General features: G+C 59.1%; 99 protein-coding genes, 1 tRNA gene and 1 riboswitch (1 of these 101 running past the window's edge). Of the genes, 50 read left to right on the top strand and 50 right to left on the bottom strand.

The annotated features are described in order from the left end of the window. Positions 1 to 342 carry the 3' portion of a penicillin-binding protein 1A gene (locus tag BM036_RS10165; RefSeq protein WP_425434086.1) on the top strand. It extends 2,142 nt beyond the left edge of the window, so 342 of the gene's 2,484 nt are visible here — the last part of the coding sequence; the start codon falls outside the window, past its left edge; the stop codon is at positions 340 to 342. A 68-nt stretch (positions 343 to 410) separates the two neighbouring features. On the opposite strand, the gene BM036_RS10160 is transcribed toward BM036_RS10165, so the two are convergent. From BM036_RS10160 to rpmE, 3 genes are all read right to left on the bottom strand, one after another. Further along, entirely contained in the window at positions 411 to 1,676 is a 1,266-nt protein-coding gene (locus tag BM036_RS10160; RefSeq protein ID WP_091851295.1) for a malic enzyme-like NAD(P)-binding protein, read from the bottom strand. Between the two features lie 234 nt (positions 1,677 to 1,910). Next, positions 1,911 to 3,302: a group II intron reverse transcriptase/maturase gene (gene ltrA, locus BM036_RS10155; RefSeq protein WP_091851292.1), complete on the bottom strand. Its 1,392-nt coding sequence runs from the start codon at positions 3,300 to 3,302 to the stop codon at positions 1,911 to 1,913. Between the two features lie 527 nt (positions 3,303 to 3,829). Then, positions 3,830 to 4,051: a 50S ribosomal protein L31 gene (rpmE, locus tag BM036_RS10150; RefSeq protein ID WP_091851289.1), complete on the bottom strand. Its 222-nt coding sequence runs from the start codon at positions 4,049 to 4,051 to the stop codon at positions 3,830 to 3,832. Between the two features lie 265 nt (positions 4,052 to 4,316). Here rpmE and BM036_RS10145 point away from each other — a divergent pair, with 265 nt between their 5' ends. The 6 genes from BM036_RS10145 to BM036_RS10120 all read left to right on the top strand — a co-directional run bounded on the left by BM036_RS10145 (position 4,317) and on the right by BM036_RS10120 (position 11,381). After that, a complete protein-coding gene (locus BM036_RS10145; protein WP_091851286.1) occupies positions 4,317 to 6,491 on the top strand; it encodes a primosomal protein N' in 2,175 nt (724 codons plus the stop codon). Between the two features lie 130 nt (positions 6,492 to 6,621). After that, positions 6,622 to 8,310 carry an arginine--tRNA ligase gene (argS, locus tag BM036_RS10140; protein WP_091851283.1) on the top strand — a complete coding sequence of 563 codons (1,689 nt, stop codon included), beginning with the start codon at positions 6,622 to 6,624 and terminating at the stop codon, positions 8,308 to 8,310. 18 nt (positions 8,311 to 8,328) lie between these two features. Beyond that, positions 8,329 to 8,976, top strand: a complete 648-nt coding sequence (locus BM036_RS10135; RefSeq protein ID WP_091851280.1) for an SPOR domain-containing protein — start codon at positions 8,329 to 8,331, stop codon at positions 8,974 to 8,976. 85 nt (positions 8,977 to 9,061) lie between these two features. Continuing rightward, positions 9,062 to 9,592, top strand: coding sequence for an ATP-dependent protease subunit HslV (hslV, locus tag BM036_RS10130; protein WP_091851277.1), 531 nt, complete (start codon positions 9,062 to 9,064; stop codon positions 9,590 to 9,592). Between the two features lie 13 nt (positions 9,593 to 9,605). Beyond that, positions 9,606 to 10,934, top strand: a complete 1,329-nt coding sequence (gene hslU / locus BM036_RS10125) for an ATP-dependent protease ATPase subunit HslU (protein WP_091851273.1) — start codon at positions 9,606 to 9,608, stop codon at positions 10,932 to 10,934. Positions 10,935 to 10,991: 57 nt separating this feature from the next. Continuing rightward, positions 10,992 to 11,381, top strand: a complete 390-nt coding sequence (locus BM036_RS10120; RefSeq protein ID WP_218144802.1) for a gamma-butyrobetaine hydroxylase family protein — start codon at positions 10,992 to 10,994, stop codon at positions 11,379 to 11,381. Between the two features lie 16 nt (positions 11,382 to 11,397). Here BM036_RS10120 and BM036_RS10115 read toward each other — a convergent pair whose 3' ends face one another. The 3 genes from BM036_RS10115 to BM036_RS10105 all read right to left on the bottom strand — a co-directional run bounded on the left by BM036_RS10115 (position 11,398) and on the right by BM036_RS10105 (position 15,597). Next, positions 11,398 to 12,627 carry a patatin-like phospholipase family protein gene (locus BM036_RS10115; RefSeq protein WP_091851267.1) on the bottom strand — a complete coding sequence of 410 codons (1,230 nt, stop codon included), beginning with the start codon at positions 12,625 to 12,627 and terminating at the stop codon, positions 11,398 to 11,400. 113 nt (positions 12,628 to 12,740) lie between these two features. Continuing rightward, positions 12,741 to 15,050, bottom strand: coding sequence for a phosphoenolpyruvate--protein phosphotransferase (ptsP, locus tag BM036_RS10110; RefSeq protein ID WP_091851264.1), 2,310 nt, complete (start codon positions 15,048 to 15,050; stop codon positions 12,741 to 12,743). 16 nt (positions 15,051 to 15,066) lie between these two features. Further along, on the bottom strand, positions 15,067 to 15,597 hold the full coding sequence (locus BM036_RS10105) for an RNA pyrophosphohydrolase (protein ID WP_091851261.1): 531 nt from the start codon (positions 15,595 to 15,597) through the stop codon (positions 15,067 to 15,069). Between the two features lie 167 nt (positions 15,598 to 15,764). Between BM036_RS10105 and BM036_RS10100 the strand changes: the two genes are divergently transcribed. Beyond that, entirely contained in the window at positions 15,765 to 16,421 is a 657-nt protein-coding gene (locus BM036_RS10100) for a histidinol-phosphatase (RefSeq protein WP_091851258.1), read from the top strand. Here BM036_RS10100 and BM036_RS10095 read toward each other — a convergent pair. The 7 genes from BM036_RS10095 to thiC form a co-directional block, all read right to left on the bottom strand. Beyond that, positions 16,418 to 17,614 carry a class I SAM-dependent rRNA methyltransferase gene (locus BM036_RS10095; RefSeq protein WP_091851255.1) on the bottom strand — a complete coding sequence of 399 codons (1,197 nt, stop codon included), beginning with the start codon at positions 17,612 to 17,614 and terminating at the stop codon, positions 16,418 to 16,420. The two genes, BM036_RS10100 and BM036_RS10095, sit on opposite strands and share 4 nt — an antisense overlap. A 12-nt stretch (positions 17,615 to 17,626) precedes the next feature. Beyond that, on the bottom strand, positions 17,627 to 18,016 hold the full coding sequence (gene gcvH / locus BM036_RS10090) for a glycine cleavage system protein GcvH (protein ID WP_091851252.1): 390 nt from the start codon (positions 18,014 to 18,016) through the stop codon (positions 17,627 to 17,629). A 35-nt stretch (positions 18,017 to 18,051) separates the two neighbouring features. Continuing rightward, the gene (locus BM036_RS10085) at positions 18,052 to 18,654 is read right to left on the bottom strand and encodes a YqiA/YcfP family alpha/beta fold hydrolase (RefSeq protein WP_091851249.1); all 603 of its coding nucleotides are present in this window, start codon (positions 18,652 to 18,654) and stop codon (positions 18,052 to 18,054) included. A gap of 54 nt (positions 18,655 to 18,708) precedes the next feature. Next, on the bottom strand, positions 18,709 to 19,545 hold the full coding sequence (gene cpdA / locus BM036_RS10080; protein ID WP_091851246.1) for a 3',5'-cyclic-AMP phosphodiesterase: 837 nt from the start codon (positions 19,543 to 19,545) through the stop codon (positions 18,709 to 18,711). A gap of 138 nt (positions 19,546 to 19,683) precedes the next feature. After that, a complete protein-coding gene (locus BM036_RS10075; protein WP_091851243.1) occupies positions 19,684 to 20,187 on the bottom strand; it encodes a DUF1249 domain-containing protein in 504 nt (167 codons plus the stop codon). After that, the gene (locus tag BM036_RS10070) at positions 20,184 to 20,819 is read right to left on the bottom strand and encodes an NUDIX domain-containing protein (protein WP_091851240.1); all 636 of its coding nucleotides are present in this window, start codon (positions 20,817 to 20,819) and stop codon (positions 20,184 to 20,186) included. The genes BM036_RS10075 and BM036_RS10070 overlap by 4 nt, the downstream gene beginning before the upstream one ends. A gap of 519 nt (positions 20,820 to 21,338) precedes the next feature. Then, the gene (thiC, locus tag BM036_RS10065; RefSeq protein ID WP_091851237.1) at positions 21,339 to 23,216 is read right to left on the bottom strand and encodes a phosphomethylpyrimidine synthase ThiC; all 1,878 of its coding nucleotides are present in this window, start codon (positions 23,214 to 23,216) and stop codon (positions 21,339 to 21,341) included. A gap of 100 nt (positions 23,217 to 23,316) precedes the next feature. Further along, a riboswitch (TPP riboswitch) is annotated at positions 23,317 to 23,421 on the bottom strand. A gap of 208 nt (positions 23,422 to 23,629) precedes the next feature. Here thiC and BM036_RS10060 point away from each other — a divergent pair. Further along, positions 23,630 to 25,051 carry a TolC family outer membrane protein gene (locus BM036_RS10060; protein WP_091851234.1) on the top strand — a complete coding sequence of 474 codons (1,422 nt, stop codon included), beginning with the start codon at positions 23,630 to 23,632 and terminating at the stop codon, positions 25,049 to 25,051. A gap of 6 nt (positions 25,052 to 25,057) precedes the next feature. Here BM036_RS10060 and waaA read toward each other — a convergent pair whose 3' ends face one another. Further along, on the bottom strand, positions 25,058 to 26,353 hold the full coding sequence (gene waaA / locus BM036_RS10055; protein ID WP_091851231.1) for a lipid IV(A) 3-deoxy-D-manno-octulosonic acid transferase: 1,296 nt from the start codon (positions 26,351 to 26,353) through the stop codon (positions 25,058 to 25,060). Positions 26,354 to 26,480: 127 nt separating this feature from the next. On the opposite strand from waaA, the gene lpxL reads away from it, so the two are divergent. The 5 genes from lpxL to BM036_RS10030 all read left to right on the top strand — a co-directional run bounded on the left by lpxL (position 26,481) and on the right by BM036_RS10030 (position 31,423). Beyond that, a complete protein-coding gene (gene lpxL, locus BM036_RS10050; RefSeq protein ID WP_091851228.1) occupies positions 26,481 to 27,437 on the top strand; it encodes an LpxL/LpxP family Kdo(2)-lipid IV(A) lauroyl/palmitoleoyl acyltransferase in 957 nt (318 codons plus the stop codon). A gap of 15 nt (positions 27,438 to 27,452) precedes the next feature. Continuing rightward, a complete protein-coding gene (locus BM036_RS10045) occupies positions 27,453 to 28,364 on the top strand; it encodes a lysophospholipid acyltransferase family protein (protein WP_091851225.1) in 912 nt (303 codons plus the stop codon). A gap of 114 nt (positions 28,365 to 28,478) precedes the next feature. Further along, positions 28,479 to 29,336: a glycosyltransferase family 2 protein gene (locus tag BM036_RS10040; protein WP_091851454.1), complete on the top strand. Its 858-nt coding sequence runs from the start codon at positions 28,479 to 28,481 to the stop codon at positions 29,334 to 29,336. Positions 29,337 to 29,339: 3 nt separating this feature from the next. Next, positions 29,340 to 30,497 (top strand): glycosyltransferase, encoded by a 1,158-nt coding sequence (locus BM036_RS10035; RefSeq protein ID WP_091851222.1) that lies wholly within the window; start codon positions 29,340 to 29,342, stop codon positions 30,495 to 30,497. Next, a complete protein-coding gene (locus BM036_RS10030; RefSeq protein WP_091851219.1) occupies positions 30,494 to 31,423 on the top strand; it encodes a sulfotransferase in 930 nt (309 codons plus the stop codon). Before BM036_RS10035 ends, BM036_RS10030 begins: the two co-directional genes overlap by 4 nt. Positions 31,424 to 31,439: 16 nt before the next feature. Here BM036_RS10030 and BM036_RS10025 read toward each other — a convergent pair whose 3' ends face one another. The 12 genes from BM036_RS10025 to BM036_RS09970 all read right to left on the bottom strand — a co-directional run bounded on the left by BM036_RS10025 (position 31,440) and on the right by BM036_RS09970 (position 44,852). Then, positions 31,440 to 32,219, bottom strand: a complete 780-nt coding sequence (locus tag BM036_RS10025) for a phosphocholine cytidylyltransferase family protein (RefSeq protein WP_091851217.1) — start codon at positions 32,217 to 32,219, stop codon at positions 31,440 to 31,442. Further along, positions 32,207 to 32,851, bottom strand: coding sequence for a gamma-glutamyl-gamma-aminobutyrate hydrolase family protein (locus tag BM036_RS10020; RefSeq protein ID WP_091851214.1), 645 nt, complete (start codon positions 32,849 to 32,851; stop codon positions 32,207 to 32,209). The genes BM036_RS10025 and BM036_RS10020 overlap by 13 nt, the downstream gene beginning before the upstream one ends. Next, positions 32,851 to 35,955 carry a PEP/pyruvate-binding domain-containing protein gene (locus BM036_RS10015; protein WP_245742561.1) on the bottom strand — a complete coding sequence of 1,035 codons (3,105 nt, stop codon included), beginning with the start codon at positions 35,953 to 35,955 and terminating at the stop codon, positions 32,851 to 32,853. The genes BM036_RS10020 and BM036_RS10015 overlap by 1 nt, the downstream gene beginning before the upstream one ends. Further along, positions 35,948 to 36,613 carry an HAD family hydrolase gene (locus tag BM036_RS10010; RefSeq protein WP_091851209.1) on the bottom strand — a complete coding sequence of 222 codons (666 nt, stop codon included), beginning with the start codon at positions 36,611 to 36,613 and terminating at the stop codon, positions 35,948 to 35,950. Before BM036_RS10010 ends, BM036_RS10015 begins: the two co-directional genes overlap by 8 nt. A gap of 46 nt (positions 36,614 to 36,659) precedes the next feature. Beyond that, on the bottom strand, positions 36,660 to 37,298 hold the full coding sequence (locus BM036_RS10005; protein ID WP_091851206.1) for a hypothetical protein: 639 nt from the start codon (positions 37,296 to 37,298) through the stop codon (positions 36,660 to 36,662). 25 nt (positions 37,299 to 37,323) lie between these two features. Beyond that, positions 37,324 to 38,400 carry a glycosyltransferase gene (locus BM036_RS10000; protein WP_091851203.1) on the bottom strand — a complete coding sequence of 359 codons (1,077 nt, stop codon included), beginning with the start codon at positions 38,398 to 38,400 and terminating at the stop codon, positions 37,324 to 37,326. Next, entirely contained in the window at positions 38,400 to 39,128 is a 729-nt protein-coding gene (locus tag BM036_RS09995) for a hypothetical protein (RefSeq protein ID WP_091851200.1), read from the bottom strand. Before BM036_RS09995 ends, BM036_RS10000 begins: the two co-directional genes overlap by 1 nt. Then, positions 39,128 to 40,243, bottom strand: coding sequence for a hypothetical protein (locus BM036_RS09990; RefSeq protein WP_091851197.1), 1,116 nt, complete (start codon positions 40,241 to 40,243; stop codon positions 39,128 to 39,130). The genes BM036_RS09995 and BM036_RS09990 overlap by 1 nt, the downstream gene beginning before the upstream one ends. 162 nt (positions 40,244 to 40,405) lie before the next feature. Next, complete coding sequence (locus BM036_RS09985; RefSeq protein WP_091851194.1) at positions 40,406 to 42,019, bottom strand: aldolase catalytic domain-containing protein; 1,614 nt, start codon at positions 42,017 to 42,019, stop codon at positions 40,406 to 40,408. 9 nt (positions 42,020 to 42,028) lie between these two features. After that, complete coding sequence (locus tag BM036_RS09980; RefSeq protein ID WP_091851191.1) at positions 42,029 to 42,715, bottom strand: acylneuraminate cytidylyltransferase family protein; 687 nt, start codon at positions 42,713 to 42,715, stop codon at positions 42,029 to 42,031. 57 nt (positions 42,716 to 42,772) lie between these two features. Beyond that, positions 42,773 to 44,071, bottom strand: coding sequence for an O-antigen ligase family protein (locus BM036_RS09975; RefSeq protein WP_091851188.1), 1,299 nt, complete (start codon positions 44,069 to 44,071; stop codon positions 42,773 to 42,775). 112 nt (positions 44,072 to 44,183) lie between these two features. Continuing rightward, positions 44,184 to 44,852 (bottom strand): 3-deoxy-D-manno-octulosonic acid kinase, encoded by a 669-nt coding sequence (locus tag BM036_RS09970; protein WP_177186041.1) that lies wholly within the window; start codon positions 44,850 to 44,852, stop codon positions 44,184 to 44,186. A 139-nt stretch (positions 44,853 to 44,991) separates the two neighbouring features. Here BM036_RS09970 and BM036_RS09965 point away from each other — a divergent pair, with 139 nt between their 5' ends. Continuing rightward, on the top strand, positions 44,992 to 46,023 hold the full coding sequence (locus tag BM036_RS09965; RefSeq protein ID WP_091851451.1) for a glycosyltransferase family 9 protein: 1,032 nt from the start codon (positions 44,992 to 44,994) through the stop codon (positions 46,021 to 46,023). A 191-nt stretch (positions 46,024 to 46,214) separates the two neighbouring features. Here BM036_RS09965 and BM036_RS09960 read toward each other — a convergent pair whose 3' ends face one another. From BM036_RS09960 to glnE, 3 genes are all read right to left on the bottom strand, one after another. Further along, on the bottom strand, positions 46,215 to 46,622 hold the full coding sequence (locus tag BM036_RS09960) for a DUF6165 family protein (protein ID WP_091851182.1): 408 nt from the start codon (positions 46,620 to 46,622) through the stop codon (positions 46,215 to 46,217). An 88-nt stretch (positions 46,623 to 46,710) separates the two neighbouring features. Further along, positions 46,711 to 47,637: a branched-chain amino acid transaminase gene (locus tag BM036_RS09955; RefSeq protein WP_091851178.1), complete on the bottom strand. Its 927-nt coding sequence runs from the start codon at positions 47,635 to 47,637 to the stop codon at positions 46,711 to 46,713. Positions 47,638 to 47,714: 77 nt separating this feature from the next. Beyond that, complete coding sequence (gene glnE, locus BM036_RS09950; RefSeq protein ID WP_091851175.1) at positions 47,715 to 50,612, bottom strand: bifunctional [glutamate--ammonia ligase]-adenylyl-L-tyrosine phosphorylase/[glutamate--ammonia-ligase] adenylyltransferase; 2,898 nt, start codon at positions 50,610 to 50,612, stop codon at positions 47,715 to 47,717. A gap of 134 nt (positions 50,613 to 50,746) precedes the next feature. Between glnE and BM036_RS09945 the strand changes: the two genes are divergently transcribed. Together BM036_RS09945 and mgtE are read left to right on the top strand one after the other, a co-directional pair. Then, positions 50,747 to 51,904, top strand: a complete 1,158-nt coding sequence (locus BM036_RS09945; protein ID WP_091851173.1) for a potassium channel family protein — start codon at positions 50,747 to 50,749, stop codon at positions 51,902 to 51,904. 31 nt (positions 51,905 to 51,935) lie between these two features. Beyond that, positions 51,936 to 53,294, top strand: coding sequence for a magnesium transporter (mgtE, locus tag BM036_RS09940; RefSeq protein WP_245742560.1), 1,359 nt, complete (start codon positions 51,936 to 51,938; stop codon positions 53,292 to 53,294). A 20-nt stretch (positions 53,295 to 53,314) separates the two neighbouring features. On the opposite strand, the gene BM036_RS09935 is transcribed toward mgtE, so the two are convergent. Next, positions 53,315 to 54,181: a CYTH domain-containing protein gene (locus BM036_RS09935; RefSeq protein ID WP_091851170.1), complete on the bottom strand. Its 867-nt coding sequence runs from the start codon at positions 54,179 to 54,181 to the stop codon at positions 53,315 to 53,317. A gap of 194 nt (positions 54,182 to 54,375) precedes the next feature. Here BM036_RS09935 and BM036_RS09930 point away from each other — a divergent pair, with 194 nt between their 5' ends. From BM036_RS09930 to BM036_RS09910, 5 genes are all read left to right on the top strand, one after another. Next, positions 54,376 to 55,284 (top strand): cation diffusion facilitator family transporter, encoded by a 909-nt coding sequence (locus BM036_RS09930; RefSeq protein ID WP_091851167.1) that lies wholly within the window; start codon positions 54,376 to 54,378, stop codon positions 55,282 to 55,284. Positions 55,285 to 55,827: 543 nt separating this feature from the next. Next, the gene (locus BM036_RS09925) at positions 55,828 to 57,090 is read left to right on the top strand and encodes a TolC family protein (protein WP_091851164.1); all 1,263 of its coding nucleotides are present in this window, start codon (positions 55,828 to 55,830) and stop codon (positions 57,088 to 57,090) included. A gap of 18 nt (positions 57,091 to 57,108) precedes the next feature. Beyond that, a complete protein-coding gene (locus BM036_RS09920) occupies positions 57,109 to 58,443 on the top strand; it encodes an efflux RND transporter periplasmic adaptor subunit (RefSeq protein ID WP_091851161.1) in 1,335 nt (444 codons plus the stop codon). Positions 58,444 to 58,453: 10 nt separating this feature from the next. Then, positions 58,454 to 61,675: an efflux RND transporter permease subunit gene (locus BM036_RS09915; protein WP_091851158.1), complete on the top strand. Its 3,222-nt coding sequence runs from the start codon at positions 58,454 to 58,456 to the stop codon at positions 61,673 to 61,675. 330 nt (positions 61,676 to 62,005) lie between these two features. Then, the gene (locus tag BM036_RS09910; protein WP_091851155.1) at positions 62,006 to 63,034 is read left to right on the top strand and encodes a porin; all 1,029 of its coding nucleotides are present in this window, start codon (positions 62,006 to 62,008) and stop codon (positions 63,032 to 63,034) included. A gap of 36 nt (positions 63,035 to 63,070) precedes the next feature. Here the strand turns inward: BM036_RS09910 and BM036_RS09905 are convergent, their stop codons facing one another. From BM036_RS09905 to typA, 6 genes are all read right to left on the bottom strand, one after another. Beyond that, positions 63,071 to 64,057 carry a ZIP family metal transporter gene (locus BM036_RS09905; protein WP_245742558.1) on the bottom strand — a complete coding sequence of 329 codons (987 nt, stop codon included), beginning with the start codon at positions 64,055 to 64,057 and terminating at the stop codon, positions 63,071 to 63,073. Positions 64,058 to 64,566: 509 nt separating this feature from the next. Then, the gene (locus BM036_RS09900) at positions 64,567 to 65,679 is read right to left on the bottom strand and encodes a porin (RefSeq protein WP_091851152.1); all 1,113 of its coding nucleotides are present in this window, start codon (positions 65,677 to 65,679) and stop codon (positions 64,567 to 64,569) included. 521 nt (positions 65,680 to 66,200) lie between these two features. Then, a protein-coding gene (locus tag BM036_RS09895) for an IS3 family transposase (RefSeq protein WP_413774376.1) occupies positions 66,201 to 67,432 on the bottom strand; the annotation gives its coding sequence in 2 pieces (ribosomal slippage) (positions 66,201 to 67,078 and positions 67,078 to 67,432; 1,233 coding nt in all). 25 nt (positions 67,433 to 67,457) lie between these two features. Then, the gene (gene dtd / locus BM036_RS09890; protein ID WP_091851150.1) at positions 67,458 to 67,913 is read right to left on the bottom strand and encodes a D-aminoacyl-tRNA deacylase; all 456 of its coding nucleotides are present in this window, start codon (positions 67,911 to 67,913) and stop codon (positions 67,458 to 67,460) included. 129 nt (positions 67,914 to 68,042) lie between these two features. Then, entirely contained in the window at positions 68,043 to 69,005 is a 963-nt protein-coding gene (pip, locus tag BM036_RS09885; protein ID WP_091851147.1) for a prolyl aminopeptidase, read from the bottom strand. A gap of 164 nt (positions 69,006 to 69,169) precedes the next feature. After that, positions 69,170 to 70,984 (bottom strand): translational GTPase TypA, encoded by a 1,815-nt coding sequence (gene typA / locus BM036_RS09880; RefSeq protein ID WP_091851144.1) that lies wholly within the window; start codon positions 70,982 to 70,984, stop codon positions 69,170 to 69,172. Between the two features lie 561 nt (positions 70,985 to 71,545). Here typA and glnA point away from each other — a divergent pair. The 4 genes from glnA to ntrC all read left to right on the top strand — a co-directional run bounded on the left by glnA (position 71,546) and on the right by ntrC (position 76,609). Continuing rightward, on the top strand, positions 71,546 to 72,949 hold the full coding sequence (gene glnA / locus BM036_RS09875; protein WP_091851141.1) for a glutamate--ammonia ligase: 1,404 nt from the start codon (positions 71,546 to 71,548) through the stop codon (positions 72,947 to 72,949). Between the two features lie 174 nt (positions 72,950 to 73,123). Next, complete coding sequence (locus tag BM036_RS09870; protein ID WP_091851139.1) at positions 73,124 to 73,648, top strand: DUF4124 domain-containing protein; 525 nt, start codon at positions 73,124 to 73,126, stop codon at positions 73,646 to 73,648. 451 nt (positions 73,649 to 74,099) lie between these two features. Then, on the top strand, positions 74,100 to 75,182 hold the full coding sequence (glnL, locus tag BM036_RS09865) for a nitrogen regulation protein NR(II) (RefSeq protein WP_091851136.1): 1,083 nt from the start codon (positions 74,100 to 74,102) through the stop codon (positions 75,180 to 75,182). Further along, entirely contained in the window at positions 75,182 to 76,609 is a 1,428-nt protein-coding gene (gene ntrC / locus BM036_RS09860) for a nitrogen regulation protein NR(I) (protein WP_091851133.1), read from the top strand. The genes glnL and ntrC overlap by 1 nt, the downstream gene beginning before the upstream one ends. Positions 76,610 to 76,743: 134 nt before the next feature. On the opposite strand, the gene ssb is transcribed toward ntrC, so the two are convergent. Further along, the gene (gene ssb, locus BM036_RS09855; protein WP_091851130.1) at positions 76,744 to 77,283 is read right to left on the bottom strand and encodes a single-stranded DNA-binding protein; all 540 of its coding nucleotides are present in this window, start codon (positions 77,281 to 77,283) and stop codon (positions 76,744 to 76,746) included. After that, positions 77,267 to 78,541, bottom strand: coding sequence for an MFS transporter (locus tag BM036_RS09850; RefSeq protein ID WP_091851126.1), 1,275 nt, complete (start codon positions 78,539 to 78,541; stop codon positions 77,267 to 77,269). The genes ssb and BM036_RS09850 overlap by 17 nt, the downstream gene beginning before the upstream one ends. Positions 78,542 to 78,738: 197 nt before the next feature. Here BM036_RS09850 and pomA point away from each other — a divergent pair, with 197 nt between their 5' ends. The 3 genes from pomA to uvrA all read left to right on the top strand — a co-directional run bounded on the left by pomA (position 78,739) and on the right by uvrA (position 83,366). Beyond that, the gene (pomA, locus tag BM036_RS09845; RefSeq protein WP_091851123.1) at positions 78,739 to 79,506 is read left to right on the top strand and encodes a flagellar motor protein PomA; all 768 of its coding nucleotides are present in this window, start codon (positions 78,739 to 78,741) and stop codon (positions 79,504 to 79,506) included. Positions 79,507 to 79,510: 4 nt separating this feature from the next. After that, complete coding sequence (locus BM036_RS09840; RefSeq protein WP_091851119.1) at positions 79,511 to 80,404, top strand: MotB family protein; 894 nt, start codon at positions 79,511 to 79,513, stop codon at positions 80,402 to 80,404. A 142-nt stretch (positions 80,405 to 80,546) separates the two neighbouring features. Continuing rightward, complete coding sequence (gene uvrA, locus BM036_RS09835; RefSeq protein ID WP_091851116.1) at positions 80,547 to 83,366, top strand: excinuclease ABC subunit UvrA; 2,820 nt, start codon at positions 80,547 to 80,549, stop codon at positions 83,364 to 83,366. A 90-nt stretch (positions 83,367 to 83,456) separates the two neighbouring features. Here uvrA and BM036_RS09830 read toward each other — a convergent pair whose 3' ends face one another. Continuing rightward, complete coding sequence (locus BM036_RS09830) at positions 83,457 to 85,199, bottom strand: LTA synthase family protein (protein ID WP_218144801.1); 1,743 nt, start codon at positions 85,197 to 85,199, stop codon at positions 83,457 to 83,459. 239 nt (positions 85,200 to 85,438) lie between these two features. Here BM036_RS09830 and BM036_RS20095 point away from each other — a divergent pair, with 239 nt between their 5' ends. Then, positions 85,439 to 85,633 (top strand): hypothetical protein, encoded by a 195-nt coding sequence (locus tag BM036_RS20095; protein WP_177186040.1) that lies wholly within the window; start codon positions 85,439 to 85,441, stop codon positions 85,631 to 85,633. Between the two features lie 170 nt (positions 85,634 to 85,803). Here the strand turns inward: BM036_RS20095 and BM036_RS09825 are convergent, their stop codons facing one another. After that, the gene (locus BM036_RS09825; RefSeq protein ID WP_091851110.1) at positions 85,804 to 86,673 is read right to left on the bottom strand and encodes a thioredoxin family protein; all 870 of its coding nucleotides are present in this window, start codon (positions 86,671 to 86,673) and stop codon (positions 85,804 to 85,806) included. Positions 86,674 to 86,870: 197 nt separating this feature from the next. Here BM036_RS09825 and lon point away from each other — a divergent pair, with 197 nt between their 5' ends. Beyond that, the gene (gene lon / locus BM036_RS09820; RefSeq protein WP_091851442.1) at positions 86,871 to 89,318 is read left to right on the top strand and encodes an endopeptidase La; all 2,448 of its coding nucleotides are present in this window, start codon (positions 86,871 to 86,873) and stop codon (positions 89,316 to 89,318) included. A 275-nt stretch (positions 89,319 to 89,593) separates the two neighbouring features. Here lon and BM036_RS09815 read toward each other — a convergent pair whose 3' ends face one another. Both BM036_RS09815 and BM036_RS09810 read right to left on the bottom strand, forming a co-directional pair. Further along, positions 89,594 to 90,805, bottom strand: a complete 1,212-nt coding sequence (locus BM036_RS09815) for a flagellar assembly protein T N-terminal domain-containing protein (protein ID WP_091851439.1) — start codon at positions 90,803 to 90,805, stop codon at positions 89,594 to 89,596. Positions 90,806 to 90,810: 5 nt separating this feature from the next. Further along, a complete protein-coding gene (locus BM036_RS09810) occupies positions 90,811 to 91,296 on the bottom strand; it encodes an LPP20 family lipoprotein (RefSeq protein WP_245742569.1) in 486 nt (161 codons plus the stop codon). 288 nt (positions 91,297 to 91,584) lie between these two features. On the opposite strand from BM036_RS09810, the gene BM036_RS09805 reads away from it, so the two are divergent. From BM036_RS09805 to trmL, 3 genes are all read left to right on the top strand, one after another. Then, a complete protein-coding gene (locus BM036_RS09805; RefSeq protein ID WP_091851104.1) occupies positions 91,585 to 92,688 on the top strand; it encodes a tRNA nucleotidyltransferase/poly(A) polymerase-related protein in 1,104 nt (367 codons plus the stop codon). Between the two features lie 542 nt (positions 92,689 to 93,230). Continuing rightward, positions 93,231 to 94,409, top strand: coding sequence for an acetyl-CoA C-acetyltransferase (locus tag BM036_RS09800; protein WP_091851102.1), 1,179 nt, complete (start codon positions 93,231 to 93,233; stop codon positions 94,407 to 94,409). Positions 94,410 to 94,417: 8 nt separating this feature from the next. After that, positions 94,418 to 94,882, top strand: a complete 465-nt coding sequence (gene trmL, locus BM036_RS09795) for a tRNA (uridine(34)/cytosine(34)/5-carboxymethylaminomethyluridine(34)-2'-O)-methyltransferase TrmL (protein ID WP_091851099.1) — start codon at positions 94,418 to 94,420, stop codon at positions 94,880 to 94,882. Between the two features lie 71 nt (positions 94,883 to 94,953). Here the strand turns inward: trmL and secB are convergent, their stop codons facing one another. After that, positions 94,954 to 95,478: a protein-export chaperone SecB gene (secB, locus tag BM036_RS09790; protein WP_091851096.1), complete on the bottom strand. Its 525-nt coding sequence runs from the start codon at positions 95,476 to 95,478 to the stop codon at positions 94,954 to 94,956. Positions 95,479 to 95,510: 32 nt separating this feature from the next. Continuing rightward, on the bottom strand, positions 95,511 to 95,927 hold the full coding sequence (locus BM036_RS09785; protein WP_091851436.1) for a rhodanese-like domain-containing protein: 417 nt from the start codon (positions 95,925 to 95,927) through the stop codon (positions 95,511 to 95,513). 191 nt (positions 95,928 to 96,118) lie between these two features. On the opposite strand from BM036_RS09785, the gene gpmI reads away from it, so the two are divergent. The 4 genes from gpmI (at position 96,119) to BM036_RS09765 (ending at position 101,171) form a co-directional block, all read left to right on the top strand. Further along, the gene (gene gpmI / locus BM036_RS09780; RefSeq protein ID WP_091851093.1) at positions 96,119 to 97,672 is read left to right on the top strand and encodes a 2,3-bisphosphoglycerate-independent phosphoglycerate mutase; all 1,554 of its coding nucleotides are present in this window, start codon (positions 96,119 to 96,121) and stop codon (positions 97,670 to 97,672) included. A 22-nt stretch (positions 97,673 to 97,694) separates the two neighbouring features. Continuing rightward, the gene (locus BM036_RS09775) at positions 97,695 to 98,867 is read left to right on the top strand and encodes a murein hydrolase activator EnvC family protein (RefSeq protein ID WP_091851090.1); all 1,173 of its coding nucleotides are present in this window, start codon (positions 97,695 to 97,697) and stop codon (positions 98,865 to 98,867) included. 121 nt (positions 98,868 to 98,988) lie between these two features. After that, positions 98,989 to 100,338 (top strand): S41 family peptidase, encoded by a 1,350-nt coding sequence (locus BM036_RS09770; protein ID WP_091851087.1) that lies wholly within the window; start codon positions 98,989 to 98,991, stop codon positions 100,336 to 100,338. Beyond that, a complete protein-coding gene (locus tag BM036_RS09765) occupies positions 100,335 to 101,171 on the top strand; it encodes a divergent polysaccharide deacetylase family protein (RefSeq protein WP_091851084.1) in 837 nt (278 codons plus the stop codon). Before BM036_RS09770 ends, BM036_RS09765 begins: the two co-directional genes overlap by 4 nt. A 323-nt stretch (positions 101,172 to 101,494) precedes the next feature. Here BM036_RS09765 and hisF read toward each other — a convergent pair whose 3' ends face one another. The 5 genes from hisF to BM036_RS09740 all read right to left on the bottom strand — a co-directional run bounded on the left by hisF (position 101,495) and on the right by BM036_RS09740 (position 105,053). After that, positions 101,495 to 102,268 carry an imidazole glycerol phosphate synthase subunit HisF gene (gene hisF / locus BM036_RS09760; protein WP_091851081.1) on the bottom strand — a complete coding sequence of 258 codons (774 nt, stop codon included), beginning with the start codon at positions 102,266 to 102,268 and terminating at the stop codon, positions 101,495 to 101,497. A 10-nt stretch (positions 102,269 to 102,278) separates the two neighbouring features. Then, positions 102,279 to 103,019, bottom strand: coding sequence for a 1-(5-phosphoribosyl)-5-[(5-phosphoribosylamino)methylideneamino]imidazole-4-carboxamide isomerase (gene hisA / locus BM036_RS09755; protein ID WP_091851077.1), 741 nt, complete (start codon positions 103,017 to 103,019; stop codon positions 102,279 to 102,281). Positions 103,020 to 103,213: 194 nt separating this feature from the next. Next, positions 103,214 to 103,855, bottom strand: coding sequence for an imidazole glycerol phosphate synthase subunit HisH (hisH, locus tag BM036_RS09750; protein WP_091851074.1), 642 nt, complete (start codon positions 103,853 to 103,855; stop codon positions 103,214 to 103,216). Positions 103,856 to 103,888: 33 nt separating this feature from the next. Continuing rightward, positions 103,889 to 104,482: an imidazoleglycerol-phosphate dehydratase HisB gene (hisB, locus tag BM036_RS09745; RefSeq protein ID WP_091851071.1), complete on the bottom strand. Its 594-nt coding sequence runs from the start codon at positions 104,480 to 104,482 to the stop codon at positions 103,889 to 103,891. A gap of 109 nt (positions 104,483 to 104,591) precedes the next feature. Further along, on the bottom strand, positions 104,592 to 105,053 hold the full coding sequence (locus tag BM036_RS09740; RefSeq protein WP_091851068.1) for an SRPBCC family protein: 462 nt from the start codon (positions 105,051 to 105,053) through the stop codon (positions 104,592 to 104,594). Between the two features lie 190 nt (positions 105,054 to 105,243). On the opposite strand from BM036_RS09740, the gene BM036_RS09735 reads away from it, so the two are divergent. The 5 genes from BM036_RS09735 to BM036_RS09715 all read left to right on the top strand — a co-directional run bounded on the left by BM036_RS09735 (position 105,244) and on the right by BM036_RS09715 (position 110,135). Continuing rightward, a complete protein-coding gene (locus BM036_RS09735; RefSeq protein WP_091851063.1) occupies positions 105,244 to 107,439 on the top strand; it encodes an AsmA family protein in 2,196 nt (731 codons plus the stop codon). Then, the gene (gene mutY, locus BM036_RS09730; protein ID WP_091851059.1) at positions 107,436 to 108,500 is read left to right on the top strand and encodes an A/G-specific adenine glycosylase; all 1,065 of its coding nucleotides are present in this window, start codon (positions 107,436 to 107,438) and stop codon (positions 108,498 to 108,500) included. Before BM036_RS09735 ends, mutY begins: the two co-directional genes overlap by 4 nt. Positions 108,501 to 108,550: 50 nt before the next feature. After that, positions 108,551 to 108,823, top strand: a complete 273-nt coding sequence (locus tag BM036_RS09725) for an oxidative damage protection protein (protein WP_091851056.1) — start codon at positions 108,551 to 108,553, stop codon at positions 108,821 to 108,823. Positions 108,824 to 108,944: 121 nt separating this feature from the next. Next, positions 108,945 to 109,020, top strand: a tRNA-Phe gene (locus tag BM036_RS09720). Between the two features lie 572 nt (positions 109,021 to 109,592). Next, positions 109,593 to 110,135 (top strand): hypothetical protein, encoded by a 543-nt coding sequence (locus BM036_RS09715; RefSeq protein WP_091851052.1) that lies wholly within the window; start codon positions 109,593 to 109,595, stop codon positions 110,133 to 110,135. Positions 110,136 to 110,371: 236 nt separating this feature from the next. Here BM036_RS09715 and BM036_RS09710 read toward each other — a convergent pair whose 3' ends face one another. After that, positions 110,372 to 110,911: a lysozyme inhibitor LprI family protein gene (locus BM036_RS09710; RefSeq protein ID WP_091851049.1), complete on the bottom strand. Its 540-nt coding sequence runs from the start codon at positions 110,909 to 110,911 to the stop codon at positions 110,372 to 110,374. 373 nt (positions 110,912 to 111,284) lie between these two features. On the opposite strand from BM036_RS09710, the gene BM036_RS09705 reads away from it, so the two are divergent. From BM036_RS09705 to BM036_RS20090, 7 genes are all read left to right on the top strand, one after another. Then, positions 111,285 to 112,463, top strand: a complete 1,179-nt coding sequence (locus BM036_RS09705) for a site-specific integrase (protein WP_091851047.1) — start codon at positions 111,285 to 111,287, stop codon at positions 112,461 to 112,463. A 42-nt stretch (positions 112,464 to 112,505) separates the two neighbouring features. Further along, positions 112,506 to 112,868 (top strand): hypothetical protein, encoded by a 363-nt coding sequence (locus tag BM036_RS09700; RefSeq protein ID WP_091851044.1) that lies wholly within the window; start codon positions 112,506 to 112,508, stop codon positions 112,866 to 112,868. Further along, a complete protein-coding gene (locus BM036_RS09695) occupies positions 112,861 to 113,169 on the top strand; it encodes a YkvA family protein (RefSeq protein WP_091851041.1) in 309 nt (102 codons plus the stop codon). Before BM036_RS09700 ends, BM036_RS09695 begins: the two co-directional genes overlap by 8 nt. Positions 113,170 to 113,178: 9 nt before the next feature. Continuing rightward, positions 113,179 to 113,700, top strand: a complete 522-nt coding sequence (locus BM036_RS09690; RefSeq protein WP_143066592.1) for a hypothetical protein — start codon at positions 113,179 to 113,181, stop codon at positions 113,698 to 113,700. Between the two features lie 76 nt (positions 113,701 to 113,776). After that, positions 113,777 to 114,217 (top strand): DUF2787 family protein, encoded by a 441-nt coding sequence (locus tag BM036_RS09685; RefSeq protein WP_091851035.1) that lies wholly within the window; start codon positions 113,777 to 113,779, stop codon positions 114,215 to 114,217. A gap of 567 nt (positions 114,218 to 114,784) precedes the next feature. Next, complete coding sequence (locus BM036_RS09680; RefSeq protein ID WP_091851032.1) at positions 114,785 to 115,045, top strand: hypothetical protein; 261 nt, start codon at positions 114,785 to 114,787, stop codon at positions 115,043 to 115,045. Positions 115,046 to 115,143: 98 nt separating this feature from the next. Next, the coding region (locus tag BM036_RS20090) for a helix-turn-helix domain-containing protein (protein ID WP_177185973.1) at positions 115,144 to 115,343 on the top strand (200 nt) is incomplete at its 3' end.

Raw genomic sequence — 115,343 nt, 5'->3', positions numbered from 1 at the left:
GCCTGGTTCTCAGGATTCAACCATGAGATCGCCACCACCACCTGGGTAGGGTTTGACCAGCCAGCGACCCTGGGCTTCAGGGAATTCGGCGGCACGGCGGCCCTTCCGATCTGGATGGACTATATGAGTGAGGCCCTCGCAGGCACACCAGAATCGGAAATGGCACGCCCGGGCGGTATCGTGCAGGTCAGGATTGATCCCAGAACAGGCGAACGGGCAGCACCGGAGCAGGACAACGCTATCCAGGAAGTGTTCCGCTCTGACAACGTCCCCGAAGAGCAGGCCGGAAACGGCCTCAGCGGCGGCAAAGACGACGCCAACCTGCCCCGCAACCTGTTCTGAAGCGATCACCCACAAAAAAACCGACGGCTCTCACCGTCGGTTTTTTTGTGGGCTCAGTTCGCTGAAACTCAGCGAATATCGTCCATGGACTTGAGCGGATAGTGCTCCGGATAACCCTTGCGAGCCACACCGGAATCAACCGCAGCACGGGCGACGGCAGCAGGCACCACTTCCAGCAGACGAACATCCATCGGCTTGGGAATGATGTAGTCCTTGCCGAACTCCAGGCTGTCTACGTCATAGGCTTCGCAAATCTCCTTGGGGACCGGCTCCTTGGCCAGCTCCCGGATAGCGTGAACCGCAGCAACTTTCATCTCTTCATTGATGGCAGTCGCACGAACGTCCAGCGCACCACGGAAAATGAACGGGAAGCCAAGCACGTTGTTAACCTGGTTTGGATAATCAGAACGGCCTGTCGCCATGATCAGGTCATTCCGGGCTGCCATGGCCAGTTCCGGCTTGATTTCCGGATCCGGGTTGGAGCACGCAAATACGATCGGGTTCGGAGCCATCTTGTTCAACTGCTCAACAGTGAACAGGTCAGGGCCAGACAGCCCCAGGAACACATCCGCACCGTCAATTGCGTCATCCAGGGTACGCTTGTCGGTATCGTTGGCGAACATGGCCTTGTACTGGTTCAGGTCGTCACGCCCGGAGTGGATCACACCCTTGCGATCCAGCATGTAGATGTTCTCGGAGCGAACACCGCAGCTGACCAACAGCTTCATACAGGCGATAGCGGCAGCGCCAGCGCCCAGACAAACCACCTTGGCCTCTTCAATCTTCTTACCCTGAAGCTCGAGGGCATTGATCATGCCGGCTGCAGTTACGATGGCCGTACCGTGCTGATCGTCGTGGAAGATCGGCACATCGCACTTCTCGATCAGTGCACGCTCGATCTCAAAGCATTCCGGCGCCTTGATATCTTCGAGGTTGATACCACCGAAGGTATCGGCAATGCGCTCAACCGTTTCAATGAACGCCTGGGGGCTCTCGGAATTGACTTCGATATCAAACACATCGATACCGGCGAAGCGCTTGAACAGGACACCCTTGCCTTCCATCACCGGCTTGCTGGCCAGGGGGCCGAGATTGCCGAGGCCGAGGATGGCGGTACCGTCAGAAATAACGGCTACCAGGTTACCCTTGGCAGTGTACTTGTATGCATTCTCGGGGTCCTTTGCGATCTCGCGGACCGGTTCCGCAACCCCGGGGCTGTACGCCAGCGAAAGATCGCGGGAGGTCTGGGTCGGCTTGGTGATTTCGACACTCAGCTTACCCGGCCGCGGCTGGGCGTGATATTCAAGGGCTGCTTCTTTCAGATCTTGAGACATTGCCACTGTTCCGTTTGTCACGTTTAAAAGAGGACTTTCGACCATTCGCGAATTGACACCAAGAGGGGGCCACCGCAAATGTTAGCGCGCCATTATGGACCGAACCCTGACCCCAAACAAGGCCCTCCATACGTAATACCCCCTATCGGCACACAGTTGCAGGATTGAGTAGGAGGGGGAGTTACCTCCCCCGTCCTCTCACACCACCGTACATACGGTTCCGTATACGGCGGTTCATGGTTGGCGCTGAAGCCGAACCATCGTATCCAGCAAGCTTACCAGAGACAGACCATTGAACACTCGCTTGGGCAGCGCCGCGTTCATGTGAGATGCACCGCTGTTCCACCAAGGACCGCGGCCATTCGTTGCACTCATCCAAGCCCTTTGCTCCGTCAGACCGCGCCGCATTAGGTTGCGCGCCCGGGTGCGGGCGCGCTTCCACTGCCGCCACAGGATCAGGCGAAGTCGCCGCCGTATCCAGCCATCCAGCGCCTCCACCGAGCGTTTCGAGGTCGTCAGACGATAGTAATTCGCCCACCCCCGTAGCACCGGATTCAGGGATCGGATGGTCGTATTCAGTGACTGCCCCCTTGATCGCTTGAGCAGTGGTCGCAGCTTGGCCATAAAAGCCTTCAGGCTCTTCGGTGCAACCCTCAACCTTACCTGTCTTTCATGCCAGCTTACGCTGTAACCCAGAAAGCTCCGGCGCCATGGGCGATCCACAGCACTCTTGTCTGTGTTCACTTTCAGGCGCAGAGACCGTTCCAGAAAGCGAGTGACGCTGACCATAACCCGTTCACCGGATCGCCGACTGCGAACGTAAATGTTGCAGTCGTCCGCGTAGCGACAGAACCGGTGACCACGGCGCTCCAGTTCCCGATCCAGTTCGGTCAACAGAACGTTGGAAAGTAGAGGCGACAGAGGCCCGCCTTGCGGCGCGCCTTCGCGTCTCGGGCTGACCAGCCCACCTTCGAGCATGCCGGCTTGCAGGTAGCGCCGGATCAGAGTGAGTATACGTTGGTCGGTGATGCGACGAGCCAGCAGGCTCATCAGCACATCGTGGTTGACCCGATCAAAGAACTGGGCCAGGTCCAGATCGACCACCCAGCGGTGGCCGTCGTTGATGTGCCGTTGCATCGCCTTGACCGCCTGATGGGCACTCCGACCAGGGCGGAACCCATAGCTGTGACCCGAGAAGGTCGGCTCCAGCATTGGGCTTAGCGTTTGGTGAAGCGCCTGTTGGATCAGGCGATCCTGCACCGTCGGGATACCCAGTATCCGTTCGCCACCTTGCGGCTTAGGGATACTGACCCGGCGTACTGGTTGAGGATGGTAGTCTCCGGACAACAATCGCTCACGCAATGTTGGCCAGTGCTGTTGCAGGTGGCTCTTCAAGGCGGTCACCGGCATCTGGTCGACACCGGCAGCGCCCTTGTTCGATACCACCCGTTGATACGCACGCATCAGGTTCGAGCGATCAAGCACCCGCTCCATCTGCGTGTTCGGCTCCGCGTTCGTCCACGAGTGAACCCCCGCGCCGGCCTCGACACGGACTTCAGTACCTGCCGGGTTCCGCCCGGCCCCTTCCTGAATGCCCTGACCCATCTGGGTCGCTTCTGTCTTCATCAGCACATCACGAGAACCCACCGCCTACTGGCGGCTAACCATGTTCGGCCCTTCAGTACGCGGTAACGCACCTACTATGACCTCGGCTGAGTTCTGGCTCCCCATCCCCACCCCTCGCGAGGTGAGTAGCACAGAGGCAGAAAACCAGACTTCCCAGGGTAAGACGCGTGACCTTCACACTTATACCTGCCGCATCTACGTCCACACCTTCCGTGCAAGTACTGGGCTTTGACGATAATGGCCGCCTTACCCGGTGTGACCGCCTCATGCGATTCCTGTTCGTCAGGCCAGTGCTTTGCCTGCGGCTTCCTTCAGATTCCACCTCGCGGTGGACACCCTTGCCGTCCGGCTAGTGGTTCCCCTTGCCGGGCCCACAGGGGACTTGCACCCCCAAGTCATCCGGCCCAGCACCACCTGGACCGGAACAGCGCCGTCAAGGCGCTACGCGCCATGCCTGGCGCACCACAAAAAAAGCACCCCGAGGGGTGCTTTCCAGACTTCGGTGCTGCCCGGAGGGCGGCGCGAAATCAGTCCTTCTTGCCACCGATACGACCACCGAAACGCTTCTGGAAGCGGTCGATGCGGCCAGCGGTATCCATCACCTTCTGCTTGCCGGTATAGAACGGGTGGCACTGTGAGCATACGTCCAGCTGAAGATCCTGGCCATAGGTGGACCGGGTCTTGAATGAGTTACCACAGCTGCAGGTTGCGGTAATCTCGTGATACTTGGGATGAATACCTTCTTTCATGGCGAACCTCTTACGGTCATGCCGCCACCTGGTCACGGGTAAAAAGACCGTTTCGCAACGATTTTCAATACCTTGGCGCCGGGCACCGCATGTTTGAATCCATTGGAAAGACAGGGCACAATCAACCCCGCCTGAATCAGACCGCGCATCTTACGTGCAATCGCTTCCCGACGCAAGATACGCAACCCCCGAAACACTTGCCCAGCACGGCCCTGGAGCCCCAGTGTCGCGCAGTAGGTCAGTGAATTAACCAAACGGGACACCAGTGAGCCAGATCGTCCGCGTTGCCCTGAATCGCCCCATCCGGCGCCTGTTCGACTACATCGCCACCGACGAGGTGCCGCTGCAGGCCGGCCAACGTGTGCAGGTTCCGTTCGGACGCTACCGGGCCACAGGCCTGGTGGTTGAAACCAACGTCGTCCCTCCGGAAGGTATTGACCTGAAACCGGTCACCTCGGCCCTGGAAGACTGGCCTGCGCTGCCAGAAGAAACACTTGAGATACTGGGCTGGGCTTCAAGCTACTACCAGCACCCCCTGGGGGAATGCCTGTTCATGGCTTTGCCCCCGGCCCTGCGCAAGGGCCGGACCACCGACGCGCCAGCTGCGGAACAGTGGTGGGCGCCAAAGCCGGATGCTGACTGCAACCAGGTCCCTGCAAATGCCCACCGTCAGCAACAATTGCTTGCACTGCTCCAGGAGAGCGGCCATGGGCTGTCCTGGGGCCAGATCAAGGAAAAGGGATTCACCCGTAGCCAGCTCAATGCCCTGGCACAACGCGCCCTGGTCAGTGCCACCGAGCCCCCCGAGTCAACGGCAACCAGCGACCAACAGCCTCTCGCCACACCGGCTTTGACAACCGCCCAGATGGAAGCAGCCCGGGCCCTCCCCGCTCGTCACGGTTTTTCGGCGAGCCTGCTCTATGGCATCACCGGCAGCGGCAAGACCGAGCTCTATCTGCATTACCTTCATCGCGAACTCGATGACAGTGGCCAGGCACTGGTGCTGGTACCTGAAATCAATCTGACGCCCCAGACGGTCGCCCGCTTCCGCTCCTACCTCGGCGATCGCGTTGTGGTCTGGCACTCAGCCCTGAACGATCGTCAGCGGCTGGATACCTGGCGACGAGTGCGTAATGGGGAGCCGGTCATCCTGATCGGTACCCGGTCTGCTGTGCTGCTACCGTTTACCAATCTGCAGGCCATTGTGGTGGATGAGGAACACGACAGTTCCTACAAACAAGGCGAGGGATTCCGTTACTCAGCCCGGGACCTGGCAGTATTCAGGGCACAAAGGAACCGGTGTCCGGTTATTCTTGGCTCAGCAACGCCTTCACTCGAATCCCTGCATAACGCCGCCCGAGGCAAATACCGGCAAATCAACCTGACGGAACGGGCTGGCTCCGCCCGGCCGCCAGCCATCCAGCTACTCGATATCCGCAGTCGCCCGCTGACTGGCGGGCTGTCCCGGCCCGCCACAGAGGCCATCCGGGACACACTGGCGGCAGGTGAACAGGTGCTGGTCTACATTAACCGTCGCGGCTTTGCGCCGGTACTGATGTGCTTTGATTGCGGCCATATCGCCGAGTGCCCCAACTGCGACACCCGCCTGACCTATCACCGCCGCGACCGGGCGCTTCGCTGCCACCACTGCGATTACCAACAGCCTGCGTTTCACCGCTGCCCCAAATGCGGGGGCGAGGCCTGCGAGCCCGTCGGCCAGGGCACTGAACAGACCGAAGCGATACTTGCCGAAAGCTTTCCGGAAGTACCGGTCATCCGCATTGACCGGGACAGCACCCAACGCAAGGGCAGCATCCAGAATATCCTGGACAGGGTAAACAGCGGCGAACCCTGCGTTCTCGTAGGCACCCAGATGGTAGCCAAGGGCCATGACTTTCCCAATGTCACCCTGGTGGTCGTGATCAATGCCGACGGAGGCCTGTTCAGCGTTGACTTTCGCGCGCCGGAACAGATGGTGCAGACCCTGCTACAGGTGAGCGGCCGGGCTGGCCGGGGTGAAAAACCGGGGCGGGTGCTGATCCAGACCTGCCACAGCGACCACCCGCTGCTGGCCAGACTGGCCCAGGGAGATTACCTGGCACTTGCGAGACAACTGCTCGCCGAGCGTGAACAAGGCGCCCTGCCACCTTACCGCGCCATGGCCATCGTCAGGGCAGAAGCGCCCACCATGGAGGCGGCGCTGGCGTTTCTCGAGCAGGTTCGCACAGCCCTTCCGGAACGTCCCCTCGATATCTGGGGCCCATTACCCGCCGCACTCGCCCGCAAGGCAGGCCGCCACCGGGCACAACTGGTACTGCAATCAGAAAGTCGTGGCCACCTCAACCGGGTCCTCACCCAACTGTGCCAGCACCTGGAACAACATCGGCAGCCGGGCAACCTGCGCTGGGTGGTGGATGTGGACCCGCTGGAAACCGGGTAAAAGAAACCGTGTGATTTTGCTAAGCCCTGCCCTTTCCGGGATAATACCCGCCCTCAAACTCTGTGCGTCTTTTGATCAGGGCATCTGATCAGAGCAACACCACATCCCGAACCAAGGGTCACCGGATAGCATGAAAAACACCGTAACCGAACTCCTCGGCGCAGCACTGGCCGCCCTCCAGTCAGAGGGCACCCTGCCCGCCGACCAGTCCTTTACGCCGCAAGTTGGTAACACCAAGGACAAGACCCACGGCGACTACGCCTGCAATATCGCCCTGGTGGCTGCCAAGGCGGCAGGCTGTCCTCCACGAAAGCTGGCAGAGGCACTGGTAGAGCGATTGCCGGAAAGCCCGGCTGTTGCGAAGGTGGAAATTGCCGGCCCCGGGTTCATCAACTTTTTCATGACCGCGGAGAGCGCCGTCAGCATTGCCGGTGACATCCTGCAAAAAGGCGCGGGGTTCGGGCGCAATAACGATGGTCAGGGCGAGAAGGTGCAGGTGGAATTCGTATCGGCCAACCCCACTGGCCCCCTGCACGTAGGCCATGGCCGCGGGGCAGCAATCGGCGACAGCCTGTGCCGCCTGCTGGAGGCCAACGGTTACGATGTGACCCGTGAGTTCTACTACAACGACGCGGGGGCCCAGATCGACAACCTGGCCAGGTCTGTCCAGGCCCGGGCCAAGGGGCTGGGGCCGGATGACGAGTCCTGGCCAGAGGATGGCTACCGGGGTGACTACATCACGGACGTGGCTGAGGCCTACCTGAAAGGCGAAACCGTGACCGCCGACGACAGGGGTGTCACCGGCAAAGCGGACCCGGACGATATGGCCGCCATTCGGGAGTTTGCCGTGGCCTACCTGCGCCGGGAGCAGGACCTCGACCTGAAAGCCTTCGGTGTGGAATTCGATGTCTACTTCCTCGAGTCCTCCCTGTATCGGGATGGCAAGGTGGAAGCCACCGTCGAGCGCCTGAAGGAAAACGGCTACACCTATGAGCAGGACGGCGCCATGTGGCTACGCACCACCGAGTTCGGCGATGACAAGGACCGGGTCATGCGCAAGAAAGACGGGGGCTACACCTACTTTCTGCCGGATGTCGCCTACCACCTCGACAAATGGCAGCGCGGCTTTACCACCGTCATTAACGAACAGGGTGCCGACCACCATTCCACCGTGACCCGGGTGCGTGCGGGCCTGCAGGCCCTTAAAGCCGGCATCCCCCAGGGCTGGCCGGATTATGTATTGCACCAGATGGTGATGGTGACCCGGTCCGGCCAGGAGGTGAAGATCTCCAAGCGCGCCGGCAGCTACGTTACTGTGCGGGACCTTATTGACGAAGTAGGCCGTGATGCCACCCGTTTCTTCCTGGCCGCCCGTCGGGTGGACTCGCAGCTGACTTTCGACATCGACCTGGCTCGCTCCCAGACTAATGAAAACCCGGTCTACTACATCCAGTACGCCCACGCCCGCATCTGCAGTGTTCTTCGCAAGCTGGCCGAAGAGCACGGAGTCCAGCGTGGTCGCAACGAAGTTGCTGGCAACCTGTCGCTGCTTGTACTGGACGAGGAAAAGGAGCTGGCCAACCAGCTGGCGAAGTACCCGGAGCTGATCCGCAATGCGGCCGCCACCCGCGAGCCCCATCACCTGACCCATTATCTCCGGGAACTGGCCGGCCAGTTCCACACCTACTACAACGCACACAAGGCCCTGGTCGACGATGTCGAACTCCGGGATGCCCGCCTGACCCTTTACCTGGCGGTACGGCAGGTGATTGCTAACGGCCTGGACCTTCTGGGCATCAGCTCACCGGAAGAAATGTAGCCGGCTGGAGACCACGAATTGGCCAGGGATTACGCCCGCAAACAGTCCTCCGGTAAGGGCGCGGTGAACAGTTCACCGCCTCCCCGGAAGACCCGTGTGCGCGCGGAAAAATCCCGCAAACCCTCTCCCCGCCCCGCGGCGGCCCGCAAACAGAGCGGAGGATTATCTGTGCGCTGGATCCTGTCACTGGCAGCCGTCGGTGCCTTTATCGGTTTTATTGTCTACCTCAATACCCTTGAGCCGGTGGATGGCGCGGCACCCGAGCAGCGGCAACCTGCAGTCAGCCAGCCCTCAAAACCTGCCACCAGCAAACCGGAGCAGAACACGGAGCAGGGGCCCAAGTTCAAGTTCTACGACATGCTGCCGGAGTCCGAAGTGGTGCCGCCCACTGTGGAGGAATATACCCCCAGCCCTGCCACCCAGGACTTCCGCTACCTGGTCCAGGCTGGCTCCTTCCGAACCGCCGGGGACGCCGAACGCCAGCGCGCGCAGATTGCCTTCCAGGGACTGCAAACGAAGGTGTCGCAGATCACAACCGATGAAGGCAAGACCTGGTACCGGGTTAATGTCGGCCCGTTCGACAGCCGCAGCCAGATGAATTCGGCGGTAGACAAACTGGTGGCCATCAATATCCAGCCTCTGGTGCGGAAGATTCCCAAGGAGTGACCAAGGGGCTGGCCATGCACCTTGAAATCCCGGGAGCCGGCTCCATATCTCGGAAATCACTTCGATTTCAGCAAATGGAGCCCCGATGACCACGATACTATCCGTTCGCCGTGATGACGAAGTCGCCATGGGCGGCGATGGCCAGGTGTCCCTTGGCAATACCGTCATGAAGGGCAATGCCCGCAAGGTGCGCCGTCTATACAATGGCCAGGTGCTGGCTGGCTTCGCCGGCGGTACCGCCGATGCATTCACCCTTTTCGAGCGATTCGAGGCCCAGCTGGAAAAACACCAGGGCAACCTGACCCGGGCGGCCGTGGAATTGGCAAAGGACTGGCGCACCGACCGCGCCCTGCGCAGGCTGGAAGCCCTGCTGGCAGTGGCGGACAAGACTGCCTCCCTGATCATTACCGGCAATGGTGACGTTATCGAGCCGGAACAGGGCCTGATCGCCATTGGCTCCGGCGGCCCGTTCGCCCAGGCATCGGCGCGCGCACTGCTGGAAAACACTGAGTTAAGTGCCCACGAAATCGTCGAGAAAGGCCTGGATATCGCCGCCGACATCTGCATCTACACCAATCACAACCGCACCCTTGAAGTGCTCTCAGCCAACGACTGAACCCGGAGCTACCATGTCTGCAATGACTCCCCGCGAAATTGTCCACGAGCTGAACAAACACATCGTTGGCCAGGAAGAAGCCAAGCGTGCCGTCGCCATCGCCCTGCGCAACCGCTGGCGCCGGATGCAGCTCGACAGCACCCTGCGGGATGAAATTACCCCCAAGAACATCCTGATGATCGGCCCCACCGGCGTGGGCAAGACCGAGATCGCCCGTCGCCTGGCCAAGCTCGCCGATGCGCCCTTCCTCAAGGTGGAAGCGACCAAGTTCACTGAGGTGGGCTACGTGGGCCGTGATGTGGAATCCATCATCCGCGACCTGGCGGACATGGCCATCAAGATGCTCCGCGAAAAGGAAATGAAGCGTCACGAAAACCGGGCCCTGGACGCCGCCGAGGAACGCATTCTCGACGCCCTGCTGCCACCGCCCCGGAATTTCCAGGAGGACAGCCACCCCCGGGAGGATTCCTCTACCCGCCAGCTGTTCCGCAAGAAGCTGCGGGAAGGCGAGCTGGACGACAAGGAAATCGAGATCGACCTGCGCAACTCCGCCGCCGGCGTGGAAATCATGGCGCCTCCCGGCATGGAGGAAATGACCAGCCAGCTGCAGAACATGTTCTCCAACCTGTCCCAGGACCGTCGCAAGACCCGCAAGATGAAAGTGGCGGACGCCATGCGCCAGGTAAAGGACGAGGAAGCCGCCAAGCTGGTGAACGAGGAGGAGATCAAGCAAAAGGCTATCGAATCCGTCGAGCAGAACGGCATCGTGTTTCTCGACGAAATCGACAAGGTGGCCAAGCGTTCCGAGAATGCCTCCGCCGACGTATCCCGCGAGGGTGTCCAGCGCGACCTGCTGCCGCTGATTGAAGGCAGCACCGTGAGCACCAAGTATGGCACCGTGCGTACCGACCACATCCTGTTCATTGCCTCTGGCGCCTTCCACCTGTCCAAACCGTCGGACCTGATTCCGGAACTGCAAGGGCGCCTGCCCATCCGGGTGGAGCTACAGGCCCTGTCACCGGAGGACTTCCGCCGCATCCTGACAGAGCCGGATGCGTCGCTGGTACAACAGTACGAAGCATTGATGGGAACCGAGGGCGTGAAACTGACCTTCAGTGACGACGCCATCCGTCGCCTCGCCGAAGTCGCCTGGAAGGTGAACGAAACCACCGAGAATATCGGCGCCCGCCGCCTCCATACCGTGATGGAACGGCTGCTGGAAAGTCTGTCCTACGATGCCGGTGACAAGGTTACTGACGGCTTTGAAGTAACCGCGGAATACGTGGACGAGAAGCTGGGCGACCTGTCGGAAGACGAGGATCTCAGTCGCTACATTCTTTAAACTGGCCACGACCGCCCCGGGGGTCCTCTCAGGGCATCCGGGGCTTGCGGAATCACCATGACCCAACGTCCTTACGACATTCGCATTCGCAAGCAGAGCCGGCTGTTGCAGCTGGATTACAACGACGGCACGCGCTTCGAGCTCCCCTTTGAATTCCTGCGGGTCTGGTCACCATCCGCGGAGGTGCGCGGTCATGGCGCCGGTCCCGGCACCCTGCAGACCGGGAAAAAGGACGTGGTGGTGACGGGTGCGGAAATGGTCGGCAACTACGCCCTGAAGCTCAGCTTCAGCGACGGCCATGACTCAGGACTGTTTACCTGGGACTACCTCTGGGATCTTGGCCACAACCAGCAGGCGTACTGGGACGACTACCTGGAGCGCCTGGCTGCTGAGGGGGGCAGCCGTGAATCCGGGCCGCAGTCATTTGGCGGAACAGGTCAGCACTGAGCCAGCCAGGATGAACTCATGCCCGGTTCAGAATCCGGATCACGCTTCCAAATACGCTTCTGCCTTCCTTCAGCTTGCGCTTCTTCGCCACATACAAAGGCAGTGTCTCTCCGTATAGCGCCGTACTGATGGTACGTTCGCTGTCCTCGAGCACATCTCGGTTCAGGCGAATACCCTGCCTGGCCAGTAGCGGCTCCAGCTCGTCTGCCCGTCGCAACAGGTCACGGCGGGTCATCTGATAGGCGTGTTCACACACCTGGCGGCGGGAACGGAAGCTGAACACGCTGGAGTTGAAGAGTACGGCGTCCTCGCGGGTAGGCTCGAACAGCACCACATCCTGGTCCGGATAATCCCGCGCGTATTGGGCGATGCCCTTCTGGATCCGGGAATAGACCATCGTGCGGTACATCTGGGACAGCAGGTTGGGCATGCCGGAACCGGTGAGTTCGTCCGCATGCATGGTGCCGGCCGCTTCGGCCGCACGGGCATCGATGGGTACCTGGGGATTGATGGCCAGGACAAGGTCGGCACCCTTGTCCAGGGCAACCGAGGCATGCAGCCCCTTGCGGAGCGTGCCGTCCACGCAATACCGGCCTTCCACCTGCACCGGGACGTACAGCCCCGGTGAGGCCATGCTGGCCTGGATCGCCCGGGAAACCGGGATATGGTCCAGCCCCTCTTCGCCAAAACAGACCGCGTCTGTTGTTTCCACATCCACCGCAATCACATAGAGCTGCCGGCGCAGTTCCCGGAAGTCATTAGTGCGCCCGGATATGGTGAACGCCCGCTCCAGGTATGCCTCGAGCGCTGTATTATCAAACAGGCCAGCCGGCGCCGCCTGGGCCAGGATGGTCATGGCTTCCAGGAAACTCTGATCGTGGGGGTTGCGCACAAAACGGGAGACCGCGCTGCCGAGCAGGCCGGGAACCGCCCGCAGGCGCCGCCCCATTTCCCGCAGTGCCGGACGATAGAAAACCTCCGGGTGAAATGGATGCACTTCGGCCTCATGGCGGACAAAAATCCGGCACAGCTGGGCCGTAGTGAGCTGGTTGGCCAGGTTGGCCGCGACAAAAGCGCCGGCATTAACACCCACGTAGACTTCCAGGTTGTTGAAGTCCAGGCCGTCGAGTGCCTCGTCAAGCGCCCGCAAGGCGCCAATCTCGTAGATGCCACCGAGCGGTCCGCCACCACCAAGGGCAAGGCCGATACGGGGTGCAGGTCTGAGCTGGGTCGGTTCTGTCGTCATGATGCCCTCCCAAGGCCGGTGCGCCGGCGTCGCTTTCCACCGTCATCAGACATCAGGCTACCAGCCTGAATTAGAGTACTCACCCCAGAAATGGCCTTGGGGCAGACACCGCGTTACTGGGAACTCTCGAAACTGGTCACCGGCACCGCACCGCGCCCCGGACGCAGGTAGCGGGCAAAGCCGGCACTGCGAAGGGCCAGGTCGACACAGCTCTTGATGACGTGGGGCGAATCCAGCAACAGGACATCCTCCAACAGCTGCGCCGCCCATTCCCGGCTGATGCTTCGAATCACAGACTTGACCTTGGGCAGGCTGGCCGCGTTCATGGACAGGGCGTCGTAGCCCATCGCCATGAGCAAAAGGGCGCCCCCGGGGTCTCCGGCAAGTTCGCCGCAGATGGTTACCGGCTTGCCCACGGCATGGGCATCCTGGGCAATGCGGACCAGTGCCTGCAGTACAGCAGGGTGGTAGGAATGGTAGAGCTGGGCTACCCGGGGATTATTCCGGTCCACCGCCAGCAGGTACTGGGTCAAGTCATTGGAGCCAACAGACAGGAAGTCAACCCGCTCGGCCAGTTCCCTCACCTGGTAGACCGCGGCCGGGACTTCAATCATCACCCCTACCCGGGGCATGTGGATCTGATAGCCTTCCTCCCGGACCTCATGGTAAACCCGGTAGATCAGGTGCAGGGACTCCTCCACCTCGGAAATATTGCTGATCATTGGCAGCATGATTTGCAGGTTGTTAAAGCCCTCACTGGCTTTCAGCATGGCTCGCACCTGCACCAGGAATATCTCCGGGTGATCGAGGCTGATACGGATACCCCGCCAGCCCAGGAAGGGGTTCTCCTCGCTGATCGGGAAATAGCTCAGGGCCTTGTCACCGCCAATGTCCAGGGTACGCATGGTAACCGGGTTGGGGGCAAAGGCTTCGAGCTGCTCCCGGTAGTATTCTCGCTGCTCTTGCTCTGACGGAAACCGTTCCTTGATCATGAAGGGCACTTCCGTACGGTAGAGCCCGATGCCCTCAGCACCGTGGCTCAGGGAGCGGACCACATCGGTCATCAGGCCGGTGTTGACCAGCAACGATACCCGGTGGCCGTCGGTGGTGACACAGGGCTTGTCCCGCAATGCCTCCAGACCCCGGAAAAGTTCGTCTTCCTCGTCGCAGATTTCCTTATAGAAACTTCGCAACTCGGCGGAGGGCGAGGCAAAGATCTGCCCCTCGAAACCATCGACCACCAGCTCCTTGCCATCAAGCTGGTTCACCGGGATATCAACCAGCCCCATTACGGTGGGCACACCCATGGCACGGGCCAGGATCGCCACATGGGAGTTACTGGAGCCGCGCACGGAAACCAGCCCCACCAGCCTCCCACGGGGCACCTCGCCCAGCATCGCGGGGGTCAGCTCCTCGCTGACCAGCACCGTATTTTCCGGATAATCCAGCTCGCGGGTGTCCCCTTCCTGCAAGTGGGACAGGATACGACGACCCAGGTCACGGATATCCACTGCCCGCTCCCGCAGGTAGTGATCATCCATCATCTCGAAATGGCGCACATACTGGTTCACCACCTGCTTGAGCGCCCCCTGGGCCCAGAGGCCTTCGCCCTGGATACGATTGGCGACCTCCCCCGGCAGGGCATTGTCACCCAGCATGCGCAGGTACACATCAAACAACGCCTGTTCTTCCGGCCTGAGCTGGTCAGAGAGTCGCTGCGACACCCTCTGGATATCTTCCTGCACGGCGCTGACGGCCTCCCGGAACGAGGCCAGCTCAGCCTCGGGGTCGTCCGCAATCTTCTCGGGCACAGCATCCAGGTCTGCCGGGGGATAGACCACCACGCCCTTGCCGATCGCGACACCCGGCGCACCTGGCACACCGTTGAAGGACACATCCCGGGCCTCTTCACCGGTGAGGGACATACCACTGATGGCGCCGGTGGCTTCGCTGTGGGCAATAACGCCCGCGAGCTGCGCAGAGACGGTGACCAGGAAGGCTTCCTCACCCTCGTCAAAGTTACGGGACGCTTCACGCTGTTGTACGACCAGCACACCCAGCACCCGACGATGGTGAATGATGGGTACACCGAGAAACGATCGAAAACGCTCCTCACCGGTCTCGGGGAAATAGCGGTAGCGCGGGTGGGACGGCGCATCCTCAAGGTTGATGGGCTCCTCCCGGGAGCCTACCAGGCCCACCAGGCCCTCGGAGTGGGCCAGGCTGACCTTGCCGACGGCCTTTTTGTGGAGACCCTCGGTCGCCATCAGGATGTAGCGATTGGACACTGGATCCAGCAAGTAGACGGAACACACCTCGGTGTTCATGGCTGCCTGTACCCGCGAAACGATAATGTCCAGCGCCTCCTGAAGGTCCCTGGCACCGTTTACTTCCTGAACAATACTTCGCAAGATACCGAGCATATCGGGTGTCAATCCGTCATTGTTGTTGGTCCTGTCGGCGCTGTGCTTCTTCGGCACGCTGCCACTGATCTACCGTACTGAACAATCGGGGGGCCAGCTCTCGAAGGGCACGGCGATAGACCTCCCGCTTGAAAGACACCACCTGCCCCAGCGGATACCAGTAGCTTACCCACTGCCAGCCATCGAATTCCGGCGAATCTGTGTGGTCAACCCGCACAGACGCATCCGGGGAAAGCATCCTCAGAAGGAACCATTTCTGTTTCTGGCCAACACAAACGGGGCGCGAATTATGGCGCACCATGCGTCTCGGCAGGCGGTAGCGCAGCCAGCCCCGGGTACAACTGATGATTTCCACATCCCCTGCCCCCAGGCCGACTTCCTCGGCCAGCTCCCGGTAGAGAGCCTGTTCCGGTGACTCGTTGTGCTTGATGCCACCCTGTGGAAACTGCCAGGAGTCCTGCCCGATCCGCCTCGCCCACAAGACCTCGCCCTTGTGGTTGGCCAGAATGATTCCGACGTTGGGTCTGAAACCGTCTGAATCAATCACGGCACAGTCCTGTCTCAAAGTGTTACGGAAGAAGCCCCTTTCTGAAGGGACTTTTATTCCAGATTGACTCCATTCTTACAGAAAGCCTACCGGTCGGCAAACGAAGCAGGCATTCTTTTTCAGCATGTTAGAATACCCTGTAAAAGCACCTCTGAAGGAGAATCCCCTTGACCCTGGCCATTTTCGACCTGGACAACACCCTGCTGGCAGGAGACAGCGACCATGCGTGGGGAGAGTTCCTCGTAGACGCAGAACTGGTGGACCCCGAAAGCCACCGACAGCAGAACGACCAGTTCTACCAGGACTACCTTAACGGTGAGCTGGACGTATACCGGTACCAGCGCTTTGCCCTTTCCCCCATTGCCGGACGCGACCCGGAAGAAGTGGCTGCCTGGCGCAAGGCGTTCATGAACAGCCGGATCAAACCCCTGTATCAACGCAAGGCCGACACCTTGCTCGCCAGCCACCGGGACCGGGGACATACGCTGATGATCATTACTGCAACCAACCGCTTCGTAACCGGCCCCATCGCCGAGGCCATGGGCATCGAGCACCTGCTGGCAACGGAGCCAGAAGTGGTCGACAGTCGCTATACCGGTGATATTGTCGGGGTGCCTACCTACCAGGACGGCAAGGTCGTCAGGCTCAGGGAATGGCTGGAGGAGCACGGAGAAAGCCTGGAGGGCGCCTGGTTCTATAGCGACAGTCACAATGACCTGCCGCTACTGAAGCTGGTAGACAACCCCGTGGCGGTGGACCCGGACCCGACCCTGGAACAGTACGCCAGGGACCAGGGGTGGCCCGTTATGTCGTTACGGGATTAAAGAAACTCGGTCAGGGAACGGACAAAGCAGGCTTTCAGGTAATCCGTTTCAGGAATACCCGGCACCATGGGGTGGTCCGGGCCCTGATAGCCCTGCTCCAGGAGCTGTACGAAGCGGTCTACCTTGCGGGCACTACCGCGGATGATGTCCACCAGCTTGTCCCGGGACAGATGCATGGAGCAGGACGCCGAGACCAGCAACCCGTCTCGCTCCAGCAGGCGCAGACCCAGCTGGTTCAGGCGGGCATAGGCCTGCTCGCCGGCTTTCTGGTCACGACGGCGGGGGATCAGTGCCGGCGGGTCCAGGACGACGATATCGAACTTCTGTTTATCATCTGCCAGGCCCTTGAGCACCTCGAAGGCATCGCCCTCCAGGGTGTCCACATTATTGAACCCGTTGAGCGCAGCGTTATGGTGCACCGAGGCCAGAGCCTGCCGTGAGCTGTCCACACAGGTAACGGAGCTGGCACCACCAGCCGCGGCCTGCAGGCCCCAGCCACCAGCATAGCTGAACACATCCAGCACCCGGCACCCCGGACTATACTGCTGCAGGCGGGCGCGGTTCATACGGTGGTCATAGAACCAGCCGGTCTTCTGGCCACCACTCAGGGGCACCTCGAAAAGCACTCCGTTTTCGCGAACCTGGAGAACGTCAACTGGCTCTCCCTCCACCTGCTCCACGTAGGAGGGCAGCCCTTCCACCGAACGCATCTTGCCATCATTCTTGAGGATGATGGCTTCCGGATGCACCAGGCGCTGCACACCCCGGACGATGGCCTCTTTCATGGCCTCCATGCCGGCGGTGGAAATCTGTACCACAACCACATCACCAAAACGGTCGATGACCAGCCCTGACAGGCCGTCACTATCCCCGTAGACCCAGCGGTACCAAGGCTCGGGAAAAACCCGGTCGCGCAACTTCAAGGCAGTTTCCAGCCTGTCAGTCAGCCGCTTCGGGGTCATCCCGGTGGTGGCATTGCGGCTGATCAGCCGACCGCAGATCAGGGCATGGGGATTAACAAACACTGTCCCCAGGGGCTTGTCATTGGATGCACGCAACTGGGCCTGGCTGCCGGCCTCGAAATCCGTCAGCGGCGAGCGGCGGGTATCCACTTCATTGCTGTAGACCCAAAGGTGTCCGGCTTTCAGACGGCGTTCGGCGCCCTTGCGAAGGTAAAGAACAGGAAAGTCCATCAAAGCCGGCCCCTATGCATCGGCCAGTGACTCGCCATAGGCAGCGGCGTCCATCAGCCCGTCCAGCTCGCCCTTGTCCGCCAACTTCACCCGGTATAGCCAGCCTTCACCATAGGGGTCTTCGTTAACCATCTCCGGCTCGTCTTCCAGGGCACCGTTGATTTCAATCACCTCGCCGGTCACCGGGCTGAACACATCGGAGGCGGACTTCACCGACTCAGCCACGCCGGCTTCCTCACCGCCGGTAACCGTGTCGCCGACCTCAGGAAGACCGATATAGACCACGTCACCGAGTTGCCCCTGGGCGTAATCGGTGATGCCTACTGTGGCGGTGCCGTCATCCGACACCCGCACCCACTGGTGAGTCTCGATGTATTTCAGATCCGCAGGTATCTCACTCATGTCACTTATCCATTGGCTGGAAAATTTGCCGCAGTTTACCGGAAATCACCCGGAAACAGGAACGCCAGAATGGCGGGCACAACCCGCTCGAACCGCTGGAACCGGTGATCTCCCCCTGGCTGGATCCAGGTTCGGGCTCCCGGGTGCTTGGCCAGGATTTCCCGGTAGTCCAGGGTTTCGTCTTCGGTCTGCAACAGGATAAACAGGTTGTCTGCCCGAACCGTGTCCCCGGGCTCCATGGCTTCCAGGGTGTCCATGTGGGCGGGGGTCAGGTCGTAGTCCTCACCGGTATAGGGGTTATGCTGTGGCCCCAGGTGGGACTGCAATAATCGGTATGGCCAGGCAGCCGGGTTAATCAGCGCGGCCTTCACCCCATACTTCGCCGACAGGACCGAGGCATAGAACCCGCCCATGGAGCTGCCAACCAGCCCCACCGGTCGGTCCCCGGCAGACTCTACCGCCGCACTTGCTCTGATCAATGCCAATTCAGGGTCGAACCCCAGCTCCGGCACAACAAGCTCTATGTCAGGCGCGACAGCAGGCAGCAACGTCCGGAGCTCAGACACTTTCTGCGAGCGGGGCGAACTGTTGAAGCCATGAAGGTAGACCAGAACCGGGTCTCTATCACTGGAGGCCATGAATGTACCGGATAGAAGGAATGGGCCTGTCAGTATAGCCGTCCGAACAGCGACTCAATAGCCGTTGCTGTTCATATCCAGCTCATATTGAAAGTCTGTCGCCCGAACTACCCCTGTATCCAGGGTGCCATTGCTGTGAAGGTCAAGCCACCGGAACCCCGGAGCCAGCCGCTCAACGGCAAAGTCCTCGGACCCCGCCTCGAACTGGATGCAGGTGGATGGTGTCGCAAGCAGCCGGACGTCGCCCCGGTACAAGTCAAGGTCCTGGTGGATATGGCCCCAGAGTACGGCCTTGACCTGTGGAAAGCGGTCGATAACCTCCCAGAACTGGTCACGGTTATGCAAGCCGATGGCGTTCATCCACTCGGTATCGATGCGAACGGGGTGGTGATGTAAACTCACCAGCGCAGGACGATCCGGGAAGGCGGTCAGAGCCTCCGCCAGGAACCTCAGTTCTGCCTCTCCAAGCTGGCCGTACACCTGCCCTCTTACAGAGGAGTCCAGCATGATGACCTGCCAACTTCCCACCAGGAACTGGCGCCCACCGGCCTGGTATTGAGCAGCAATCCGGTTGAGCACCTGGCTGTCGTCATGGTTGCCGGCAATCCAGCTTTGGGGGCAGTCGAAGGCAGCGGCCTGGCGGGCAAATTCGTGGTACGCAGCCTCAGAGGCGTCCTGGGCGATATCACCGGTCGCAAGCAGAAGGTCTGGTTGTGGCTGTCGCGCCCTTGCCAACTGAATGACCGCAGCCAGGCTGTCACGGGTACGAACACCCAAAAGGGCCCCGCCGCCATGCCCCATCAGGTGGGGATCGGTAATCTGGAGAACGCTTGCTACGGCGCTGTCGCCGGCGGCAATGGAAATGGGTGTCTCGTTTTCAGGTGACGACATTACGTGTTTTTCGTCCAGCGGCTGATGTCTTGGATACTAGCCGGATTCTACGTATACAACTTCCACTTTAGTCACAAGTCGGCAGTGGAAGCAGGGCAATTTTTACAAAAGTTGACACAAGGAGGACTGATCAGGACCTCAGCGGGCAGGCGCCTGGTCTTCAACGCCATCGGCAGAGCGCCACGGGCTGGAATCCGGTGTAACGTGACCGAACCTGAGGCAGTAGTCGAGCCAGTCTGCCACAAAACCGTTGAGCTGGACCTTTTCATCCGGGTGGTGCATGAAGCGGTTGGGGTAATCGTTGACGGCGGCTACCTGGCGATTGCCATAAAAGCTGATCACTTCAGCCATGCTGGCGTCGTGGTATACCCGCACGGTGAGCTCCGGGTTATTCAGCCAGCGTCCGCTGTTATGGACCTGTTCCAGCAAGAGCGTTTCCGTATACCGGGTCTGCTGCAACACCGAAATACTGACGCGCCCAAGGTAATGGGCCTCACGGTGCAGGTCGAACTGCAGCACATCCGTGTCCCCACCCTGGACCCGGCGAAGTCGACGCAGGCGCTGGTAGTTGCCTTCGCACAGCGCACCGAGTCGTTGCAGGTCGGGTACGTAGCGCTGCCTGCGCAGGGTCACGGCGCTCACGACTGCCCCCACCCCCGCCGCAGGCGGTCACGGTTAAGCTGAAGCCACTGGATCGCCATGATGGCCGCCGCGTTGTTGATCCGCCCATCGTGGATCATGGCAAAGGTTTCTTCGGCACTGAAAACATGGGCGCGGATATCTTCATGCTCATGGTCCAGTCCGTAGAGCCCACCGGCGTTTTCGGTACTGACCTGTCCAGCGTAGAGGTAGACCAGTTCGGTGGTGCCACCGGGTGACACCAGGTATTCGCAGATTTTTTCAAGGCGGGTAAAGCTCAGCCCGGCTTCCTCTTCGGCCTCACGATGGGCAACGTCCTCCGGGTCCTCGCCTTTTTCGTTCATTCCGGCTACCAGTTCCAGCAACCATGGGCTCTGATCCCGACCGATGGCTCCGAGGCGGAACTGTTCGAGCAGGACCACTTCATCCCGCTCAGGGTCATAGGGCAGCACGCAGGTGGCGTCGCCACGAACGAACAGTTCGCGGGTAAATTCGGGCATGGTGGTGCCATCAAACCGCGGGTGGGTAAGCCACAGCTTGTCCATGCGGAAGAAGCCTTTAAAGACGGTCTCCCGCTTGTGGACCTGCACGTCGCTGGCCTTGAACTGGAAGGGTTCGGGCTTCTTTTCGGTCATGGTGGTTCTAGGGTTTCCGGTGGTATGGCGTGATGGTGAACGATAGCCGTTCGAGCTTCGTTATTGCAAGTCAGTTTTGTAGCCTGAAAGTTGCGCAGAAGGGCACCCGAAGGCGAGGGGATTTTCCCGGACACGCCGTGAATACATCCCTGTAGGCTCTTCGAAAACGTCCCTGTTTTCGAAGGTCCGGGAAAATCCCCTCACCCCCGGATACCCCCTAAATTCCGAGATAACGCTACAGGCACACACCTTTAACCGTAGCCGCCAGTGCGGTTAACCGAGAGCCGAAGCACAAATCAGCTAAAATCATTTCATGACGGCGTAACTGCAAACGCCGCGATATCGCCAGGATAAACGGGGGCGGGGCGAGCACGTTTTTCGGGACCTTCAAAAACAGGGACGTTTTTGAAGAGCCTCCATGGATGGATCCACGGCGTGTCCCGAAAAACGTGCTCGCCCCGCCACCGCTGGCACCAAACCTATCAGTCTTGCAAGACGATCACATCCGGTAGTAAATCATCAAACCCGGTCGTAGATCTTCCCACCAGCGGCCACAAACTCCTCGGCCTTCTCCTGCATCCCAGCATCCACGGCAGATACCTCATCCAGGCCGTGCTCCCGGGCATAGTCCCGCACCTCCTGGGAGATCTGCATGGAACAGAACTTCGGACCGCACATGGAACAGAAGTGCGCCACTTTCGCGGACTCCTTGGGCAGCGTCTCATCATGGAACGAGCGAGCCGTATCCGGATCCAGGGCAAGGTTGAACTGATCCTCCCAACGGAACTCGAAACGGGCCTTGGACAGAGCGTTGTCCCGGATCTGGGCACCAGGGTGACCCTTCGCCAGGTCCGCCGCGTGGGCCGCGATCTTGTAGGTAATGATGCCGGTTTTTACATCATCCTTGTTGGGCAGCCCCAGGTGTTCCTTGGGCGTCACATAGCAGAGCATGGCGCAACCAAACCAGCCAATCATTGCGGCGCCAATACCGGAGGTGATGTGATCGTATCCTGGCGCAATATCCGTGGTCAGCGGCCCGAGGGTATAGAACGGCGCCTCGTCACAACATTCCAGCTGCTTGTCCATGTTCTCCTTGATCAGGTGCATCGGCACATGGCCAGGGCCTTCGATCATGCACTGCACGTCATGCTTCCAGGCTATTTTCGTCAGTTCACCCAGGGTTTCCAGCTCACCGAACTGGGCCGCGTCGTTGGCGTCTGCGATAGAACCAGGCCGCAGGCCGTCGCCCAGGCTGAAGGACACGTCGTAGGCCTTCATGATCTCGCAGATGTCCTCGAAGTGCTCGTACAGGAAGCTCTCCCTGTGGTGGGCCAGGCACCACTTGGCCATGATGGAGCCGCCCCGGGAAACGATCCCCGTGGTCCGGTTAGCCGTCAGCGGTACATGGTGCAGCCGAACGCCGGCGTGGATGGTGAAATAATCCACCCCCTGCTCCGCCTGCTCGATTAGGGTGTCGCGAAAGATCTCCCAGGTCAGGTCCTCGGCCACGCCGCCGACTTTTTCCAGGGCCTGGTAAATGGGCACTGTGCCAATGGGCACCGGAGAGTTGCGGATGATCCACTCACGTGTTTCATGGATATTCTTGCCGGTGGACAGGTCCATCACCGTGTCCGAACCCCAGCGGATGCCCCAGGTGAGCTTTTCCACCTCTTCCTCTATAGAGGAACTGACCGCTGAATTGCCGATATTGCCGTTGATCTTCACCAGGAAGTTACGGCCAATGATCATGGGCTCGGTTTCGGGGTGATTGATGTTGGCGGGAATGATGGCCCGGCCACGGGCCACTTCCTCTCGCACGAATTCCGGTGTGATTTCCGGCGGCAGGTTAGCTCCGAAAGACTGACCGGGATGCTGCTGGTCAGCCAGCCCCTGTTCCCTGGCTTCCTGCAACTTCATATTCTCGCGGATCGCGATGAACTCCATCTCCGGTGTAACGATGCCCTGGCGGGCGTAGTGCATCTGGGAGACGTTACGCCCGGCCTTGGCCCGCAGCGGCTTTCGCTCGTCCATAAAGCGCAGCGGGTCGAGCTGCGGATCCTTCATTCGACGGCGCGTGTACTCCGAGGAATAACCCGCCAGTTGATCGGTATCGCCCCGCTCTGCGATCCAGTTGGCGCGCAAAGCGGGCAGCCCCTTGCGCAGGTCGATGGTGGCATCCGGATCTGTGTACGGCCCGGAAGTGTCGTAAACGACCACCGGCGGGTTCTTTTCACCGCCCATATCGGTGGGGGTATCGGTAAGGGAAATCTCCCGCATGGGAACCTTCAGGTCCGGGCGGGAGCCCTTTACGTAAATTTTACGCGATGCTGGCAAGGGCTTGATTGCGGCGCCGTCGACGCGGGCAGATTCACTGAGATAGGCTGGAATATCAGACATAGAGCGGACCCTTCTTGTTTGAAACGGATTCGGGCCGCGTATGACGCTGGTGCTGCAGGCAGGAGACCGAAACGGTGCTGCCACCGTTCAAGCTACTGCCACCAGATCTGTCCTGGATCCCTACGCCGGTACTAACCGGATCAGGTTCGCGGGTTTTGCACTGCAATCTCAGCCGACCAACTGGCCAGCACCCCGTCAAGACGCGATTCAGGTCACTGTAGCAAGCTCATGGGGAGCAGCAGTGACCATTGGTTTGTCCACAGAAGTGGAGCAGTGTTCAAGTCTAGAGATCCGGCGATTTATTGTCCATAATGGCTTTCCTGCCTGATTAGCAAGCTAGGCTGGACGGATTCGCCAAAAGAAGAAACCACAGCCGCCACCCCGGCTGGTGGGTTGCCACACTGGGAGAAGCAATGAAAAAGCAACTGTTATGCGGCCTGATTGGTCTGTTGTCAACGCAGGCTGCGCTGGGCATGGACCTGATTGAGACCTATGAAAAAGCGCTGTCCTACGATTCAGGGATTGCTGCTGCCCGGGCGTCACTGGAAGCCCAGGAAGCCGGCGCGGACGTCACCCGCAGCGCATTGTTGCCCCAGATTGGCGCCTATGGCGACGCCAACCACATTGATGTGGACGGCCCCAACCAGGACAACTCCTACAAGTCCTACGGTTACGGGGTGCAACTGACCCAGCCGCTTTTCCAGGCAGATGCCTGGTTTGCCTACGATGCGGCCCAGTTCCGCACCGAGGCAGCCCGGGCCGAGTACAACCTGGCCCAGCAACAGCTGATTCTTGATGTGGCGGCCGCTTACTTCGATGTCTTGCGGGCTGCGGACAACCTGACGACCGCCCGAGCCACCGAGAATGCCATCGAGCGCCAATACCAGCAGGCCCAGGAGCGCTTTGACGTAGGCCTGATTGCCATCACCGAGGTCTATGAGGCCCGCGCCAGTTTTGATGACAGCACCAGTCGCCGCATCGCCGCCGAGAGCGAACTGGATATCGCCCGGGAGCGTCTGGCCCGCCTTACTGGTGAATACGCGGAAGACCTGGAAAACCTGGAGCGGGATTTCCCGCTGATGCGCCCCATGCCCCTGAATCCCAATGAGTGGGAGTCCACGGCCCTTGAACAGAACTGGCAGATCCAGCGGGCCATCAAGGAGCTCCAGGCAAGCAAGGCCAACCTGGATGAGGCCAAGGCCGGCCACTATCCGACGGTAGACCTGAACGCCTCATGGGGTCAGCAGAAACTGGACAACATTGAGGACCCTGTCACCGCCAGCCTCGGCGGACAGCGGGACGGCACCACAACAGAGGGTATCATCGGACAGCGGGACGGCACCACAACAGAGGGTATCATCGGACTAAGCCTGAATGTACCGCTTTACGCCGGTGGCGGTATCCAGGCCGGGGTACGACAGCAGAGAGCCACGGTAAACCTGCAGGACGAGAACCTGAAAACCACCCGCCGGGACGTGCAGGTGAATACCCGTAGCCTGTTCCGAACCGTCAACACCAATATTGAGACCGCGTCGGCCCTGGAGCAGACCATCGTCTCCCGGCGCAGTGCCCTGGATGCGACCCGGGCCGGATACGATGTGGGCACCCGGAACATCGTGGAAGTCCTGGATGCCGAGCAGGCCTACTACATCGCCCTGCGGGACTATGCCAACGCCCGCTACGACTATGTGGTTAACAGCCTGAGCCTGAAGCAGGCTGCCGGCACTCTCAGTCCCCAGGACCTGATCGAGCTGAACAAGTGGCTCAGCGAAACGGCGCCGGGCATTGAGGCGCTGGCCAATGAGGAAGAAACCCTGGACTCCCCAATGAAGTAAGCCGGATCAGGCCTGCCCGCCAGCGGCTGTGTTTCCGCCCTCCGGAGCAAGCCGCGCCAGCACGCCTTCAACCACCTGGTTGAGGGCGCCCCGGTTGGCTTCGACAGTCTCTAGCGCAGCCGTGCCAAGCCGGGAGGCCTCATCTGGATCCGAAAACAACCTCGCTACCGCCTCTCCCAGGCCTGCGCTATCTGACACCCGAACCAGGCCATGGTGCTCCTCCAGCTGCCGGTACACGGTCTCGAAGTTGAACACGTGGGGCCCGGTGATCACCGGCATCCCCCAGGCCGCCGGCTCCAGCGGGTTGTGGCCGCCTCGCTCGATCAGTGAGCCGCCCACGAAGGCAACATCTGCCGCGCCGAACATCACCATGAGCTCCCCCATGGTGTCGCCAAGATAGACCTGCGCCCCGGCGGCCGGCGGCTCCCCGGCCGAGCGCCGCGCCAGCGAGAACCCCCGTTGGCTGATCATGTTGGCCACCGAATCGAATCGCTGCGGGTGCCGGGGGACGATAATCAGTACGGCATCAGCAAAGGCCTCCCGTACCCTGGCGTGGGCCTCCAGCAGCTGCTCGTCTTCCCCCTCATGGGTACTTGCAGCGATCCATACCGGACGATCCTGGAATTCCTTGCGGAGCTCCTGGGACTGCTCTCGCACGGCGTCAGTGATGTTTACATCAAACTTGACGCTACCGGTCACCGAGATCACTTCTCCCCGTGCACCAATTTCACGGAACCGGCCCGCATCTTCATCGGCCTGAGCAGCAATCCAGTCGATTCGCCGCACCAAACCACGCGTCCATTCACCGAAACGCTGATAACCCCGGGCAGACTTCGCCGACAAACGGCCGTTAATGAGAAAGATCGGGCACTGCCTCCCGCTCACCCCGGTAATCATGTTGGGCCAGATCTCGGTCTCCATGATGACCAGTGCCCGGGGCCGGACACGCCTCAGAAAGCGTCTGACCGAACCCGGGGTATCGAAGGGCGCATAGGCATAGTGAACCTGGTCGCCAAACAGGGTTCTGGCCTGCGCTGCCCCGGTCGCTGTCATGGCAGTGACCAGGATGGGCACGTCGGGCCGGCGGGCCAGCAGCGCCTTCACCAGCGGAGCGGCGGCAATGGTTTCACCCACAGAAACCGCATGCACCCAGATCACCGGTTCGGACAATGCCGGAACCCACCCGAGGCGCTGCTGCCAGCCTTCGGAACTCGCCCCGTTGCGACGGGTGGACCACCAGAGATAAGCCAGGGCAAAGGGCAACAGCAGCCGATAACAGAGGGAATAAACGGTATGCAGCATGGAGGCTCCTGACTCGAACGTGAGGCCATTCTAACCAATTGACCTGCCGGTGACACCGGCGAACCGGCCCTGATAAACTCTCTCCCTTTGAGCCTCCTCATTGGCCCTTTGGAATCCTCGGTAAAACGTGAAGCGCAAACATCGCAAGAAAGAACGTGATCTGGATTACAGCCATTACCTTCATCCGCGCTGGTGGCCGACCTGGCTGGGTGTGGGCGCAATGTGGCTGATGGCTCGCCTGCCCTTGGGTATGCAGTGGAAAATCGGTAAGCTGATCGGCGAGCTGGCCTGGCGCTTCATTCCGCAGCGGAGACACATCGCCGAGACAAACATCCGCGCCTGTTTTCCCGAGCTCTCTGACAATGAACAACGAGCACTGGTCCGCAAGGCTTTCCACTCTAACGGCATTGGTTTGATGGAAATCGGGGTGGCCTGGTTCCGCAATGCGTCCGATTTCATGAACATTACCCGGGTTCATGGGCTTGAAAATCTGGATAAGGCCCGTGCCGGAGGAAAAGGTGTGATGCTTCTTGGCGGGCATTTCAGCACCCTGGACCTGGGTGGCTGCCTCTCCACCGAGGTCATCGAAGCGGACGTCATGCAGAGGGATCACAACAACCCGCTGATGAACGCCGTAATGACCCGGGCCCGACAGAGACGATATGGCGCCGTACTCGACTCCAAGGATTTACGAGGCCTGCTCAAGCGTCTGAAGGCCAATCGCACGGTCTGGTACGCCACGGACCAGGACTATGGCCGCAAGGGCATCGTATTCGCGCCCTTCTTCGGCATTCCTGCCGGCAGTATTACCGCCACCTCCCGCATTGCCGAGCGCAGCGGCTGTGCCGTGGTACCTTTCAGTCACTTCCGCCGGGACGACAAACCTGGCTATGACATTTACTTCCACCCGGCACTGGAGAACTTCCCGTCTGGCGACGACCTGGCCGACGCCACCCTCGTCAACCAGGCCATCGAGCGGGAAATCCGCCGCCAGCCTGACCAGTACCTGTGGATGCATCGGCGGTTCAAGACCCAGCCCAACCGGGATGACCCTGCCTTTTACGGCAAGAAACGCAAACGCTGAAGGACAATTCCACCTATGGCACTTAACAAGGCCTCCCTTGCCATCCTTGCGCTGCGACTGGCCGGCAAACTCTCCTTTGATATGGCGCAACGCATCGGCCGGGTGCTGGGCACTGTGGGAGGCTGGCTGCCAACCCGCTCCAAAAAGGTCACCACGGCAAACATCAGGCTGTGCTTTCCTGAGATGCCAGAAGACCAGCGTCGCCGCCTGGTTCGCTCCAGCCTGCGCCATACCGGACAAACCTTTATGGAAATCCCCCTGATGTGGGAGTGGCCGGTGGAGAAATGCCTGGGCCTGATCCGGGAGGTTGAAGGCCTCGAAATGGTGGACAGGGCACTGGCGGAAGGCAGGGGTGTGGTCCTTCTGGCCCCTCACCTTGGTAACTGGGAGCTGGCGGGTATTTATTTCTCCTCCCGCTACCAGATGGCAGCACTCTATAGCCCACCCCACATGGCAGAATTCGAAGACTACATGATCCGCGTTCGGGAACGGGCAGGCTCCACGCTGGTAAGGGGCGACCGCCGCGGCCTTGTGCGGATGGTGAGCATACTCAAGGGCGGGGGGATTGCCGGAATACTGCCGGACCAAAGCCCGGACAAGAACAGTGGGTACGCCTATGGCCCGTTCTTCGGACATAATGTACGCACCATGACCCTGGCGTCCAAGCTGATCGCCCGGTCAGGCGCTGCATCGTTTACCACCTTCGCAGAGCGACTCAAGGACGGGCGGGGCTTCCGTATGGTGATCCGCCCCACCGAACCCGGCATTGACAGTGCAGATCCGGTCGAAGCAGTAACCGCCCTGAACCTGTCGGTGGAAAAGTGCGTGCGGGAAATCCCGGAACAGTATCAGTGGGAGTACAAACGCTTCCGTCACCTGACGCCCGGAGAGATCAATCCCTACAACCCCAAAAAGCGCTGCAAGTAATCCGAGCCCGGCTCTATTCAATCGCCAACTGACTCCGCGATATCCCTGACGGGCAAGCCCGGGGCTGACTGTGTATAATTGCCGCTTGTTTTCAGCCTGAACCTGTCGGTACCTATGTCCCAGCACCAAGCAACACCGCAATCCATAGGCGTGGTGATCACCACCTATAACTCCCCTGCCTGGCTGGCAAAGGTGCTGACTGGCTATGAGAATCAGTCGAACAAGGACTTCCGGGTGATCATCGCGGATGATGGCTCAACCGACGAGACGCGTCAGCTGATCGAGCGCTTCCGTGACCGGGGCATCCTCACGATCGACCATGTGTGGCATGAGGATGACGGCTTCCGTAAATGCCAGATCCTGAACAAGGCGATCCGGGAAACCAGCTGCGACTACCTGATCTTCACTGATGGCGACTGCATTCCCGAACCGGGCTTTATTGCCACCCACCGGCGGCTGGCCGAGCCGGGACATTTCCTTTCCGGCGGTTACATCAAGCTCACCATGCCGGTATCCGAGAAAATCACCGACGACGACATCCGCAGCGGCGTGATTTTCGAGCCGGATTGGCTGGTTGCCAATGGCCAACCGAAGAGTCACAAACTCTGGAAACTGTCCCCCTCAAAGGGGTTCCGGAAACTGCTTAACGCCGTCACCCCGGCTGCGGCCAGCTGGAACGGCATGAACAGCTCTACCTGGACCCGTGACCTGATCGCCGTCAACGGCTTCAACGAAGATATGCAATACGGCGGCCTTGACCGGGAGCTGGGCGAACGCCTGTGGAACTACGGCCACAAGTCAAAGCAGATCCGCTACAGCACAGTATGTCTGCACCTGGACCACGCCCGGGGTTATTCGAAACCCGAGATATGGGAGAAGAATCGCGCCATTCGAAAGGCCGTCAAGGAACAGAAAACCTGGTGGGCCGAGAACGGTATCGAGAAATCCCGTCCCGATTCTGCCGGCGCCTGACCCATGAGAACCCTGGTCGTTATCCACAGCCTCAAAATGGGCGGCATGGAGCGGGTTGCCGTGAACCTTGCCGACGCCTTTGCCGAACAGGGCCATGACAGCCATCTGCTGTCCTGCCGTAACCGCCCCAACGACCTGAAGCCAGCCGACAACCGGGTTACCCTGCACCATTGGGACCAGCTAAAGCACCTGATGGCTTCGGTCATCGGTATCCCCGTGTTCCTGCTTTCCCGCCTGTTGCTGGGTGTGATATTGCCCCGCTCCCACTTCATGTGGGTGGGCTGGCTGCATGGCTGGCTACTGAAACGTCATATCCGGAAGCTGGAGAGACGGCACGGTCGCTTCGATCGCATCATTTTCCGGGGCCTGGGTACGTTCAAGTACTTTTGGTCTTTCCGGGATGATCGCTGCGTCTACGTGCTGGAAAACGTCATCCACCATGACCGGCCGTTGTGGCAAAAACGGTGGGAGTGGAAACTGGTTTTCGATGACCGCCACCTGGTTTGCGTCTCATCGGGTGTGATGGAATCCGCGAAAGAGGCCTTTGCCCTCGGCAGGATCCATCCGAAAAGCCTGAGGGTGATCACCAACCCTTGCCCGGTGGAATCGATCCAGTCGCTGGCGCAGGAAAACGACCCGGATATCCCTGACAAACGCTACATCGTCAACGTCGCCCGCCTGGTACCTCAGAAAGGCCACGCCCTGCTGATGGAAGCCTTCGCCCGGGCCGATATTCCACATCAGTTGGTGATTGTCGGCGAAGGCCCCCTGCGGGAAGAACTTGAGCAGAAAGCCAGGGATCTCGGCATTACCGAAAGGGTCCTGTTTGCCGGTAAACGCCGTAATCCCTACCCCTGGATGCGAAAGGCTGACCTGTTTGTGCTCGCCTCTGAATACGAGGGGCTGGGCATTGTGCTGACAGAGGCCCTGGCGTGTGGAACGCCCATTCTGTCCACAGATAGCCGTGGTGGAGTCCGGTTCGTTTTCCAGGGTGCACTTGAACGGTACCTGACACCACCGAACCCGGAAGGCCTGGCGGCGGGCCTGGAACGTACCATCCGGGAACTCCCCATCACAATCCGGCCGGAGTGGCTGGCGCCTTTTCGCAGTGACGTGGTGGTCAGTGCATTCCTCACAGCACCAGAGGAGCCAACGCCATGACAACATCGCCCCCCCTGCCCCTCAACATCCTTGTCGCAGGTATCTACTGGTCCGGCTCCGGGGCGGTCGTGGACTACCTGAAAGGCCACCCGGACTGTGTTGTGCCCCGGGGCGAGTTTACCGACTTCAAGCGCCAGGGCCGGATTGGCAGCATGCTCGAGGCAGCGTCGGGCAAAGAGGCCCGACAACTGGCCCGCCGGATGTGGCTTGAAACCGCCCTTGGCAAGCTACCTGCCGCTGCGTGGAAGCAGCGCAAGGTGAGTGCGCCCTCAGAACTGCCGCTAAAGGAGCAGGTGTTTCATAACCGCCTGAAGCTCGAGTACCTGAAGCAGTATCGCGCCCACCTTGCTGCGGGCGGTGCACCGTCCGACGATAGCGTGTGGAACCAGTGGCTCCAGGCGCTGGGCGCAAGGCTGGCAGGTAACCACAAGGCTGTGGTCTGGAACCAGCCCATCTGGGTAGGCAAGCACGAGGCATGCTGGCCTGGAGTGTTCAGCCCCTACCGGCTGGTGGTCGTTCACCGGGACCCGCAGGACCAGTTTGCGGAGGTGGTACGCCAGGGCAAGATCGGCAAACGTAAATCCGACCCCGCTTTCGACGACTCCGAGCAGGACGATATTGCCTATGTTCTCAAGGGGATTGCCGCAAAACTGGAGCACCTGAAGGCACTGGAACAGACCTTGCCTATGGGCCACCTGTTGACCGTCAACTTTGAAACCTTCGTAAAAGACCACTCCCGTGAGGCGGAGCGCATCACCCGGTACCTGGGCCTGGAAAATCGTCAGGGCAATGACGCCCCCTTCGACCCCAGCCAGTCCATCAAAAACATCGGCATTGGCCAGGAAGAAAAGATCCAGTCCATGCTTAAGCCCTACCGGCCACTGGTGGACCGGCTATACGAGCTTCGGGAACAACTCAGGGAATGATCGCCCGGCCGCAGGTTCAGTCAAGCAGGCAATAGGTGTCCAGTTTGCCGGAGGCCGCCATGGCCTCATAGGCTTCCAGCTCTTCGGCTGTGTCCACTTCCAGCCACCCGTTATCCACCAGGCAGGCCTGTACCGGCCACCCGGCATCGATCAGTCCCTGCACCAGGCTGGTCATGTACATGTTGTCGAAATCCTTGCCATCATAGCGGGCCTCTCGGTCGAGCCCGTCGAAGAATGCCTTGAACGCCGCCACCTGGTCACCACGGATCTTTACCAGGCCCATGTATTGAGCCTGGACCTGGTCATAGCTTTCAGGTTTCTTGCCCAGCTCCGTAACCTGTCCCATGTCGTCCATCCGGAAGGTTTCGGCGTCATCCAGCGGCTCATCCATGCGCAGTTTCCAGAGTCGTCTCCACGCCCGGTCCGCGGCCAGGCAGACCGGAGCATCGCAGTCGAGCACCGCCTGCAGGACACGGGGCTCATAGACAATATCCCCGTAACTGATCAGCAGGTCTTCGCCATCCAGCATCCGGTCACGGGCCGCAAACAATGTCAGCACCATGTTGGTCTGGTCAAAGCGCGGGTTAATCACTATGTCACTACCAGGAGCGTCCAGGTCACTCGCCCGGTAGCCACCAATAACGGTGATGTCGGACTCAACGCCGCAACGGGCCATGGCGGCCAACTGTCGGTGGAGCAAGGGTTTGCCTGCAAGCTCTACCATGCACTTGGGACGGTCATTGGTGTAGGGACGAAGCCGGGTACCCTGCCCCGCCGCCAGAATCAGTGTCTGCATAAACCTTCTCTGAAAATTCGGTTAAAAAGTGCCTTGTCTGCCTCCCGGAAAGGGGTCTCCCGCTCCGGGTGCCACATAATGCCTGCCCAGGGGAGGGAGTTGTGGGTAAAGGCCTCGATATAGCCATCTTCACTGAAGAGCTGGGGGATCAGTTCAGGGGCAAGGCCGCCAGCCGGCACACCCCAGTCGTGGAAACTGTTGACCTCCGTGAAGGCGTCGAAAGCGGTTTCCGATGGCGTACCCTGGAGCCGATGACGAACAGCGGTGTGCCCCGTGACGGGCTCGAGGCGACCACCGATCCAGTGGTTGAGCATCTGCATGCCCCGGCAGACCCCGAGCACCGGAATCCGTCGGGAGCGGGCCAGGGACAGACATGCCGCTTCCGTCAGATCCCGTTCCCGGGCCTGGTTCCGGCCGTCGACCAGGACCGAAAGATCATTGCCACCGGTCAGTACCACGCCGTCCACGCCCTGGCCATCCAGCCACTGCTCCGGCGACCGCAGGTTGTTGGGAACCGGCAAGGCCACCAGCCCCAGCTCCTCCAGGAAGGGGGCCCACTGCTGATCCAGGCAGTCACGGCGTTCGCCGTGGGAGGCAACGACCTCCACCCGCTGGGTAATGGCAATCCGCATCAGTGAACCACCTCCAGCCGCTTGTTGGCCGGATCGAGCTCCACTACCGCAGCACCCGCCAGGCGGGCATACCGCGCCTCACCAATACCAATGGCCGCGGGCAATCCAAACTCTGCAGCGCGGATCGCCATATGGGAATTGGCGCCACCATACAGGGTTACCAGGCCCGCAATGCCATGGCCGAAGAGCCAGTCGTATCCCGGGTCAGCCTGGGGAATCAGGACAATGCGACCGGCCAGCGACGGGCGTTCTGCTTCGGCCGCCAGTCCGTCCGATGACAGGTCCACGCATTCCGCCTGAACCCGGCTGGCGCCAATATAATTGGCATGGCTATCCGCAAACAAAAAGCCCTGAAAGTCCTCCTGGCAGGTCAGCAATGGCGGCAGCTCCACCAGGGCCGCCCCCCTTGCCGCCTCATGTCCCTCTTCCGCCTGCTGTGCAAGCCAGCGCCCGACATCGTTCACTTCCGCGGTGCCCGCCCTCAGCGCTGAAAGGGCTTCGACAGGAATACGGGCCATCTGCTCGCGGTCAATACCATGGCCAGCGCCAAACTCCGCCAGGCAGTCCAGCGCCAGTGAAAGATGGCGGGTAAACTCGAACTTTGCCAGCTCACGACCTTCAATCGCGCCGCGCAGAAACCCCTCCACCAGCCCGGGTTCGGAGGGCAAGCCTGACTGTGCCAGGGCGTCCAGAAACGTATTGCGCTCAGCCTGCCATAGATCCGGGGTCGCCTGGCTGGCCCGGCCCGATGCACCATGACCGCCACGCTCCACCACCGGACGCAAGTAGGTATCCGGCAACTCTCCGTAGCTGGCCGAGGTAATATCGTAGGTGCCCGGGCGCAGGTGCCCCCAGGTTTCCACCAGCTCCGCAAAGGATCGCTTGCCTTGCCGAACCAGCTCCGCATCCTCGGTAAACCGGTGAGACACAGTGCGGATCGACTGCATGAAAGCTTCCTTCGCCGCCCCCGACAGTGCACCCTCGGACACCGCTGAGCGCAATAACGTCACCGCCACAAAGGCACTGCGGGCCAGGTGTGAGAACGTACAGGTGCCATACCGCCGACACTCCTCCAGCAATGCCAACGCCTTGTCCAGGGGCGGCAAGGAAGTCCCACGCAACCGCTCGAAGCGCTGCCGGAACCCATCCACAGCGGCCAGGTCAGCCTCCGTTCTGTGAAATGCGGCGGTGGTTATGGCTCTTAGGCCCTCAGACAACTCGTCAAGCTCTCCGACACTGAAGGCCCCATGGGTTTGCAGGCGCTCGCGCCAGTGCTGGAAGTCAAGCGAGTAACAGGTAGGCACGACCTCGAACTCAACCTTGTCATGCAAGTGGGGATGGGCCTGCAGCCAGTCCAGGTAGAACTCCACCAGCCGCCCCGCCAGGTCATCGCTCAGGGTGGCCGGAACAAAGGAGTTAAAGCTGGCGCGAATATCAATATAGGGGTGGCCTGCAAACTGGACCAGTAACGGTTGCGGGCGCACATCCCGGTAACCGTATTCAGCCCTTTGCCGGGCCCAGACATCGTCAAGGATCAGGTAACGGTACAGGCTTGCGGCCAGGCGACCTGGCCGGGTGCCAATAATCTCGGCTGGATTCCAGTCCGGCATCACGCCAAACATCGTCCTGCGACCGACCAGGAAAGGACCGGGCGCCTGCAGCTCCGCAAAGCGTGCCTGTGCCCGCATCATGGCCTCTTCGGCCGCATCGGCGCTGTCCAGTTCATGCTGCACCGCAATGGGACGCACCTGGAGGATATGGATCAAACCGCCTTCGGAAATGGCAAATTCGATATCCAGCGAATCGAAATCCAACAGCGACTCTACCTCCCGCAACGCGGGTATCAGGCCTGCCAGGTTATCGGGGATATTGCGGTGTTCGTCCGGGGCGCTGCGGTGGAGAAAAAGTGTCTTGTGCTCCCGGCTTGAGCCGCTGGTGATGGATTCGGTACTGCGAGTGATATCGTCGTAGTTAACCACATAGTAAGGCGCGCCGGTGGCGAGTACACGTGTGAACGCCACACCGCTGGCGACCACACTCTCCAGCATCGGCTGCACCAGCACCTGGTTTTCCGGGTGTCCATCCGGGTAGGACGCAATCACCTTATCAATCGCAGCACTCAACGCCTGCGCCGACGCCCGCTCAATGTTCAGCAGGCTGGTATAGGCGCCGGCGTTGGACACACCAAACCCATCCTCCGACAGTGCGCTGCTGCGCACAACCAACCGGTCGGAATCAGCAAGGCGGCGGGAAATGTCTGAGAGAATATCAGATGGATTTTCCTGCCAGGCTGACACCGTGAAGCTGACCTGGTCCTCAATACGACTGCAACTCACCATCCCCTGTAGCCGATGCAGGGTCTGGGCCTTGGTTCCCAGGATGAAACGGCTGAGATCACTGGGGTCATTGAGTTCCGCCCAGTCGCCAGCCACGTCCACGGCTTCCGTGGAAAAGCCCCTGACCCGCAAGTATTCCACCAGCTGCGAAAGGCTGCCGCTGCGGAAGGCCCCGGGGAGCTGGTCCCGGTGCTGGTCAAGGTATGCCACAACCCGGGGCGACAGCTTCACCAACCCCACAAATTCCGCATCCGCCAACTCCGGTAAAATATCACGCCCCAGCCGGGTCACCTGGGAACCGTGAAGATTGACCTTTTCACACCGGACAAGGTCGTCGCCTGTGCGGTCCACCCGCGACCGCCAGTGGGTGTCCACCAGCATAGCGATATCGGCGGTATTGTCAGCCAGCGCGCCCACAGACGACTGACGAAACAGAATGTCGGCAAAGGAAACATAGTGGGTGAAACGGTCATTCAGTGGCGCTTCCAGCAGTGATGCCGCAGCGCCGGTAGTTGCCCAGTTGGGGTTAACCACATAGTGGAGGTCAGGGTAGCACTGGGCCACCTCATCCAGCTGGTAGCCACCGACAAAGTGAACCTCCGGTTGCGCACTGGCCATGGCATGCAGCAACCAGTCCAGAACCCGCCGGTGGCCAGTCGTGCCCCTCAGAACGCTGTGCTGCTCGCCACGAAACGGCTTGCCGGCACCGAGGATGATCAGGCGGTTATTTATCGCCTTCCCGGAGGTATTCACCACAAACTCACCCACCTTTCTGCTCAATGAGGGATACGACAGAGTCAATTCCCTCAAGTTTTAACAATGCGCCAGCAAAGTCATGGTCGGACTCACTCCAGCGTCTCAGGAACACGAAGTCCAGCCCGGCCCGGGTCGCCGCTTCGATGTCATAGCGGCTGTCACCCAAAAACAGCGCAGGCTTGCGTAGAACACCAGACTGGATTGCTCGTAACAGGATTTCGTCCTTGGTATCCGGGCTACCATAGATGCCCCCGTCAAAGTATTCCGCCAGACCACGCTCTGAGAACACCGCCCGCAGCTCAGCCTGGTCACCACCGGAAACCACCAGCCAGGAGGATCGCGGCGTCAACGCCCGTAACCGCTCCAGCCCTTGTGCCACCTCGCAGGACAACAACCCTTCCCAGACATAGCCCGCGTAACACTGAAGCAAGGTGTCGAGTTCTTCCTCATCCACCTGTTCACGGCCGACAATATCGGAAAGGAAGGTCCTGAACTTGATGTAGCGGGAGATTCCGCCATTGCTGATATGGTAGTCGACCAATGCCCTGGCCTTGTCCGTGCCGTAGGGCTCCGCGGCGCGATAGAACGCATCGGTTTTGACCCGGTTCGAATGCAGCAACACACCGTCACAATCAAATACCCAGGTGGAATACGCTTGCAGTGACGACATAGTTTCTCCGGTCAGTGGTGACGGCAAGGACCTCGGCCCGGCCACGTCAGGGCACCTGCCGCAATTGTGGCAGGTATTTCAGGGCAGAGGTATGGACACAGCCCAACTGGGCCGGGAAAGGCTGATCCATCAACATGGCGATCGCAAAGCGGTGACAGCCCGCTCCGGAAAATATCGGCTCGCCTTCCGGACCCAGATGCATGAGTATGCCGCCCACCTCACGATAGTTGTCCGGATCCAGCTCCTGCCGTGAAGGAAAGCGCCCACGTTGCAGCACATCCTCCCGGATACCGTCCAGGTTATCAAAACGGGCCTGGACATCCGCCGGCGTCCGGCAATGGTCGGTAACGCCCGTGGGTGAAACGGCAATACGGCTGAGCATGAACTCGATGGCACCAGCCTCTTGCCAGTCCTGGCCGTCGCGCCAGTGATTCCAGCAATAGGTCAGCTTTGGGTGGTTCTCAAAAGGCTGCTCCAGCTCAGAGGGCCATTGCCGAATAACCTTGCCCGACATCTGCCGGACCCGCGAGCCCAGGTGCTTCGCCAGGTCTGCGGCCTCGATATAACGATGACATGCGGACGGCTGGATCCATACCCGCTCGGCATAGCGCGGAGCCCGTGCACCATAGCGGAGCCGGTTTAAGGCATCAATCCAGACAGCCCGAAGCTGGTATTTCAGAGACAAGTTACGCCCTTATATCACGCGTGGTTTACTCACGCCCAAAAAACAGTCGGTTGGTTTCCCGGATCATCCGATCCATCCCGAATTCTGATTCGATCCAGGACCGAAGCTCGCTTTCATCAAACCGCTGTTCGCCCCGGATCAGTGAATCAATCGCAGCGGCCATGGCTTCGATATCATCGATATCGACCAGCACGCCATAACGGCCATGCCCCAGCAATTCCTCGCTACCGGGCACCCGCGTGGAAACCACAGGCACCCCATGACTCAGGGCTTCATTCAGCACATTCGCCATGCCCTCATTGCGGGAGCACAACAGGAACAGGTCGAGCCCCTTGAAGAAACGGTGCATGTCCTTTCGGTAACCAAGAAAGTGGATGCGACGGGATTCCGGGCGTTGCTCGATAGCCGAGCGGATCTCCTGCTCGAACTCGCCTTCACCGGCATGGACTACGTGAACATGTTCCGGCAACCTCGCCAGTATGTCCGGCAACTGGTCGAAGCCTTTCATGGGGCTGAACCGCCCGGCACAACCCACGATGACCGACTCCTGTGGAAGATCGAACATGCTGCGGAAGTCCAGGGAATCTGCTTCTACGGATGGTCTGGCAAAACCGTTGTAGACCCGTACCACGTTACCTTGGTCAAAGAACCTCGGGTACTTCAGCATATCCTCCCGGAGCGAGTCACTGTTGACCATCAGGATCGCCCTGAATACCCGGAAAATGAGGAAGAACTTCACCGGACTTTTCACCCGACGGGCAATCCCGAGGTAAAGGACAATGCGATCAACCCCTGCAAGCCTTGCCGATAGCGATACCAGCCACCAGTCCTTCTTCAGGGCCGCAAAGACCACGTCCGGCCGCAACCGGCGCAGGATCCTCACGTAACTGGCAACAACGAAAACGTTGAAGTCGCCCCCACGGGACTTCACCTCAATCACCGAGACATTCTCAAGGCCATCAAACCGGTCTGCGAAGTAGCCCTTGAGCAAAACCACATAGACCTTCACCCCACTTTCCCCAAGAAAGCGGGCACGCAGCAGGACGTTTTTCTCGATGCCTCCCCAAACCGTGGAGGGACAGAAAAGTACGGCTGTTTTCATCAATGCCTATCCCTTTTTCGGCCACGTAGCTGACGTTTCAGATTTCGACGCGCAAAACTCAGGTTCTCAAGCCTGTGGGCGATCTGCAGCCACAGGGACCCGCTCTCCTCTGGCGTCAGGTGATGCCGGGCTTCAGGGCAGCTTCGCAAAAAACGGTCCAGTTCCCGAGCTTTCTGAAGCCGAGGAAAAACCCTGGGCCGCTTCAGGCGGAAATCGATAAACACTACCTCACCATCATCACTGATCAGGAAGTTAGCCAACTGGGCATCCGAACGCAGATACCCCTGACTGTGTAAAACTCTCAGAGCCCTGAGAACCGCGGGGGCATCCTCACCGTTTGGTCGGCGCCCCTCAATAAATCGGTAACAGACAAACGAATCTGTCACCATGCCATAATGGCGCAACTCACCGGCAATCAGCGGCTCAGGAGCTTGAAGACCCAGCCCTGCCATGCGCTCCAGGTGCCGGAAAGTCCTCAGGGCATCGCTACCGCGAAACAAGCTGAGAAGGCGCTCCCACCGGCGCCGGTTTCGAGCTCTTGGGACTTTGAGCAAAAGTGTATGTCCGCCGACCCGAACCCGGGCACTCAGGGTTCGCCAGTTATCCCGGAAGACCTGTTCCCGCTCAACAGCTCCATCACGGATAGCCTCACCCAAAGCCAAAGCCGTATCCTCACCCTCTGTCGAGAGCAGCCGCCAGGGGCCGAGATAATAAAGCCGGGAAGTCATCAGAAAAGGGCCCGGTTTACTGCGCCGTACGCCTTTTGCAGCTCCTTCAGGTAGCCTGCCAGGTCAAGCTTCATAACATATTCAAAGCGCGCGTCGCCCTGTATAAAGCCGTTCGACCATAGCCGATGCATAATCCTGTACTGCAGAACCGGGTCGTGGGTCTTGATGAAAGAGCGGGTATAGTCGGTTTCCTCATTACCCGCTTCCCGGTATCCGGCAAACCTTCCCGAGGACAACATAAGGTCTGTATTGAACACACAGATCGTTGAAGGCCTGAATCGCAATAAGTCCAGCAGGGCATTTGGCCCTGCGTTCAGGTGGGTATCAGGCAAAAACCATTGCAGGGATGTCAGTTGTCTCAGGTTGGCCGGGGCGGGGCGGAAACGGGAGCAACCTTTCCCGTTATGGCAAACGCCCCAGCGCAGCTCCGAAAACACCGGCGCAAAGTCAGACTCAGCAAGTGTCTTCGACTGAGCGTTATTGTAATAACTGACGTCAACCCGCTTGCCCTGAAAGCGCGGATCACGTCCCCGGTTACCGCCCCGGTAACCGAACTTGACCACCACATCGTAACCGTCAATGTCAGGGCCGGACTCTACCTCCGAAGCCACGGGGCCCACCACCGCAATACTGCTGCCCTGGATGAGGTGACCGAACTCAGGGTCAGCAGGAGAATCCCCCCAGAGAAGACCGTCGGCGTCACCTTCATGGCCGCCCGACATCAATCCTGAAAACCAGCGCACCTGCGAACAGCGCTGGGGCGCGCAGCCTGACGATTCCATCCTCTCTAACCACTCAGCTGCCCTGTCGTACTTTCCCTGCTCGAGACTGGCGTAACAGGCCATTGTCAGTTCAGACAGCCTTGCCTCAGGAGCCGAGGCATCCTGTATCATCCGTAGCACCGCCTTGTCGCGGAGAGTGGCTGCCGGCTGAAAAAAGCCCAGTCCTATGCAGAGTCTGAACAAATCAAGCCAGCCAGAAGCTGGCAGCAGGGATGTGTCCAACGAGGCGGCACGGGCCTCGACGCTTTCAATATCACCCGCAGCAAGTTCTGGGCGACGTGCAGCGCTGACTTCCAGTAGTTCCCGCCAGAAGGCCTGCAGCGATTCAGACATGGGGTATCCAAGTCGACGAAAAGCTTTGTTCAGGCGCGCCAACGCGGCGTGTTCTGGCCGGCACACTGCGCTGTCCTGAACATAGCCATCCTTCAAAACATGGTAACGCCACCAACGGTCGCTACGTTTTCGACGATCAGTCAGATAACCAAGCATGCTGAGTCACATTGCGTATATGGACTGCGTAGGCAGCTCATGTCGGGTTGGTGTCACCGCCAGCAACTCCCGTGCACCGGTTGTTGACTGATATTGCGTCAGCAAGTCTTTCATTTCACGGGTGCGCGGGTCATCAGCACTGTACCCGTCAAAACCGGCAAGAAGCACTCTGGCGGACTCTCCACTGGCAGCAATAGCCAAGGCATAGGCAACTACCAGTGAGGTCGGCAAGGTGCAAGATCGTTCACCGAAAACAAAGGTTCCCGCCTCTACCTGCAAACCAAAATCCAGGACCTTCTTGTTGGCAAGTGATGTCCTGAGATCATCGCTCAGAGCTGACCAGGGGGTGATAAGGGGCTGTGGCAAACGAGTGTGCGCCTGATGATCGGCGAGCAACCTGACCGGGTGACACGCCACGCGATAATCGATCAGGGCGGAATCCACTTCTGCCTGAGTGTTTAGCGCAATAACGACGGGGTTAGTTCTGCGAATAAAGCGTTCAATGGCTCCACGGTGGCGACGCACTCCAGGTCCCGTGCCAAGCAGCAAAATTTCCCGGCCTCGCAAAACCTCACTCGGGTACCAACTGCCGCCCTCTGATTCCCTGTAGAAGTGCCTTGCCGTATCCAGGGCATCAAAACTGAACTTCTTGCCGCCATTAATCCTGAGGTGCTCGATAACAGCCAGCACATCCTCCTCACTATATCGGGAGTCACTCAGCATTTCCTGGATATAGGTCGGGTGAATGCCGTAACGGCCCGCCAGATAATAGTAAGGATTGGTTCCCCAACCGTAACGCTCCTGCATTGGACGAAAGTCTGTCTTTATTACCTGCATGAGGGGGACGATTGATATCGTCGTCCCCCTGGCGCTAGCGACTTCAATTGCCAACTCCTCGGTGCGGGCGTTTCCGGGGCCGCGGCCCATACCGGTCACGGTGGAGTCGACCCAGGTGACCCCGGCATCCATCGCCGACAGCGTGTTCTGCAACGCCATACGCAGGTTATCGTGGGTGTGAATTCCGATCTCGCCCTTCCAGTGACGTCTGAGCCAGGACACAATTTCGCAGGTTTGCTGCGGCCCCATACTGCCCAGACTGTCAGCAAAGTAGAGAACATCAACCGGATACCCTGCACAAGCCCGGGCCAGGGCCTCGACCTCAGATTGCTCACGGTCGGCCACCTGCATCAGGTTGAACCCGACCCGATAACCCCGATCCCGGAGCCAGAGACTTGCTGCAAGGGCTTCTTCAAATTCGTGGACATGGCAGGCAATACGAACCAGGTCAACCGGGGAATCATCCGATCTGGCCGGAAACAGTGAAGCCAGAGGGCCTGATACCGGACCAGCGCCAATCAGCTCGGAGGCATTTACCATTACCCCAATACTCAGGGTAGCGGGCAACGGTAAGCTGGCCAGGAACTCATCGGTGGTGTAAGCACAGGCGCCTCTGAAGCCGTCTCTGCGCAGAGACCGAAGCCCCATTTCAACGACATCGACACCAACGGCAGACATCGCCGCGAGATAGCGCTCGATCAGTGCGGGGTCGAAATCCCAGTCGTTGTAATAGCCACCATCCCTCAGTGTACAGTCCAGCAGGGTATACTTCGCAGAACTCATGCGCTTCTCCTAGGTCTGTCCGACACCGGCAGCAAGCATCGCCTCGGCGATCAGGAAGTCATCTTCCCAGTCGATGTCAAAACCCTGGATTTTATCCAGCACGTACTTGAAGGGGCGTTCGCCGATCCTGTCTCCGGACGACCGATACACCTCTGAAGGGGCGAGAAAAACTGCACTGTTCACCTCGTAAAGCGGCTCCAGTGTCTGGGTGCGAGGCCACTTTTCGATACCCCTGTCATAGTTGACAGGTCCGTTCTTATCCCACAGAAACCCCCGAATCTCCGTAACCGACATCAGCGAGTCATAACCTTCTTCCCGTCGCCGCAGGTACTCTTCAATCATTTGATCGTAAGCTTCTGCATTAAGGAACGGAGAAGTCACATGAGTCCATAGAATATCGCCGTCAGGAATCTGCCCACCTGCGTATTCAATCAACTGGTCCGTACTCGTGCTGCTCGCGGCTAGTGCATCATCCCGTTCCCGGATCACAAGCCTTTCATCATTCACCGTTTTTGCGTAGCGGATGATATCCGGATCATTGGTTGACAGGAGGACCTGGTCTATCTGACGACAGGCCAGCAGTTGACGAAGCTTGATCTCGAGCAGCCCGAATTGCCGGCCTGCGATAGGCCGGATATTTTTCCTGGGTACCCGCTCGCTACCTTTCCGGCAGGGCAAAAAACAGGTTATCGTCAAAGCTCGCTTCTCCCATTCCTGGGCGCCAGAGTTATAAAACCACCGTGCACACGATGTTTAAACAGAATGTGCATCAGGAGCCCCCTCATCTGCACGCTCCTCAGCCTTGAGCGTACCCCAGACAAATACCACCACGAAGAGAAACATCATTACCCCGATGTTTCGTTCCAGCATGCTTTGTGTCAGGTTGACAGCCCCATGCAGCATCAGGAACAGCGCACCAGCAAGTCCCACTGCCCGAACTGCGGGTGATCCGTGCCGGGCTTTCTTCAGAAAGAGGAAAAACGGGACCAGCAACAATGCCAGGTATGATACCAGCCCAACCAAGCCGTAACGGGCCATATTGTCGATATACTGATTATGAAGGTGGCGATAACGGGCAACATTTTGGTGGACCTCGCCTGACCCGGCCATCGCGTCCACCTTAGTCTCGATGCCACTGGGCCCGATGCCGATGAGCGGGTTCTCGCTGAATGCCGCGAGTCCAGCCTTGTACATATCCAGCCGTAAGCCTACCGAGGTATGATTTACGCCTTCCTCGAAATAGCCTTCGACTTGCTGACCGGCAATGATTGTACGCTCCCGTACCACGTCAACTGACACCATTACGGCGACCAGCAGCCCCAAGGCTGCAAGAATTATTGGAATCAACCACTTCTTGTCCAGAATCCGATCGCGATAAGCAAACAAAATGACCGGAACAATCAGGGGAATCGCAACCCAACCACTACGGGTCCCTGATAGAAAAGAGGCAACCAAACCTCCAGCCAGACCGCAAAGGAACAGGACATTCCAGAGGAATCTGTATCTTTGACGAGATGCCCAGGCCAGGCCGGCCAGGGAGAGACAGCTTAGAGCTAGCGCTCCGTTTCCATAATGAATGGGGTTATCAAAGCTCTGCAGGCGCGCAGCACCTCCGAGCCCCCACCGGTACAAGGCGAAGCCACCCGTCAGGGCGCCACCCAGGCCCACCGCGAAAAAAAAGGTGTTTGCCCGAACCGGCACCATGAGAAGGAACATCAGTACAAGCGACGCGCCCAGATAGCGGGTGGACAGATCGAACTCAGAAAGCCCTTCTCCATGCATCATTAGTAACAAGGCCTGAAGAAGGAAATAGCCAAAGAGCGTAGCGATCAGCAGCCAGCTTTCCCTATCTACCCTAGTGCGGAGGCTCGACCAGCCAAATATCAGGGCAACCAACGCCATCAGTAAGAGAATGGCAGGCCCCATATCGTACGCCCACGCCGTTAACACATAGAAAACAAGGTACGATCCCATCGCTGCAATCGTCACCCAGGACACGAATACCCGTAGTCTACTTTCAAACACCGGCCACACCTCTAATTCCGGGTACATCTGCGCACAGATTGTTCCTGATAAACAACAAAATCACCTTCGAGACCACCAACGACCACCGAGACAGACACCAGGAATGGAATTAGCTACGGCGATCACGGCCTGACTCACCTTACCCATGGTACTCGTTAGCGAGGGATTGCCACAGCGCGGTGCGTCGCGGCGATGTTACCTGGGTGATACGTTTGGCAACAGATCTATGTAAACGATCGAGATTCCGATTGCGCCAACTTCCTCCAGAATCCGCGAGCCGCAACCGGCACCGATCAAAATCAATAAGATAAACCTCACCACCAGCCACCAGAACGTTGTCACAGTTCAGGTCCACATGGTCCAGCCCTGCGTCGTGAAAACGGCGAATCGTCCGCCCCACCTCACGCCAAAGCCCTTCATCCTGCAGGTTATCCACCTCCGGGAGGGGGACCGCGCCAGGAATGCGGCGGATCAGGATGGCCGCCTCGTAAAAGAGGCCATACCGTTTAGCTCTGGCGGCTATGGGGTCGGGAACGGGCAGGCCCTGGTCATACAGTCGCCTGAGCAGTTGGTATTCCCGATACGAACGGGTCCGCTGCCAGCCGGTAAACACATACCGACGCTCCGACAACCGCGCTATCAGACCTCCCCGGCGATACTGGCGCAATACCATTTCGCCCTGATCGGTATCCACGAACCAGGCGCTGCCGCGGCCGCCCGCGGATACCGGCCTGGCCTGGCTTCCCCACCAGTCGGGATCAAGCCAGTTCCCGGAAACCCCTGGACAGGCAGGATTTGTAATCAGCATCAGACAACCTTCAAGACAGGCCCTGCCGATTCGGCACAGACGACACCAGCGGCAGTAGGCTAGAATGGGGCGCAGTTTAGCAGGAGCCATGCCAACGGCTCCACCTGTTAAAAACCGAACAGTCACGAGTGGGCCCTTGATCAACTCCATCTGCATCCTCCGTCTTTCTGCCATTGGCGATGTTACCCATGTGATTCCTGTCGTGCTCAGTCTCCAGGAACAGCTGCCCGGGGTAAAAATCACCTGGATCATCGGCAAGCTCGAGGCAAGGCTGATCGGTGACCTGCCCGGCGTGGAGTTTATCGTTTTCGACAAGAAGGCGGGACGCAAGGGGTACCTGGACCTGCGCAGGAAACTCAAGGATCGGAAGTTCGACGCGCTGCTGCACATGCAGGTGGCGTTCCGGGCCAACCTGGCCGCTGCCCTGATTCCGGCAAGGGTCAAGATCGGCTACGACCGGGATCGGAGCAAAGACCTGCACGGTGTGTTCGTGAACCGCCGGATTGCGCCGGCACGCCACCAGCATGTCCGGGACTGCCTGGCCAGTTTCCTGGAACCCCTGGGCCTTGAGGCCGCACCTCCCCGCTGGCAAATCCCACTCAGTGAATCGGACTACGAGTTCGCCCGCGCCCACCTTGCGAGCGACCGCCGCAACCTCGTGATCAGCCCCTGCGCCAGCCACACCCTTCGCAACTGGCCCGCCGAACGATACGCCCGCCTTGCAGACCACGCCATCCGACAGCATGGGATGAAGGTCATACTGGTGGGCAGCCCTGCACCGTTCGAGGCCGAATACTGCCAGGCGATAGAAGCCAGCATGGAAGAAGCTGCCCACAACATCTGCGGCCAGGATACGCTCAAGCAGCTAACCGCCCTGCTTCAGCAGGCCGACCTGGTGGTCGCCCCGGATACCGGCCCGGCCCACATCGCCAGCGCCATGGGCACCGACGTACTGGGCCTGTTCGCCGCCAGCAACCCGAACCGGTCCGGACCCTACAATTCCCTGAAATGGTGCGTAAACCGGTATCCGGAAGCCCTGAAGAAGTTCACAGGCAAAACCGTGGAGGAGGCCCGCTGGGGAGCCAAGGCAGAGTACGAGGGCGCGATGGAGTTGGTGACGGTAGAGGATGCGACGGCGATGCTGGACCGCTGGGTGGCTGAACAGCGTTGATATTTTTGGCCACGAAATCCACTAAAACCACGAAAAGAAAATATTAAATTTGCCACGGACACTCACGGACGGCCCCTGGCGGGGCCATAAAATTACAAAGGGAACAATGTTCTTGTCCGTGAGCGTTCGTGAGTGTCCGTGGCTGAAAAGCTTTTATTTCGTGGTTTTAGTGGATTTCGTGGCCAAAAGAATCACTTCCGGGCGGTATAGTCCTGGTAAGACTTCTCCTCCACAAACCGCGAGCCCAGTGCCAGGTTCACGTCTTTCTTGATCGCCGCCCGCTTGTCATTGGTCACATAGACCGCCCGAGCCAGCTCAATAAATTTAGGACCGAAATCCTGGGCCGCTTCCTGGTCACGGATATCGTCCTCGATCACCCACAGCTCTTCGTTAACGGCCTTGAGTTGCTTACGCAGTTCAGCAATGTCAGCCGCTTTCTCACCAATAGCCTCATCCCAGGTCTTGCTGAGCTCATCCAGCTCAAGCCGCACGTTTTTCACCTTGGTTTCGTCCTTGATGCGCTCGGACTTGATCTCAAGGATGGTGATCTTGTCCAGCACCTCGCCAAAGGAAACGGGAACCTTGATAACGTCTGCCATGGTCTTGGTCCTTTGAAAAAAGAAGTTCAAAAATAACAAAACCGCCGGGCTGAAACAGCCAACGGCGGTCAGGGGTAATGCCTGTGAATCAGCCTTTAACCAGCGTCAGCCACTCCTGATGCTGGGGCAGCTTGCCCTTCACCGCATCGAAATACAGGCCCTGCAGCTTCTCGGTCAGCGGGCCGCGCTTGCCTTCGCCAATGATGCGGCCGTCCAGCTCGCGAATCGGCAGCACTTCGGCTGCGGTGCCGGTGAAGAAGGCTTCATCAGCGATGTAGACTTCGTCACGGGTGATGCGGCGCTCTTTCACCGGGATTCCCTCTTCCTTGCAGAAGTCCAGGATGGTCTGTCGGGTAATGCCTTCCAGGCAGGACGTCAGTTCCGGGGTGTGCAACACACCGTCGCGATAGATAAAGATATTCTCGCCAGAGCCTTCGGCCACGTAGCCTTCGTTGTCGAGCAGCAGGGCTTCTTCCGCTCCACCCGAGATAGCTTCGTTAAGGGCCAGCATGGAGTTAATGTAGTTGCCGTTGGCCTTCGCCTTGCACATGGTGATGTTCACATGGTGGCGAGTATAGGAGGACGTCCGCACCTTGATACCCAGCTCCTTGGCCTCCGGCGACATGTAGGACGGCCAGCTCCAGGCAGCGACCATCACGTGCACCTGCAGGTTGTCGGCGCGCAGGCCCATACCCTCGGAGCCCAGGAAGACCATGGGGCGCAGGTAGGCTTCGTCCAGGTTGTTCTCACGAACAGCCGCACGCTGGGCTTCATTCAGCTCATCCTTGGTAAACGGCATCTTCATGTTCAGGATATGAGCCGAGCGAAACAGCCGATCGGTGTGCTCTTTCAGCCGGAAGATGGCCGGGCCCTGGTCCGTATTGTAGGCCCGCACGCCCTCGAAACAGCCCAGGCCATAATGCAGCGTATGGGTCAGGACGTGGGTCTTGGCTTCCCGCCAGGGAACCATCTCACCGTCCAGCCAGATCAGGCCATCGCGATCAGCCATTGACATTGTTCTTACTCCTGGAAAACGTTCTTCGGAAAAACGGCAGTCTATCAGGAAAAATCGCCGAAAAGAAGTATAGCAAGCTAACTACTCATTACTTTTTGCCACATCGCCCGGACATATTCCCGCTCCCCTGGAAAGGCGTCCCCGGACACCTGGCTATTCAGGTTCTGCAAGGCCCGGCGATGGATGGTGGAGCGCAGGGTAATAAAGGTTTCCCGCAGCTTCTCGGTGTCCTCCACTGGCAATACGCCTACCCGGCCCAGCTCTTCCATCTGCCGGATATTGTCAGACCACTGAGTCAGCTCCGGGTGGTCATGGGACTGGCTCAGCATCAGGTACTGCACCATGAATTCGATATCAATCAGCCCCCCGGTGTCATGTTTGATGTGGAAAACCTCCGCCTGCCGGGATTCCGGGGTGCCCAGACTGGCACGCATCTTCTCCCGCATGTCCACGACTTCCTGGCGCAGTTTTGACGGGTCACGCTGCTGGCAGAGAATCTCGTGGCGCAAGGTCTCGAATTTCTCAAGGGTCTGCTCACAACCGGCAACTCCCCGGGCCCGGGCCAGGGCCTGGTGCTCCCAGGTCCAGGCGTCGTTGCGCTGGTATTTGTCGAATGCCGTTACGGTGCTGACCAGCAGCCCGGAATTACCGGAAGGCCGCAGGCGCATGTCCACCTCATAGAGCTGGCCGGACGGGGTCTGGGTACTGAGAATGTGGACAATGCGCTGGCCGAGACGCGTATAGAAAACCGCATTGTCGATGGATTTATCACCATCGGTGGATTCCTCGGGGTCTGCATCGTGAATGAACACCAGGTCCAGGTCCGAGGTATAGCCCAGCTCCAGTCCGCCCAGCTTGCCATAACCGATGATAGCGAAATCCGTGTCACAGGCCGAACCATCCGCACGTCGAGGATAACCATGACGGCTGACCAGGTTGGCGAAGGCTACATCGACCACATGGTCCAGCACCACCTCGGCAATCCAGGTCAGGTAATCGCTCACTTTCATCAACGGCAGGGTTCCGTGCAGCTCGGACGCCGCTACCCGAAGGATATGCGCCTTCTTGAAGTGCCGCAGGGACTCCATCTGCTCTTCCAGGTCCTCAAAGGGAATCCGCAGCATCTGCTGGCGCAGGTCGTCTTCCAGCTCCGCCTTGGCCGGGGGATGGTAGAGGCTTTCTGCGTTCAGCAGCTCGTCCAGCAGTAACGGTGTCTCCGCCAGTTGACGGGCGATCCACGGGCTCTCACTGCACAGCCACACCAGCTGCTTGCGGGCACCGGGGTTCTCCAGTAACAACACCATGTAGGCGGTCCGACGCAGGATGGCTTCGACCAGTTGCAGAACCCGCTCAAGGGTCACTGAAGGCTGCTCGACGTGGCTCAGTGCCTCGAGCAATACCGGCATGAACTGGTTAAGCCGCTGCCGGCCCTGGCTCTGCATGACCTGGACCGTGCGGCTCTCCCGCAGCTCTTTGACTGATTCGAGGCTGGCCGGTGGATCCTCGAAACCCTGCTCGCCAAGCCAGCTAAGGGCATCTTCCTCCTCCATCTCTGACAGCCACAACTCCTGCCAGCCTTCATCCAGGTCCGTGGCGCTGTCGCCTTCATCCTCCAGGGCAATAATATCGGCAAAATGCCGGGCCACCCTGTCCCGGTGTGCATTCAGGGTATCCAGGCAGGCCTGCCAGCTTTCGAAGCCCAGGATCAGCGCTACCCGGGCCTGGCTCAGCTCGCCTTCCGGCAACAGCTGGGTCTGCTTGTCTTCCATACCCTGCAGGGCATGCTCCAGGTTGCGCAGGAAAATATAGGCATCCCGCAGTTCCCTGACCACCGTTGAAGGCAACAACTCCAGTGCCTCAAGTTCCCCGAGAATGGCCAGCAATTCACGTTGCTGCAACTCCCGGTCCCGGCCACCACGAATCAGCTGAAAGGCCTGGACCACAAACTCGATTTCCCGGATGCCACCGCTGCCCAGCTTGATGTTGTTTTCCAGCCCCTTGCGCCTGACTTCCCTGTTGATCATGGCTTTCATGGAGCGGAGGGATTCGAAGGCACTGAAGTCAATGTATTTGCGATAGACGAAGGGGCGCAGGCTCTCCATCAGCACCTTGCCCGCCTGCTGGTCACCGGCAACCACCCGCGCCTTGACCATTGCGTAGCGCTCCCACTCCCGCCCCTGGTCCTGGTAGTAGGTTTCCAGGGCCGCAAAGCTCAGGGCGAGAGCCCCGCTCTGGCCATAGGGTCGCAGACGCATGTCCACCCGGAATACAAACCCGTCTGCCGTGATCTGGTCCAGCGCCTGGATCAGCTTCTGCCCCAGGCGGATAAAGAACTGCTGGTTATCCAGGGAGCGGCGACCGCCCCGGGTCTCCCCCTTGCCGGGGAACGCAAAGATCAGATCGATGTCCGAAGAAATATTGAGCTCATGACCGCCCAGTTTGCCCATGCCCAGCACGACCATTTGCTGGGGCACCTCCTCACCAGTGACAGGGTCGGCCCCGTAGGGTGTGCCATATTGCTCGCAAGCCTGCGGATACAACCAGTCCAGTGCAGCCTGGATACAGGTGTCAGCGAAGTCACTGGCAGCGGCGACGGTCTCGTGATAGTCCGCCAGCCCCATGACATCACGCCAGATCATGCGGAACTGGCTTTCCCGACGAAAGCGGCGCAGGGCCCGATGCAGGCTGGCTTCATCGGTGACTTCGGCCAGGTACTCTTGCCAGCGGTCACGCAGGCTGTCACCGGTTGTGGGTTGCGTTAATGGCCGGGCTGTCAGCGCCTGTTCAACCAGGTCACCATGGCGCTCAAGGGTCTCATGAAGAAACGGACTGCGGGCCAGCGCCCCGGCAACATCCGCCTCGTCCAGGCCAGCGTTACCGAGCCAGGCCGGGAAACCTTCCGGAAATACATGCCTCCAGACCTCGGCCACTTCCGCCGCTAACGGCTCCGGCAGACTGCTCCACGGCTCAGACATAACGCAACCCTCTGTATCTCTGTTATATTCCGTCTACTCTATACGTAAGGAGCCTGTGCACAACCCCTGTGGCTGACCGTACGGGTAGAGCACTCCAACAACCACCTGACTGGAACCGCCGGGAATCCGCCCAGATGCTGCCCAACCGCCGTCCCCTGAACCCGGAACACGAGCTGACCCACCTTCCGATGTCGGGCATCATCCGGAACCGGCTGAAGCGGCTGTTCATGTTGCTGCTTGCCCTGATCCTGGTGCACACGCTCATCCTCTGGGCTGCCGAGCCATTCAGTCTGCCCGAATCCTTCTGGCTGGCAATGACAACGCTGACCACGGTCGGCTTCGGTGACCTGGCACCGCAAACGTTCATCGGACGGGTCAGCACCATACTGCTGATGTACCTTACCGCCATCACCCTGCTGACACTGATCATCAGTGACTATATCGAATACCGCTTCTACCGCCGGGAACGAATCCTGACCGGCCGCTGGAGATACGACATGAAAAACCACGTGCTGATTATCAACACCCCCAGACGCGGCGGCGAGCAGTATTTCATGCGCATCGCCACCCAACTGCGCTCCGTACCCGGTTACGAGAGCATTCCCATCATGCTGCTAACCCAGGAATACCCCTCCGGGCTGCCGCCGGAACTTCGGGATATAGGCCTCGTTCACTACCACGGCACCGGCGCCAGCGAAAGCGACCTCAAGGCTGTCCACGCCGGCCTGGCCCGCCACATCCTGGTACTGGCCCTTGATGAGACCGACCCCGGATCTGACAGCTACACCTTCGACATCGCCCACCGCCTGAGCGAACTCAACCTGGCGGGTAAAACCACCGTAGAATGTGTACGGGATGACAACCGGCAACGCTTCCGCTCCATCGGTATACGGTCAACCATCCGGCCGGTACGCACCTACCCGGAAATCATGGTTCGCGCGGTAGTGTCACCGGGTACCGAGAAGGTACTGGAGGATATGTTCAATTATGAGCAGGATCATCCACACCGGTACAACCTGACACTGGACGACCTGATCTGGTCTGATATAGTCAGCGCCCTGATTCGCCACGGTATCGGCACGGCCCTGGCCTATATCGACGACAACGACAACGTCGTCTGCCACCCCGAACCCAACGAGGAGGTGGAAGGCAAGGGCCTGATCGTGCTGGTCAAATCCAGCGAAACCCCGGACGTCTCGGTGGTGGAAGAAGCCCTTGAGCGGTACCGGCAGTTCCTGGAGAAATGGCACGCGATGCACGAGCCACCCGCGAATCCGGCAGCTCCCCGATAACGCCTACGGGCTCCCTTAGAGGCAGTGCAGCGTGGCATTCCTGGACTCGGACTTTTTCCAACCACTCGATTCCGCCCTGGTTTCCGGCGACCCGGAGGCCATTCGCGCTGCAGCGGCAGCTTTCAATGCGGCGGACCTGGCCGAGTTCATCGAGCATACCCATGATGAGGACGGCCGCCACGGCCTGAAACTTTTGCAAAGCCTGCCCATGGAATTGCAGGCCAAGGTATTCGGCTACATTGGGCCGGACATGCAACGGGTCTTTGCTCGCCTGATTCCCAACCGGGAGCTGGCCGGCATCGTCACGGACATGTCGGCGGACGAACGGGCCGACTTCTTCAACTTGCTGGACGAGAACCAGCAGCATGCCCTGTTCCAGTCCCTGGCCAGCCGGGAGCGGGAAGACCTGCGCCGGCTGGCCAGTTTCGAGGAAGGCACCGCCGGGGCCCTGATGACGTCCGACTACGCGGTGGTCAGCTCCGGCATGACCGTGGCGTCCGCCCTGGCGCTGCTGAGGAACACCGCCCCGGACAAGGAAACCATCTACCAGGCCTATGTGGTGGACCAGGACCACCGGCTGATCGGCGTTATCTCCCTGCGCAACCTGATCACCAGCGCCCCCGGTGCCATGGTGGACGGCCTGATGGCCACCGGCCTGGTGTCCGCCCATACCCACACCGAGCAGGAGGAGGTCGCCCGGCTGATCTCCCGCTACGACCTGCTGGCATTGCCGATTGTCGACGATGACGAGCGCCTGGTGGGCATCGTGACCTACGATGACGCCATGGACGTGGCCGAAGCCGAAGCCACCGAGGACATGCACAAGGGTGCCACGGTCGGCCGGCTGGAAACGGGCCTGAAGACGGCATCACCCTTTTCGCTGTACCGTTCACGGGTGCAGTGGCTGGTGATCCTGGTGTTCGCCAACATCTTCACCGGCGCCAGCATCGATCATTTCCAGCAGACCATCTCCAGCCACATCGCCCTGCTGTTCTTCATGCCGCTGCTGATCGCCAGTGGCGGTAACGCCGGCGCCCAGTCCGCCACCCTGATGGTGCGGGGCCTGGCCACCGGTGACGTCACCGCAAAGGACTGGGGCATGCTGCTGGGCAAGGATATCCTGGTGGCCACAGGTCTGGGCCTGACCATGGCGGCGGCGGTCACCGTGGTGGGCGTGGTCAAGGCGGGCCCGGATATCGCGACCGTGGTGGCGATTTCGATGCTGATTGTTGTGCTGATGGGCAGCATCATCGGCATGCTGCTGCCCTTCCTGCTGGATAAACTGCAGTTCGACCCGGCGACGGCCAGCATGCCGCTGATCACCACCATTGCGGACGTCAGCGGGGTGCTGATCTATTTCACCGTTGCCTCGGTGGTGCTGGGTCTGTGACGGCCCGCCCCGTCATCCTGTTACTCTTCGGGCAGCTCCAGCAGAGCGAGCTGTAGTTGCCCGAGCCTGGTGGTGCCGGCGGCCAGATCAGCCACATTCTCGCCCGAGTCCAGCGCGCCCTTCAACCAGGCCAGTTCACCGGCGAGCGTGTCTGGCAGCGCGTCCCGATCCGAAAGCCCCCGCAGGTCCGCCGTCAACGCCTCATCCACGGCCCCCGACAACCACGCCCGTGACAGACCGTGCAACACGCGGTTCACCAACGGATCCTGCTCCGCCAGCGGGACCGGCTGATGCAGCCCCGCGAGCGCATAACCCTGCTCCGCCTTGCTGATCAGGTTCAGGAACACAGGCACCCTGCCCGCCAGTGCCCGCGCCCAGTCCAGCAACGGCCCCGGGTCGCCCTGTTTCAGCTCAAGTTCCAGCTCGCACAGATCCCGACGCTGCCCGCCGGCCAGGATGCTGCCCTGATCGAGGGCGCATTCGATGGTGGTACCGCTCCCCTCCAGCATCCGTATGCGCCGCACAAAATTGGTCTCGAACACCGGCTGCAGTGCCGCCAGGTTCACATCCTGGCCCACCGGGGTGTCGGCAATCAGGCCGATGTTGAGCTCCCTGCCCATCAGGGGCCATTCCCACTCCTGACGCCGATGAGCACCATCCACGAACTCACCCTTGGTTTTCAGGGTCTGGATATACTTGTCACCTGCCTGACGAACGCGCAGGGCCACTTTCTGGTGGTTGAGGTCTCCGGCCGGGGTATCGTAGTAACGGTTAATCAGCGTCTTCTCAGCGCCTATACTGACACCGGTCTGGGCCGACAGCCACTCTGCGGCCTGGTTCAGGGCAACCGGGGTAAGACTCAGCTTGATTTCCAGTTCTTCTGCCATCTTTTCCACCACTCAAGAGAAAACCGAAGTCTATCGCCGATCGCCAGACTACCAGAGAAGGCAAGCCACGACCTGAATTTGGAGGAGAGGTGTCAATCAAACATTAAAGGCATGCCGGACCTACCAACCATGCATTGGCAGATCGACCAACAAACATCTATAGTCTAACGATATTTTTTTCGGAGCCTGACGTAATGAGTCATGATCACACCCACATTGATCCGTCTTCCCGAGACAAACGGGTTGCGCTGGCCATCTGGGCGAACGCCACCCTGACTCTGGCACAGATCGCTGGCGGTATCTTTGCCGGCAGCCTGGCTTTGATTGCCGACGCCCTGCATAATTTTTCCGACATGGCATCGCTCGTGATCGCCTATGCCGCCCGGAAAATCGCACGCCGTCCGGCTGACGCACGCATGACCTTCGGATACGGTCGGATCGAGATCGTCGCGGCCCTCATCAACTACACGTCATTGATCATTATCGGACTCTACCTGGTCTACGAAGGCGGCATGCGCATCATCGACCCACCGGATATCAAGGGCTGGTGGGTCGTCTGGCTCGGCTGTGTCGCTCTGGTGGTGGACACACTGACCGCCTTGCTGACTTATTCCATGCAGAAGGACAGCATCAATATCCGGGCGCTGTTCCTCCACAACCTCTCGGATGCTCTCGCCTCGGTTGCCGTGGTTATTGCCGGGGTCCTTATCCTGCTCTATGACATGAGATGGGTTGATCCTGCCATCACCATAGGAATCGCCGGCTATATTCTCTATCTCGGTCTGACGGAAATCGGAGGCACGATCAGAACGCTTATGCTGGCCAGTCCCACGAACATTGATACCGATGCGGTGATCCAGACGCTCTTGGACATTGAGGGTGTCATCGACCTCCACCATGTACACTTCTGGCAGATGGGAGAACATGATTCCTCGCTGGAGGCCCATGTGGTCGTGGAAGACAGCCTGTGGGACCAGCTCGAGAACACCAAATACCGGATAAAGCGGGTACTTGAGCAGGAGTTCGACATAAACCATTCAACACTGGAGTTTGAACATTCCGACCATATCCACAAGGACGCGAGAATCTATGGCCACGACTGACCGTCCCAACACCACCCGCAGTGGACACCAGCGGTCCGGGACAACTTTCAACCCCGCTGTCCGGAAACCGTAAAATCAGGGTCGAGGTTGCATAGGCCGAAAGGTTGCAATACCATGCTTTTCGCTCATAGCGCCGAAACGCAAACAGGATACGTTTGACCGTGCGACACAGACTCCCAGTAATTCTCTTATGTTTCTTCTTGCTGGTGTCAGCCATGGGCTGGGCAACTGACCTGGCGTCAGGACATGTGTCTCCTGTTGAGCACTCAAGTATTGAGTTGAGCGAAAACGCCGACAATACAGATTACTCGAAAGCCAAAACCGGACACGACCAGAACTGCCATTCAGTGATTCATGGTCTTGCACTCCCCTCGTCCAGGCTGACGACAACGTGTCGCGGTGCGAATCCATCCCCCGTGATTTACACCAGTTACCTTTTCTCACGCTTCATCGCGCCCCCCGAACGGCCTCCCAGAGCCTGACGCGGTCTCTCTGCACAGAATTCCAAAACCACGTCTCAGGTAATATACCCAGGAGTCATCCATGTCATATCGAACATGGCTCGCAACCATAGGCCTCGCCTGCGGATTGGCGAGCCCATGGTCTGCGGTCGCTTCCCAGACTACAAGCCCGGAAACAACCCTGCTCGAATTTGCCGAATCGGTGACGGCAGAGCACTTCGATGTCCGTGCCGCGCGCGAAGAGGTAGATGCCGCCATCAGCCGACAAAACGCGGCTTCCCAGCCTCTCTACAACCCCGAGCTAAACTTCGAGGCCGAAAGCGGAGGCGAACAGGCGGCTTTCGGTAACGAAGTCAGCAAACTGGGCGTCGGTATCAGCCAAACCATTGACTGGAGCGACAAACGCGAGGTTCGTGCTCTGGCCGCTCAAGGCGATGTTCTGAGCGCGAAGGCGGAGCTTTCTCTGGTAGAACAGCAGATTGCGGCTAAGGCACTGAAGGCGCTGATTAGCTACCGCACATCCCAGCACCTTGTCGACCTTGCCCAGAGCCGGGTCGATGTACTGCAACGCTTTGTCGATCTGTCTGAGGACCGCAAGCGGGCGGGCGATATTGGCCAGACAGATCTCGACCTGGCACGCCTTGCACTGGCGGAAGGCCAAAGCACCCTGGCCGAGCAGAGAGTTCAGGCCAACGAGGCATTGCAGTCCGTTCGAGAACTTTCGAGCGGTACGCCGCGGGGCTGGCCCGGATTACCGGAAGATCTGCCACCACCGATAGAAAGCACCCGGCTGGACGAGCTCGCTAAGCGCCACCCCCGCATTGCTGCCCTGCGCAGCAAGCTAGCCGCTGCTCAGGCCGAAATCGATGTTGCCAAAAGCAACCGTAACGCTGACCCGGTTATTGGCGCCAGCGTCTCGAGAGACGGCGAGAACGACATCGTGGGCCTCAGTTTCAGCATTCCCCTGTACGTTCGCAATGACTATAGCGACGAAGTGGACAGCGCCGCCAGTAACGCCCTCGCGGTGGAAGCTCGCATGCACGCCGAATACGAACGTCTGCAGGCCCAACTGAAAACAGCGCTGGAAAACTACCAGAGCAGCCGAAATGCCCTGCAAGACTGGAACCAGGCCGTTAGTGGACGCCTGGACGAAGGTCTGGATCTTCTGGAGCGGCTCTGGCAGGTGGGTGAGCTCAATGCCACCGAGTACCTGTTGCAGATTCAACAACGCCTGGATACCCGCGCCTCCGGTTTACGCCTGCAGGCACAGACCTGGAGCAGCTGGACCAACTGGCTTGTTGTCAGTGGCGACTGGCAGGCCGGATTGAGCGAACTTGGGCTTTAACGTTTAACGGAGATTTGCATGAACATGCCGTTTCAGTTTTTTACATTGACACTCGTAGCAATGCTTGCAGGCGCTCCGGTCGGGGCTCAAACCAATCACGAAGAAAACGGCGAGCACGATCATGCCGCCGAGGAGGGCCAGCGCCAGGCTAGCGCCCAAATGTCCGAAGAAACCCATGAGGAGCCCGGCCATGAGGGGTCAGGCCACGAAGAGGAGGGCGAACACGAAGGTGAGGGGCACGAGCAAAGGGCCTCAGAAGAAGGGCATGACGCCGATGGACATGAAGAAGAACATAAAGAGGAAGGACATGCCGAAGAAGGCCACAATGAGGCCCCCCCGGGCGTGGTGGAGCTGAGCAGCGAATCGCAGCGCATGGCCAATATCGAGGCCAGAAAGCTTGAACTTCAGCCAGTGCCGGAAATCGTCACGGCCCCCGGTGAAGTCCAGCTGAACGACTACCGGTCCGCTCGCGTGAGTACAAGGATTCCGGCGCAAGTCGTTTCACGGATGGCGGAACTGGGCGACGTGGTCGAAAAAGGCGCTCCCCTTGTACTGTTGACCAGTGTTGAAATGGCCGAAGCCCAGGGCGCGCTCCAGATCGCTGCCCGTGAATGGTACCGCGTTCGCGAATTAGGCAAGTCCGTGGTCGGAGAGGCGCGCTATATAGAGGCCCGTGTCGCGTTCCAGCAGGCACAGTCCAGACTCCAGGCCTACGGCATGACCGAAACCCAGGTTACTCAGTTTTTGCGCGGCGAAGACGAGCTTCAACTTGGTCAGTTCAGGCTGCTTGCGTCAGTGGCGGGCACCATTATCGAGGATGATTTCGTGGTGGGTCAGTATGTGGAGACCGGAACACCGCTCTTCATGATCACTGATGAATCCAGCGTCTGGGTAGAAGCGACGGTTCAGGCCTCGGCCGCGCGCGCCATCGAACCCGGCGAACCGGCGAGGGTCCGCATAGGGGACGAGTGGCACCAGGGCACGGTCGTTCAGAAACATCATCGACTGGACGAAAGTACTCGCACAATGGGCGTGCGCATTGAGCTTGAGCTTGACGAGGAGCACTCACCGCACCCTGGTGAATTTGTTGAAGTGGCCATAGAAGCGGATCAGGGTGAACCCGGCCTGCTGGTTCCTGAACGGGCACTGAATCGTAACAGCGCCGGTGAATGGGTGGTATTCATACAGGAAGCTCCGGGCAAGTATCGGCAGGTCGATATCCGGAGATTGAAAGAGCTCTCCGGAAAAGTACAGATCGCTGGCGTTGAACCTGGCACCACCGTCGTGACTGACGGTTCGTTCTACCTTAATTCCGAAATTGCCAAGGGCGGTTTCTCCGTACACAACCACTAAAGGGGACCTCATGCTTAACGCCATTGTCGACTGGGCGGTGAGAAGCCGCCTGTTGGTTGTGATCGGCCTGTTCGCGGCCGTCATAGTAGCTGTTTTCACCATCCCCCGACTTAACCTGGATGCATTCCCGGACGTATCCAATGTCCAGGTCGTCATAAACACGGAGGCGCCGGGGCTGGCCGCCGAGGAGGTGGAGCAGCTTATCAGCTTCCCCATCGAAGCGACCATCTACTCGCTGCCAAGCGTCGAGGAGGTCCGGTCGATCTCACGTACGGGGCTGTCAGTGATCACCGTTGTCTTCGAGGAAGGCACCGACATCTACTTCGCCCGACAGCTTGTCTTTGAACAGCTTCAGGCTGCCCGGGAGCAGATTCCCGAAGGCGTGGGACAGCCCGAGATGGGCCCGAATACCAGTGGCCTCAGCCAGGTCTATGAGTATGTGCTGACCAGCGAGAATCCGGAAAAGTACGGCCCCATGGAACTGAGGAGCCTCAATGACTGGGTGGTGAAACTGCTGATGATGCCGGTCGAAGGTGTCACGGGGCTGCTTTCATACGGTGGAGAAGTCCGCCAGTACCAGGTCAAGCTGAATCCAGCCAAACTGCTTTCCTACAACCTGACGGCTGATGACGTCTCCGAAGCCATTAATGCGGGTAACCGTAATGCCGGCGGCTGGTACGTCAACCGGGGCAGCGAGCAGCTGGTCATTCGCGGCGTTGGCTGGGTCAGAAGCGGTGAGGACGGCCTGCGTGATATTTCGAACGTGCCGGTCAAGGAAGCCGATGGCACGGCCATCACCGTCGGGGATGTTGCCGAGGTGGCCTACGGCGGGGAGATTCGTCAGGGTGCTGTCACCATGACCAAGAGGACTGCCGATGGCGAGGTTCAGGCCATGGGCGAAGTGGTCGCCGGCATTGTGCTCAAACGTTTCGGGGCCAATACCGCAGAAACGATCACCGATATTGAAGAACTGCTTCCGACCATTCAGAAGGCACTGCCCGAAGGTGTCAGGATCGAGCCCTACTACAACCAGTCCGACCTGGTGTTCAGTGCCGTTGACACCGTGGTGGATGCGCTGTTGCAGGCATTCGTTTTTATCGTCATCATCCTGGCCCTGTTTCTGCTGAACCTCCGGGCCTCTCTGCTGGTGCTGCTGTCGATTCCCATTTCGGTGGGTCTGGCACTGATGGTCATGAGCTATTTCGGCATGTCTGCGAACCTCATGTCCTTGGGGGGGCTGGCCATTGCCATCGGTATGATGGTGGATGGTTCCATCGTGGTCATGGAAAACATCTTCAGCCACATATCCCGCCCGGATCGGTTCCACGACTCCGAACGCAGACGAGAGCTCACTCCCGACGACACCGAGACGGAAATTGACCACGACCAGGCGGAGAAGGACGACCCGCAAGGCGTGTCGCTGCGTATCGCGGAAGCCACCAAGGAGGTCGCGAGATCCGTGTTTTTCGCCGTTATGATTATCGTCGTGGTGTTCCTGCCACTGTTTACCCTTCAGGGTGTGGAAGGGAAAATGTTCACCCCAATGGCAATCAGCATTGTACTCGCGGAGCTCGCCGCACTGGGTACAGCGCTGGTGGTCGTGCCGGCACTGGCCAGCTACTTCTTCCGGCGGGGCATCCATTATCGTCCGAGTCCGATATTGAAACCGCTGGAGGCCGGCTATCGCTGGTTGCTGGACCGTGCCATACGGTTTCGGAGCATCGTCGCAGGTACAGCAATCGTCATGCTGGCGTTTGCCATCTTCCTGATTCCCCGGCTCGGTACTGAATTCATGCCGGAAATGGAAGAAGGCACCATGATGGTCCGGGTGACGCTTGCTCCCTCTGTCAACGTCGATGCCGCGGTGGAAATTGCGCCCAAGCTGGAAAAGCGAATCATGAAATTCCCCGAGGTGACCTATGTGACGAGCCGCATTGGTCGTGCCGAGCTGGGCGGCGACCCCGAACCCGTGTCCAACATTGCAATGTATATCGGATTAAAGCCCGCAGAACAGTGGGAATCGGCCGAGGACCGGGAGGGACTCCAGGCACTGATACAGGAGGAGCTCTCGGTTCATCCGGGTCTCATCCTTAATTTTTCCCAGCCCATTGCCAACCGCGTGGACGAACTGCTCTCTGGCGTAAAGGCGCAGCTGGCCATCAAGCTGTTCGGTCCCGACCTGGACATTCTCGCGGAGAAGGGCCAGGCCATCGAAACCCTTGCCAAGTCCGTTGAAGGCACCCGAGATGTTCAGATGGAACAGATCGCCGGTGAGGCTCAGCTTATTGTCCGCCCGGACCGGGATCGCCTTGCCCGCTATGGCATTTCAGTCGCGCAGGTCATGGAACTGGTGTCTGACGCGATTGGTGGCCAGAGTGCCGGCCAGGTTATCAAGGGCAACGAACGGTACGACATCTATGTGCGCCTGGCTGAGCAGTACCGAAACAGCGCGGAAAGCATTCGCTCACTGATCCTTCAGGCCCCCAACGGCGCCTGGGTCAGGCTGGAAGACGTCGCTGAAGTGGCCATTGAAGAAGGCCCTCCCCAGATCCGCAGGGACGATGTTCAGCGCCGGGTGGTTGTTCAGGCAAATATCGAGGGTCGTGACATGGGCGGCGTTGTGGCCGAACTTGACCGTCGGATAGCCGAAGAGATCGACCTGCCGGCGGGCTACTCGGTGGTTTTCGGAGGCCAGTTCGAGAACCAGCGCCGGGCTCAGCAGACGTTGATGATTGTTGTGCCCATCTCACTGGCGCTGATTTTTCTGTTCCTCTACTTTGCCTTCGGCTCAGTGGGGCAGGCGCTACTGATCATGCTCAACGTTCCCCTTGCCCTGATCGGCGGCGTGGTCAGCCTTTGGATAACGGGCCAGTACCTGTCTGTACCAAGCTCAATCGGCTTTATCACGCTTTTCGGCCTGGCTGTGCTCAATGGAGTGGTCATGATCAGCGCGATCAACCAGCGGGTCGAGGGAGGGTTACCTCCAGCGGAAGCGGCCTTCGAGGGAGCCCTTACAAGGTTACGGCCGGTGATGATGACAGCCTTCACCTCTGCACTGGGCCTGATACCGATGCTGATGGCGTCAGGGATTGGCTCTGATGTCCAGCGCCCGCTGGCATCCGTCGTGGTGGGGGGATTGGTTTCGGCGACACTGCTGACCCTTGTGGTCCTGCCAACACTGTACCAGACCTTCTCACGGGGATGGATCAGGGACCACACACACGAGGTCTGACAGGCCTGATACAGTCCGTGAGTGCCCGACAGTTTTCCAGCCCATGGTTGCGGAGCCTCACGGACACACTCTGCTTTTCTAGCCGGACCCCAGGGTCCGGCAACCTCCCGAAGCAACATTACCTACCTGGTATCCGAAAGACGTAAAGGCCAAGCATTCCCGTCTTATCACGCACGCCCTGTAGAATACCCCCTCCAGAGATCTGCTCCGACAGGGAGCCTTTTCACACAAATGAAATATTATGTTAATCATTTATTCATATTCCCTCCGCATAGTAGGCACCACGAACTCAATACTGATCGGTAACGATCGAATCTGGAGAGAAAGCGAATGAAAAAACAATTGCTTGCAGCAGCTATCGGCACACTGGTTGCCGCACCGTCCATCGCACTGGCGGATAAGGGCCCGACGGTATACGGCAAGGTCAATGTCTCTTACGAGAACTACGATAACGGCACTGACGACCAATGGGAACTGAATAGCAACGCTTCCCGTATCGGTGTCAAGGGTGCGCTGGACCTCGACATTCCGAATGTTCAGGCCATATATCAGGCCGAGTTCGAAATTGATGTCGATAACGGCGACTCCGGTGATGGCGAGACCTTCGACCAGCGGAACATTTACGGCGGTTTCACGCACGCCAGCCTGGGTACGCTGATTGCTGGCAAGTTCGATACGCCGTTCAAGAAAGCACAGTTGGACGTGGACCAGTTCGACAATCTTGGTGGCGATATCAGTTCGATCCTTGGTGGCGAAGAGCGGGTCAGCAACATTATCCAGTACAGCACACCGAAACTCGCTGACGTCATCACCCTGAACCTGGCCATGATCCCAGGAGAAGGCGACGATAAGGCCGGTGAAACCAGGGACAACGCCGCCGACGCGTTCTCCTCTTCCGTGGTATTCGATAACGGAACTATCTTCGGTGCTGTGGCATACGATTCGGAAGTCACCACCAACATCTATGATGCTGACTTTGCCGGTATCGGCGAAGATCTCTACCTGGTAGACGCGGTGCGCGTCTCCGGCGGTGCCCGCATTCAGAACTTCGAGTTAGGGGCGATCTACCAGAAATCCGAAACCTCTGATGACGTGGCGGGCATGAGCTACGAGGACAGCTCCTACATTCTCAGTGGCGCATTCAGCCTGAACCGTTTGAAGCTGAAGGCGCAGTATGGTCTGACCAGCATGGACCAGACTGACGACGACCTCACGCTGATGGCTCTGGGGGCCGACTACAAGGTGGGTGACAAGAGCAAGATCTTTGGCTACTACGCCAATGCGGAAGCGGATGAGAATACGTCTTCCCTGGAAGACACCTACTTCGGTGTCGGTTTCGAGCACAAATTCTCCATGTAACTGCCAGCATGTGGGTCACACGTACAACCACAGGCGTTAGAACGAAGCCTGAATTGAGTTAACACAGGTGTTGCCGGGACCTTCTGTTCCCGGCTTTTTCGTGTTCGCACTGAAGCCAGCCGACCTGCTTACCGGATGACCAGAAGCAAGAGACTTTGTTACTACAGTGGCCACGCGCGCGGTGGCCACACATAGTCTACGAGGCCAGTACGGGGCCGCCGGCATCTGCAGGCTTACATCGTCACCAGCACTTTTCCCTGAGTGACCGGTCTCTTCGGATGGAGATTGGCTTTGACTGCCCAGACCGGCAGAAACCAAAACAAACAACACGAATCCGCCGATGAACGCGGCGAGGGACCAGCGGGTATCCTCGTCGGCATCATGAGCCTCCGCAAGCATGTCCTCGACAGCCGCTACCATAAGCAAACCTGCAGCGAAGGTAAGCACACCAAATTGCCATGCCTCACTCTGGTTACGCAGGAGAAAGTAGGCAATCAAGGCAGCGCCCAGTACAGGTATTACTAAAGAAACCGACAGCAGTAACCGGCGGGATCGCGGTACCCCCTTGTCCTTCATGTTAGCGACCGTCGAGTAACCTTCTGGCACATCCGCCAGCACCTGTCCCACTGCCAGCACGAGGGCCATGCTGACCGATACCACGGAACCGGTACCGATGAGGACACCATCACTGAGAAGATCCACGGACTCGGCAATGTAAATCATCCACATGCCCATCCCGCTCCCGCTTTGACTCCCCGTCTGCAATTTTTCAACCACCGATCCGATGGCGATATAGGCGAGTCCGCCAAGCGCAAAAGCGAGCGCGATAATCCCCGGTGAAATTCGGGCCAGGGCTTCAGGAAGGATTTCAACGCTCACCACCGCGATCACAATACCGGCTGCAGCATGCAGCGCGCGGTTCAGGCGCCGCTTTGGTGTGTTGAGAAATTCCGCCATTAATCCTCCGGCGAAATTGCCCAGCGCGGGTAACACCGCCAACCCCAAAACCAGCCATATGCTCATCGGTTCCCCCCTCTAAACGCCTTCGGTGTTGCAAGACTTTTGTCCGGTGTTTCCGACCACCCGGACTGAATCAACCGCTCCCTGATACCACCCGTTACATTTGATTCAGTAAGGTTCAGATGCCAGGACGAAGCCAAAGTACAGGGCTGGAATGCGGGCGCCGCTCGTTCCAGACTGTTTCATAACCTTCAAGGGATTGCGCCCGTGATCTTCAGGCCACCATACTTGTTACGTCAAGTGTAGAAGGTTTCGCCCGGAATGTTTTGCTTCCGGCACAGCCCGTTGACGATGACCCGGGATCAGACTTATGGGGGTTTCGATGGAATCGGTGGGAGTAGTGGGAGTCGGTGGGAGCCATCTGGTTACCGGGCGAGCGAAGGGTTTACCCGGACGATACGGCGGAAAATCTGCCGTCCATGCAGCAGTTTAGCAACTGGAACCCTCAGCGCAACGCGCGTCAGGTTCCGGATTACTTAGATTACGAGGGTGGCTCTCGCCACCCCTAAACATTAAAAGAGGTAGGCGCCACCGATATTCAGCTCATTGTAAGCGGAATCGTAAACGTCTCCTTCTTCGTCGTTACGATGAAGACCTTCAACATACACATAGAGTTTGTCGGAAACGTTATGCAGCGCCTGGGCGGTGATGTTAGTCGATTCCCTTTTACCGTCACCAGCACCGTCCACATCGTCTTCTTCCATTTCGTAAGACAGCGTGAAGCGCGAGGCGCCCATTGTGTAAATGCCCTGGATACCGATCAGATCTTCACCAAGCCCGGTGTTTTCGGCCACGTTACCAAACGACTCCGCAGACTCAACCGGGTCAGCGCCGAATGATTCACCAGCGGCGGCCACAGCCTCATCCCCTTCCTGGGTGGAATAGAACGCATTCAGCGACAGTGCATCCGTTACAAAAAAGTCAACTCGGACACCATAGGTGTTTTCGTTGTTTGCGGCGCCATCATTTGAGTCCATAGCCAGCGCCACGGCAAACCGGTCATGCTGATATTTCATGCCCAACTGGTACGGATACTTGTTGTCACGGCTCTGGCCGTTTTCGTCCCGCTCGCTTTTGCCGTCAACCTGCATAACACCATGCAGGGTCAGCCCGCCGAAGCTCGGTGACACGTACTGAATCAGGTCGTCTTCGCCGGTAGTCCAGTTGGCATAAAAATTCCCGTTACCAACTTCATAGTACCAGTTGCCATAACCACCAATCAGGGTTTCATACTGGGAATCGTCGGAACCAACCCACACTTCACCGAAATTCCCGCGAACACCAAGATAGGCTTCGTCGGTTTCGATAGTTTCATTGGTCTCGCCTTCAGTTGGAAAGAAACCTTCCAGCTCAAGCTTTCCGAAAGCTTCGACTCCCGGCATGATTTCGTGGCTGCCACGAATCCCCAGAGTAGAATAAGTGTAGTCTGTCAGTTGACTTCCTGAACCCTCGAAATCCTCATGATCCGAGTTGGTGTAGATCATCTGGACGTTACCGTAAATCTCCGGCATGGCGTCCAGGCGAGCGTTCAGCTCGGAGAACTCTTTGCTGGTCGCGGCCGACACGACTGTCGGAGCAGCGACCATGGCAAAGGCGATGGCTGATGCAATAGCTGTCTTTTTCATCTTATAGCTTCCTTTTGAGTTAACTCAGGTTTTTAGCGACGGGCCTGACCCGCCTGTCAGTCTCAGTACACCCGCCATCGCCAGCTCACGCTGTGATGACGTCAGGCTTCTTCTCGCGGAGCCCTTCACAGTCAATCACTTACAAATCCTTCTTAAAGGATTATCTGGTTAAAGATTGTTGTAATACACTTTCCAGAATTTTGCAAATTCTTAACCAACATTTATTGGCAAATGATGGTAATTTCAGGTAAGGCATGTAAGTTTCGGCTTTACGTCCTTAAACAAGATCAAGGCCACTACCTGGAAAGGGTCTACAATTCAGAGAATTAGGGACTAAAGAATTGTGGGAGCCCTTCTGCCTCCACCCTAACCGCACCAGTTTAGAGCACCTTTTGCCGTTCCGCCTTGTTCCCGCACATTAAGTGAGCGAATCCAGAAGTGACGAGACTGTAACGTTAACACTTCGCAATCACAAGTTGGCTCAGACACTGTCTAGTCCTGAAATAGGTTTACACCTGTTTCTATCGGAACGCCCGGTGCACTGCATCGGGCGTTTTGTATTTCAGAGCCAGGTGTGGCCGCCTTGTGTTATAGATTTGCACGGACTGCTCAACCATCTTTTGAGCCTCAGCCAAGTCCTTGGGGCGCGCTAGCAAGAACTCCGTTTTCAGTATCCCATTCACCCGCTCAGCCAACGCATTTTGATAACAGTCGTAGCCATCTGTCATTGAACAACGAATACCGTGTTTGGCATGAAGCTGTTGGTATGGTGCGGAGCAATACTGGCTTCCCCGATCCGAGTGATGAACCAGCTCTCCAGAGAATTGCCTTCCCTTCAACGCCTTATGCATGGCTTGTATCACTCCCTCCGTATGGAGGGTTTCATGGACATGGTGGCCCACGATTTTCCGGGAGAAGGCATCCGTAATCAGGCTCAGATAGGCCGAGCCCTGATGGGTCGGCAAATAGGTAATATCTGCCACCCAGAGCTGCTCAGGGGCATTTGGTACGACCTGTCCCGGGCCTGCTTTCAGCAGGTTGGGGTGGCAGCGAAGGTAGTGATGGCTGTGGGTGGTCCTATGATAAGCACGTTTGCGGGGAACCAGTTGTCGATGTGCCCTCAGGAGATCAAATAGTCGATCCCGGCCCATGCATAAATCGGCATTCGGTTTCAGTAGTGAATGCAGCTTACGGGTGCCCAGGCGAGGCTGGAGCAGGCGCTCTCCCCGCACAAAGTCCAACACCAGCCGCTCATGGGCCTTACGAACCGCATCAGCTTTGAAGTGCTGGTAATACGCCTGACGGGAGAAACCTAGATATCGGCAAGCCCGAGTGACGCTCAGGCCCTGGATCTGCTTTTGCGCGAGGACTTGCCGGACCGCTTTTTTACGACGCGACAGCCATAGTCTTTTTGCAGAACATCCACAACAGATTCAAAGAACTGGGCTTTCTGGTTGGCTTCATCGAGCTGCTGCTCCAACTCTTTGATGCGCTGCTCGGGTGTGAGTGGAAGATCCGGTTTGGCCATCGCAGCCCCCTTACGAACGAAGAGCAAGGCCGCCGGGCTCCAGTCCTGCTGGCCATGCTTACGTAACCACGTTAGCACCGTCGAGCGACCCTGGATACCGTATCGTTCCTGAGCTTGCTTGTAAGTCATCTCGCCCTTTTCAACCTGGTCTACCACCGCCAATTTAAAGGCCAGGGAATAATCTCGCTGACTCCTCCGCCTCGTCGTATTCACAACACCCTCCATAATCTTCAGTGGAAAGGTGTAAACCTTATTCAGGACGAGTCACACTCAACAAAAAAGTCACCGGCCCGTCATTCACCAGGGCCACTTTCATATCCGCCCCGAACCGGCCCTTTCCTACCCGGGGCTCGCCCAGCTCGGCAACGGACTGGCGCACGAACTCGTCCACCAGGCGGCTCGCCACCTCGGGCGCAGCCGCGTCGGAAAACCCCGGTCTTGTTCCCGACCCGGTATCCGCCGCTAGCGTGAACTGGGGAACAATCAGGAGAGCGCCGCCACAATCCACCAGGCTGCGGTTCATACGGCCCTGTCCGTCGGGAAACACCCGATAGCGAAGGATCTTGCGGAGCAGGGTTTCGACCTCGCCGGTTGTATCCTTGCGCTCAACCCCGAGTAACAGCAACAGTCCTTTGTCGATGCTGGCGATCGCCTCGCCGTCCACCGACACACTGGCCTGGGTTACCCTCTGGATCAGTCCCTTCATGACGTCCTTGAAACGGGGTTGGTTTGAAGACGGACCGGATTCTATAGACGGAGTTATCCGGGCGCAAGTGGCGTCACGGTCGGTGCTCTGATTTTGAAACTCGCGTGACCCAGATCACAACAAAGAGCCTCAGGCCAGCCGCGGCTCCGCCTGACGGGAGACGGTTTCCACCGCTCTTATCAGCGCGTCGACAATCGGTGGCTCCGAAGCCGAATGCCCCGCGTCACGAATGACACGCAGCTCGGCCTGCGGCCACGCTTCGCTAAGGGCAAAGGCATTATCCAGTGGGCAGACCATGTCGTAGCGCCCATGAACAATCACCCCGGGTATATCCGCCAGCCGATGCGCATTCGCCAGTAACTCGCCGGGCGCCAGGAAGGCGTTGTTCATGAAGTAGTGGCACTCGATGCGGGCCAGCGCAATGGCCGTGTGGGGATGGGCAAAATGCTCCACCACCCTCGGGTTGGGGTGCAGGGTGGCACACCGCCCTTCCCATACGGACCAGGCCTTGGCGGCCTGGATCTGCTCCAGCTCGTTGTCACTGGTCAGCCGGCGGTAATAGGCAGACACCATGTCGGCCCGCTCGTCTTCCGGAATCGGGGCCACGTAGTCCCGCCAGTAATCCGGAAAAACGCGACCGGCACCGTGCTGATAGAACCACTGGATATCGTCAGGGCGACACAGGAAGATCCCCCTCAGCACCAGTCCCAGCACCTGCTCAGGGTGGGCCTGGGCATAGGCCAGACTGAGGGTTGAACCCCAGCTTCCCCCGAACAGCATCCAGCGATCGATGCCCAGGAATTCCCGCACCCGCTCCAGATCCTGCACCAGTGCCTGGGTGGTATTGCCCTCCAGTTCCGCCAGGGGCGTCGACCGGCCCGCCCCGCGCTGGTCAAGCAGGATAATGCGGAAACGCTCGGCATCGAAAAAGCGCCGGTACCAGTCCTCGCAGCCGCCACCGGGACCGCCGTGGATAACGATGACAGGTATGCCGTCGGGATTACCGGATTCTTCCAGGTACAGCTCGTGGGGAGGCTCCACCGCCAGCCGATGGCGGGCATAGGGTTCGATGTCCGGGTAGAGGGTCAGCATGGGGGCTCCTTTTGGCACTACAAGGAGTCTAGACGAGATTGGCGGGGGAGTTCATGTTTAAAAGCCCCTCGCCCTTGAGGGGGCTAGCCTGCGGCTGTTCTGCGCTTCGCTGGTCCCGTCAAGGGCGAGGGTGTCTACGTCACTAGCTGGGAATAACCCGGGGCTCAGCTCTTCTTGCCGGCCCGCTTGCGGTCGTTCTCGGTCAGCAGCTTCTTGCGCAGGCGAATGGACTTGGGTGTCACTTCCACCAGCTCATCGTCGTCGATGAACTCCAGCGCCTGCTCAAGGGTGTACTTGATAGGCGGTACCAGGCCGATGACCTCGTCCTTGCCGGAAGCACGCATATTGTCCAGCTTCTTGGCCTTTGTGGGGTTGACCACGATGTCGTTATCGCGACTGTGGATGCCACAAAGCTGGCCTTCGTAGATTTCCTGACCCGGCTCCAGGAACAGTTTGCCTCGGCTCTGAAGGGTTTCCAGGGAGTAGGTCATCGCCGTGCCCTTGGCCATGGAGATGAGTACGCCGTTCTGGCGGCTGCCCATGGCACCCTCTTTCAGCGGACCATAATGACTGAAGGTAGAGGTCAGGATACCGGTACCGGAGGTCATGGTCAGGAAGGTGTTACGGAACCCGATCAGGCCGCGGGCCGGAATGGTGTATTCCAGGCGGATGCGGCCCTTACCGTCCGGGATCATGTTGGTCATGTCGCCCTTGCGCAGGCCCAGCTGCTCCATCACCGGGCCCTGGTGCTGTTCCTCGATGTCGACGATGACGTTCTCGTAGGGCTCCTGCTTCTTGCCGTCAATCTCGCGGATCACCACTTCCGGGCGACCCACGGCTAGCTCGAAATTCTCCCGGCGCATGTTCTCGATCAACACGGACAGGTGCAGTTCGCCCCGGCCGGAAACCTTGAACTTGTCGGCGGACTCGCCTTCCTCAACTCGCAGCGCGACATTGTGCAGCAGTTCTTTTTCCAGGCGCTCCTTGATGTTGCGACTGGTGACGTACTTGCCTTCCTTGCCGGCGAACGGCGAGTCGTTAACCTGGAAGGTCATGGATACGGTAGGCTCGTCCACAGTCAGCGGCGGCAGGGCCTCAACGGCATTGGGGTCACACAGGGTGTCCGAGATGTACAGCGGATCCAGGCCGCTGACACAAACGATATCGCCAGCCTGGGCCTCTTCCACTTCCACACGCTGAAGGCCGGAGTGGCCCATGATCTTCAGGATACGGCCGTTACGCTTCTTGCCATCGGCGCCAACAGCCACAACCGGGGTGTTGGTTTTTACCTGCCCACGCATGATGCGGCCGATGCCGATTACCCCCAGGAAGCTGTTGTAGTCCAGCTGGGAGATCTGCATCTGAAAGGTGCCTTCCGGGTCGACGTCCGGGGCGGGAACATGGTCAACAATGGCCTGGAACACCGCGTCCATGTTGTCGTCCAGCGCTTCGTGCTCCATACCGGCAATACCGTTGAGCGCACTGGCAAACACAATGGGGAAGTCCAGCTGCTCGTCGGTGGCGCCGAGGTTGTCGAACAGGTCAAACACCTGGTCCACAACCCAGTCAGGACGGGCGCCCGGGCGGTCAATCTTGTTGACCACAACGATGGGGCGCAGGCCAGCGGCGAACGCCTTCTGGGTGACAAAGCGGGTCTGGGGCATGGGACCGTCGATGGAATCCACCACCAGCAGCACACTGTCCACCATGCTCATGACCCGCTCAACCTCACCGCCAAAGTCGGCGTGGCCAGGGGTGTCAACGATGTTGATGTCGTAGTCGTGCCATTTCAGGGCCGTGTTCTTGGCCAGGATGGTGATACCACGTTCCTTTTCCTGGTCGTTGGAGTCCATAACCCGCTCGCTCTCGAGCTCTTTACGGTCAAGGGTGCCGGACTGGCGCAGCAACTGGTCTACCAGGGTGGTTTTACCGTGGTCAACGTGGGCGATAATGGCAACGTTTCTTAACTTATCAATCACAAAAAAATTCCTGTGGCATGTCTGGTGACCTGAGAGGGTCGCGCGTACGGGCCGCAGATGCGGTCGCCGACATGCCATCTCAAATCTGAAAATGAATACTCTCCCGGCATGACCGGCATTGCAGCCGGTGCCCCACCGTGGAAGATAGGCAGTGAGGAGAAATTGCGCGCGCAGTATATAGCAAAGTCGATGTCGTTTATATGAAGAAAAACGCCTATCCTGTTTCGGTGCAAGACACGGCAAGCTGCACTACAAAGGATCATTCGCAGGCAATATTGCACCTCTTTGGTGCACAAAACCTGTATAACTGGCATGCACTGCCCCACCGCGGAGCGGGAGCCGTCCCCGGAAAGGCCGTAGTTGCGCCGTTGTGGCGCGCCGACGAAAAACTGGCAAGCACATTGCATTCACTCAGGACAGCCGAATGTCAGAGCGACCCTGGCACTTTTGATATCCCCGGGTTGCTGCAGCAACAGATCGGACCTCAGCATCGCTGAACGATCCGGCATAACGAACACCGAAAAACACCCGCAGCACGGGTTAACTTACGGAGTAAGCACAATGTCCAAGACAATTGATCTGATCAAGGAACACGAAGTCAAATGGATCGACCTGCGATTCACTGACAGCCGCGGCAAGGAGCAGCACGTGACCCTGCCAGCCACCGAAGTGGACGAGGACTTCTTTACAGAAGGCAAGATGTTCGATGGCTCCTCAATCGCCGGCTGGAAGGGGATCAATGAATCCGACATGATCCTGATGCCGGACGACGAAACCTCCGTGCTGGACCCGTTCACCGAAGAAACCACGGTCAACATCACCTGTGACATCGTGGAGCCCTCCACCATGCAGGGTTACGAGCGCGACCCCCGCTCGGTGGCCAAGCGTGCCGAAGAATACCTGAAGTCCACCGGAATCGCCGAAGGCGCCCTGTTCGGCCCTGAGCCCGAGTTCTTTGTGTTCGACTCTGCCAAGTGGGCTGTCGACATGAAAGGCGCCATGTACGAACTCTACTCTGAAGAAGCCGCCTGGGTATCCGGCGAAGACTTCGAGCGCAACAACATCGGCCACCGCCCGGGCGTGAAAGGTGGTTACTTCCCCGTTCCACCGGTTGACAGCCTGCACGACCTGCGTGGCGCCATGTGTGCCGCCATGGAATCCATGGGCCTGGAAATCGAAGTGCATCACCACGAAGTGGGTACCGCTGGCCAGTGTGAGATCGGTGTTGGCGCCAACACCCTGACCCGCAAGGCTGACGAAGTGCAGATCCTGAAGTACTGCGTGCATAACGTGGCCCATGCCTACGGCAAGACCGCCACCTTCATGCCCAAGCCGGTGGTTGGCGATAACGGTTCCGGCATGCACGTACACATGTCCCTGAACAAGGATGGCAAGAACCTGTTCGCTGGTGACGGCTATGCCGGTCTGAGCGAAATGGCCATCTACTACATTGGCGGTATCATCAAGCACGCCAAGGCCATCAACGCTTTCACCAACAGCTCCACCAACAGCTACAAGCGCCTGGTGCCGGGCTTTGAAGCACCGGTCATGCTGGCCTACTCGGCCCGTAACCGTTCCGCTTCCATCCGGATCCCCTACGTGAGCAGCCCGAAAGCCCGTCGTATCGAGGTGCGTTTCCCGGATCCGTCCGCCAACCCGTACCTGGCTTTCGCGGCCCTGATGATGGCCGGCCTGGACGGCATCCAGAACAAGATCCACCCGGGCGATGCCATGGACAAGGACCTGTACGACCTGCCGAAGGAAGAGGCGCTGGAAATTCCCACCGTGGCCGAAACCTTCCAGGAAGCCCTGGACTGCCTGGCGGAAGACCACGAGTTCCTGACCCGTGGCGGCGTGTTCACCGAAGACATGATCAACGGCTACATTGACCTGAAGCGCGGCGAAGTAGAGCGCCTGAACATGACCACCCACCCGGTTGAGTTCGAGCTGTACTACTCCTGCTAAGACCGGTGAGGTCTGAGCGCTGCTTCGCGCAGTAGTGACGACTCAAAGCCCCGCCATGCGCGGGGCTTTTTTTGTGACTTTTACCTCACCGTAACCTAAGGCGACGGATGCTCCATTGCATTGCATCCCGCGTCTGCCGATAATCCGGCCATGGTCCACAGAAAGGTCCCGGATATGAAAGCTCAGTTCCTGATTGCTGCCGTCGCAACGGCATTTCTTTCCCTGCCGGCCCAGGCCGAGGTCTATCGTCAGGTAGACAAGGATGGCAACGTTACCTTCACCGATGACCCCCAGGGCAAGGCCGAGCGATTGGACGTCAAGCCGGTGACCACCATCACAATGCCCAAGCCGGAAACCGTCAGGAAGCAAATGAAGGAAGACGACGGTGAAATCGGCGACCAGGATGCCTATGACTCCGTAACCTTCCTGGCTCCTAATGACGACGAGGCTTTCCACAGCGGCAGCGGTAATGTGCAATTCCAGGTTGCCAGTGACCCGGCCCTTCGCAGGGGGCACCGCTTCGAGATCACCCTCGATGGCCAGCCTGTGGGGCAGACCAGCTCCGGAACTGTCTCGGTCAGCAACGTTTTCCGTGGCACTCACAAGGCCGGTGTAAACGTGATTAACGCCGAGGGCGAGCGGGTGTTCACCGGCGACTCCATCACCTTTACCATCCATCGTCCCTCCGTTCTGAACTGACACATCGGCTTGCGCGGTTTTCCGTCCAGCCGGACAGCCGCGCGAAACCTCCGCCAGACCTCCTCTGCCCTCCTCCAGGCACACCCCTTAAAACCCATCTTTTGCACCATTTTAGTGCGCCTGCACCATTTAGAGACCATACTCTGGTCAGGGACAGGGCGTTCCGTGCAACGGACCTTGTCAGCAGGGCCCTGAACGCACCGGTTCTTTCTTCCGCCCTGAGCGCCCTTGCCCGCAAATAGCGCATTCTGGGCGCCTGTTCGGCAATAAACTGCGATGCTATCTCAGTTCTGGCTCAATTCTGGATCGGTTTTTGCAATTTAACTGGGTGACAGCCGGGGGAATGCAGGCGAAAGGTTTCGCAGAACCAGGCAGAGACAAAGTATGGCCGACAGACAGGGCTGACAGCCGAGCGAAAAATGGCGCAGGGTTCAGCGACTGAGGGAGCTACATGGCAGCGGTTACGGACTACAAAAGCATTCTCGATAACCTCACCACGGCGGTGATCGTGGTGGACAGCAGTCTGCGGATCGATTACCTGAACCCGGCTGCCGAGAGCATGCTGGAAACCAGCCTGTCGCGAGTGCGGGGACTTCGATTGGCCGGGCTGCTACTGGAAACAGACCAGTCCCTTGACACCCTGCAGACGGCCGTCGAAACCGGGCAGACCTATACCCGTCGGGAGGCCGAGTTCCTGCTGGCCACCGGGAACCGGCTGACCGTGGATTATTCCGTGACCCCTTTTGGTGCAGGCCCGGACCGGCTGCTCCTTGAAATCCAGCCCCGTGACCGCCTGATACGCATAAGCCGGGAGGAAGACCTGCTGACCCAGCAAGAGGCCACTCGCATACTGGTACGGGGCATGGCCCACGAAATCAAGAATCCGCTGGGGGGCATCCGCGGCGCTGCCCAGTTACTGGACCGGGAGCTCTCTGACGCCGGCCAGAAAGAATACACCCAGGTGATCATCGACGAGGCGGACCGCCTGCGCAGCCTGGTGGACCGGATGCTGGGCCCGAACCGGGCACTGCGACTGGCGCCCACCAATATCCATGAAGTACTGGAGCGGGTACGCACCCTGCTGGAGGCCGAGAGCCGCGGTCGCCTGACCTTCCGCCGCGATTACGATGTGAGCCTGCCCGAGTTTCCCGGCGACAAGGAACAGCTGATACAGGCATTCCTCAACATTGCCCGCAATGCCATGGAAGCTGCCTTCGAGTACCATGGTGGCCCCTGCAGTGATGAGCCGCCCACGATTACCTTCCGAACCCGGGTACTGCGCCAGTTCACCATCGGCCAGAAGCGCCACCGACTGGTGTGCCGCGTCGACATTATTGATAACGGGCCGGGGATTCCCCCGGACCTGCTCCAGAACATCTTCTACCCCATGATCAGTGGCCGGGCGAGCGGCACCGGCCTCGGACTGTCCATTACCCAGAGCATTATCGGACAGCACCGTGGGCTGGTTGAGTGTGAGAGCGAGCCCGGCAAGACCGACTTTATTATCTTTCTGCCGCTGGAGGAGACCTCGTGATGAGTCAACCGGCAAACGTCTGGATCATCGATGATGATCGCAGCATCCGATGGGTGCTGGAACGCGCCCTGACCCAGGCCGGGATGGCGCCCCGGGTATTCGAAAACGGCGATAGTGTCATGATGCGCCTGGAACATGAGGAACCGGACGCCATTATCAGCGATATCCGCATGCCCGGCATTGACGGCATCGCACTGCTCACCAAGATCGTCGAGCAGCACCCGGACGTACCCGTGATCATCATGACCGCACACTCGGACCTGGAGAGTGCGGTCACCAGTTACCAGAGTGGTGCCTTCGAGTACCTGCCCAAGCCCTTCGATGTGGATGACGCCGTGGCACTGGTCAAGCGCGCGGTCGCCCACAGCCACGAACGCCGCGCCACTTCCGAGCCCAGCACCGAGTCACCTCACCGTAACGCGGAGATCATCGGCGAAGCTCCGGCCATGCAGGAAGTTTTCCGGGCCATTGGTCGACTCTCCCACTCCAACATCACCGTTCTGATCAACGGTGAGAGCGGCACCGGCAAGGAGCTGGTGGCCCAGGCCCTGCACAACCACAGCCCCAGGGCCACCCATCCGTTCATTGCCCTGAACATGGCCGCCATTCCCAAGGACCTGATCGAGTCAGAACTGTTTGGCCACGAGAAAGGTGCGTTCACCGGAGCCGGTGCTGCCCGCCAGGGCCGCTTCGAACAGGCCAACGGTGGCACCCTGTTCCTGGACGAGATCGGCGACATGCCCGCTGACACCCAGACCCGGCTGTTACGGGTTCTCGCTGACGGGGAGTTCTACCGGGTTGGCGGCACAACCCCTATCAAGGTGGATGTGCGTATCATCGCGGCCACCCACCAGGACCTGGAAAAACTGGTCGAGGCAGGCAGCTTCCGGGAAGACCTTTTCCACCGCCTGAACGTGATCCGCGTACACCTGCCCAAGCTGGCCGAGCGCCGGGAAGATATCCCACGGCTGATGCAGCACTTCCTCAAGCGGGCAGCGAAGGAGCTGTCTGTGGAGCCCAAGCTGTTACGCCCGGAAGCCGAGGAATACCTCACCACCCTGCCCTGGCCCGGCAACGTCCGCCAGTTGGAGAACACCTGCCGCTGGCTGACGGTGATGGCCAGTGGCCGCGAGGTTCACATCGATGACCTGCCCCCGGAGCTGATGCAGCAGGCGGAAACCCCGGCTACCGGCCAGACCTGGCAGGAAGGCCTGCGCAACTGGGCCGAGAACGAACTGCGCCGGGGCAAGAAGGGCATCCTGGACACGGCGGTGCCCGAGTTCGAAAAGATCATGATCGAAACCGCCCTCAAGCACACCGGCGGCCGCCGGCGGGACGCGTCGATCCTGCTGGGCTGGGGACGTAATACGCTGACCCGGAAGATTAATGAACTGGGAATGGACCATCCGGAGGTGGAGGAGCACTGACGTAAACGCCGAAGCCTGTCCAGCAGGAAGTCTCCAGCAAGTTTAAAACCAAGAGTCCTGACCAATCAGTTACGAAAAAGCCTCCAACTGTGGAGGCTTTACCGGTACCAGCTTAAATTCCCTGCCTGGGCGGATTAGAACGGAATATCGTCGTCAAAATCGTCCACCGGCTCGGGCATATTACCCTGGCCTCCGGCTGGCTGGTTATAGCCACCGCCTTGCTGGCCACTCTGCTGACCGTAATTGCCCTGCGGCGGTTGCTGGTTTTGCTGTGGTTGCGGCTGGGGACGGCCCTGGGGGGCGCCCTGGTCCATGCCACCACCGGCACCGCGGCTGTCCAGCATCTGCATCTGGCCATTAATGTCCACTACCACTTCGGTGGTGTAGCGGTCCTGGCCGTCCTGACCCTGCCATTTGCGGGTCTGCAGTTTGCCTTCGATGTAAACCTTGGAACCCTTGCGCAGGTACTGACCAGCCACTTCGGCGATCTTGCCGAACATGACGATGCGGTGCCATTCAGTCTTGGGCACCATCTGACCGGTCTGGCGGTCCTTGTAGCTTTCATCGGTAGCCAGGTTCAGGTTTACGACCGCATTGCCGTTCGGCGTATAGCGGGTCTCCGGGTCCTGCCCCAGGTTGCCGATCAGAATGACCTTGTTAACACCTCGTGCCATGTTTCACCCCTGCTCTGTCTCTGTTCATGTCTGACGCTCCTTCGTCAGCGTCTGTTGGGTCTAACTCTACCACGTGTCCACCCCGGTCACGATAGCGGGGCGCCGGCATGGTGACGGCCACCACAAGCCAGGCCAGCAGCACCAGCACCATTAGCCCGAAAACCCCATCGGCACCACCCCAGCCGGCCAACACTCCGCCCGCGGCACCACCGAGAAAGGCCCCGAAGAACTGTGAGGTGGAATACACCCCCATAGCCGTACCCCTGGCCCCTGCGGGTGACTCCTTGCTGATCAGCGACGGCAGACTTGCCTCAAGGAGGTTGAATGCCATAAAAAAGAAGAACAGCCCGAACCAGGCCGTCGTCAGGGAAGCTGACCACTGCCAGAGCGCTACCGTAGCCAGTGCAAGCAAGGCAACCGCTCCACAGAGAATCACTTTCATCTGCTGTTTTTTCTCACCGATGATGATGAAGGGCACCATGGCAAAGAAGGAGGTCACCATCACCGTCAGGTAGAACCACCACATATCACCCTGGGGGAGTCCCAGCCGATCAGACAACAAAAGCGGAACCTGGATAAACAGCGCAGTCAGTGCCAGGTGCAGGGCAAAGATGCCGAAATCAAGGCGCAACAGGCGCTGGTCCGCCAGCACCTGGCCTAGCATGGCCCGGGCGGGCAGGTGCTCGCCTTCCGTAACCATGGCCGGTGGATTGGGCACCAGTTTCCAGACAATGACCATGGCGACAAGCGCAAGCACTGCCGTGAGCCCGAAAATACCAGACAAGCCAGCCCATTGCCCCAGCAGCGGCCCGATGATCAGTGACAGGGAAAATGACAGGCCAATGGTGACCCCGATGCTGGCCATGGCCTTGGTGCGCTGCTCCGCCCGGGTAAGATCGCTTACCAGGGCCATCAATACGCTGGCGATAGCGCCAGCCCCTTGCAGCGCCCGCCCGGCGATAACGCCGTGAATATGATCCGAAGCTGCTGCCAGCAAACTGCCCGCTGCAAATATCACCAATCCGATATAGATAAGCCGCTTGCGCCCGAGACGGTCTGACAGGGCGCCAAACGGTACCTGTAAACAGGCCTGTGTCAGCCCGTAGACACCGATGGCCAGGCCGATCAGGGCGGGCGTTGCGCCAGTCAGTTCCGGCCCCAGCAGGGCAAAAACCGGCAGCACCATGAACAGGCCCAGCATGCGCATGGCGTAGACGGAGGCAAGTGCGGCAACGGCGCGGCGTTCCGAATAGTTCATCTTCAGGTCACGGTCTGGTTCAAAGCCGCCAAGTCTAACAGATTAGGGACGTGAAATTATCGCTGGAAAGAACATGACTCACAGGAACCTGTGTTAATCGGTTGCTACGAGCCTGCCGTAATTGACATCGGTTCACTGTATCTTGCCGTACAGTTTGCTTACAATTCGTCCACCTTTTCACTACAGGAAGTTCGTTTATGGATCTGGCGACTCTGATCGGCCTGGTCGGCGGTGCGGTCATCATCGGTGCCGCAATTGTTCTCGGGGCCTCGTCAGAGGTTTTTTTCAATGTCCCGTCGGTGCTAATCGTCGTGTTGGGCAGTCTCACGGTAGTGCTGGCCAAGTTCAGCTTCAGTCAGTATTTCGGGGCCCTTAAGGCGGCCGGTCGGGCATTTTCCTTTAAACTGCCGGACACCCAAGAGCTGATCGAAGAGCTGGTGGACATCGCCAACATCGCCCGCAAACAGGGCGTGCTGAACCTGGAGGGACGTGAAGCCAGTTCCGACTACCTGGCCCAGGGCATCCAGCACCTCGTGGATGGGCAGCAGGCAGACGTCATCAACGAACTCCTGACCAAGGAACGCCTGCTGACCATCGACCGCAATCGCTGGGGCACCAAGGTATTCAGGGCGTTTGCCGACGTTGCCCCCGCCATGGGCATGATTGGCACCATTGTCGGCCTGGTGCAGATGCTCTCCAACATGGAAGACCCCAAGACCATCGGGCCAGCGATGGCTGTCGCCCTGCTGACCACCCTCTATGGGGCCATGATCGCCACCATGGTGGCCAACCCGATTGCCGACAAACTGGAACTCAGGCTCACTGAAGAGGCCCGCATGCAGTCACTGATCTCGGATGCACTGGTGGCGATCCAGCAGGGCCAGAACCCGCGGGTTATCGAACAGTTGCTGTCCAGCTACCTGCCACCGGCCAAGCGCGAGATGGTGGCAGAGAGCGGAGCCTGAGTTCATGGATCAGTTGCCGGAAGAGGAATCCACGGGCACGCCCGCCTGGGTGGTCACGTTTGCCGACCTGATGTCGTTGCTGATGTGCTTCTTCGTGCTGTTGCTCTCGTTTTCAGAGATTGACGCCATGAAGTTCAAGCAGATCGCGCAGGAAATGGCCAAGGCCTTCGGTGTACAGCGGGAGGTTCCGGCCGTGGAAATCCCCCAGGGGACCAGCCCGGTATTCCAGCACTTCACCCCCGGCAAGCCCGAGCCAACGGATCTCGATGAAATCCGCCAGTCCACGACCCAGAAGGAACCCTTCCTCGAACGGGAGCCCGCCACACAGCCTGGCGACCAAGCTGATAACAGCAAGGTCAATGACTACGCAGAGCGGCTGAAAAGCGCGCTGCGTGAGGAAATCGCATCGGGCCAACTGGAAGTCCGAGCCGAACCGGGCAAACGGCAGATCGTTATGAGAATCGAGGAGCGAGGCTCGTTCCCGTCCGGGTCCGCCGAGCTGACCTTCGCCCTGGTGGACCTGCTTTACCGCATGGGCAAGGTTCTCACTGAGATACCCGGCGACCTGACCGTGGAAGGCCACACCGATAACATTCCGATCAGCAGTGGCCGCTACCAGTCTAACTGGAACCTCTCTGCAGACCGGGCCGCAGCGGTCGCCAACGCGCTGATCGAGGCCGGGCCCCTGGATGAGGACCGCTTTCGCGTAATGGGTCTGGCCTCAACCCGCCCCCGCCAGCCCAACTCGACGCCGGAAAACCGGGCACTGAACCGACGCGTGGAAATCATCGTGGACCTGTCGGACGACCCGTCTGAAACCCCCACCACCCTGGAGGAATTACCCCCGGACATACTGCTGGACGCGGGGGACGCACCTCGGGAAACCCTGACATGGTAATCCCCGGCCCTGGCCCCAGATAAGGTCCAGTGAGGTTGGCCACAGACCCGAAGCCGTTATACTGGCGTATTTTCCGGGACAAATCCGGGCTGCCGGCCCGCCCCGACTCGCCGGTCAAAACCGAAATCGCCAGAGGAGCACTATGGAGACCATCCAGGTCAAAGGCGCGCGTACGCACAACCTGAAGAATATCGATGTGGAGCTGCCCCGGGACAAGCTGATTGTCATTACCGGGCTGTCCGGGTCCGGCAAGTCCTCCCTGGCGTTCGACACCCTCTACGCGGAAGGCCAGCGGCGCTATGTGGAGTCGCTCTCCACCTATGCCCGCCAGTTCCTTTCTATGATGGAGAAGCCCGACGTGGACCACATCGAGGGTCTGTCACCGGCCATTTCCATCGAGCAGAAGTCCACCTCCCACAATCCGCGTTCCACCGTGGGCACCATCACCGAGATCTACGATTACCTGCGCCTGCTGTTCGCCCGTGCCGGCGAGCCCCGCTGCCCGGACCACGGCCAGCCGCTGGAAGCCCAGACCGTCAGCCAGATGGTGGACCAGGTGCTGGCCATGCCCGAAGGCAGCAAGCTGATGATCGTGGCGCCGGTGATCCGTGACCGCAAGGGTGAGCACCTGCAGGTGATCGACACCATGCGCAGCCAGGGTTTTATCCGCCTGCGAGTAGACGGCTACGTCTACGATATCGATGACGTGCCGCCCCTGGACAAGAAAAAGAAGCACGCCATTGACGTGGTGGTGGATCGCTTCAAGGTGAAGGAAGGACTGGAGCAGCGACTGGCCGAGAGCTTCGAGACCGCCCTTGAGCTGGCTGACGGTATTGCCCTGGTCGCGGACATGGACGGCAAGGCCGAGGACATCACCTTCTCCGCCCGCTATGCCTGTACCCAGTGCGGATATTCCCTGAGCGAGCTGGAACCGCGCATTTTCTCCTTCAACAACCCGGCCGGTGCCTGCCCGACCTGTGACGGTCTCGGCGTGCGCCAGTTCTTTGACCCGGAGAAGGTGGTCCATAACCCCGCCGCGACCCTGGCCGAAGGTGCGATCCGGGGCTGGGACCGGCGTGCTGTGTACTACTTCCAGATGCTCACCAGCGTGGCCGAGCACTTTGGCTTTGACCTGGATACGCCGTTCGAGAATTTGCCGGAAGATTTCCAGAACGTCGTCCTCCATGGCTCCGGCACGGAGGATATTCCGTTCCGCTATGTGAACTCCCGGGGCCACATCATGCAGAAGGAGCACCCCTTTGAGGGCGTGCTGCCGAACCTGGAACGCCGTTACCGGGAAACCGAGTCCCAGAGCATGCGGGAAGAGCTGGCCCGGCACCTGAGCACCCAGCCCTGCAAGGACTGTGGAGGCTCACGTCTGCGCCGCAGTGCCCGCCATGTTTTCATCGACGAGCACAACCTGCCGGACATCACCTACATGCCGGTTGGGGAGGCCTTCGACTATTTCCACGGGCTGGAACTGCCGGGCCGCAAGGGCGAGATTGCCGAGAAAATCCTCAAGGAGGTCCGCCAGCGCCTGCAGTTCCTGGTGAATGTGGGGCTGGAGTACCTGACCCTGGAGCGCAGCGCCGATACCCTGTCGGGTGGCGAAGCCCAGCGTATCCGCCTGGCCAGCCAGATCGGCGCCGGTCTGGTGGGCGTGATGTACATCCTGGACGAGCCCTCCATCGGCCTGCATCAGCGTGACAACGACCGGCTGCTGGCCACCCTCACCCACCTGAGGGATCTGGGCAATACCGTCATCGTGGTGGAGCACGACGAGGACGCCATCCGGGCTGCAGACCATGTGCTGGATATCGGCCCCGGGGCCGGCGTACATGGCGGCCATGTGGTCGCCCAGGGTACCCCGGCGGATATCATCGGCAACGAAAACTCCCTCACCGGGCAATATCTGAGCGGAGCGAAGGAAATTGCCGTGCCTGCCGTCCGCAACGAGGGCAGCGGCAAGACCCTGACCCTGACGGGCGCCACCGGTAATAACCTCAAATCCGTGGACCTGGAACTGCCCCTTGGGGTGATGACCTGCATCACCGGGGTGTCCGGCTCCGGCAAATCAACGCTGATCAACGGTACCCTGTACCCGGTAGCGGCCACAAAACTGAACAAGGCCACCAGCCTGACCCATGGCCCGTACAAGTCCATGAACGGACTGGAGCACCTGGACAAGGTGATCGACATAGACCAGAGCCCCATCGGCCGGACTCCAAGGTCCAACCCGGCCACCTACACCGGCATCTTTACCCCGATCCGGGAGCTGTTCGCCGGCACCCAGGAAGCCCGCAGCCGGGGTTACAAACCCGGGCGCTTCAGCTTCAACGTCAAGGGAGGCCGCTGCGAGGCCTGCCAGGGCGACGGCATGATCAAGGTCGAGATGCACTTCCTGCCGGATATCTACGTGCCCTGTGATGTGTGCAAGGGCAAGCGCTATAACCGGGAAACCCTGGAAGTGCGCTACAAGGGCAAGAATATCAACGAGGTCTTGCAGATGACGGTGGAAGAAGCCCGGGAGTTCTTCGACCCGGTGCCCTTCCTCGCCCGTAAGCTGCAAACCCTGATGGACGTGGGCCTGTCCTACATCCGCCTGGGCCAGAGTGCTATCACCCTGTCTGGCGGTGAGGCCCAGCGCGTCAAGCTGGCCCGGGAACTGTCAAAGCGGGATACCGGCAAGACCCTGTACATCCTGGATGAGCCCACCACAGGCCTGCACTTCTACGATATCCAGCAGTTGTTGACGGTGCTGCAACGCTTGCGGGACCACGGCAATACCATTGTGGTCATCGAGCACAACCTGGATGTGATCAAAACCGCCGACTGGATCATCGACCTGGGGCCGGAAGGCGGCTCCGGCGGGGGCGAGATTATTGCGGAGGGAACACCGGAAGAAGTCGCGAGGAACAAACGATCCCATACCGGCCGGTACCTTGAACCGTTACTCCGATAAACCACTGCCCTGCCAGGTTTTGGCTCAGCCCTGGCGGGGCCGGGGATCGGCCAGTCGCCGCCCCGCAGACGCTACTGGAAAGACCTGGGCCTACCCTTCTGCCACGCTCGTTGTGGCCAGTACCTGGGAACGAAGGTAATAATCCATCAGTCGATGATATTCCTCCGCCCATCCAGCATCGAATGGCCGGTTCTCTTCCGGCTGCGGCTGGTTGAACAGGGGATTATCTCCATGCCAGGGATAATAGAGCCCGGAGCGGTCGTTGCTGAACGCTCCATGCTCATTGATACTGCGCTTCAGGTTGAACCCCACGTTACTGACGCCGTCCGGGTCCAGCAGGTTTTCGCCGCCAAGGGTAATATAGTCACGGTCTGACAGGCTGAAATGATACAGCGTAGGGAAAATATCCCGGTGCGACCCGATGCGCATCGGGTCATACCTGTGTGACGTATTTTCAAGGACCGGGTCCGGCACGTGCAGGAAGAATGGCACCGCGTAGGTAAGACCATATTCCGTGGGTTCATCTGTACTCAGATTCCGCACACGGTGATCGCCGGTTACCGCAATAATCGTCTTGTCACCCAGGGTCGCTGACTGTTTGATACGCTCCATGAACTGGCCCAACGCATCAGAAGCGTACTGAAACGTCTCAAGGAGCACCCTCGCCTGCTCGCCTTCATACTCGGCCCTGGCGGCAAACCGGTCGCTGATCTTCGTCGGCCCGGGTTCGTAGTTTTCCGGCACCTTGTACGGCGAATGATTGGTGATGGTCATGATAAAGAGCAGGGTCGGTTTATCCGCCTCTTCCATTACCTTGTTGGCAAACTGGAACAGAAAGCCGTCAGGCACGCCCCAGGTACCTGAATAGTCAGCCGCCTCCGGAATCGCCTCGATAATGTCATTTTCATCATAGACACGGTCAAATCCCTGGACAGGCAGGTAGTTGGCCAGGTTGCGCCACATGCCATTTCCACCATACAGGAACGCCACTTCATACCCTGCCTGCTTGTAGGGCAGAACAGCGGAACCTGGCAACGGGGTATTCTGGACCGAGGAATGGCTGATGGTCGCCACGGGACTATGAAACAGTGTCATTACAATGCTGTCGATGGTCCCGGAAGTGCCTGCCAAAAAGCGCTGGAAAAGAAACCCATCTTCGAAATGGGGGCGAAGGCCCCCCAGCAGGTCGTTAACCGGCGGATTGTCTTCCACCATAATATTCATACCCATACCCTCCATCATGGCCACAACCACATGGGGCGGGTTCTGTTGGAGGTACTTATTTTCCGGCGTGTGGTAAACCGGGGTCTGCTGGCCGAGCACTTTTTCCATCTGGGCATTCAGTGCGGCTTCGGCAACCGGCTCAAAGCGCCGCTGCTTCTGGTAGTCAGAGGTTGCCCAGTCCAGTGCCATGAATACATTCGGGGTGATCATATTCAGCGGTTTGTACTGGGAAACGCTGGCGTGATAGCGCTTGAGGGGGTGGTTATCAAGGGTTCCACGCGCCGTCACAAAGGTGGACAGGAAAATAGCGACTACCGCCAGTGACGTAACGCTCCAGTGCCAATAGGCTTGAGGGTTTATTCGGCCCAACGGACTGTGGAGGAACCATCGGGAGGCCATGTACGCCAGCGCACCAACCAGGAAGGCTACGAGAAAACCACGTACCACCGGGTAGTCTTCCCAGATATTGACAAGCACGGCGGCAGAGTCGTCTTCCCATAGCCCGAAAACAAACAGGTCGATATAGGTGCCATAGGTCGTGTAGTAATAAAAATTGCATATACACCCGACCACATAGAGTGCTGCCACAACCGTATGGTAGCCGACCACAAATTTTAACCAGCGCTGGTAAGCACCATGAAACGCGGCGGCGACAAGACCGCTCAACAAAAGGGGTGAGTAAACTATCGCAGTGACCTTGGCATCAAAACGCCCGCCAACAAAGAAAGCCCTCCAGATGTCATCATCAACCCCCGTTTCTGGCAATACGGACTGTATATGCATAAAAAACAGGTAGCGTGAAACCAGCAGTATGCTGAAGGAAAACAGAAAGCACTTGAATAAAAGCAATGACAGCTGACGAAAGCGGGATTGATATTTCATCTGGGGAAATGGCAACACGTACTGAGGGTCAGGAAATCAAAACTGGCTCGACCGGAGACTTCCGCATGGTAACGGACGTCGAACACCGCGACGGCTGGCATGATAAACACGCACGCCTGAACCAATCTATAGGAAACGACTATTTTATCGCGGGGAAATGATGGCTGCCACAACAACATGACAAATTGATGTCATTTTGATGCTGTTTTTTGTGTCTGGGAGCGAAGTTTTGCAGGAATTTACATTTTCGGAAAAACACCTGCCCCTTCCATCAGCACTGACGGGAGGGGGCAGGTTAAAGGCAAGCCATGAACTGGTCGGAGCAGACCCGTTAGTGCATCAGCGCATAAAGCTTCCGCCGATAGGTGCGCACATCCGGATTGTTGTTCCCCAGCTTTTCAAACAGTTCCACCAGGGAGGTCTTGGCAATGCCGTCCTTGTAAGCAGGGTTGGTCTGCATCAGGCGAATCAGCAGATCCATGGCCTCGGCATTACGGTCATTCAGTGCGTATTGCATTGATAGCTGGTGCAGGGCATCCGGGTCGTTCGGGTCCTGCTCCAGTGCCATTTCCAGGTCCTTGATGGGGGGCAGTTCGCCGGCCTGACGGAGAATTTTCAGGCGCGCCGCCAGCTGCTTCGCCTTGGGTTGCAGTTTCTCTTCCGGGGGCAGGCTTTCCAGCACCTGTTCGGCCGTGTCCAGGTCGCCCTGTTCCGCCTTGATCTGGGCCAGGTCAATCAGCACTTTCAGGTCGTCGGGGTTTTGCTGGTTAAGCTGACTGAAGATTGCCAGTGCACCTTCGAGGTCCCCTTCTTCCCACAGGCGATGGGCCTGATCATAAGGGGCCTCCTGGTCTTCTGCCTTTTCCACGTGGGGCTCGAGTAATTTGCGCACTTCCCCTTCCGGCAGGGCGCTGTTGAAGCCATCAACTGCCTGGCCGTTCTTTACCAGGATCACGGTGGGCAGGCTGCGCACGCCAAGGCTGGCGGTGAGCTGTTGTTGCTCGTCCGCATTGACCTTCGCCAACAGGAAGCCACCGTTATATTCCTCCACCAGTTTTTCCAGGATCGGCATCAACTGTTTGCAGGGGGCGCACCAGTCCGCCCATACGTCCACCAGGATCGGGGTGGTGGCGGACACATCCATGACCTTTTCCTGAAAGTTGTCGATGGTGGCTTCAAAGATGAACGGCGAATTGCTCATGGGTCGGGTACCTGTCCTGATCCGGTTAGAAGGTTCGAAAATCTAAGACCTACATGGTGCCTGAGCCGGCAAATTCAAGACAATGCGCTAAAGCCTTGAATTCCAGATCGTCGCCGCTACATAGGACGGATAAGCGTACCCGGATGCCGGTTGGTATAGGTCCACCGGCCCTCTGCCATCGAGACTATGAGGACACCATGGCCGACGAAACTCGTAACGATGCACCGGAACAGGAAGACATCGCCGAATACATCGGCACTGAAGAGAACAGAGGCAAGGGCCTGATCCTGCCCGGGGAGGCCCGGCCACGGCGCATGTATGTCATTCCGGTGTCCAACCGGCCGTTCTTCCCGGCCCAGGTGCAGCCGGTCATGGTGAACCAGGACCCCTGGCAGGAGACCCTCAAGCGGGTGGGCGACACTGACCACCACATGCTGGGCATCTGTTACGTGGAAGATCCGGACCCGGAGCGCAATATCCCCGGCAGCGACGAACTGGAGACCATGGGCTGCGCGGTGCGGGTTCACCACGCCCAGGAAGACAGCGGCAAGGTCCAGTTCATCGCCCAGGGCCTGGCCCGCTTCCGCATTACCCAGTGGCTACGCCGCAAGCCCCCCTACCTGGTGGAGGTGGAGTACCCGGAAGAACCGGAGGAACCCGCGGACGAGTTAAAGGCCTATACCCTGGCCATTATCAGCGCCATCAAGGAACTGCTGCGCTCCAACCCGTTGTATGGCGAGGATGTAAAACAGTACCTGTCCCGCTTCGGGCCGGACGACAGCTCGCCCCTGGCCGACTTCGGTGCCTCCATGACCAGCGCGCCTGGCCGCGATCTGCAGGACGTGCTGGATACCGTTCCCCTGCTCCGTCGTATGGAAAAAGTGCTGGTACTGATGCGCAAGGAGCAGGAGGTAGCCCGCCTGCAGGCAGAGATCAATGAGGAGGTGAACGACAAGGTGCAGAAGCACCAGCGGGAGTTCTTCCTGCGGGAGCAGCTCAAGGTCATCCAGCGGGAGCTGGGCATGGCCAAGGACGACAAGACCGCCGATATCGAGCGCTTCCAGGCCCGTATGGACAAGCTGAAGCCCAACGAGGACGTGCAGGCGAAGTTCGAGGAAGAGCTGCAAAAGCTGCAGGTTCTGGAACAGGGATCACCGGAATACGGCGTCACCCGCAACTACCTGGACTGGATTACCCAGGTCCCCTGGGGCATCACCTCGGAGGACCACTTCGACCTGGGCCACGCCCGGGAAGTGCTGGACAAGGAGCACGACGGCCTCAACGATGTGAAGGATCGCATTGTGGAGTTCCTGGCGGAGGGCACCTTCAAGGGCGAGATCTCCGGCTCCATCCTGTTGCTGGTAGGCCCGCCCGGAGTGGGCAAGACCTCTATTGGCCGGTCCATCGCTGATGCCCTCGGCCGGGAATTCTACCGGTTCAGTCTCGGCGGCATGCGGGACGAGGCAGAGATCAAGGGCCACCGCCGCACCTATATTGGCGCCATGCCCGGCAAGTTCGTGCAGGCCCTGAAGGATGCCAAGGTGTCCAACCCGGTCATCATGCTCGATGAGATCGACAAAATCGGTTCCTCGTTCCAGGGCGACCCGGCCTCTGCCCTGCTGGAGACCCTGGACCCGGAGCAGAACCGGGAGTTCCTGGACCACTACCTGGATGTGCGGCTGGACCTGTCCAAGGTGCTGTTTATCTGCACGGCCAACCAGCTGGATACCATTCCCCGGCCACTGCTGGACCGGATGGATACGATTCGCCTTTCCGGCTACATCACCGAGGAGAAGCTGGCCATTGCCAAGCATCACCTGCTGCCCCGCTTGCTAAGGCGGGCCGGGCTGCTGAAGAAGCAACTCAATATTACTGATGCGGCCCTGCGCCAGGTAATCGAGGGCTATGCCCGTGAATCCGGGGTGCGGAACCTGGAGAAGCAGTTACACAAGATTATCCGCAAGGGGATCGTGAAGCTGCTCGAGAACCCGGACCAGCCAGTACGAGTGGGCGTTTCGGACCTTGAGGGGTACCTGGGTCAACCAGCTTTCCGCAAGGAGAAGGCGTTGAAGGGTGTTGGCGTGGTAACCGGGCTGGCGTGGACGGCCATGGGTGGCGCCACCCTGAGCATCGAGGCTTCGCGCATTCACAGTAATCAGCGTGGCTTCAAGCTTACCGGCCAACTCGGTGATGTGATGAAGGAGTCTGCCGACATTGCCTACAGCTATGTGTCGTCAAACCTGAAGCGACTGAAGGGCGACCCGGCATTTTTCGACAAGTCGTTTGTGCACCTGCACGTGCCGGAAGGGGCGACGCCGAAAGACGGGCCCAGTGCCGGTGTCACCATGGCCACGGCACTGCTTTCCATCGCCCGGAAGGAGGCACCGGCCCAGAATATTGCCATGACCGGGGAATTGACCCTGACCGGGCAGGTGTTGCCGGTGGGTGGTATCCGGGAGAAGGTGATTGCGGCACGCAGGCAGAAGATCACGACGTTGATCCTGCCGGATGCTAACCGTGGTGATTACGATGAGTTACCGGAATACCTGAAGAACGGGCTTACGGTGCACTTCGCGAAGCAGTACAGCGATGTTTTCCAGGTTGTATTCGGGAATAAGCCTAAAAAAGGGGCCAGTGTTCACTGAGGCGTGTCGTTGGGTTGCGCTGTGGGTGGAGTAAGTTGGCCTGAGACTGAGCGGCAAGACGTCCCGGGGGTGGGGAGGTCTTTCGCCGCCGCAATTCACGGCCCGTCCGTGGACCGGCCTTGCTACCGGGCCATCCCTGGCCCTGCTCTGAAAGACCTCCCCACCCCCGTGACGCCCCAGACTTTGGTCAGGTCCGGAACAGCAGATGTGTGGTCACACCTTTTCCAGGACCCCTGGGTGTGTTGGGCTCCGTTGAGCTGCCCCCTTTGGTTGCTCTACCAGATAATCGCGATATCGCCCCGCTGGATGTTTTCCAGGGCGCCGTATTGGGGAATGAGACCATTGGCGTATTCGGGGAAGACGCTGTCGAGGGTGACTTCGATGTCAGCATCCTTGAGTTCGGGGGTGGCGCCCAGGCTGTCGAAATGTGTGGAGCTGCGGTAGAGCGCCAGGGTGTCTCCCGGGCGCAGGCCTGAGGTGGCACCGGATTCCATGGTGACCCTGGTGCCATCAACGCGGGTAATGCGGGTCATGAAGGGCTGGCAGGACAGGGCGTTCTGTATGTCGTCCCGCATCTGATCCACCAGGCCACCAACGGCCTCTCCATAGCCGGTATTCAGGAAACCGATGGAACCGAAGCCGACGGACTCCCCGACCCCGGCATTCCACTGGCCACTTGTGTCATAGCGCTTCTGGTAGACCGGTGAGCCGCTGAACCCGTCGAAGATCATCAGGTCTGCTATGAATCTCCGGTCGCGGCTGCTTGGGCTGAGGCTTCTGCCAATTTTGTGCAACACGGAGCTGCCCCAGGCCTCCGGGGCTTCCACGCCGATATCACGAATCACCCCTGCCACCACAAACTGTGCACCCAGCTCCCGGGCCACCTGGGTGACGTTGGTGAGTCGGTTGTCGAACTGACGGGCTGTCGGGGCGTTGGTGACGTCCGGGTATAGCTGGGTAGTGGCGGCCTTGAGCACCTGGAGGTTGCCCTGCGCCTGCAGGCGGGCCTGTATCATTTGCGGCAAGACTTCGCCGGCATCGTCGAGGCGACCGTGGCGGGTCTGGTCCGGGTGCTGGACGGTAAAGCCGGTGACTGCCACCCTTTTCTTCAGGCTGGCGGCTTCGCCTACGTGGCAGTTACCGGCGTCTTCGGACACTTCCGCTTTCAGGGTTATACGCAGGGCGTTGCCAACCTGGCGTTCGTCAATGACACGCACATTACGGGCCCGGGCGCTGGACGCCACGGTAAGCCGTGAATTGGTGATCCTTCCCTCTTCTACGGTGTCCTCGCTGCGAATGCGGGCGTCATACTGCAGCGCAACATCTCGCAGGGCAGCCTTGTGGGCCTCTTCCCTGGCGGTGTCCATGTCGCCGCCACGAATGGTGGCGATACCGGTTCCCTCAAGGACAACCGCGCTGGCCGGCACCACGGGAGTGAGAAGTAGCAGGGTTGCCAGCAAGCTGCGCAGGGATGCGGTTAAGGTCATGGCGGTCAATCCAGGTAGTAGAGAGAGTCCGTGCCTTCCTGGCTGACCACGTCACCGAGGGCATCATTGCCCCGCGGCATGGGCACCGGGCACACCCGTGCCACGTTACGGTCACTCACCCTGGCAACGCATTCGCGGAAACGGCGCTCCAGTTTGAGCTCCATAACGGTTTCCACAACACCGTCGCTGTGCTCGTTGACCGAAACCAGCTTGGCCCCACGGAGGTAGGTGTCCACATAGGTACGGAACATGTCGTTGCGAGCCACAAAATCGCTGACCGTGGAGTTACCGTACACCACCGTGCCGTATACCCGCTCCGCCAGGTTGCGATAGGCATCGAGCTGAGAGGCCCGTCGAGCCATCAGGCGCTTGCGGGTATTTAGCCGGTCACTGGTTGCGTCTTCATAGGTGCCGAACCCGCTGACCCGGACCACAATTGGGTCAAAGCGGCTATCATCCTCGCTTCCTGAATGATAATAGCCGCCATGCATGCAGCCGCTCAGCACGATCAAGCCGACGACGGCCATTAACACTGATTTCATGAACAAGACTCCGGTTAAACTGCCAGATGCTTTCAGGGGGTTATGAAAGATCTGTTCCAACTTTTTCAGAATATTGATTTGATTATACTTTCCAGAAGGCTGCAGGCATTCAGCGACGACAGCGGCAAAGACTGGCCGCCCCCCTGGACTACACGCTTGCCCCGCAGTTTTGCCTGTTACCCGACACGGCTTCATAATCCCCGCACTGATGACCCAAGACAGCGAGGACCTGGTCCCATGAGAATCTATCTGGTTGGCGGTGCGGTCCGGGACGAATTGCTCGGCATACCGGTCAAGGACCGGGACTGGGTGGTGGTTGGTGCCACGCCCGACGAGATGCTTGCGAAGGGCTACAAGCAGGTGGGCGCTGACTTTCCGGTTTTCCTGCACCCGGAAACCCGGGAGGAGTATGCCCTGGCCCGCACCGAGCGCAAACAGGGCCATGGCTACCACGGTTTTACGGTGTACAGCGCACCGGACGTTACCCTGGAGCAGGACCTCAAGCGCCGGGACCTGACCATCAATGCCATGGCGCAGGCGGAAGATGGCTCCCTGGTGGATCCTTTTGGCGGCCGGAACGATCTGGAAAGCCGTAAACTTAGGCATGTTTCCGACGCCTTCTCCGAAGACCCTTTACGCATACTAAGAACCGCCCGTTTCGCGGCCAGATTTCATCACCTGGGTTTCCGGGTGGCCGATGAAACCATGACCCTGATGCAGCAGATGGTTACCGACGGGGAGGTAGGGCACCTGGTTCCGGAGCGGGTGTGGCAGGAGGTCCAGCGGGCGCTGCATGAGGTCACCCCTGTGACGTTCTTCGAGGTACTCAGGGAAACCGGGGCCCTCAGCATCCTCATGCCGGAACTGGCGGGAGACGAGGAGGCCTTCGGCAAGGCCATGGCGGCCCTGGCCGCTACTGCTGAAAAGGAGCTGGCCACAGAGTGCCGTTTTGCCGCCCTGCTCCACCCCCTCTCACCGGCTGAGGCATCGAAACGGGCCGCAGCGCTGAAGGCGCCCAATGATTGCCGGGACCTGGCGCGGCTGGTGGTTGAGTTAGCGCCTTTTTTCAGTGAGCACTCGTTGTCAGCTGAACGGGTACTGGAGCTGTTTAACCATGCGGATGCGTGGCGACGGCCTGAAAGGTTTGGCCTGCTGCTGCAAACCCTGACCTGTCTGCCAGATGGGCCGGGAACCGAGGTTAGCCAGACACTGGAACGAGCTTTGGACGATGCCCGTGCAGTGGATGCCCGGTCTTTGATGGCGAAGGGGTTCAAGGGTAAGGAGCTTGGTGAGGCTATTGGGCGGGAGCGGCTTCGGGTGATTGGCCAAAGTCTTGAGTAATGCTTTTCCAGCCTGCTGGGTGTTGGTGGGGCATGGGTTGCTGGTTACTTCCAAGCCTGTGAGTTTGGGGGCAGGAGGGCTTGGGTGGTTGGCTTTTCTCCACCGCAATTCACGGCCCATCCCTGGGCCGGCCTTGCTCCGCGCCATCCCTGGCGCTGTTACGAAAAGCCAACCACCCAATCCCTCTTACTGACCTTCGGGTATCCGCCACTCTATTCTCCGGTCACTCTCATGCCGCAATTCAAGGAGTTCCTCCAAACGCCGCTGGATAAATGTCGAGCTTCCCCTTTTTCAGAATCAGCTTCCCATTGGGACCAGTGGGTCAATTCGGATAGAATCACCCTTCTTGTTTGCGAATAGCAGCCAACTTCTGACGGTATCCGGCAGGGGGCCTTTCGGAGCAGGGCCATGGATGGCCCGGTGCAAGGTCGGTACAGGACGTACCGTGAATTGCAGCGGAGAAAGGCCCCCTGCCGGGTGCCGCGCCCCCAGGCCCCAGCAGTCTTGGGGGGAAAGAACCCAAAAACGGAGATACCCCCAAAATGCAAGACGTAGTCATAGCAGCCGCAAAACGCACCGCCATCGGCACCTTCGGTGGCTCACTTTCCAGCCTGAAAGCGGACCTGCTGGGTACCGCCGTTATCAAGGCCCTGCTGGAAGAGACCGGCGTAGCCGGCGACCAGATCAATGAAGTTATTCTTGGCCAGGTACTGACCGCTGGCTGTGGCCAGAACCCGGCTCGCCAGGCCGCCATCAATGCCGGCATTCCCGCCTCCGTTCCGGCCATGACCATCAACAAAGTCTGCGGGTCCGGCCTCAAGGCCGTTCACATGGCCGTTCAGGCCATCCAGTGCGGTGATGCGGACATGATCCTCGCTGGCGGGCAGGAAAGCATGAGCCAGTCGCCCCACGTGGTGCCCAACAGCCGTAACGGCCAGCGCATGGGTAACTGGACCATGATCGACACCATGATCAACGATGGCCTGTGGGATGCCTTTAACGATTACCACATGGGGGTTACGGCCGAGAACATTGTCGAGAAATACGGCATCAGCCGGGAAGAGCAGGACGAATTCGCCGCCGCTTCCCAGCAGAAAGCCGCTGCCGCGCGGGCCGAGGGGCTGTTTGATAGCCAGATTGTCCCGGTCTCCATCCCCCAGCGTAAGGGTGACCCGGTCGTCGTCGACCAGGATGAAGGCCCCCGGGACGGCACCACCGCTGAAGGACTGGGCAAGCTCAAACCCGCGTTCAAGAAGGACGGCACCGTAACTGCAGGTAACGCCTCATCCCTGAACGATGGCGCTGCAGCCGTGCTGGTTTGCAGTGCTGCCAAGGCGAAAGAACTGGGTTTGACTCCGCTGGCGACCATCAAGGGCTACGCCAATGCCGGTGTCGACCCCACGATCATGGGCACCGGTCCGATTCCCGCCAGCCAGCGTTGTCTCCAGCGTGCGGGCTGGACCGTGGATGACCTGGACCTCATCGAGGCCAACGAGGCCTTTGCCGCCCAGGCCATTTCCGTGAACCGTGACCTGGGCTGGGACACCGGCAAAGTAAACGTCAACGGGGGAGCCATTGCCCTGGGCCACCCCATCGGTGCGTCTGGCTGTCGTATCCTGGTTACCCTGCTGCACGAAATGCAGCGTCGTGATGTGAAGAAAGGCCTGGCCACCCTCTGCATTGGTGGTGGTATGGGCGTGGCCCTGGCCGTCGAGCGCTGATCACCGCAGTGCTCAACATCGTGCTCTACGAGCCGGAGATACCACCCAACACGGGCAATATCATCCGGCTCTGCGCCAATACTGGCTGCCGGCTGCACCTGATTGAACCCCTGGGGTTTACCCTGGAAGACAAGCAGATGCGCCGGGCCGGACTGGATTACAGTGAATACGCCAGCGTTGAAGTGCACCCCGGCTACCAGGCGTTTCTGGAGAGCGAGCGTCCTGGGCGGCTATTCGGGCTGACCACCAAGGGCAGCCAGCCCTATCACCAGGTCCGCTTCGAGGCAGGGGATTACCTGATGTTCGGCCCGGAGACCCGGGGCTTGCCGGAGGATGTGCGCGATGGCCTGCCAGCCGAGCGTAGGCTACGCATTCCAATGTTGCCTCACAGCCGCAGCCTGAACCTCTCCAACGCAGCCGCCGTGGTGCTCTACGAAGCCTGGCGCCAATTGGGTTTTGAAGGCGCAAGCTAACAGTAAACCAGGCACCCACAAAAAAACCGGCCGCAATGAGCCGGTTTTTTTGTGGCCTGAAGGCAGGTGTCTCAGTGGGTCTGCTGACCCTCGGCCGAGGCCTCACCCTGCTGCTTCTGCTCTTCCTGCTTGCGCTTCACCGCCTGGGCGAAGATAGCGTCGAAGTTCACCGGCGCCAGCATCAAGGCCGGGAAGCTGCCCTTGTTGACCACGTTGTCGATGGTCTCACGGGCATAGGGGAACAGCAGGTTCGGGCAATAGGCGCCCAGCATGGGCGGTACCTGCTGCTCGGGGAAACCGTTGAGCAGGAACACACCTGCTTGCTGGATTTCCACCAGGTAGGCCACCTTGTCTTCCACCTTGGCGGTGATGGTAATAGACAACACCACTTCGTACTGGGTGTCGCTCACCTTTTTATGGGAGGTGTTCAGGTCCATGTTCACGGACGGCTTCCACTGCTGCTGGAAAACGTCCGGCGCATTGGGAGACTCGAAGGACAGGTCCTTCACGTAAATGCGCTGCAATGCGAACTGGGGCTGGTTCTGGTTGGCGTTTTCGTTGCTGCCGCCGGCAGCCTGCTGATCGTTCTCAGCCATGATCTTTCCTTATTTGCTTGTGCGTTCGGTTATTATTTCTTTACCAGGGGAAGGTTGGACGCCTTCCAGTCGCCGATGCCGCCACTGAGCCGTACCACATTGTCGTAGCCTTCGGCGTTAAGCTGCTTTACTGCCATGGCGGCGTGCTGGCCCATCTTGTCCACCACGATCACGGTCTTGGCCTGGTGCTTCTTCAATTCCCCGGCACGGTCCTTGATGGCGTTCAGGGGGATATGGATGGAGCCGGTAATGCGCCCCTCATTGAATTCCTTGCGGTCGCGAATGTCCACCACCACGGCTTCATCGCGATTGATCAGGTTCACAGCTTGCTGCGCTGATACCTTCTTGCCACCACGACGGCTTTCTACAAAGAAGAGTGCCAGCAGCAGGGCCACAAAGATGGATACCAGAATGTAATGATTTACGACGAACTCAAACAACCGTTCCATGAACCTGTCCCGAAAGAATAATTTGGCCGGATTATACACACCCTCTGCCGGGGACAGAAGGCGGCTTCCATAGCCCGGAACACCGGATTCGGGTTAGAATTCACCCTCAAATTCCCCGGAGGCCCCGGAGCCGGTTCCCGAGCGTGCTCGGAGCCCGCGGCCGGCCCTCCACAACCACACCGGATTGAGTAATGACCAGCACTCGCAAGACGACGGCACTGATCATACTGGACGGCTGGGGCCACCGTGACCCCGCCGAGGACAACGCCATCAGCCTGGCCAACACCCCGTTCTGGGACAAGGTCTGGGCAGAACAGCCCAAAACCCTGATCAACACCTCAGGTATGTTCGTGGGCCTGCCACAGGGCCAGATGGGCAATTCGGAAGTCGGCCATATGAACCTGGGTGCCGGCCGGGTGGTTTACCAGAGCCTCACACGCATCGACAAGGATCTGGAAGACGGTACCTTCAACGAAAACCCGGCCCTGTGTGCTGCCATCGACAGGGCCGTTACCAACGATGGAGCCGTCCATCTGATGGGCCTGCTGTCTCCGGGTGGTGTTCATGCCCATGAGGACCACATCCTTGCCGCTGCCGAGCTCGCCGCCAGCAAGGGTGCAAAGCGGGTGTATATCCATGCCTTCCTCGACGGTCGCGATATGCCGCCCCGCAGCGCCCGCCCGTCCCTGGAGAAAGCCGCGACGAAGATGAAATCCCTGGGTGTTGGCCGGGTTGCCTCCATCGTCGGACGCTATTTCGCCATGGACCGGGACAATCGCTGGGACCGGGTAGAGGAAGCCTACAATCTGATGACTCTCGGTGAGGCTGAATTTATCGCCCCCGACCCGCTGACTGCTATTGATGAAGCCTATGAGCGGGGCGAAAACGATGAATTCGTCAAGGCCACCCGCATTCAGGGCGACAATGAACCGGACGCCACCATCAATGATGGTGACGCGGTGCTGTTCATGAACTTCCGCGCCGACCGGGCCCGGGAAATGACCCGCGCCTTCGTCGACCAGGATTTTGATGGCTTCGAACGCCGCAAACACCCTGCCCTCGCGGACTTCGTGATGCTCACCGAGTACGCGGCGGATATCAAAACCTCCTGCGCCTACCCGCCGGAGCAACTGAAAAACGGACTGGGTGAATATGCCTCCTCCCTGGGCAAGACCCAGTTGCGCATCGCCGAAACCGAGAAGTACGCCCATGTGACCTTTTTCTTCAATGGTGGCCTGGAAACGCCGTTCGAGGGAGAAGACCGGATCCTGGTGCCTTCCCCCAAGGTGGCCACCTATGACCTGCAGCCGGAAATGAGCGCACCGGAAGTCACCGACAGGCTGGTTGAAGCCATTAAAAGCGGCAAGTACGACCTGGTGATCTGCAACTATGCCAACGGTGACATGGTTGGCCACACCGGCAAGCTGGATGCTGCCATCAAGGCCGCTGAATGCGTCGACCAGTGCGTTGCGCGTGTCGCCGAGGCCCTCGGCGAAGCAGGCGGCGAAGCCCTGGTGACCGCCGACCACGGCAACTGTGAGCAGATGACCGACCCATCCTCCGGCCAGGTGCACACTGCCCATACGGTCGGCCCGGTGCCACTGGTGTACATCGGGCACCGCCGGGTGTCCCTGAAGGATGACGGCGCCCTGAGCGATGTCGCTCCTTCACTGCTGACATTGATGGGCCTGGAACAGCCCGAAGAGATGACCGGCCACAGCCTGGTCGAACTCGGCCAGGACTGATTGCCCATTGAGGCGGCTACTGATGGCAGCTAATGCCACCGCAAGACCTGTGAGAGGCGCCACCGGAATAGTCCGGCTGGCGCTTTTTGCGTTTTTGCTCACTGGCACTGCACAGGCCCAGGAGCAGGTAACCCCTGCCCAGGTGAAAGCGCTCAAGGAAGAGATCGAGGAGATCAATGAATGGCTCTCGGAAGCTGAGGAGGACCGCTCGGAGCTTGAGCAAACCCTGGCGCGCACCGAAAAGGAAATCAGCCGCCTTACCCGGGAACGCCGTGAGCTTCAGGACAGACGCCGCCGGCAGGCCCGGGAGCTGGAAGCACTGGAACAGCAGGAAAAAGACCTTGACCAGAACCTGCAGGAACAGCGCTCCGCCCTGAAACAGCAACTCAGGGGCGCCTGGATGGAAGGCCAGGCCCCGGCCATCAAGGTTCTGCTGAACGAGGCAAACCCCCAGGAAATCGCCCGCACCATGACCTACTACGAATACCTCAGCGGCGATAACCTGCAACGCCTGGAAACCTTCAACAACACCCTTGCCGAGCTTGAGACCACCCGTCAGCGCAAGCTGGAGGCCCAGGCAGAAGTCGTTCGCCTGGAGAAAGAAGCTGGGCAGCGCCACCAGGCCCTTCAGGCCCGCAAGGCCACACGGGAGAAAACCCTGGCCAGCCTGGAACAGGATATTGCAGCCCGACAGAATCAACGCAGCAGTCTGGAGGCCGACAGGGAGCGGCTGGAGAAACTGCTGAAAGAAGTGGAAGAAGCCATCGCCAACATCCCCTCTCCCACTGAGACGGAACCATTCAGTAAACGCCGGGGCGGCCTGGCCTGGCCCGCAGAAGGCCGGCTGGTGGCGGCATTCGGTGGCTCCATGGCCCAGGGCCATCTGCGCCGTAACGGTATCCTTGTGAACACGGAAGAAGAGGCGGAAATCAAGGCCGTACACTATGGTCGTGTGGTCTTCTCCAACTGGTTACGGGGCTTCGGTATGATGACCATCATCGATCATGGTGAAGGGTACATGACCCTGTACGGCCACAGCTCCAGCCTGCTGACCAGCCCCGGCGATTGGGTCCGGGCTGGCGAAACCATCGCCCTGGCTGGTCGTACTGGCGGCACCACTGATCCCGCCGTGTATTTTGAACTGCGTCACAACGGCAAACCCCAGAACCCCACAGGCTGGCTCAAACGCCGTTAAAACAATGACTAGTGTGCGACCAACCGGGCTGACAAACGTCTCCCGGGGCGCCATACTGACCGGCGAGATACTGAATCCTGAGTACTGTCGCAGTACCCAGCCTCTACTACAGGAATGCTGAATGAAACGGGTTATCCAAGGTCGTAAAACCACTCTTCTCGGCGGCTTGCTGGTACTTTCCTGCCTGTACGGCGCCTTTGCCACTGCCCAGGAATCCCGGCCGACAGAGGCATCGTCTCCCCATTCCGGCCAGTTCGAAGAAGAGGCTACCCTGCCCCTGGATGACCTCCGTAAATTTACCGAGGTCTTCAGCCGCATCAAGGAAGCCTACGTGGAAGAGGTTTCCGACAAGAAGCTGCTGGAGAGTGCCATCAAGGGCATGCTCTCCGGGCTTGACCCCCATTCCGCCTACCTGGAACCCACCGAATACGAAGCCCTGGAAGAAAGCACTACCGGCGAGTTCGGCGGCCTTGGCATTGAAGTGGGTATGGAAGACGGCTTTGTGAAAGTCATCGCCCCCATCGATGACACCCCCGCGCAAAGGGCTGGGGTGCAGGCCGGCGACCTGATCATCAAGCTGGGCGACGAGCCCGTAAAGGGCATGACCCTGCAGGACGCGGTCACCCGCATGCGCGGCAAGCCAGGTACCATCCTGACCCTGACCATCATGCGTGACGGTAAGAGTGCCCCCATCGAAATCGATGTTGAACGCGCGATCATCAAGGTCACCAGTATCAAGTCCCGCATGCTGGAGCCGGGTTACGGCTACGTACGCATTACCCAGTTCCAGGATGAAACCGGCGGCCAGTTCGTGGACGCCATCGAGGAACTGATCGCAGACCATGGAGGCGACCTGGACGGCCTGATCATCGACGTGCGCAACAATCCCGGAGGCATCCTCCAGGCGGCCGTGGAAACCTCCGACGCACTGCTGGATGAAGGTCTGATTGTCTATACCGAGGGCCGCATCCAGAGCTCCCGCCTGCGTTTCAACGCCAAGGCCGGCGATGTGGCCAATGGTGCACCCATCGTTGTACTGATCAACGGCGGTTCCGCATCCGCCTCTGAAATCCTGGCCGGCGCACTGCAGGATCACGAGCGAGCCGTTGTCATGGGCACCCGGTCCTTTGGCAAGGGCTCTGTACAGACGGTTATCCCCCTGGATGAAACCCATGCCATCAAAATGACCACCGCCCGGTATTTCACCCCGGACGGCCGCTCCATCCAGGCCAGGGGTATCGCGCCGGACATAGAGGTACGCCCGGCGACCCTGACCGAGATTGAAGGCGGACCCTTCTTCAGCGAAGCCAGCCTGAGCGGCCACCTGGAAAACGGCGAAGGCGACATTCGCCCGGAAGACCGGGAAAGCGACGGTAACCCCGAAATCGACCGGGACTACCAGCTGCGCTCAGCCCTGAACCTGCTCAAGGGACTGGGCATTCTAACCAGGCGGGGAGACCGGGCAGAGTGAGGCTACGCACTACCGTCAAGGCCCTGGCGTTACTGCTGGTTGCAACACCGGGGGCTGCTGAACCAACCGAAGAAGCGCCAGCGGTGGAGGGCTTACAGCCCACCATTGCCATCATCATTGATGACATGGGCGCCAATGCCTTTGAAGGCCGCCGGTTGATCAACATGGAGCAGCCCCTGACCCTGGCCTTCCTCCCCTACCGGCGCCACACCACCGAACTGGCCACGCTGGCGCACCGCAACCACAAGGAAGTCATGCTCCACGCCCCCATGGACAACACCCGCAGTATCGGCCTCGGGGCCGGCGGACTGACCGCGGACATGGACAAGCCCACACTGACAAATACCCTGCGCCGGGCACTCCACGCCATTCCCCATGTGCAGGGCGTCAACAACCACATGGGCAGCCTGCTGACGCAGTTGCCCCAACCCATGGCTTGGGTGATGGAGGAGCTGGACCACTACCCGCTCTACTTCGTCGACAGCCGCACAATCGCCACCACCGTAGCGGGCCAGGTCGCGGCCGACCGCAACATCCCCAGCCTCACCCGCGATGTCTTCCTCGACCACGAACAGACCGAGGAATTCGTCCACCAGCAGTTCCAGCAACTGATCCGCAAGGCCCGCCAAAACGGCACCGCCATAGCCATCGGCCATCCCCACACGGTTACCGTGGACTACCTTGAAAAAGCCCTGCCGGAACTGGACGAACAGGGTATCTCGGTCGCCACCGTCAGCGGCATCTGGGCTATTCGGAACGGTAACCGGAGGATGTTTGCGGAAGGAGAGAAGCGGGAAATCGTGACGACGGTGGCCCGGAGCCACAGAGACTGATCGGCTAATAGCTCAAGGGGTATTGGCCACGGGAAACACGGCCCTTCGACAGGCTCAGGGCGGACGGATAAAAAATTTCTGCCACGAAATCCACCAAAACCACGAAAAGAAAAGCTTAAAATTCTTGTGCCACGGACACTCACGGACTGACACGGACGCCCCTTGGCGGGGCCATGAACAAGGAAAAAGGTCTTTGTCCGTGAGAGTCAGCGAGTGTCCGTGGCAATAAACGTTTTAGAGGATTTCGCGGGTTTCGTGGCCAAAGGTTCTTTTCCTTGTTCCCGTCCGCCCTGAGCCTGTCGAAGGGCCGTGGCCAAAAAAAATCACTCTCGAACTTCGATCCCCTGCGCCTTCATAAACGCCTTGGCCTCGGGAATCGTATGCTGCCCGAAGTGGAAAATCGAAGCTGCCAGCACTGCATCGGCACCACCCTTGGTGACCCCATCCGCCAGGTGCTGAAGCTCTCCTACACCCCCTGAGGCAATCACCGGCACCACCACTGCATCACTCACCGCCCGGGTCAGTCCCAGATCAAAACCGATCTTCGTGCCATCCCTGTCCATACTGGTCAGCAGAAGTTCACCCGCACCCATGGCCACCATCTTGCGAGCCCACTCGACGGCATCAAGCCCTGTAGGCTTGCGCCCGCCATGGGTAAAGATTTCCCAACGAGGCTCCTCACCTTCGCCACTCACCTGCTTGGCATCAATGGCCACCACAATACATTGACTGCCGAACCGCTCGGCGGCTTCGCGGACAAACTCCGGGTTGAAAACCGCAGCGGTATTGATAGAAACCTTGTCCGCACCGGCATTGAGCAGCTTGCGAATATCGTCCACGGTACGCACGCCGCCACCGACCGTCAGCGGGATAAAGACCTCTGCGGCCATGCGTTCCACTGTTTCATAGGTGGTGTCGCGGCTTTCGTGGCTGGCCGTGATATCCAGGAAGGTAATTTCGTCGGCGCCCTGCTCGTTGTACTTGCGGGCCACTTCCACCGGATCGCCGGCATCGCGGATGTCCACGAAGTTGACGCCCTTGACCACGCGACCCTTGTCCACGTCCAGGCAGGGAATGATGCGCTTTGCCAGTCCCATATTGCCCTCCTCAGGCTTTGTTCAGGCTGTCGCAATAAGCCTGGGCTTCGGATACGTCCAGGGTACCCTCATATATGGCCCGGCCGGTAATGGCGCCGAGGATACCCTTGTCCGCCACGGTTGCCAGTCGCTTGAGGTCGTCCATGTTGGTCACACCGCCGGAGGCAATGACCGGTATGCCGCCTTCTTCCGCGAGCGCAGCTGTTGCTTCAACATTAACGCCCTGCATCATTCCGTCGCGGCTGATATCGGTGTAGACGATGGCTTCGACGCCATCGTTGGCGAATCGTTTGGCCAGGTCGGTGGCCATGACTTCGGAGACTTCTGCCCAGCCGTCGGTAGCAACCCGGCCGTCCTTGGCGTCAAGGCCGACGATGATGTGGCCGGGAAATTGTTTGCACATTTCTGTGACGAACTCCGGCTCTTTGACGGCCTTGGTGCCGATAATGACCCACTGCACGCCGGCCTTGAGGTAGGCTTCGATGGTTTCCGCGGATCGAATGCCGCCGCCGATCTGGATGGGCAAATTGGGATATTTGGTGGCGATGGCGCGAACGATTTCGCCGTTGACGGGTTCGCCGGCGAAGGCGCCATTGAGATCCACAAGGTGGAGGCGACGGGCACCGGAGTCGACCCAGCGGTCGGCCATGGCGACGGGGTCGTCACCGTATTCGGTGGAGTCGTCCATTTTGCCCTGGCGCAGGCGTACGCATTTGCCGTCTTTGAGGTCGATAGCGGGGATGATGAGCATCGCTTTTTGTTCCTTTAACTCTGACTCTGGGGCTAGGGAGTTCGCCGTCCGCGCTCCGGCAGGTGGTAGCCCTTTCCGGGACACGCCGTGAATACGTCCGTGTAGGCTCTTCAAAAACATCCCTGTTTTTGAAGGTCCCGGAAAGGGCTACCACCCACCGGATCGCCGCTTGGGTGCGGGCCTCCCAGCAGCGTTCAGTTTTTTCCTGACCAGCCAGTAAAGTTTTTAAGAAGCTGCAGACCCGCCCGGGCGCTTTTTTCCGGGTGGAACTGGACAGCAAAGATATTATCTCTGGCGACCGCCGCAGCAAGGTCGACACCGTAGTGGGTGCGGCCGGCAATGGCGTCGTTGCCGGCGGACTCCACGTAGTAGCTGTGCACAAAGTAAAAACGGTCACCGTCCTCGATGTCGTGCCACAGGGGGTGGTCGACGGTCTGCCAGACCTGGTTCCAGCCCATGTGGGGGACTTTCAGTCGTTCACCGTTTTCGACCAGGTTTTCGCCGAAGAAGCGTACCTGGGAGTCGAACAGGTTGATGCAGTCCACGCCGCCGTTTTCTTCGCTGCGGGACATCAGGGCCTGCATGCCCACGCAGATGCCCAGGAACGGGCGATCGACGGAGACTTCGCGAACCAGCTCGTCCACGCCCAGGCGTTGCATTTCGGCCATGCAGTCGCGGATGGCGCCGACGCCCGGGAGGATGACCCGGTCGGCTTCGCGAATCTGGTCAGCGTTGTCGGTGACTAACACGCGGGCGTCGGGGGCGACGTGCTCCACGGCCTTGCGGGCGGAATGGAGGTTTCCCATGCCGTAGTCGATGATGGCGACGGTATTCATCGGTGGAACAATCCTGCAATCAGCAGGGACCGCTCAGAGCGACCCCTTGGTAGACGGTGTGATGCCTGCCATGCGCTCGTCCATTTCAATGGCCATACGCAGGGCGCGTCCGAAGGCCTTGAACACGGTTTCGATCTGGTGGTGGGTGTTCTTGCCCTTCAGGTTGTCGATGTGCAGGGTCACCATGGAGTGGTTGACGAAGCCGTGGAAGAATTCCTCGAACAGGTCCACGTCAAACCCGCCCACTGACGCACGGGTATAAGGCACATCCATCGCCAGGCCAGGGCGGCCAGACAGATCGATGACGACCCGTGACAGGGCTTCGTCCAGGGGTACGTAGGCGTGACCGTAACGGCGAATGCCTTTCTTGTCCCCCACGGCCTGTTTGAAGGCCTGCCCAAGGGTGATACCAATGTCTTCGACGGTGTGGTGGTCGTCGATATGCAGGTCACCAGTAGACTTGATGGTCAGGTCCACCAGGCCGTGGCGGGCGATCTGGTCCATCATGTGTTCGAGGAAGGGCACGCCAGTATCGAAACTGGATTTGCCAGTACCGTCCAGGTCGATCTCGACGGTGATCTGGGTTTCAAGGGTATTTCGTTCTACCCGAGCCTTGCGAGCGGCCATGAAAACTCCGGAAATTGACAAGCAAGCGTTGAATCAAGGGCGTAATTATACCCGTTCGCCCGGACAGAGTCCCGTTTAAAGGACTATGGCGACGATAGCCAAAGGCGCTTCAGAATGCCTTCTTCAGATTGTTCATGTAGGTATCCACCAGACCGTTGAATTCGTGTTTCACCACGGGGCTGATGGCCATCTTGAGCAGGCCTGGCAGTGGCAGGGTCAGCTTGGCAGAGGTCTGGAAGCGGGCACGGGTGGTCTGGGCATCAACGGCACTCAGGGTCCAGCTGCCAGCGACGATGCCGTTGCCCTCGCCTTTTACCGGCACCCAACTGACTTTCCCGGCACCCCTGTCCGCATGGTACTGGCAGGCGTAGGCCGTCTGGATGGAGTACTTGTCGACACCGATCTTTTCCATTTCCCAGCGATAGGTGTTGTCGCCCAGATCCACCAGGCGGTCCACCTTGGGAAAGTGACTGACCGACCGGGGCACGTCTGACAGCAGCGCAAACGCGTCGTCAAAAGAAGCGGCCAGCTCGATCTCGCGGTTCAGTTCAATGGAAACGGTAAAAGCCACGCCTGTGTCCTCCAGTATTGTTCGGCCGGTTTTTATCAGGTGCCGGTAGGCTTCCTATTGTGGCGAAACCCTGCCATTTTGTCATACTTGGAGCACTTTTAATTTGTAATCTGTGCGTTAGGCTTGAAACAGTAGCCCACTTACAGATTCCAGTGCGCTTACCGGATAAGACCAGAAAGGACCCCTTGCCATGAAAGCTGTCCGCTACATCATCTTTGCCATTGTTGGCCTGATTCTGTTGGCGATTGCGGCGGTTGCCGTCGCGGTGTTTGTCATCGACCCGAACGCCTACAAGCCCCAGATTGAGCGAGTGGTGGAGCAGAAGACGAACCTGGACCTGGATCTTTCCGGCGATATTGGCTGGTCACTGTTCCCCCTGGGCCTTGAGCTGAATGACGTTGAAGCCACGCTGGATGGTGAGCGTTTCGTGGCACTGCGCCAACTGGTCGCACAGGTGGATTTCTGGTCGCTGATTGCCATGTCGCCGCAGGTTCACACCTTCGTACTGGACGGCCTCGACGCCCGCCTGACCGTAGCGGAAGATGGTACCGGGAACTGGACTCGCATACTGCCGGAAGGCGAAACGCCCAGCGCCGACGAGGCCGCGGCGGAAGCCGCTCAGGAGGAGGCTGCAGCAAACGGCGGCGATTCCGGTGATGTCCTGGCTTTCGCAGTGGAGGAAATCCGCGTCACCGATGCCAGCGTTCAGTATGAAGACATGGCCACCGGGCAGTCCGTGGTACTGCAGGATTTCAGCCTGCTGGCCAGCCAGATCGCCCTGGGCTCCGAGTTTCCGCTGGAAGTAGGCTTTCTGGTCAATACCGGCCAGCCGGAAATGAGCGTCAATGGCGACATCTCCGCCCGCCTGACCGCAAATGAAGCGCTGACAGAGTTTGCGGTAAACGGTCTGGATGCCAAGTTCGGATTGTCCGGTGAGGCCTTTGGCGACCGCACGTTGCAGGCCCGGATTACCGGCGGCGCGGCCGCCAACCTGGAAAACGAAACTGCCAGTCTCGACGATTTCCGCGCCACCCTTGCCAACCTGGAGCTGACTACCAACCTGGACGTGGAGGGCTTTAGCGCCCAGCCCAAGGTGACCGGTGACCTGGCCGTGGCTGAGTTCTCCCTGCGGGAACTGATGCAGACCCTCGGCATGGATGAGGTCGAAACCACGGATCCGGAGGTACTCAACCGCCTCTCCCTGAGCACCAAGCTCACTGGCCCGGCGGGTGTGGCAGAATTGTCCGACCTGACCATGTTACTGGACGACACCACCTTTAATGGCGGTGCCCGCTACAACATCGAGTCCGGCGCCGTTGCCTTCCAACTGAAAGGCGATGCCCTGAACGCAGACCGTTACCTGCCTCCGCCGGCAGAGGAAACCGGCGCAACCCAACCATCTACCAGCGGAGCACCGGCAAGTGCAGGGGCTGAAAGCGATCTGCTCCCCCTGGAAACACTCCGCGGGCTTGACCTGGACATCGACCTGGGCCTGGGTGAGCTGATCATCAGCAACCTGACCATCACCGATATCAATACGTCGATCGACGCCTCCAACGGGCAGGTAAGCCTGAGTGACTTCAGCGGCAAGCTGTACGATGGCGGTTTCCAGTCCAACGTCAATATCGATGCCCGCAGTGACGACCCGTCGTGGCGACTCAGGGCCCAGGTATCCGGTGTGGAAACCCAGCCACTGCTGCAGGACCTGGCCGAAATGGACATGCTGGCAGGGGCTGCCAATATCAACATTGACGCCAGCACCCAGGGCAACCGGATCTCAGTGCTACGCCAGAACGCCGACGGTACCGTCAACTTCAACCTGGCTGAAGGCCAGTTCACCCGGATGAACCTGACCCGCATGGCCTGCCAGGGCATCGCGCTGGTGAACCAGGAACAACTGACCACCACCGACTGGGGGCAGACAACGCCCTTCAATGACATGAAGGGCACCCTGCAGATCAACGGCAACACACTGGACAACACCGACCTCGTCGCCGCCCTCGCCGGCATGCGCCTGGAAGGTAATGGCACCGTGGACATGGCCGCCTCCGAAATCGACTACGAGGCGGGCCTTCGCATCGTCGGCGAGATCCACCGTGACGAAGCCTGCCGGGTCACCGAGTACGTCGAAAACGTTGTTATCCCTGTGGAGTGCCGAGGCAACTTCACCGAAGACCCGGCGGGCATGTGCTCCTTCGACGGCTCCCGCTTCCGCGATACCCTCAAGGACATTGCCGCCAATGCTGCCCGGGCAAAGGTCCAGGAAGAAACCGAGCGCGCCCGCGAGAAGGCAGAGGAAAAGGTACGCGAAAAGATCGACGAACGCCTGCAGGGAGAAGACGGCGAAAAAGTGAAGGATGCTATCCGGGGCCTGTTTAACCGATGACCGACCGGTTCGCCGAACGCCTTCTCGAGTGGTATGACAAACACGGCAGGCACGACCTGCCGTGGCACCAGGACCGGTCACCCTACCGGGTCTGGGTGTCGGAGATCATGCTCCAGCAAACCCAGGTGACCACGGTAATACCCTACTTCCAGGCCTTCATGGAGCGTTTCCCCACTGTTCAGAACCTGGCGGAGGCGCCAGCAGATGACGTTCTCAGCCATTGGTCAGGACTGGGCTACTACGCCCGCGCCAGGAACCTGCAAAAGGCCGCTGTCCAGGTCATGGAAGATCATGGCGGGGAGTTTCCTGACAACCAGGACAAGCTGGAAGCACTTCCCGGAATTGGCCGGTCAACCGCGGCTGCAATCATCGCCCAGGCATGGGATCGCCGGGCCGCCATCCTCGATGGCAACGTAAAACGGGTACTGGCCCGCTACCACGCCGTGCCCGGATGGCCAGGGCAGACCACAACGCTCAATGCCCTGTGGGCCCATGCCGAGCGGCACACGCCACACACCCGGGCACGGGACTACACCCAGGCCATCATGGACCTGGGTGCCATGGTCTGCACCCGCAGCCGCCCGGCCTGTGGTGAGTGCCCGCTGCAAGGCGGCTGCGAGGCAAGGGCCCGCAACGAGGTTACCCTCTACCCAGGAAGTAAGCCCAAAAAGGCAAAGCCCGAGAAGGCCACCTGGATGCTGATCCTGGAAGACGTCGAGGGCCGGATCCTGTTAGAGCAGCGCCCGCCCAGCGGTATCTGGGGCGGCCTCTGGAGCCTGCCAGAACTTGACCCGGCCTACGGCGCCGAAGAACTGGAAGAAGCCTGCGAGCAGCGATTCGGCCTCACCTGCAGCCAGCCGGACCTGATCACCGGGTTCCGCCATACCTTCAGTCACTACCACCTGCATATCCAGCCCGCGAGGCTCCAGGTTGCACACAGCCAGGTCATCAGGGAGCCCGGCACCCACCGCTGGCTGCACCGCGACGAAGCCCTTGCACTTGGCCTGCCCGCCCCGGTGAGATCCCTGCTGACCAACCCGGAACAGGCCACCCTGCTCTGATCTGTTATCATCCCGCAAAACCGAAACATTCAAGGTAAAGAGGAGCGCCCATGAGCCGCACCGTATTCTGCCGCAAATACCAGAAAGAGATGGAAGGCCTGAACTTTCCCCCCATGCCCGGCGCCAGGGGACAGGAAATCTACGAGAACGTCTCCAAACAGGCCTGGGAAGAATGGCAGGCCCAGCAAACCATGCTGATCAACGAAAAGCACCTGAGCCTGATGGACCCGAACACCCGCAAATACCTCCAGGCGCAGATGGAGCGCTTCTTCAACAACGAGCCTTTCGACAAGGCCGAAGGCTATGTTCCGCCGGAGCAATAACCCTGACTGATCAAGGTTTGCCCAGCCCCGCCGAACACCGGGAAATTTTTCTCAGGCAGCCTTGACTCAGTGATTCTAAACCGGTTTAATAGCGCCCCGTTGCACAGCAGTACTGCAACTTGCCCGGATAGCTCAGTTGGTAGAGCAGGGGATTGAAAATCCCCGTGTCGGTGGTTCGATTCCGCCTCCGGGCACCATTAGAATTCAGACGAAGCCCGCCTTGTGCGGGCTTTGTTGTTTCTGGCTCCTGCGTTGGTAATGCTCGCTTAGCGCCCGGTTTACCTGGGCTGCAGCGATGGCCGCCCCTCCTCCCGAACGACGCATCCGCACCTTCCTCCATCCGCCAGCAATTGGTCGCCCCGGTCCATCCCCGGTCCGGCCGAGTTGCGCGTTTGGTGCGCACAGCCCTCCAATGAACACCAAAACTCTCCATCACTCCTGAGCCCCAACACCTCCCGGTTCCGGTCCGTCCCGGTCCCCTTCTGGTCCCGGCCCCGACCGGCACCCAAGCCTCTTGATCGAGCACGAACCCGTTCACGCGACTATTAGTTGGTGCGGTTGTATAATATTCAGGCAACTGGGATCGTACTGGACGCTGATGGCGATAACTCGCTTATTCTGAGAAACTATACGGAGCACTGAGGGGGGCGAACAGGCCTTCATATTAAAACCCTTACTGACCCGAACCATTTCAAGCTAGCGGCGACACATTTTCTCATAAAATAATCGTCACTATTATCAGCCATTCATGATAAAAAAGGAGCTTTTCTTGCCGCATAAAATAATAATTATCGGAGTAGCCGTTACTGCGGGCTTACTTGGCATCGCTATAGGCTTTTTTGGCCAAGATTTAGTTAATCTGCAATCGCATTCAGAATGTATTGACGAGGTAGAATCTCAAATTGCTTTAAAAGATCTGGCAGACTGGAATTCGTTTGTAGCATCTACCAAGGCCCAAAAAGCCTGTGACAAGCGTCACGAGAAAGCACTTGATTTTGGCGATGAGTCTGATTTACGAACAGCGATGCGGGTATCTACATCTCTCCGATTCGGCGAGAACGGGGTTCACCAACTCATCATTGACAACAACACAACAAATTTCATAATAACCAACCTTGAAATTGAAATGAAATTTACCGACGCCTCTTATCAGGGCAAAGTCTCTGCAGAAACCGGGTATATCCGAATTCAACCAAAAACTACAGACAACAAAGTTGAGGTAAAAACCAATCTTTTCGATACAAACGATATCGAAAACAATGATTTCAGTTATAGAGTAGTAAAGGTATGGGGTGTCGAGTCGTCTGGCTGAAGATCTGGAGGGATGGATAACCAAAAACCTATATAACACCCTCTCAGTGAGTAACCGGACTTTTTCGCACAAGGACCTTCTCCGTGAATTGGCGACGCTCTATAGCGTCCCGACCCAAGCCTGATCATACTATCCTAGAGTGGGTTTGACCCCCTCCTCCAAGTAAACCATTTATTTCTCTTTACATCTCAATGATTCCGTTAGATTTCCAGAGCAATTCGTGTAGGCTTCTCATATCAGTTCTCTGCCCCAACCATCTGAGCCCACTGCTTGAGCAAAAGTGCACGCTGTTTTATTATTGCAGGAATAACACTTGCGCTGTCGCTGGCTCTCATTGCGCTATAGATGGTACCTTCAGCTTTGTCGTATTTCATGTCTAGCAGGGCACTGTTAAACTCAATAGACCTGTCCCTATTTTTAAGCCACACTCGCTGGGACTCCCTTAGGATCTCCTGTTGGTTTTCTGAAAGCTGACTCATTAAAATCTTATAGTACTTATTAAGCTCTCGATCCCAAAGCTCGTAACCTACAAAGCATGGAATAGCTTTAGTATTGCCATATGTTTTATCTATGCACTCTTTTTCGTAGTCATCTATGTATTTATCGAATGATCTTACGCTTTCGAATTCAGACAAATATGGGAAATCATCGACTTTTCTGTATAGCGATTCCTGGCCCTGAACTTCAGCATCTGAAGAGGGCTCTGCCCTTAACGGGAGGGCAATCAAGGGGAGTATAAAAACTGCCAATAAGATAAGCACTACTCGGGTTACCACAATCTATATCTCCACTAATTTGGTTTTAATTTAAATCAGATCAGAGAACTGAACACAATGAATACCCTAACACCCGTTCGGGGGAGTGAAATCCAAAATGGAAAGTAATTATGCACGGGTGAATATCCATTAATGTAGTAAGAAATGCGATCTTCTGCAAAAACTGGAGCAATAGATTCACAGCCTAATGTAAACGGTACAGACTTCTTTGAAAAATGGTAACCGGCAGCGCTTTTCCCTTGCTCCGGGTTCCGTCCCGGCCCCTTTCTGGTCCCTCCCAGGCGCTATACACCTCCCTGCCCCGCGCCGCGCCGAATCTAACCCCACAATCAAGCACATATCATCTCTCCGGATGCACGATCTGGAGAATAAAATGGACAAGCATTTCAAGTTCACCGACGCCCGGATTCGGGCACTACCTGCTAACCCGGCATCAGCCTCGTCAACCGACCTGGAAGTTTCCGATTCGGAAATCACGGGCCTCAAGTGTCTCTCTGGCAAGTCCGGACGAAAGCGGTTCCTGCTGCGGTATGTCTACCGGGGTCGGAAGCGGAGTATCGCCCTGGGCAAGTTTCCGGATATTGATGTGGCTGCTGCCCGGAAGGCTGCCCAACAATACAGGGCCCTGCTGGCGGAAGGCCGGGACCCGAAAGAGGAGCACGATGCGCTTCGGCTGAGGCCGACGGTGTCCGAATTCTTCTGGCACACCTTCCTTCCCATGCAGAAGAAGCACAAACGAACCTGGAATCGCGACGCACAGCGATTCCGGGACCATATCGAACCAGCTCTTGGAGACATCGTCTATGACGAGCTGCGGGCCAGCCACGTCCAGCAGCTCCAGCTCTTCCTTAATGCCCCGACGAAGGACCGGGAAGCGTTATCAGAAGCCACCTGCAACCGGGTCCTCGCCATCCTGAAAACGATGGGGCAGTCCGCAGTGCGTCTCGATGTCGTGTCTGCAAACGAGGCCATGAAGATTCGGCTCCTTCGAGAGGACAACGCCCGAACTCGGTTCCTGGACGCCCAGGAGCTGAAACGGTTGATTCAGGTTGCCCTGGCTTTTGAGGACCGCTTCATTGGTGGCTTCGTCGCCATGCTGGCGATCACCGGTTGTCGTAACAGCGAGATTCGAACGGCTCTTTGGAGCAATCTTAATCTGGCTGACCGCTCGCTGTTCATCCCCATGACCAAGAGCGGCAAAAGCCGAGTGGTCTATCTGTCCGATATGGCACTGGAGATCCTTAAAGGGTTGCCAAGAGTACCTGGGAATCCTCACATCTTCCCCGGTCGCAAACCCGGAAAGCCGCTAACGAATTGCCGAAAGTCCTTCAGGCAGATGTTGCTGCGTGCCGGCATCGAGGACGTAGACGACATCGTCCTGCACACGCTCCGCCACTCAGTCGCCAGCAACCTGGTGTCGGCTGGCTGCTCAATCTATGACGTGAAGGCCCAACTGGCTCACTCGTCTCTTCAATCCACCCAGCGTTACGCCAAGCTCACCGTTGATCGTCAGCGAGACACCAGCGAGAGAATGGCCCAACTCGTCCAATAACCCCTCGAACCTTTACCCCCCTCTCTATTAAGGAGTGAACCCATGCGAATGATTCAAGCATGGCCCGGATCTGTCGACCTGGGCCTGCCCGACGCCCTGCGCATCCAGTTATTGAAGGCGCTAATATCGCCTTTTCCGACCGAGGATGAAGCCAGGCGGTTCTGGGATGACTACGGCGGCAGCCTGATCATTCTCGATCCCACCGACGATCCGACCAGCGAGGCAGGCGCGCTTGGCCCTCTCAGCCAATCTGTCGAGATGGCCTTGCTATACCCGGATTTCACAGAGTCCCTGGGCACCACCCACATCATCACCGTCGCGATCGTCAATGACGCTGGGGCCGGCCTCTATGTGCTCTGCCCGGTAAATCACCCATTACTACCTGAAGAGATATCCGATGCCTGAACTCAACCACGCCGAACTCTGGCGCAAGCTGAAGCAGGTCCGCTGTATCGAAGGCCTGCTTAGAAGGGGCCTTCTGCTCTATGCGCTCATCATCGACGGAGATGTGCCAGTGGCGGCCAAAGCGCTCGCGGTAGCCGCCCTCGCTTACCTGGTCAATCCGTTCGACGCCATTCCCGACCTCACGCCCTTGGCGGGATATGCCGATGACCTGGTGGTGGTTATTGCGGCCATCACCAAGTTGGGCTCGTCCCTGAAACCACATCATCGCAGTCACGCCCAGCAGATGCTGGATAACCTCTAGGAGAAAACCATGTCCCCGAAACCGACCAAGTCGTTGAAGAAAGGCTCTGATGCTCCCCCTGAGTCCTCCGCCTCCAAGCCAACACCCGAGTTATCCGCACAGAAGTCTTCATCGCCGGAAAACCCCCAAGACGACGGGTTTTCTATGGTCCTGGGGCGGGGTGTGGCCGCCAAGCTCAACCCGAAAGCCGAAGGCAATATCTACTTCCAGCTGGCTCGCCAGAAAGAGGACGGCGCCCTCTACCTGCGGATCACCGGGAACGACGGCGGTGGCCTGCATACCAAGGAATGGATTAACCTCGAATCGGTTATCGAAACCTTGCGGGCATTGCCGGACGGGCCGTTTGGCTCGAAGGCCTTGAAGCCCTGCATCCTGGGCAAGTCGTCAAATAACGCCAGCTTTTTGGCGGCGATTCTTCGGTCACCTGAACTCGCCTTGATCCAGCCGGAAGGTGATAAGGCTTTCCTCCATGCCCTGACGGCGGACTTCGACGACAAAGCCGAGAAGGTGCTCAACAGAACGTGGGGCTGAGCCCTGCCAGCCCCAGGCATGCATACCCGAAAAGCCTGAACTCCCTCCTCCCCTCTTTTTACTAAAGGTACACATTATGAAACTGCCGATTTGTACGGACGGGTTACCTGTGCCCGTCTCCCAGGAACTGATCAACGTCTTGTACCAGGAGGCTGAGAAGCACCATCTAACCGACAGGGATCTGGTGAACATCGAAGCCTTGACGTTCAACTTCCGGGATCCTGGCTACTCACCCGAACACGGCGGGTATCACCCGGTGGAAATCCGACTCTCCCGAGTAACAGCCGGGTTCACCATCGACTACCTCACTGACTTCGCCTATGTGGGCGTGGGTTGGATGTCGGAACTGGCGAAGGAGCTGGACTTCGATATCCAGCAGGGCGTCTTCGAGGGCTCCGACAGGGTCCCCATCCCGATTGCCGACGCCGTGCCGGTGTATGAGATGTTTGAGGTCAACTTCCTCAGCTACCATCGGATGGGCGTCTTTGAAGTTGAGATCCACCCGGAACGGCGTTGACCGGGTCCCGGGTCGTGAAATGGACCGGAGCTGCCTGCTGGCAGCTCCGGCTATCCTGACTTTTTTGGTGGCAGCGCATGCAGCTCAGGGCCTGATGGCGCTGCTGGACGATAGAACTGGTGGGAGCGCGAGGTACTTTAAATCCCTGGCACTTTGATTCTTCCTTTTCCATTACATAGCCGCGCAGTTGTTTACCCTACTCAGCAGTCTTCCTTTTGCCATTCAGCCGGTGACGCCCCCGCTAGTGCGGGCTACGTATTCTTACGCTACACTTATCCATATTCGGGATAAGGGATCGTAGTGATCATCCGACAACTCGGTTATGGTGTCGCTCCTTCCGCCTCCTGTGGCGACCGGCGTCGTTGAACCCCGACATCGCCGTTTCTCGGACCAATAGTGTTATGGATTTTTTAACTAGTACAAGGCGTTAATAATGGGGTTCTTCCAATCCGGTCAGATAATTTGCTAAGGGCTATTTGGTTAGTCTAATTTTTTCAAGAACCCAAGGCGTTAGTGGAAAGCGCTATAAGGCCTGAACCATATTGTTACAGTGTTTTAGGAGCAAGGATGCGTAGGATTACCCAGTTGTTGTTAGTTTGCACGGTGTTATCGTTTCCAATCGGTACCCATGCGGACATGCGGCGCGGCATTGAGAATTACCAAGCGATCATGGCGGGTGAAAAGCGAATAAAGCAGCTTACCCAAGAAGAGGCCCAAGAAGTACTCTGGGTACTTGAAGCTATTAAAAAGCGAGGTAGTGCCGGTGGATGTTCCGGCGGTATCGCTAGTGTTCCGTCCGGGTATTTCCTAAGCGCATATATGCTATAATTCGAGCTATTATTCACGAGTTTGGAGACTCTGTTTTGGCCCGGAAACCAGCTCCCTTTAATCTTACGGTAAACGATCAACTGGAGTTGGAAAGCTGGTTGCGAACAAGCACGCTGAGTCAGAATCTCGTTCTGCGAGCGCGAATCGTTTTGGCCCTGAATGCCGGTGAATCACCCAAAGTCGTTGCTGAGCGACTGGGAACCACGACGGCCACGGTATTCAAGTGGCGTAATCGTTACACCGAACAGGGCCTGAGCGGTCTTCAGGATGCACCAAGACCCGGGCAACCCAGAAAGCT

The organism is Marinobacter segnicrescens (assembly GCF_900111555.1).
Lineage (GTDB): Bacteria > Pseudomonadota > Gammaproteobacteria > Pseudomonadales > Oleiphilaceae > Marinobacter > Marinobacter segnicrescens.
Note: the sequence above shows the minus strand (reverse complement) of the source record. Positions and strands in the feature narration are given on the sequence as shown.

Bases quoted from the DNA above. Each gene is read 5' to 3' on its own strand.
- BM036_RS10160 (WP_091851295.1), bottom strand. From the start codon at position 1,676: ATGTCTCAAGATCTGAAAGAAGCAGCCCTTGAATATCACGCCCAGCCG.
- ltrA (WP_091851292.1), bottom strand. From the start codon at position 3,302: ATGAAGACAGAAGCGACCCAGATGGGTCAGGGCATTCAGGAAGGGGCC.
- rpmE (WP_091851289.1), bottom strand. From the start codon at position 4,051: ATGAAAGAAGGTATTCATCCCAAGTATCACGAGATTACCGCAACCTGC.
- argS (WP_091851283.1), top strand. From the start codon at position 6,622: ATGAAAAACACCGTAACCGAACTCCTCGGCGCAGCACTGGCCGCCCTC.
- hslV (WP_091851277.1), top strand. From the start codon at position 9,062: ATGACCACGATACTATCCGTTCGCCGTGATGACGAAGTCGCCATGGGC.
- hslU (WP_091851273.1), top strand. From the start codon at position 9,606: ATGTCTGCAATGACTCCCCGCGAAATTGTCCACGAGCTGAACAAACAC.
- BM036_RS10120 (WP_218144802.1), top strand. From the start codon at position 10,992: ATGACCCAACGTCCTTACGACATTCGCATTCGCAAGCAGAGCCGGCTG.
- BM036_RS10115 (WP_091851267.1), bottom strand. From the start codon at position 12,627: ATGACGACAGAACCGACCCAGCTCAGACCTGCACCCCGTATCGGCCTT.
- ptsP (WP_091851264.1), bottom strand. From the start codon at position 15,050: ATGCTCGGTATCTTGCGAAGTATTGTTCAGGAAGTAAACGGTGCCAGG.
- BM036_RS10095 (WP_091851255.1), bottom strand. From the start codon at position 17,614: ATGGACTTTCCTGTTCTTTACCTTCGCAAGGGCGCCGAACGCCGTCTG.
- gcvH (WP_091851252.1), bottom strand. From the start codon at position 18,016: ATGAGTGAGATACCTGCGGATCTGAAATACATCGAGACTCACCAGTGG.
- BM036_RS10085 (WP_091851249.1), bottom strand. From the start codon at position 18,654: ATGGCCTCCAGTGATAGAGACCCGGTTCTGGTCTACCTTCATGGCTTC.
- cpdA (WP_091851246.1), bottom strand. From the start codon at position 19,545: ATGTCGTCACCTGAAAACGAGACACCCATTTCCATTGCCGCCGGCGAC.
- BM036_RS10070 (WP_091851240.1), bottom strand. From the start codon at position 20,819: ATGACCGAAAAGAAGCCCGAACCCTTCCAGTTCAAGGCCAGCGACGTG.
- thiC (WP_091851237.1), bottom strand. From the start codon at position 23,216: ATGTCTGATATTCCAGCCTATCTCAGTGAATCTGCCCGCGTCGACGGC.
- BM036_RS10060 (WP_091851234.1), top strand. From the start codon at position 23,630: ATGAAAAAGCAACTGTTATGCGGCCTGATTGGTCTGTTGTCAACGCAG.
- waaA (WP_091851231.1), bottom strand. From the start codon at position 26,353: ATGCTGCATACCGTTTATTCCCTCTGTTATCGGCTGCTGTTGCCCTTT.
- BM036_RS10045 (WP_091851225.1), top strand. From the start codon at position 27,453: ATGGCACTTAACAAGGCCTCCCTTGCCATCCTTGCGCTGCGACTGGCC.
- BM036_RS10040 (WP_091851454.1), top strand. From the start codon at position 28,479: ATGTCCCAGCACCAAGCAACACCGCAATCCATAGGCGTGGTGATCACC.
- BM036_RS10035 (WP_091851222.1), top strand. From the start codon at position 29,340: ATGAGAACCCTGGTCGTTATCCACAGCCTCAAAATGGGCGGCATGGAG.
- BM036_RS10030 (WP_091851219.1), top strand. From the start codon at position 30,494: ATGACAACATCGCCCCCCCTGCCCCTCAACATCCTTGTCGCAGGTATC.
- BM036_RS10025 (WP_091851217.1), bottom strand. From the start codon at position 32,219: ATGCAGACACTGATTCTGGCGGCGGGGCAGGGTACCCGGCTTCGTCCC.
- BM036_RS10020 (WP_091851214.1), bottom strand. From the start codon at position 32,851: ATGCGGATTGCCATTACCCAGCGGGTGGAGGTCGTTGCCTCCCACGGC.
- BM036_RS10010 (WP_091851209.1), bottom strand. From the start codon at position 36,613: ATGTCGTCACTGCAAGCGTATTCCACCTGGGTATTTGATTGTGACGGT.
- BM036_RS10000 (WP_091851203.1), bottom strand. From the start codon at position 38,400: ATGAAAACAGCCGTACTTTTCTGTCCCTCCACGGTTTGGGGAGGCATC.
- BM036_RS09995 (WP_091851200.1), bottom strand. From the start codon at position 39,128: ATGACTTCCCGGCTTTATTATCTCGGCCCCTGGCGGCTGCTCTCGACA.
- BM036_RS09990 (WP_091851197.1), bottom strand. From the start codon at position 40,243: ATGTCTGAATCGCTGCAGGCCTTCTGGCGGGAACTACTGGAAGTCAGC.
- BM036_RS09985 (WP_091851194.1), bottom strand. From the start codon at position 42,019: ATGAGTTCTGCGAAGTATACCCTGCTGGACTGTACACTGAGGGATGGT.
- BM036_RS09975 (WP_091851188.1), bottom strand. From the start codon at position 44,071: ATGTACCCGGAATTAGAGGTGTGGCCGGTGTTTGAAAGTAGACTACGG.
- BM036_RS09970 (WP_177186041.1), bottom strand. From the start codon at position 44,852: ATGCTGATTACAAATCCTGCCTGTCCAGGGGTTTCCGGGAACTGGCTT.
- BM036_RS09960 (WP_091851182.1), bottom strand. From the start codon at position 46,622: ATGGCAGACGTTATCAAGGTTCCCGTTTCCTTTGGCGAGGTGCTGGAC.
- BM036_RS09955 (WP_091851178.1), bottom strand. From the start codon at position 47,637: ATGTCAATGGCTGATCGCGATGGCCTGATCTGGCTGGACGGTGAGATG.
- glnE (WP_091851175.1), bottom strand. From the start codon at position 50,612: ATGTCTGAGCCGTGGAGCAGTCTGCCGGAGCCGTTAGCGGCGGAAGTG.
- BM036_RS09945 (WP_091851173.1), top strand. From the start codon at position 50,747: ATGCTGCCCAACCGCCGTCCCCTGAACCCGGAACACGAGCTGACCCAC.
- BM036_RS09935 (WP_091851170.1), bottom strand. From the start codon at position 54,181: ATGGCAGAAGAACTGGAAATCAAGCTGAGTCTTACCCCGGTTGCCCTG.
- BM036_RS09930 (WP_091851167.1), top strand. From the start codon at position 54,376: ATGAGTCATGATCACACCCACATTGATCCGTCTTCCCGAGACAAACGG.
- BM036_RS09925 (WP_091851164.1), top strand. From the start codon at position 55,828: ATGTCATATCGAACATGGCTCGCAACCATAGGCCTCGCCTGCGGATTG.
- BM036_RS09920 (WP_091851161.1), top strand. From the start codon at position 57,109: ATGAACATGCCGTTTCAGTTTTTTACATTGACACTCGTAGCAATGCTT.
- BM036_RS09915 (WP_091851158.1), top strand. From the start codon at position 58,454: ATGCTTAACGCCATTGTCGACTGGGCGGTGAGAAGCCGCCTGTTGGTT.
- BM036_RS09910 (WP_091851155.1), top strand. From the start codon at position 62,006: ATGAAAAAACAATTGCTTGCAGCAGCTATCGGCACACTGGTTGCCGCA.
- BM036_RS09905 (WP_245742558.1), bottom strand. From the start codon at position 64,057: ATGAGCATATGGCTGGTTTTGGGGTTGGCGGTGTTACCCGCGCTGGGC.
- BM036_RS09900 (WP_091851152.1), bottom strand. From the start codon at position 65,679: ATGAAAAAGACAGCTATTGCATCAGCCATCGCCTTTGCCATGGTCGCT.
- dtd (WP_091851150.1), bottom strand. From the start codon at position 67,913: ATGAAGGGACTGATCCAGAGGGTAACCCAGGCCAGTGTGTCGGTGGAC.
- pip (WP_091851147.1), bottom strand. From the start codon at position 69,005: ATGCTGACCCTCTACCCGGACATCGAACCCTATGCCCGCCATCGGCTG.
- glnA (WP_091851141.1), top strand. From the start codon at position 71,546: ATGTCCAAGACAATTGATCTGATCAAGGAACACGAAGTCAAATGGATC.
- BM036_RS09870 (WP_091851139.1), top strand. From the start codon at position 73,124: ATGAAAGCTCAGTTCCTGATTGCTGCCGTCGCAACGGCATTTCTTTCC.
- glnL (WP_091851136.1), top strand. From the start codon at position 74,100: ATGGCAGCGGTTACGGACTACAAAAGCATTCTCGATAACCTCACCACG.
- ntrC (WP_091851133.1), top strand. From the start codon at position 75,182: ATGAGTCAACCGGCAAACGTCTGGATCATCGATGATGATCGCAGCATC.
- ssb (WP_091851130.1), bottom strand. From the start codon at position 77,283: ATGGCACGAGGTGTTAACAAGGTCATTCTGATCGGCAACCTGGGGCAG.
- BM036_RS09850 (WP_091851126.1), bottom strand. From the start codon at position 78,541: ATGAACTATTCGGAACGCCGCGCCGTTGCCGCACTTGCCTCCGTCTAC.
- pomA (WP_091851123.1), top strand. From the start codon at position 78,739: ATGGATCTGGCGACTCTGATCGGCCTGGTCGGCGGTGCGGTCATCATC.
- BM036_RS09840 (WP_091851119.1), top strand. From the start codon at position 79,511: ATGGATCAGTTGCCGGAAGAGGAATCCACGGGCACGCCCGCCTGGGTG.
- uvrA (WP_091851116.1), top strand. From the start codon at position 80,547: ATGGAGACCATCCAGGTCAAAGGCGCGCGTACGCACAACCTGAAGAAT.
- BM036_RS20095 (WP_177186040.1), top strand. From the start codon at position 85,439: ATGACAGCTGACGAAAGCGGGATTGATATTTCATCTGGGGAAATGGCA.
- BM036_RS09825 (WP_091851110.1), bottom strand. From the start codon at position 86,673: ATGAGCAATTCGCCGTTCATCTTTGAAGCCACCATCGACAACTTTCAG.
- lon (WP_091851442.1), top strand. From the start codon at position 86,871: ATGGCCGACGAAACTCGTAACGATGCACCGGAACAGGAAGACATCGCC.
- BM036_RS09815 (WP_091851439.1), bottom strand. From the start codon at position 90,805: ATGACCTTAACCGCATCCCTGCGCAGCTTGCTGGCAACCCTGCTACTT.
- BM036_RS09810 (WP_245742569.1), bottom strand. From the start codon at position 91,296: ATGCATGGCGGCTATTATCATTCAGGAAGCGAGGATGATAGCCGCTTT.
- BM036_RS09805 (WP_091851104.1), top strand. From the start codon at position 91,585: ATGAGAATCTATCTGGTTGGCGGTGCGGTCCGGGACGAATTGCTCGGC.
- BM036_RS09800 (WP_091851102.1), top strand. From the start codon at position 93,231: ATGCAAGACGTAGTCATAGCAGCCGCAAAACGCACCGCCATCGGCACC.
- secB (WP_091851096.1), bottom strand. From the start codon at position 95,478: ATGGCTGAGAACGATCAGCAGGCTGCCGGCGGCAGCAACGAAAACGCC.
- BM036_RS09785 (WP_091851436.1), bottom strand. From the start codon at position 95,927: ATGGAACGGTTGTTTGAGTTCGTCGTAAATCATTACATTCTGGTATCC.
- gpmI (WP_091851093.1), top strand. From the start codon at position 96,119: ATGACCAGCACTCGCAAGACGACGGCACTGATCATACTGGACGGCTGG.
- BM036_RS09775 (WP_091851090.1), top strand. From the start codon at position 97,695: ATGGCAGCTAATGCCACCGCAAGACCTGTGAGAGGCGCCACCGGAATA.
- BM036_RS09770 (WP_091851087.1), top strand. From the start codon at position 98,989: ATGAAACGGGTTATCCAAGGTCGTAAAACCACTCTTCTCGGCGGCTTG.
- hisF (WP_091851081.1), bottom strand. From the start codon at position 102,268: ATGGGACTGGCAAAGCGCATCATTCCCTGCCTGGACGTGGACAAGGGT.
- hisA (WP_091851077.1), bottom strand. From the start codon at position 103,019: ATGCTCATCATCCCCGCTATCGACCTCAAAGACGGCAAATGCGTACGC.
- hisH (WP_091851074.1), bottom strand. From the start codon at position 103,855: ATGAATACCGTCGCCATCATCGACTACGGCATGGGAAACCTCCATTCC.
- hisB (WP_091851071.1), bottom strand. From the start codon at position 104,482: ATGGCCGCTCGCAAGGCTCGGGTAGAACGAAATACCCTTGAAACCCAG.
- BM036_RS09735 (WP_091851063.1), top strand. From the start codon at position 105,244: ATGAAAGCTGTCCGCTACATCATCTTTGCCATTGTTGGCCTGATTCTG.
- mutY (WP_091851059.1), top strand. From the start codon at position 107,436: ATGACCGACCGGTTCGCCGAACGCCTTCTCGAGTGGTATGACAAACAC.
- BM036_RS09725 (WP_091851056.1), top strand. From the start codon at position 108,551: ATGAGCCGCACCGTATTCTGCCGCAAATACCAGAAAGAGATGGAAGGC.
- BM036_RS09705 (WP_091851047.1), top strand. From the start codon at position 111,285: ATGGACAAGCATTTCAAGTTCACCGACGCCCGGATTCGGGCACTACCT.
- BM036_RS09700 (WP_091851044.1), top strand. From the start codon at position 112,506: ATGCGAATGATTCAAGCATGGCCCGGATCTGTCGACCTGGGCCTGCCC.
- BM036_RS09695 (WP_091851041.1), top strand. From the start codon at position 112,861: ATGCCTGAACTCAACCACGCCGAACTCTGGCGCAAGCTGAAGCAGGTC.
- BM036_RS09690 (WP_143066592.1), top strand. From the start codon at position 113,179: ATGTCCCCGAAACCGACCAAGTCGTTGAAGAAAGGCTCTGATGCTCCC.
- BM036_RS09685 (WP_091851035.1), top strand. From the start codon at position 113,777: ATGAAACTGCCGATTTGTACGGACGGGTTACCTGTGCCCGTCTCCCAG.
- BM036_RS09680 (WP_091851032.1), top strand. From the start codon at position 114,785: ATGCGTAGGATTACCCAGTTGTTGTTAGTTTGCACGGTGTTATCGTTT.